Origin of the sequence: Marinobacter sp. 3-2 (genome assembly GCF_003751355.1) — a bacterium.
Taxonomy (GTDB): Bacteria; Pseudomonadota; Gammaproteobacteria; order Pseudomonadales; family Oleiphilaceae; genus Marinobacter; species Marinobacter adhaerens.
This window is the reverse complement of record NZ_RJUQ01000013.1, coordinates 1,038,090-1,151,869: the sequence shown is the minus strand read 5'-3', so window position 1 is coordinate 1,151,869 and position 113,780 is coordinate 1,038,090. Positions and strand designations below refer to the sequence as shown.

General features: G+C 59.2%; 109 protein-coding genes, 1 other RNA gene and 2 riboswitches (1 of these 112 only partly in view). Of the genes, 61 read left to right on the top strand and 49 right to left on the bottom strand.

What is annotated here, in order from left to right; all coding sequences use genetic code 11:
- Positions 1-3 precede the first annotated feature (3 nt).
- Positions 4-987 (top strand): calcium/sodium antiporter, encoded by a 984-nt coding sequence (locus EDB94_RS12570; protein WP_169702174.1) that lies wholly within the window; start codon positions 4-6, stop codon positions 985-987.
- A gap of 25 nt (positions 988-1,012) precedes the next feature.
- Here EDB94_RS12570 and EDB94_RS12565 read toward each other — a convergent pair whose 3' ends face one another.
- Positions 1,013-1,777 carry a 1-acyl-sn-glycerol-3-phosphate acyltransferase gene (locus tag EDB94_RS12565; protein ID WP_108018537.1) on the bottom strand — a complete coding sequence of 255 codons (765 nt, stop codon included), beginning with the start codon at positions 1,775-1,777 and terminating at the stop codon, positions 1,013-1,015.
- 213 nt (positions 1,778-1,990) lie between these two features.
- Between EDB94_RS12565 and EDB94_RS12560 the strand changes: the two genes are divergently transcribed.
- Both EDB94_RS12560 and EDB94_RS12555 read left to right on the top strand, forming a co-directional pair.
- The gene (locus EDB94_RS12560; RefSeq protein WP_108018536.1) at positions 1,991-3,217 is read left to right on the top strand and encodes a sulfite oxidase; all 1,227 of its coding nucleotides are present in this window, start codon (positions 1,991-1,993) and stop codon (positions 3,215-3,217) included.
- Positions 3,218-3,275: 58 nt separating this feature from the next.
- The gene (locus EDB94_RS12555; protein ID WP_053113084.1) at positions 3,276-3,596 is read left to right on the top strand and encodes a cytochrome c; all 321 of its coding nucleotides are present in this window, start codon (positions 3,276-3,278) and stop codon (positions 3,594-3,596) included.
- Positions 3,597-3,628: 32 nt separating this feature from the next.
- On the opposite strand, the gene msrB is transcribed toward EDB94_RS12555, so the two are convergent.
- The 3 genes from msrB to chrA form a co-directional block, all read right to left on the bottom strand.
- Positions 3,629-4,054: a peptide-methionine (R)-S-oxide reductase MsrB gene (gene msrB / locus EDB94_RS12550; RefSeq protein ID WP_008171070.1), complete on the bottom strand. Its 426-nt coding sequence runs from the start codon at positions 4,052-4,054 to the stop codon at positions 3,629-3,631.
- 11 nt (positions 4,055-4,065) lie between these two features.
- The gene (msrA, locus tag EDB94_RS12545) at positions 4,066-4,719 is read right to left on the bottom strand and encodes a peptide-methionine (S)-S-oxide reductase MsrA (protein ID WP_008171069.1); all 654 of its coding nucleotides are present in this window, start codon (positions 4,717-4,719) and stop codon (positions 4,066-4,068) included.
- A 112-nt stretch (positions 4,720-4,831) separates the two neighbouring features.
- A complete protein-coding gene (chrA, locus tag EDB94_RS12540) occupies positions 4,832-6,013 on the bottom strand; it encodes a chromate efflux transporter (protein ID WP_108018535.1) in 1,182 nt (393 codons plus the stop codon).
- 165 nt (positions 6,014-6,178) lie between these two features.
- Between chrA and EDB94_RS12535 the strand changes: the two genes are divergently transcribed.
- Positions 6,179-7,153: a metallophosphoesterase gene (locus tag EDB94_RS12535; RefSeq protein WP_041645624.1), complete on the top strand. Its 975-nt coding sequence runs from the start codon at positions 6,179-6,181 to the stop codon at positions 7,151-7,153.
- On the opposite strand, the gene EDB94_RS12530 is transcribed toward EDB94_RS12535, so the two are convergent.
- The 3 genes from EDB94_RS12530 to EDB94_RS12520 form a co-directional block, all read right to left on the bottom strand.
- Positions 7,150-7,632, bottom strand: a complete 483-nt coding sequence (locus EDB94_RS12530; RefSeq protein ID WP_104270879.1) for a CDP-archaeol synthase — start codon at positions 7,630-7,632, stop codon at positions 7,150-7,152. The genes EDB94_RS12535 and EDB94_RS12530 overlap by 4 nt on opposite strands.
- 27 nt (positions 7,633-7,659) lie before the next feature.
- Positions 7,660-9,036 (bottom strand): lyase family protein, encoded by a 1,377-nt coding sequence (locus EDB94_RS12525; RefSeq protein WP_108018534.1) that lies wholly within the window; start codon positions 9,034-9,036, stop codon positions 7,660-7,662.
- Positions 9,037-9,103: 67 nt separating this feature from the next.
- Positions 9,104-9,388 carry a hypothetical protein gene (locus EDB94_RS12520; protein ID WP_008171059.1) on the bottom strand — a complete coding sequence of 95 codons (285 nt, stop codon included), beginning with the start codon at positions 9,386-9,388 and terminating at the stop codon, positions 9,104-9,106.
- Between the two features lie 192 nt (positions 9,389-9,580).
- Here EDB94_RS12520 and EDB94_RS12515 point away from each other — a divergent pair, with 192 nt between their 5' ends.
- From EDB94_RS12515 to EDB94_RS12505, 3 genes are read left to right on the top strand one after another with little or no spacing between them, the layout of a single operon-like run.
- Complete coding sequence (locus tag EDB94_RS12515; protein WP_108018533.1) at positions 9,581-11,059, top strand: response regulator; 1,479 nt, start codon at positions 9,581-9,583, stop codon at positions 11,057-11,059.
- Positions 11,017-11,700 (top strand): response regulator transcription factor, encoded by a 684-nt coding sequence (locus tag EDB94_RS12510; protein WP_260312573.1) that lies wholly within the window; start codon positions 11,017-11,019, stop codon positions 11,698-11,700. Before EDB94_RS12515 ends, EDB94_RS12510 begins: the two co-directional genes overlap by 43 nt.
- Complete coding sequence (locus tag EDB94_RS12505) at positions 11,697-13,067, top strand: sensor histidine kinase (RefSeq protein WP_108018531.1); 1,371 nt, start codon at positions 11,697-11,699, stop codon at positions 13,065-13,067. The genes EDB94_RS12510 and EDB94_RS12505 overlap by 4 nt, the downstream gene beginning before the upstream one ends.
- Here EDB94_RS12505 and EDB94_RS12500 read toward each other — a convergent pair.
- The 12 genes from EDB94_RS12500 to pqqA all read right to left on the bottom strand — a co-directional run bounded on the left by EDB94_RS12500 (position 13,039) and on the right by pqqA (position 25,443).
- Positions 13,039-14,163 (bottom strand): OprO/OprP family phosphate-selective porin, encoded by a 1,125-nt coding sequence (locus EDB94_RS12500; RefSeq protein WP_108018530.1) that lies wholly within the window; start codon positions 14,161-14,163, stop codon positions 13,039-13,041. The two genes, EDB94_RS12505 and EDB94_RS12500, sit on opposite strands and share 29 nt — an antisense overlap.
- Positions 14,153-14,737 carry a DUF4956 domain-containing protein gene (locus EDB94_RS12495; RefSeq protein ID WP_008171050.1) on the bottom strand — a complete coding sequence of 195 codons (585 nt, stop codon included), beginning with the start codon at positions 14,735-14,737 and terminating at the stop codon, positions 14,153-14,155. Before EDB94_RS12495 ends, EDB94_RS12500 begins: the two co-directional genes overlap by 11 nt.
- On the bottom strand, positions 14,721-15,479 hold the full coding sequence (locus EDB94_RS12490; protein WP_108018529.1) for a polyphosphate polymerase domain-containing protein: 759 nt from the start codon (positions 15,477-15,479) through the stop codon (positions 14,721-14,723). Before EDB94_RS12490 ends, EDB94_RS12495 begins: the two co-directional genes overlap by 17 nt.
- The gene (locus EDB94_RS12485) at positions 15,476-17,266 is read right to left on the bottom strand and encodes a CotH kinase family protein (RefSeq protein WP_108018528.1); all 1,791 of its coding nucleotides are present in this window, start codon (positions 17,264-17,266) and stop codon (positions 15,476-15,478) included. Before EDB94_RS12485 ends, EDB94_RS12490 begins: the two co-directional genes overlap by 4 nt.
- Positions 17,267-17,382: 116 nt before the next feature.
- Positions 17,383-19,149, bottom strand: coding sequence for a NahK/ErcS family hybrid sensor histidine kinase/response regulator (locus tag EDB94_RS12480; protein WP_008171045.1), 1,767 nt, complete (start codon positions 19,147-19,149; stop codon positions 17,383-17,385).
- Positions 19,133-20,296, bottom strand: coding sequence for an alcohol dehydrogenase-like regulatory protein ErcA (gene ercA / locus EDB94_RS12475; protein ID WP_014578345.1), 1,164 nt, complete (start codon positions 20,294-20,296; stop codon positions 19,133-19,135). The genes EDB94_RS12480 and ercA overlap by 17 nt, the downstream gene beginning before the upstream one ends.
- A 44-nt stretch (positions 20,297-20,340) precedes the next feature.
- Positions 20,341-22,263 carry a prolyl oligopeptidase family serine peptidase gene (locus tag EDB94_RS12470; RefSeq protein WP_260312572.1) on the bottom strand — a complete coding sequence of 641 codons (1,923 nt, stop codon included), beginning with the start codon at positions 22,261-22,263 and terminating at the stop codon, positions 20,341-20,343.
- On the bottom strand, positions 22,229-23,365 hold the full coding sequence (gene pqqE / locus EDB94_RS12465; protein ID WP_062786289.1) for a pyrroloquinoline quinone biosynthesis protein PqqE: 1,137 nt from the start codon (positions 23,363-23,365) through the stop codon (positions 22,229-22,231). Before pqqE ends, EDB94_RS12470 begins: the two co-directional genes overlap by 35 nt.
- Positions 23,362-23,637, bottom strand: coding sequence for a pyrroloquinoline quinone biosynthesis peptide chaperone PqqD (pqqD, locus tag EDB94_RS12460; protein ID WP_053113097.1), 276 nt, complete (start codon positions 23,635-23,637; stop codon positions 23,362-23,364). Before pqqD ends, pqqE begins: the two co-directional genes overlap by 4 nt.
- Entirely contained in the window at positions 23,637-24,392 is a 756-nt protein-coding gene (gene pqqC / locus EDB94_RS12455) for a pyrroloquinoline-quinone synthase PqqC (RefSeq protein WP_108018527.1), read from the bottom strand. Before pqqC ends, pqqD begins: the two co-directional genes overlap by 1 nt.
- On the bottom strand, positions 24,389-25,318 hold the full coding sequence (pqqB, locus tag EDB94_RS12450; RefSeq protein WP_108018526.1) for a pyrroloquinoline quinone biosynthesis protein PqqB: 930 nt from the start codon (positions 25,316-25,318) through the stop codon (positions 24,389-24,391). Before pqqB ends, pqqC begins: the two co-directional genes overlap by 4 nt.
- A gap of 53 nt (positions 25,319-25,371) precedes the next feature.
- Positions 25,372-25,443, bottom strand: coding sequence for a pyrroloquinoline quinone precursor peptide PqqA (gene pqqA, locus EDB94_RS12445; RefSeq protein WP_007153157.1), 72 nt, complete (start codon positions 25,441-25,443; stop codon positions 25,372-25,374).
- A gap of 277 nt (positions 25,444-25,720) precedes the next feature.
- Between pqqA and EDB94_RS12440 the strand changes: the two genes are divergently transcribed.
- Genes EDB94_RS12440 through EDB94_RS12430 form a run of 3 tightly spaced genes read left to right on the top strand, consistent with a single transcriptional unit; the run spans position 25,721 to position 28,013 of the window.
- The gene (locus EDB94_RS12440) at positions 25,721-26,362 is read left to right on the top strand and encodes a TetR/AcrR family transcriptional regulator (protein WP_108018525.1); all 642 of its coding nucleotides are present in this window, start codon (positions 25,721-25,723) and stop codon (positions 26,360-26,362) included.
- Positions 26,363-26,406: 44 nt separating this feature from the next.
- Complete coding sequence (locus tag EDB94_RS12435; protein WP_108018524.1) at positions 26,407-27,405, top strand: MDR family oxidoreductase; 999 nt, start codon at positions 26,407-26,409, stop codon at positions 27,403-27,405.
- 29 nt (positions 27,406-27,434) lie between these two features.
- Positions 27,435-28,013: a peroxidase-related enzyme gene (locus EDB94_RS12430; RefSeq protein ID WP_108018523.1), complete on the top strand. Its 579-nt coding sequence runs from the start codon at positions 27,435-27,437 to the stop codon at positions 28,011-28,013.
- A gap of 185 nt (positions 28,014-28,198) precedes the next feature.
- On the opposite strand, the gene EDB94_RS12425 is transcribed toward EDB94_RS12430, so the two are convergent.
- Positions 28,199-29,719 (bottom strand): aldehyde dehydrogenase family protein, encoded by a 1,521-nt coding sequence (locus EDB94_RS12425; protein WP_041646366.1) that lies wholly within the window; start codon positions 29,717-29,719, stop codon positions 28,199-28,201.
- 375 nt (positions 29,720-30,094) lie between these two features.
- Positions 30,095-30,200: riboswitch (guanidine-I (ykkC/yxkD leader) on the top strand.
- Between the two features lie 58 nt (positions 30,201-30,258).
- Here EDB94_RS12425 and EDB94_RS12420 point away from each other — a divergent pair.
- From EDB94_RS12420 to EDB94_RS12400, 5 genes are all read left to right on the top strand, one after another.
- Positions 30,259-30,984: an urea amidolyase associated protein UAAP1 gene (locus EDB94_RS12420; protein WP_108018522.1), complete on the top strand. Its 726-nt coding sequence runs from the start codon at positions 30,259-30,261 to the stop codon at positions 30,982-30,984.
- A 12-nt stretch (positions 30,985-30,996) separates the two neighbouring features.
- Positions 30,997-31,635 (top strand): urea amidolyase associated protein UAAP2, encoded by a 639-nt coding sequence (locus tag EDB94_RS12415; RefSeq protein ID WP_062786275.1) that lies wholly within the window; start codon positions 30,997-30,999, stop codon positions 31,633-31,635.
- Positions 31,626-35,252, top strand: a complete 3,627-nt coding sequence (uca, locus tag EDB94_RS12410) for an urea carboxylase (protein WP_108018521.1) — start codon at positions 31,626-31,628, stop codon at positions 35,250-35,252. The genes EDB94_RS12415 and uca overlap by 10 nt, the downstream gene beginning before the upstream one ends.
- A 71-nt stretch (positions 35,253-35,323) precedes the next feature.
- The gene (locus EDB94_RS12405; protein ID WP_014578360.1) at positions 35,324-36,391 is read left to right on the top strand and encodes a putative urea ABC transporter substrate-binding protein; all 1,068 of its coding nucleotides are present in this window, start codon (positions 35,324-35,326) and stop codon (positions 36,389-36,391) included.
- Positions 36,392-36,610: 219 nt separating this feature from the next.
- The gene (locus tag EDB94_RS12400) at positions 36,611-37,222 is read left to right on the top strand and encodes a TetR family transcriptional regulator (RefSeq protein ID WP_108018520.1); all 612 of its coding nucleotides are present in this window, start codon (positions 36,611-36,613) and stop codon (positions 37,220-37,222) included.
- Here the strand turns inward: EDB94_RS12400 and EDB94_RS12395 are convergent.
- Together EDB94_RS12395 and EDB94_RS12390 are read right to left on the bottom strand one after the other, a co-directional pair.
- Entirely contained in the window at positions 37,205-38,095 is an 891-nt protein-coding gene (locus EDB94_RS12395) for a bifunctional transcriptional activator/DNA repair enzyme AdaA (protein ID WP_108018519.1), read from the bottom strand. The two genes, EDB94_RS12400 and EDB94_RS12395, sit on opposite strands and share 18 nt — an antisense overlap.
- A gap of 94 nt (positions 38,096-38,189) precedes the next feature.
- The gene (locus EDB94_RS12390; protein ID WP_108018518.1) at positions 38,190-38,888 is read right to left on the bottom strand and encodes a Crp/Fnr family transcriptional regulator; all 699 of its coding nucleotides are present in this window, start codon (positions 38,886-38,888) and stop codon (positions 38,190-38,192) included.
- A gap of 130 nt (positions 38,889-39,018) precedes the next feature.
- On the opposite strand from EDB94_RS12390, the gene EDB94_RS12385 reads away from it, so the two are divergent.
- Positions 39,019-39,789, top strand: a complete 771-nt coding sequence (locus tag EDB94_RS12385) for a class II aldolase/adducin family protein (protein ID WP_082814060.1) — start codon at positions 39,019-39,021, stop codon at positions 39,787-39,789.
- Positions 39,790-39,807: 18 nt separating this feature from the next.
- A complete protein-coding gene (locus EDB94_RS12380; protein WP_108018517.1) occupies positions 39,808-40,404 on the top strand; it encodes an HD domain-containing protein in 597 nt (198 codons plus the stop codon).
- 15 nt (positions 40,405-40,419) lie between these two features.
- Here the strand turns inward: EDB94_RS12380 and glnT are convergent, their stop codons facing one another.
- Positions 40,420-41,778, bottom strand: coding sequence for a type III glutamate--ammonia ligase (gene glnT / locus EDB94_RS12375; protein ID WP_108018516.1), 1,359 nt, complete (start codon positions 41,776-41,778; stop codon positions 40,420-40,422).
- Between the two features lie 154 nt (positions 41,779-41,932).
- Between glnT and EDB94_RS12370 the strand changes: the two genes are divergently transcribed.
- The 3 genes from EDB94_RS12370 to EDB94_RS12355 all read left to right on the top strand — a co-directional run bounded on the left by EDB94_RS12370 (position 41,933) and on the right by EDB94_RS12355 (position 44,924).
- Entirely contained in the window at positions 41,933-42,964 is a 1,032-nt protein-coding gene (locus EDB94_RS12370) for an alpha/beta fold hydrolase (RefSeq protein WP_108018515.1), read from the top strand.
- Positions 42,965-43,148: 184 nt separating this feature from the next.
- Positions 43,149-43,257, top strand: a riboswitch (guanidine-I (ykkC/yxkD leader).
- A 66-nt stretch (positions 43,258-43,323) separates the two neighbouring features.
- On the top strand, positions 43,324-44,139 hold the full coding sequence (locus tag EDB94_RS12360; RefSeq protein WP_008171002.1) for an ABC transporter permease: 816 nt from the start codon (positions 43,324-43,326) through the stop codon (positions 44,137-44,139).
- On the top strand, positions 44,139-44,924 hold the full coding sequence (locus EDB94_RS12355; protein WP_108018513.1) for an ABC transporter ATP-binding protein: 786 nt from the start codon (positions 44,139-44,141) through the stop codon (positions 44,922-44,924). Before EDB94_RS12360 ends, EDB94_RS12355 begins: the two co-directional genes overlap by 1 nt.
- A 60-nt stretch (positions 44,925-44,984) precedes the next feature.
- Here EDB94_RS12355 and EDB94_RS12350 read toward each other — a convergent pair whose 3' ends face one another.
- The 3 genes from EDB94_RS12350 to pedF form a co-directional block, all read right to left on the bottom strand.
- Entirely contained in the window at positions 44,985-46,760 is a 1,776-nt protein-coding gene (locus EDB94_RS12350) for a PQQ-dependent methanol/ethanol family dehydrogenase (RefSeq protein ID WP_108018512.1), read from the bottom strand.
- Positions 46,761-46,953: 193 nt separating this feature from the next.
- Positions 46,954-47,910, bottom strand: coding sequence for an ABC transporter substrate-binding protein (locus EDB94_RS12345; RefSeq protein WP_108018511.1), 957 nt, complete (start codon positions 47,908-47,910; stop codon positions 46,954-46,956).
- 89 nt (positions 47,911-47,999) lie between these two features.
- Entirely contained in the window at positions 48,000-48,428 is a 429-nt protein-coding gene (gene pedF / locus EDB94_RS12340) for a cytochrome c-550 PedF (RefSeq protein WP_053113110.1), read from the bottom strand.
- 260 nt (positions 48,429-48,688) lie between these two features.
- Here pedF and EDB94_RS12335 point away from each other — a divergent pair, with 260 nt between their 5' ends.
- Genes EDB94_RS12335 through EDB94_RS12320 form a run of 4 tightly spaced genes read left to right on the top strand, consistent with a single transcriptional unit; the run spans position 48,689 to position 52,405 of the window.
- Positions 48,689-49,861: an ABC transporter substrate-binding protein gene (locus tag EDB94_RS12335; RefSeq protein WP_181259034.1), complete on the top strand. Its 1,173-nt coding sequence runs from the start codon at positions 48,689-48,691 to the stop codon at positions 49,859-49,861.
- 42 nt (positions 49,862-49,903) lie between these two features.
- Positions 49,904-50,878: a YVTN family beta-propeller repeat protein gene (locus EDB94_RS12330; protein WP_108018510.1), complete on the top strand. Its 975-nt coding sequence runs from the start codon at positions 49,904-49,906 to the stop codon at positions 50,876-50,878.
- On the top strand, positions 50,875-51,597 hold the full coding sequence (locus tag EDB94_RS12325; RefSeq protein ID WP_108018509.1) for an ABC transporter ATP-binding protein: 723 nt from the start codon (positions 50,875-50,877) through the stop codon (positions 51,595-51,597). Before EDB94_RS12330 ends, EDB94_RS12325 begins: the two co-directional genes overlap by 4 nt.
- A 1-nt stretch (position 51,598) precedes the next feature.
- Positions 51,599-52,405: an ABC transporter permease gene (locus EDB94_RS12320; protein WP_108018508.1), complete on the top strand. Its 807-nt coding sequence runs from the start codon at positions 51,599-51,601 to the stop codon at positions 52,403-52,405.
- A gap of 205 nt (positions 52,406-52,610) precedes the next feature.
- Here EDB94_RS12320 and EDB94_RS12315 read toward each other — a convergent pair whose 3' ends face one another.
- From EDB94_RS12315 to EDB94_RS12305, 3 genes are read right to left on the bottom strand one after another with little or no spacing between them, the layout of a single operon-like run.
- Positions 52,611-53,288, bottom strand: a complete 678-nt coding sequence (locus tag EDB94_RS12315; protein ID WP_108018507.1) for an ATP-binding cassette domain-containing protein — start codon at positions 53,286-53,288, stop codon at positions 52,611-52,613.
- Entirely contained in the window at positions 53,281-53,994 is a 714-nt protein-coding gene (locus tag EDB94_RS12310; RefSeq protein ID WP_108018582.1) for an ABC transporter permease, read from the bottom strand. Before EDB94_RS12310 ends, EDB94_RS12315 begins: the two co-directional genes overlap by 8 nt.
- Before the next feature lie 59 nt (positions 53,995-54,053).
- Positions 54,054-55,076 carry an ABC transporter substrate-binding protein gene (locus EDB94_RS12305; RefSeq protein WP_062786222.1) on the bottom strand — a complete coding sequence of 341 codons (1,023 nt, stop codon included), beginning with the start codon at positions 55,074-55,076 and terminating at the stop codon, positions 54,054-54,056.
- A 265-nt stretch (positions 55,077-55,341) separates the two neighbouring features.
- Between EDB94_RS12305 and EDB94_RS12300 the strand changes: the two genes are divergently transcribed.
- A complete protein-coding gene (locus EDB94_RS12300; protein ID WP_041646379.1) occupies positions 55,342-56,019 on the top strand; it encodes a response regulator transcription factor in 678 nt (225 codons plus the stop codon).
- 75 nt (positions 56,020-56,094) lie between these two features.
- Here the strand turns inward: EDB94_RS12300 and EDB94_RS12295 are convergent, their stop codons facing one another.
- From EDB94_RS12295 to EDB94_RS12280, 4 genes are all read right to left on the bottom strand, one after another.
- Complete coding sequence (locus EDB94_RS12295; RefSeq protein ID WP_108018581.1) at positions 56,095-58,356, bottom strand: hybrid sensor histidine kinase/response regulator; 2,262 nt, start codon at positions 58,354-58,356, stop codon at positions 56,095-56,097.
- A complete protein-coding gene (gene nosP / locus EDB94_RS12290; RefSeq protein ID WP_062786416.1) occupies positions 58,334-59,503 on the bottom strand; it encodes a nitric oxide-sensing protein NosP in 1,170 nt (389 codons plus the stop codon). Before nosP ends, EDB94_RS12295 begins: the two co-directional genes overlap by 23 nt.
- 239 nt (positions 59,504-59,742) lie before the next feature.
- Positions 59,743-60,843 (bottom strand): porin, encoded by a 1,101-nt coding sequence (locus tag EDB94_RS12285; RefSeq protein WP_062786219.1) that lies wholly within the window; start codon positions 60,841-60,843, stop codon positions 59,743-59,745.
- A 187-nt stretch (positions 60,844-61,030) separates the two neighbouring features.
- Positions 61,031-62,437, bottom strand: coding sequence for a WS/DGAT domain-containing protein (locus tag EDB94_RS12280; protein ID WP_108018505.1), 1,407 nt, complete (start codon positions 62,435-62,437; stop codon positions 61,031-61,033).
- A 361-nt stretch (positions 62,438-62,798) separates the two neighbouring features.
- Here EDB94_RS12280 and EDB94_RS12275 point away from each other — a divergent pair, with 361 nt between their 5' ends.
- Both EDB94_RS12275 and EDB94_RS12270 read left to right on the top strand, forming a co-directional pair.
- Positions 62,799-63,722 carry an alpha/beta hydrolase gene (locus tag EDB94_RS12275; protein ID WP_108018504.1) on the top strand — a complete coding sequence of 308 codons (924 nt, stop codon included), beginning with the start codon at positions 62,799-62,801 and terminating at the stop codon, positions 63,720-63,722.
- 83 nt (positions 63,723-63,805) lie between these two features.
- Positions 63,806-64,555, top strand: a complete 750-nt coding sequence (locus EDB94_RS12270; protein ID WP_108018503.1) for an FFLEELY motif protein — start codon at positions 63,806-63,808, stop codon at positions 64,553-64,555.
- A 20-nt stretch (positions 64,556-64,575) separates the two neighbouring features.
- On the opposite strand, the gene EDB94_RS12265 is transcribed toward EDB94_RS12270, so the two are convergent.
- The gene (locus EDB94_RS12265) at positions 64,576-64,854 is read right to left on the bottom strand and encodes a polyhydroxyalkanoic acid system family protein (RefSeq protein ID WP_014578400.1); all 279 of its coding nucleotides are present in this window, start codon (positions 64,852-64,854) and stop codon (positions 64,576-64,578) included.
- Positions 64,855-64,979: 125 nt separating this feature from the next.
- Between EDB94_RS12265 and ubiE the strand changes: the two genes are divergently transcribed.
- From ubiE to EDB94_RS12220, 9 genes are all read left to right on the top strand, one after another.
- A complete protein-coding gene (gene ubiE / locus EDB94_RS12260) occupies positions 64,980-65,771 on the top strand; it encodes a bifunctional demethylmenaquinone methyltransferase/2-methoxy-6-polyprenyl-1,4-benzoquinol methylase UbiE (protein WP_108018502.1) in 792 nt (263 codons plus the stop codon).
- Positions 65,771-66,412 carry an SCP2 domain-containing protein gene (locus EDB94_RS12255; protein ID WP_108018501.1) on the top strand — a complete coding sequence of 214 codons (642 nt, stop codon included), beginning with the start codon at positions 65,771-65,773 and terminating at the stop codon, positions 66,410-66,412. Before ubiE ends, EDB94_RS12255 begins: the two co-directional genes overlap by 1 nt.
- Positions 66,409-68,052: a ubiquinone biosynthesis regulatory protein kinase UbiB gene (ubiB, locus tag EDB94_RS12250; RefSeq protein WP_053113122.1), complete on the top strand. Its 1,644-nt coding sequence runs from the start codon at positions 66,409-66,411 to the stop codon at positions 68,050-68,052. Before EDB94_RS12255 ends, ubiB begins: the two co-directional genes overlap by 4 nt.
- A gap of 27 nt (positions 68,053-68,079) precedes the next feature.
- Positions 68,080-68,496: a phosphoribosyl-AMP cyclohydrolase gene (gene hisI, locus EDB94_RS12245; RefSeq protein ID WP_008170988.1), complete on the top strand. Its 417-nt coding sequence runs from the start codon at positions 68,080-68,082 to the stop codon at positions 68,494-68,496.
- Positions 68,497-68,508: 12 nt separating this feature from the next.
- Entirely contained in the window at positions 68,509-68,838 is a 330-nt protein-coding gene (locus EDB94_RS12240) for a phosphoribosyl-ATP diphosphatase (RefSeq protein WP_014578404.1), read from the top strand.
- A gap of 88 nt (positions 68,839-68,926) precedes the next feature.
- Entirely contained in the window at positions 68,927-69,166 is a 240-nt protein-coding gene (gene tatA, locus EDB94_RS12235; protein WP_014578405.1) for a Sec-independent protein translocase subunit TatA, read from the top strand.
- 11 nt (positions 69,167-69,177) lie between these two features.
- Positions 69,178-69,651 (top strand): Sec-independent protein translocase protein TatB, encoded by a 474-nt coding sequence (gene tatB / locus EDB94_RS12230; protein WP_014578406.1) that lies wholly within the window; start codon positions 69,178-69,180, stop codon positions 69,649-69,651.
- A complete protein-coding gene (gene tatC / locus EDB94_RS12225) occupies positions 69,648-70,433 on the top strand; it encodes a twin-arginine translocase subunit TatC (RefSeq protein WP_014578407.1) in 786 nt (261 codons plus the stop codon). Before tatB ends, tatC begins: the two co-directional genes overlap by 4 nt.
- A complete protein-coding gene (locus EDB94_RS12220; RefSeq protein ID WP_108018500.1) occupies positions 70,430-71,149 on the top strand; it encodes a 16S rRNA (uracil(1498)-N(3))-methyltransferase in 720 nt (239 codons plus the stop codon). Before tatC ends, EDB94_RS12220 begins: the two co-directional genes overlap by 4 nt.
- A 13-nt stretch (positions 71,150-71,162) precedes the next feature.
- On the opposite strand, the gene EDB94_RS12215 is transcribed toward EDB94_RS12220, so the two are convergent.
- The 5 genes from EDB94_RS12215 to EDB94_RS12195 are packed head-to-tail and all read right to left on the bottom strand — an operon-like array spanning position 71,163 to position 76,548.
- Positions 71,163-72,077, bottom strand: coding sequence for a DUF808 domain-containing protein (locus tag EDB94_RS12215; RefSeq protein ID WP_053113124.1), 915 nt, complete (start codon positions 72,075-72,077; stop codon positions 71,163-71,165).
- 19 nt (positions 72,078-72,096) lie between these two features.
- Entirely contained in the window at positions 72,097-73,320 is a 1,224-nt protein-coding gene (locus tag EDB94_RS12210; RefSeq protein WP_108018499.1) for an FAD-dependent monooxygenase, read from the bottom strand.
- Positions 73,313-74,596 carry a 2-octaprenyl-6-methoxyphenyl hydroxylase gene (gene ubiH / locus EDB94_RS12205; protein WP_108018498.1) on the bottom strand — a complete coding sequence of 428 codons (1,284 nt, stop codon included), beginning with the start codon at positions 74,594-74,596 and terminating at the stop codon, positions 73,313-73,315. Before ubiH ends, EDB94_RS12210 begins: the two co-directional genes overlap by 8 nt.
- 6 nt (positions 74,597-74,602) lie before the next feature.
- Complete coding sequence (gene pepP, locus EDB94_RS12200; RefSeq protein WP_014578412.1) at positions 74,603-75,922, bottom strand: Xaa-Pro aminopeptidase; 1,320 nt, start codon at positions 75,920-75,922, stop codon at positions 74,603-74,605.
- A gap of 26 nt (positions 75,923-75,948) precedes the next feature.
- Entirely contained in the window at positions 75,949-76,548 is a 600-nt protein-coding gene (locus EDB94_RS12195) for a UPF0149 family protein (RefSeq protein WP_014578413.1), read from the bottom strand.
- A 136-nt stretch (positions 76,549-76,684) separates the two neighbouring features.
- On the opposite strand from EDB94_RS12195, the gene EDB94_RS12190 reads away from it, so the two are divergent.
- The gene (locus tag EDB94_RS12190) at positions 76,685-77,248 is read left to right on the top strand and encodes a DUF2796 domain-containing protein (RefSeq protein ID WP_108018497.1); all 564 of its coding nucleotides are present in this window, start codon (positions 76,685-76,687) and stop codon (positions 77,246-77,248) included.
- Positions 77,249-77,254: 6 nt separating this feature from the next.
- Here EDB94_RS12190 and EDB94_RS12185 read toward each other — a convergent pair whose 3' ends face one another.
- Positions 77,255-77,776, bottom strand: a complete 522-nt coding sequence (locus tag EDB94_RS12185) for a DUF3299 domain-containing protein (RefSeq protein WP_108018496.1) — start codon at positions 77,774-77,776, stop codon at positions 77,255-77,257.
- 67 nt (positions 77,777-77,843) lie between these two features.
- On the opposite strand from EDB94_RS12185, the gene EDB94_RS12180 reads away from it, so the two are divergent.
- The 6 genes from EDB94_RS12180 to EDB94_RS12155 all read left to right on the top strand — a co-directional run bounded on the left by EDB94_RS12180 (position 77,844) and on the right by EDB94_RS12155 (position 81,321).
- Positions 77,844-78,560, top strand: coding sequence for an ABC transporter ATP-binding protein (locus EDB94_RS12180; protein WP_108018495.1), 717 nt, complete (start codon positions 77,844-77,846; stop codon positions 78,558-78,560).
- A complete protein-coding gene (locus EDB94_RS12175) occupies positions 78,557-79,831 on the top strand; it encodes an ABC transporter permease (RefSeq protein ID WP_108018494.1) in 1,275 nt (424 codons plus the stop codon). Before EDB94_RS12180 ends, EDB94_RS12175 begins: the two co-directional genes overlap by 4 nt.
- Before the next feature lie 103 nt (positions 79,832-79,934).
- A complete protein-coding gene (locus tag EDB94_RS12170) occupies positions 79,935-80,141 on the top strand; it encodes a TIGR02449 family protein (RefSeq protein WP_008170964.1) in 207 nt (68 codons plus the stop codon).
- The gene (locus tag EDB94_RS12165; RefSeq protein ID WP_014578418.1) at positions 80,141-80,437 is read left to right on the top strand and encodes a cell division protein ZapA; all 297 of its coding nucleotides are present in this window, start codon (positions 80,141-80,143) and stop codon (positions 80,435-80,437) included. The genes EDB94_RS12170 and EDB94_RS12165 overlap by 1 nt, the downstream gene beginning before the upstream one ends.
- Positions 80,438-80,499: 62 nt before the next feature.
- Positions 80,500-80,681, top strand: a non-coding RNA gene (gene ssrS / locus EDB94_RS12160) — 6S RNA.
- 4 nt (positions 80,682-80,685) lie between these two features.
- Entirely contained in the window at positions 80,686-81,321 is a 636-nt protein-coding gene (locus EDB94_RS12155; protein ID WP_108018493.1) for a 5-formyltetrahydrofolate cyclo-ligase, read from the top strand.
- Here the strand turns inward: EDB94_RS12155 and EDB94_RS20700 are convergent.
- Together EDB94_RS20700 and ilvA are read right to left on the bottom strand one after the other, a co-directional pair.
- Positions 81,303-81,464, bottom strand: a complete 162-nt coding sequence (locus EDB94_RS20700) for a hypothetical protein (RefSeq protein WP_181259033.1) — start codon at positions 81,462-81,464, stop codon at positions 81,303-81,305. The genes EDB94_RS12155 and EDB94_RS20700 overlap by 19 nt on opposite strands.
- A 282-nt stretch (positions 81,465-81,746) precedes the next feature.
- On the bottom strand, positions 81,747-83,282 hold the full coding sequence (gene ilvA / locus EDB94_RS12150) for a threonine ammonia-lyase, biosynthetic (protein WP_108018492.1): 1,536 nt from the start codon (positions 83,280-83,282) through the stop codon (positions 81,747-81,749).
- A 151-nt stretch (positions 83,283-83,433) separates the two neighbouring features.
- On the opposite strand from ilvA, the gene rpiA reads away from it, so the two are divergent.
- From rpiA to ppa, 3 genes are all read left to right on the top strand, one after another.
- Entirely contained in the window at positions 83,434-84,114 is a 681-nt protein-coding gene (rpiA, locus tag EDB94_RS12145) for a ribose-5-phosphate isomerase RpiA (protein WP_053113131.1), read from the top strand.
- A gap of 146 nt (positions 84,115-84,260) precedes the next feature.
- Positions 84,261-85,400 (top strand): acyl-CoA dehydrogenase family protein, encoded by a 1,140-nt coding sequence (locus EDB94_RS12140; protein ID WP_108018491.1) that lies wholly within the window; start codon positions 84,261-84,263, stop codon positions 85,398-85,400.
- Positions 85,401-85,874: 474 nt separating this feature from the next.
- Positions 85,875-86,402 carry an inorganic diphosphatase gene (gene ppa, locus EDB94_RS12135; RefSeq protein ID WP_008170949.1) on the top strand — a complete coding sequence of 176 codons (528 nt, stop codon included), beginning with the start codon at positions 85,875-85,877 and terminating at the stop codon, positions 86,400-86,402.
- 83 nt (positions 86,403-86,485) lie between these two features.
- On the opposite strand, the gene EDB94_RS12130 is transcribed toward ppa, so the two are convergent.
- Together EDB94_RS12130 and EDB94_RS12125 are read right to left on the bottom strand one after the other, a co-directional pair.
- On the bottom strand, positions 86,486-87,538 hold the full coding sequence (locus tag EDB94_RS12130; RefSeq protein WP_014578424.1) for a DUF2333 family protein: 1,053 nt from the start codon (positions 87,536-87,538) through the stop codon (positions 86,486-86,488).
- 7 nt (positions 87,539-87,545) lie between these two features.
- The gene (locus tag EDB94_RS12125) at positions 87,546-89,546 is read right to left on the bottom strand and encodes an EAL domain-containing protein (RefSeq protein WP_108018490.1); all 2,001 of its coding nucleotides are present in this window, start codon (positions 89,544-89,546) and stop codon (positions 87,546-87,548) included.
- Between the two features lie 198 nt (positions 89,547-89,744).
- On the opposite strand from EDB94_RS12125, the gene EDB94_RS12120 reads away from it, so the two are divergent.
- The 12 genes from EDB94_RS12120 to EDB94_RS12065 all read left to right on the top strand — a co-directional run bounded on the left by EDB94_RS12120 (position 89,745) and on the right by EDB94_RS12065 (position 103,694).
- Complete coding sequence (locus EDB94_RS12120; protein ID WP_108018489.1) at positions 89,745-91,358, top strand: diguanylate cyclase; 1,614 nt, start codon at positions 89,745-89,747, stop codon at positions 91,356-91,358.
- A 315-nt stretch (positions 91,359-91,673) separates the two neighbouring features.
- Positions 91,674-92,114 carry a type II 3-dehydroquinate dehydratase gene (gene aroQ, locus EDB94_RS12115; protein ID WP_041645657.1) on the top strand — a complete coding sequence of 147 codons (441 nt, stop codon included), beginning with the start codon at positions 91,674-91,676 and terminating at the stop codon, positions 92,112-92,114.
- A gap of 27 nt (positions 92,115-92,141) precedes the next feature.
- Positions 92,142-92,609, top strand: coding sequence for an acetyl-CoA carboxylase biotin carboxyl carrier protein (accB, locus tag EDB94_RS12110; RefSeq protein WP_008170940.1), 468 nt, complete (start codon positions 92,142-92,144; stop codon positions 92,607-92,609).
- Positions 92,610-92,627: 18 nt separating this feature from the next.
- Positions 92,628-93,974: an acetyl-CoA carboxylase biotin carboxylase subunit gene (gene accC, locus EDB94_RS12105; protein ID WP_014578428.1), complete on the top strand. Its 1,347-nt coding sequence runs from the start codon at positions 92,628-92,630 to the stop codon at positions 93,972-93,974.
- 2 nt (positions 93,975-93,976) lie between these two features.
- A complete protein-coding gene (gene prmA, locus EDB94_RS12100) occupies positions 93,977-94,873 on the top strand; it encodes a 50S ribosomal protein L11 methyltransferase (protein WP_108018488.1) in 897 nt (298 codons plus the stop codon).
- Between the two features lie 61 nt (positions 94,874-94,934).
- Complete coding sequence (locus EDB94_RS12095) at positions 94,935-96,191, top strand: DUF3426 domain-containing protein (RefSeq protein WP_108018487.1); 1,257 nt, start codon at positions 94,935-94,937, stop codon at positions 96,189-96,191.
- Positions 96,192-96,415: 224 nt separating this feature from the next.
- On the top strand, positions 96,416-97,414 hold the full coding sequence (gene dusB, locus EDB94_RS12090; protein ID WP_014578431.1) for a tRNA dihydrouridine synthase DusB: 999 nt from the start codon (positions 96,416-96,418) through the stop codon (positions 97,412-97,414).
- Positions 97,411-97,728, top strand: coding sequence for a DNA-binding transcriptional regulator Fis (fis, locus tag EDB94_RS12085; RefSeq protein ID WP_008170934.1), 318 nt, complete (start codon positions 97,411-97,413; stop codon positions 97,726-97,728). Before dusB ends, fis begins: the two co-directional genes overlap by 4 nt.
- A gap of 349 nt (positions 97,729-98,077) precedes the next feature.
- Positions 98,078-99,658: a bifunctional phosphoribosylaminoimidazolecarboxamide formyltransferase/IMP cyclohydrolase gene (gene purH, locus EDB94_RS12080; protein ID WP_014578433.1), complete on the top strand. Its 1,581-nt coding sequence runs from the start codon at positions 98,078-98,080 to the stop codon at positions 99,656-99,658.
- 12 nt (positions 99,659-99,670) lie between these two features.
- On the top strand, positions 99,671-100,957 hold the full coding sequence (gene purD / locus EDB94_RS12075) for a phosphoribosylamine--glycine ligase (RefSeq protein ID WP_108018486.1): 1,287 nt from the start codon (positions 99,671-99,673) through the stop codon (positions 100,955-100,957).
- A 115-nt stretch (positions 100,958-101,072) separates the two neighbouring features.
- Entirely contained in the window at positions 101,073-102,011 is a 939-nt protein-coding gene (locus tag EDB94_RS12070; RefSeq protein WP_108018485.1) for an alpha/beta fold hydrolase, read from the top strand.
- Positions 102,012-102,119: 108 nt separating this feature from the next.
- Entirely contained in the window at positions 102,120-103,694 is a 1,575-nt protein-coding gene (locus EDB94_RS12065; RefSeq protein ID WP_062786158.1) for a cation:proton antiporter family protein, read from the top strand.
- Positions 103,695-103,719: 25 nt separating this feature from the next.
- Here EDB94_RS12065 and senA read toward each other — a convergent pair whose 3' ends face one another.
- From senA to EDB94_RS12050, 3 genes are all read right to left on the bottom strand, one after another.
- On the bottom strand, positions 103,720-105,087 hold the full coding sequence (gene senA / locus EDB94_RS12060; RefSeq protein ID WP_181259032.1) for a selenoneine synthase SenA: 1,368 nt from the start codon (positions 105,085-105,087) through the stop codon (positions 103,720-103,722).
- 69 nt (positions 105,088-105,156) lie between these two features.
- Positions 105,157-106,971, bottom strand: a complete 1,815-nt coding sequence (locus EDB94_RS12055; RefSeq protein ID WP_108018579.1) for an SLC13 family permease — start codon at positions 106,969-106,971, stop codon at positions 105,157-105,159.
- Positions 106,972-107,134: 163 nt separating this feature from the next.
- Positions 107,135-108,727 (bottom strand): isocitrate lyase, encoded by a 1,593-nt coding sequence (locus EDB94_RS12050; RefSeq protein WP_108018484.1) that lies wholly within the window; start codon positions 108,725-108,727, stop codon positions 107,135-107,137.
- 278 nt (positions 108,728-109,005) lie between these two features.
- Here EDB94_RS12050 and EDB94_RS12040 point away from each other — a divergent pair, with 278 nt between their 5' ends.
- The 3 genes from EDB94_RS12040 to EDB94_RS12030 are packed head-to-tail and all read left to right on the top strand — an operon-like array spanning position 109,006 to position 111,249.
- A complete protein-coding gene (locus tag EDB94_RS12040) occupies positions 109,006-110,499 on the top strand; it encodes a DUF1538 domain-containing protein (protein ID WP_053113140.1) in 1,494 nt (497 codons plus the stop codon).
- A complete protein-coding gene (locus EDB94_RS12035; RefSeq protein WP_108018482.1) occupies positions 110,496-110,846 on the top strand; it encodes a transcriptional regulator in 351 nt (116 codons plus the stop codon). Before EDB94_RS12040 ends, EDB94_RS12035 begins: the two co-directional genes overlap by 4 nt.
- A gap of 13 nt (positions 110,847-110,859) precedes the next feature.
- Positions 110,860-111,249, top strand: a complete 390-nt coding sequence (locus tag EDB94_RS12030; protein WP_014578444.1) for a CBS domain-containing protein — start codon at positions 110,860-110,862, stop codon at positions 111,247-111,249.
- A gap of 7 nt (positions 111,250-111,256) precedes the next feature.
- On the opposite strand, the gene EDB94_RS12025 is transcribed toward EDB94_RS12030, so the two are convergent.
- Complete coding sequence (locus tag EDB94_RS12025; protein WP_108018481.1) at positions 111,257-113,203, bottom strand: CASTOR/POLLUX-related putative ion channel; 1,947 nt, start codon at positions 113,201-113,203, stop codon at positions 111,257-111,259.
- 71 nt (positions 113,204-113,274) lie between these two features.
- On the bottom strand, positions 113,275-113,780 hold the 3' portion of the coding sequence (gene dauA / locus EDB94_RS12020) for a C4-dicarboxylic acid transporter DauA (protein ID WP_108018480.1). The gene runs 1,246 nt beyond the window's last position; 506 of the gene's 1,752 nt are visible here — the last part of the coding sequence; its start codon lies off the right edge, out of view — the gene reads right to left on this strand; the stop codon is at positions 113,275-113,277.

Genomic DNA, 113,780 nt, shown 5'->3' with positions numbered 1-113,780 from the left:
TCTATGCTAATGGCATTTGGCGCAATCATCGCCGGCCTGATCCTGCTGGTCTGGAGTGCCGATAAATTTGTGGAGGGCGCCGCGGCGACCGCCAAACATCTCGGCATGCCCACCCTGCTGATCGGCATGGTGATTATCGGTTTCGGCACCTCGGCACCGGAACTCGCCGTCTCAGCCATGGCTGCGTCTGATGGCAACCCTGGCCTGGCCCTGGGTAACGGCTATGGCTCCAACATTACCAACATTGCGCTTATTGTCGGCCTGACAGCCATCATCGCGCCCATTGCAGTGCACTCCCAGGTGATCCGCAAGGAGCTGCCACTGCTGATCGTACTCACCCTCATTGCCGGCGCCCAGCTGATCGACGGGCAACTCTCACGCATGGATGGCTGGGTGTTGCTGGCGGTATTTGCTGTGGTTATGGGATGGTCAATCTACCAGGGCCTGAAAGGCAAGGCGGACCCTCTGGCCGGTGATGCCGACGCCGAGATCATTGCGCACCCCATGCCCCTGAAAACCGCCGTGATCTGGCTGGTAATTGGCCTGGTACTGCTGATCGTCAGCTCCCGGATGCTGGTCTGGGGTGCAGTCACGATTGCCCAGAGCCTTGGAGTCAGCGATCTGGTGATCGGTCTCACCATCGTTGCCATCGGCACTTCCCTGCCCGAACTCGCCTCGGCTCTGGCCGCGGTCAAAAAGAACGAACACGACCTGATCCTGGGCAATATTCTGGGGTCGGGCATTTTCAACACCCTCGCCGTGGTGGGTCTCGCGGCTGTTATCGAACCCCTCGCGGTGGACCCGGAAGTGCTCTACCGTGACTGGACGCTGATGCTGGCGCTCACGGTGGGTCTGTTCCTGATGGGTTACGGGCTTACCGGATGGCGAAAACTGGTGAGCCGTGTGGATGGTGGCATCCTGGTGCTGGTGTACGTGGCCTATACCGGCTATCTGCTCTCCACGGTGGTGGCTGCCGGTACGGCCTGATCTGCGTGCCGATGTGAGGCCGGTGCTAACCGGCTTCACCGTCTCCCAACAGCTCCGTCAGCCTTGCGCGCACCTCGGTCATGACTTCGTCCAGGTCGGCTTTGGTCTTTCCTGCCGTATCCAGCGGTTCTCCTACCCTCACATCCACCGGCTGCCCGAGGTTGATCTGCCAGGTGCGGGCCGGTAAAACACGGTGGATACCCCGCACGGCCACCGGCACGATCACCGCCTCAGTATCCAGCGCCAGGTGAAAACAGCCTTTCTTGAAAGGCAGAAGTTTTCCGTCCGGCGAGCGGGTTCCCTCGGGCGCGGCCCAGAGCACGATTCCACTTTCCATCATCGCCCGCGCCTTCTCCAGATCCCTGACTGCACGTTGCCGACTGGAGCGGTCTACTGAGGGGAATTCCGCTGCACGCATGGCCTGCCCCAGCAGCGGGATACTGAACAGCTCCTTTTTTGCCAGCATACGGATCGATCCCGGCAACGATACGAAGGTAACCGGAATATCATAGTGGCTGGCATGAGTGCACATGATGATGTACCGGCGCCCGTCGCCGAAATCAGGCACTTGCCCGCGTACGGTGAGGCTGGCACGAACCAATCGTAACAGCGAGGCCGACCACTCGCGGCAGTATTTGTCGACGATGGGCCGGTTCAACCTCCCGAACAGCGCCCTCAGCAAAACCAACATGGAAAAGAGTGCTGTCAATCCGACACTGCCCAGAACCACACCCGCCCGCCGAAGAAGCGTTGCTGACTCCGTTAGCGGATTCATCTTCAATCGAATCATCTCAGCTACCCTTCTCTGTTTCCCGGGTTCGTTCGCGGCCTCGTTGCTGCGCGTTCAATAGGGGCGAATTATAGCGACTGAAAAACCCGTTGAATAACACACAAAAGTATTGATTAATTTTTAACCATTACCTATAAGGTATAAGGATATAACTGCGAAGAATTGAAAAAGCAGTCCCACCGTCCGACGACAACCCTAAGAAGGAGACGGATAATGAAACAGGAATCAGCGCTGATGCGCGGCCCGAATGACCCGGGCCTTCAGAACCCCTCCCGCCGCACCCTGCTACTTGGCAGTGCCGGCGCCATGGCCGCGGTAAGCGTGCTGGGATTTACGCCCCTTGCCAAAGCCGATGAACCAAAATCACTCCCGGATTACGCCGCCTGGAAAGAACGCAACGCCCTGATTGTTCACAGCGCAAACACGATGGAAACCCAACGGGGGGCCATCGGCAATGGCGTTATTACCTCAAGTGACCGCTTGTTCGTTCGTAATAACCTGCCCGCGCCACCAGCCTCGGTAACCGATAACCCGGATGTCTGGGAGGTGCGGATCGAGGGCGTGAAAAATCCCCGAACCCTGACGGTCGGCGACCTGAAACAGATGGGGGTTACCACCGTTGCCTCCGTATTACAGTGTTCCGGTAACGGTCGCGCCTTCTTCCCCCATGGCGCGAGTGGTACCCAATGGTCTGTTGGCGCTGCGGGCTGCATCATGTGGACCGGTGTACCGCTGAAAGATGTTGTAGAGGCTCTTGGCGGCCCTGTTGACGGTACCCGGTACATCACCAGCACCGGCGGCGAGACACTTCCCGACGGCCTGGACCCGAAAACGATTATCGTGGAACGTTCCGTTCCCACCCGTGCCATGGAAACCGCATTGCTGGCCTGGGAAATGAATGACGAGCCTCTGACCCACACTCACGGTGGCCCGCTAAGAATGGTTGTGCCGGGTTACTACGGCGTGAACAACGTGAAGTACGTCAAGAACGTTGCCTTCACCGAAAACCAGACGGACGCCAAGATCCAGGCTTCAGGCTACCGGGTTCGTGATGTCGGCGTGAAAGGCGCCCCGGATCAGCCTTCCATGTGGGAAATGAACGTCAAATCCTGGGTAACATCGCCTCTGGAAAGCGGTCAGAACGGTCGCAATATGATCTATGGCGTCGCTTTCGGTGGCACTGTTCCGCTCGAAAAAGTCGACGTTTCAGTGGATGGTGGTAAAACCTGGAAACAGGCTCGTTTCCTGGGACCGGACCTTGGCCCCTATGCCTGGAGGCCGTTTGTCCTGGCAGCGGATCTCGCGGCCGGAGAGCACCGGATTGTCAGCCGGGCGACCGACGTGCAGGGCAACACCCAGCCTGAGGGTCGGACCGAGAATGAACGTGGCTACGGTCACAATGGCTGGAGCGACCACGGAGTCACGGTTGCCATCGGTTGATCATTGGCGGAGCCGACCCGGGAGTAAGGCGGCTCCGACCTATCCGGAAAGCAATGATATGAGAAAAACTGCAGTACTGGGCGCCATAGCTCTGATCGGACTGTCGCCCCTGACGATGGCCAGCGACTTTGACAAGGGGAAACAGGTATTCACTCAGGAGGCTCAACCTTCCTGCACCATATGCCACACCCTGGCGGACGCCGGTTCGGCTGGTGCCATCGGCCCGGATCTCGATGAACTCAAACCCACGATGGAACAGGTGGTCAATGCCGTAACCAGCGGGGTGGGTGTCATGCCGGCGTTCAACGAGTCGCTGTCTGAGGAACAGATAAATGCGGTGGCCCACTATGTGGCGACTGTGACAGGCGGCAATAAATAGAATCGGGGGCCCTGCGGCCCCCTTTTTTCGTCTCAGGCGTTTTCCTGAAACACCATGGCAACCGAGTTCAGGCAGTAGCGCTGCCCGGTTGGCGGCGGGCCGTCAGGAAAGACATGGCCGAGATGGCTGTCGCAACGGGGACAGCGGATTTCGGTGCGAGTCATGCCAAGACTCGTGTCCTCAATGTAGCGGATATGCTCCGGATCAAAGGGCTGGAAGAAACTCGGCCAGCCGGTTCCCGAGTCAAACTTCGAGTCCGAGCTGAACAAAGGCAGATCGCAAAGCCGGCAGTGGTAAACACCGGCTTTTTTGTTATCCAGCAAGGTTCCGCAAAACGGATGCTCGGTGCCATGGTCGAGCAGTACGCGCCGCTCTTCCGATGTCAGATCCGCAGCTTTCTCCTCAACCTGTGCTTCGTTTAGTGGTGTCAGGTCATAACCTGCAGCGGAAACTCCCATAGTCTGCCTCCTCAGGCGGTGCTGCCTGCGTCGTTGTCTGTAAATTCCGGCTTCAGGCGATCAGGATAGCTGTCTACAAGCTTTTCCATTTTCGGGGCGGCCACGGCCATGATGTATGGCTGGTAGGGATTCCGGGCAGCAAAATTCTGGTGGTACTCTTCTGCCGGGTAAAATGCCTCCAGCGGCTCCAGCGTGGTCACTATCGGATCCGGGTACACCTCGGCCTGATTGAGCTGGTGGATGTAGGCCTCGGCTACCCGCCGCTGTTCGGCAGTCTCGTAGAACACAGCCGAGCGGTACTGGGTGCCCCGGTCGTTGCCCTGGCGGTTCAACTGGGTGGGATCGTGAGCAACCGAGAAGAACACCTTCAGCAGTTCGCCAAAACTGACCCTGGCAGGATCATAGTGAACATCCACCACTTCTGCGTGGCCGGTAGTACCTGAGCATACGGCCTCATAATTGGCAGAGCTGGCGTGACCGCCAGCGTAACCGGACTCAACACTGGTTACGCCATCGATGGCTAGGAAAACGGCTTCCACACACCAGAAACAGCCGCCAGCCAGCACGACACGCTGTTCGCCCTCGGCCGCCGGCAGGTCCTGTTCAGGATCAGGAAAACGGCTACGTGGTACGTTGAGACCCGGGATACTGCAGGATGTCGTCATGGTAACCTCTGCGTTCGAATTATCTGCCTTTAACCGCTCGATTGTGGCTGGAAACCTGCTGATTTGCCAACCCATGTGCCGGCTCAGGAAGAAGGGATTATATGTACGTTGATCAGGACAGCAGGATCACTCCAGCCAGCGCACTCAGCGGCGCCAGTACCCAGACCGGAACCCGCCAGACAGCGAGACAGACCCAAATGGCGAGCACGAGTGCCAGATCATGCGCACCATGGACGGCGGAGACCCAGACCGGATCGTAGAGAGCCGCCAGCAACAACCCCACCACGCCTGCATTCACGCCGGCCAGCGCTGACCGGGCGCGACGATGCTCCCGAAGCCAGCTCCATAGGGGAAGACCGGCGAATACAAGCAGGGTTCCCGGGAGGAACACAGCCAGTACCGCAATCACACCACCGAGAACACCGGCCTCTGAACCACCCAGAAATCCTGAAAAGGAAAACAGCGGTCCTGGCATAGCCTGGGCAACGCCATACCCCGCCAGGAAAGTGTCCGCCGGCATGGCACCGGAGGCCACGAAGCCCTCCTGCAGCCAGGGCAGCACTAAATGTCCGCCGCCAAACACCAGGGCACCGGCCCGGTACATTTCAGCACCTATCCAGCCAAGACTGCCGGCGGCCTGAGGCAGGAAGGAAACCAACAACAGAATCAAAAAGGCCCCTGCAAAAAGCGCAGGTTTCCGGGATTGTAGCGGCACATGCAGCGGCTCAGATGCCTCACCGCTCCCCAACCTCAGAAAGGAACCCACAGCCCCGGCAATGACCAGCGCCAGTATCTGCATCCAGGCTTCGCCCATCACCAGAAGGCTCACCGCTACCAGCAACGCCATGGCGATTCGGGGACGGTCCGGGCACAGGGTTTTTCCCATCTGCCAGACCGCCTGGGCCACCACCGCCACCACAAACAACTTGAGACCCTGTATCCAGCCGCCACTGCTGGCCTCTGGCCAGGCGCTCAATCCCAGCGCAAGACCAATCATGATCACCGCCGATGGCAGGGTGAACCCCAGCCACGCTGCGAGTGCGCCGCGGTAATGGCCGCGCAGGAACCCGATGGTTAGACCGACCTGGCTGGAAGCCGGTCCCGGCAGCAACTGGCAGAGAGCCACAACTTCTGCGTAGGCACTGTCTGAGAGCCACCGCCGACGTTTGACAAATTCATCGTGAAAGAATCCAAGATGCGCTGCCGGACCACCAAACGACGTCAGCCCCAGCCGAAGAAACAGCAGAAAAATCTGGCTGAACGACAGCCTGTCATCACTCGATGGTTCCGTCATAAATCTCCTGAGTCTGCTGCTCCGCCGGTTTCACCGCCAGTGTGTCATCAAACATGAACATTGTGTCGTTTTGGTTGCATACCTTCGAGGGCCATCCATAATGACAGACAGGGTTTGCCACTTAGTACATCGGCCATGCCCGGCTCGGCATATAAGGGAAGAAAAATGACGGCAAGGGCTCGTACACCGGAGAACCAGGATGAACTCCTGGAATACCGCCTGAGCCTGAGGCTCGGCCCTGTTCACGCCCGCCAGAGGCTCGGCATTGAACGGGAAGCTGAAGCGAAGGTATTCGGGCAGGATCACAGCTCATTCCATCTGGAAAACTGGGCCACGGCACCCGGCTTTATCCGTACCTGTTTGCGCATGGTTGGCCTTTGGGGCCGGGGCCAGAGCAACAGCCGGCGTCTGAACACCGTGCACAATCATTTCCAGCTTCCCGGCCTGCCGGAAGCCTTCGAGGGCTTTCGCATTCTGCATCTGACCGACCTGCACGTAGACATGGACGAAGCCAACCTGCAGGCAGTCCTGCGCCAGATCGAACCGTTAGACTACGATCTGTGCGTGTTGACCGGCGACTACCGGAAACTCACGTGGGGCCCGATTGAGGGCGCCCTGGACGGCATGGCGCGGCTGAGGGACGGTATAAAAAGTAAGCCCTATGCGGTTCTGGGTAACCACGACAGCGTTCGCATGGTACCGGCATTGGAAGACATGGGTTACCAACTGCTTATGAACGAAATGGCGCCCATTGAACGGGAGGGCCAGACCCTGTACCTCGCGGGTGTGGACGACGCCCACTTCTTCAAGGTCCACAACCTGCATCAGGCGGGGGACAATATCCCTGCGGGAGGCACCAGCATCCTGCTCAGCCATACGCCGGAGATCTGGCGCGAGGCTGCCCACGCCGGCTACGACGTCTTTCTCTGCGGCCACACACACGGCGGCCAGATCTGCCTGCCCGGCGGTATACCGGTGACTCTCGACTCTGACTGCCCGCGCACACTCGGTCGAGGTTACTGGCGAATGAACGGCATGCAGGGCTACACCTCACCGGGTTCCGGAACGTCAGTGGTAAACGTTCGCCTGAACTGCCCGCCGGAAGTAACCCTTCACACCCTGACTCGCGGCCCGGTTTAGTGGGGCTGCCGGCGTATACCGAGACGGTAGAGCAGCGGTGAGCCATAGATGTTGGACAGGGTAAAAACCACCACGACAACCAACACTACCCACAGGCTCACCGGTAGCCACCACATCGCCAGCAGCATGGGCAGGAGGGCTTCCGGGATCTGATCCAGCCCGACAGCCCGGGCACTCGATTCCAAACCCATTCGACGCTTGATGAAGCTGCTCAGAAGATCTCCTCCCAGCCCCAGCAGGCCGAACAGAAGCCCGAACACGAATCCCAGCCCGGTAAACAGCGCAAAAAGCCCGCAAGCCAGTGCACCGGATACAACACCCCGCCAGGTTTTGCTTTCACCAAATACGGGGCGGCCGTCGGACAGCAGTCGACCGCCGTCCACCGGGGCCGACCAGCGGTTTTTCAGCAGCCCGGCGGCAACCACCGGCGTGCCGTTGGCCAGCACCAGCATCACAAACAGCTCCAGGATGATCAGCAAGCGTTTGCGCCCCTCTGAAACGACCGATCAGGCGATACCGCCCCGAGTCAGCTTGAGCGGATCCATCAACTCCTCAAGCCGCTCCCGGCTCAGGCCGCTGCGTTCCTCCGCCACATCGATGACTGGCCGGCCCGTTTTATATGCTTCCTTGGCGATGTCTGCCGCCAGGCTGTAGCCGATCTCGGGATTAAGCGCTGTCACCAGTACGGGATTCTTGCCCACACCTGCGTTCAGGTTGTCGGCATTGACCGTGAAATCCTTGATCGCCTTGTCCGCCAGCATGATGGCCGCATTGGCGAGCAAATCGGTCATGTCCAGCAGGTTACCGCCCACCAGAGGGAGCATGACGTTGAGCTGGAAATTACCGGACTGACCGGCAATGGCCACGGCGCTGTCCAGCCCCATCACCTGGGCGCCGACCATGGCCACGGACTCCGGGATGACCGGATTGACCTTGCCCGGCATGATACTGCTGCCCGGTTGCAATGCCGGAAGACTGATTTCAGCCAGGCCGTGAATAGGGCCGCTGTTCATCCAGCGCAGATCGTTGGCGATCTTGGTCAGCACGATGGCTGCTCCGCGCAATTGTGCGGAGAGGGCCACCGGGGCATCCACCGCGCTCTGGCCGGTGAATTTGTGATCGAGCGACGTAAAAGGATAGCCGGTGTTGGCCCGCAGGAACTTGACGAACTGGCCCGGAAATTCCGGTAGCGCATTGATTCCGGTACCCACCGCCGTGCCGCCCTGGGGAACGGCCAACAGCTCATCAGCTGCGGCTTCTACCCGCTTTTCCACGGCCAGAAGCTGTTCGCGCCAGGTTTTCAACTCCTGGCCGAGGGTCACCGGCATGGCATCCATCAGGTGGGTGCGGCCGGTTTTTACCTGGCTGGAAAACGCCGCTTCCTGCTCGTAGATCACACCGCAAAGATGCGACAGCGCCGGCAGCAGCTTCTCCTTGGCTGCAATCACGGCACTCACGTGGATCGCCGTTGGAATCACGTCGTTGGAGCTCTGGCTCATGTTCACGTGATCGTTCGGGTGCACCTCGAAGCCTGCGTTGCGGGCGATACTGGCGATCACCTCGTTGACATTCATATTGGTGCTGGTGCCGGAGCCGGTCTGGTAGCGGTCTACCGGAAACTGATCCACGTACTCGCCCTTGACCAAATCTTCGCAAGCCTGGGAGATCGCATCCCGCAGATCGTTGTCGAGCAGCCCCAGGCTGGTATTGGCCTCGGCGGCCGCGCGCTTGATCTGGGCAACGGCGGCAATAAACGGCTGAGGCATCGGCTGGCCACTGACCGGGAAGTTTTCCAAAGCGCGCTGAGTTTGAGCGCCCCAGAGCGCATCAGCAGGTACCTGGACGTCCCCGAGGCTGTCGGTTTCCGTTCTGAATTCGCTCATATTCCCTCCTGTCCGTGCATTTGCACTGTGGGCTTCTTGGCGTGTACGCCAGGGGCCCGGCCATGGCTCAGCCGCCGCCCTGGGATCTGAGCCGGACATGGTCGCAGATGCCCGTAACCTGTTCAAAATTCAGGATCAGGGTATGAACGGTGTTGGTGTAGGTGTCGTGCAGGTGAAACTTGTAACGGTGCTGCTTTTCACCCTGCAGAAACGCATCGTACTCGCGGACCAGTTCACGCACATCCCCACCGGAATCCTTGCTCCAGGTCGCATTGAACGGACCCAGCACGGCACCGCCAGCCAGGCAGATGGTTACTTCGTGATTCGTCAGACCATTCTCAGGAACTGTCATGGTTATCTCCCTTTCGATGAGCCTCTGGTAAGTGTAGTCGCTCCTGACGCCAGGACAGTCCATAGTGCCAAGGCTGTCACAGAACCAGGTTTTCATTGCCGGCAACGGCACTGCTGTAGGAAGTTCCTACACCGCTAAGCCACTGTTGTTGCTAATCTCTTCCCTACCCCATTAACAGGATACAGAGTAATCATGGCGACCAGCGGAGCGGCGGAGATCCTTCTCCGGTATGACGACGACCAGGACCGACAGCACTTCGAAACCTTGTTTGCCAGCGATTTCGTTATTCACGCGTTCGCCACTGACCAGGGGGCACTCGACTACCTGCCCTCGGCTGCCACCATACCAACCGCAATCGTTCTGCTTCCGAACCGCGCTGATGACTATCTTGAGTCGTCGCTACTGGCACAGGCCAGGGACCACCACCCCCGGATTCTGAAGATCCTCATAGGAGATGCCATTGCGCTGAACCTTCTCGTGAAACTGCTGGACCATCAGCTGGTCGATCGCTGCTTCGAACAGCCGGTCAATCCCGATGTTATCCGGTCGCACGTGCTCACAGCCGCGCTTACCCGCGAAAGACAAACCTTCTCTCCGGATACCAGCGAGACCCGCGAGGGCCCCAAACCGGCGATTCTCATCGTGGATGACGAACCGACTGCCACCCGTTATCTGTCGAGGCAGTTGGAACGCATGCAGGACGAATTCCGCGTACTGAGCGCCATCAGTGCAGAAGAGGCTCAGCTCGTGTTGCAGAAAGACAGCGATGTCGCGGTGGTGATGACAGACCAGAGAATGCCCGGGATGCATGGCAAAGAGCTGCTGGACGAACTACGCCAGTCGCACCCGACCATTGTCCGAATTCTCACGTCAGCCTGGGGCGAGGTTGATGTGGCCATGGATGCAGTTAACGAGGGCCGGATCTTCCGCTATCAGAAGAAGCCATGGAACGCAGCCGAATTGCTGTCTCTCTTCCGCAAGGCTCTTGTCCAACATCGAACCCTGGTCTCTGCAAGAGACCGTTCACGCTCAATCGCAGAACAACAGTTCGCGGAGCTTCGCCAGCAACGACGAGCCAGACTGCTTGAACATCTGAACGAGCGAGTGGACGGTTTTACCGGCGAACCGATCACCGCCGACTTTCTGGACGCCCTGGCAACCGTTCGCACACTTCCTGCCCAGCCACCCCATCTGCGCGCAAGCCGGGAAACCGCGCTTGAGCATGATCTTGTAAGAGACTTTGCCGGAATGGTGGGCCGACAGCTGTGCACCCTTCAGCCAGGCCACGTACACGGCATCCAGAACCGGCAAGCCTTTGACCAGGCTCTCGCGGACGCCTTAGAGAACCCGGCAGGCACGAGCGAAACACAAACACCGTTGATGGCCCTTTGCCAGGCACTGGCAACCCTGATGAAGGCCTCCGGGCTGGAGCGCTCTGCTCTGGAATTGACCCGGACCGAAAGCGGCCTCATGGTCGCCAGCGCCAGCCCACTTCACATGTACAGCCATCTGCTGGCGCCAATCACCCGCCTCTCCCGCCCCCTGCTGGAGCAGCAGAGCGCTCTTCTGATGCTCTTCGTAAGCACCCGACTGCTTGCTGGCGATATCGACGTGACCGGAGGCGACCAGTGTCTTCGATTGAGTCTCCATCTGCCGGCCAGGGCAGACTGATGGCGCCAGGTCAGCGCAGGCTCAGGTTGTACGTCACCATGGGGCAGCGACTGCTCCGTGACAGCCTGCTATTCCACATCCTCTTGCACGATGAGGTCGAGCTGGTTGGCGAATCGGAGACCGGAGTGGCAACGCTCAATCGGCTAAAGAGGGCCACCCCTTCGGTACTGCTGATTGAGGAAAACCTGCAGGACAACGACGGGCTCACCATCGCCGAGCATGCATTGGCGGTGAATCCGTCATTGTCCGTGCTGCTGATATCGGACACGCCGGTCAGCAGCGGGCGGATGGCGATCTACCTGGAAGCAGGCATCAAGGCCGTGGTGTCCAAGGACCAGCCAGTGCAGGAGTTGATCAAGACGCTGTTCTACATTCGAAACGGGCAGGTTTATGTCGGCAACTGGCAACCGGAATCGGCACCGGCCGCTATGCTCGCCTACCAGGCCTTGTCCGGACGGGAGCGGGAAGTGGCACAGCTGATGGCCAAACGGCTGCCGGTTCGCGATATTGCAGGCAGGCTTGGCGTTTCCTGCAAGACGGTGCATTCCTACAAGGACCGGATTTTCGTGAAATTGGGCTTCGAGCGCCTGCCCGAGCTCATTCTCTTTATGCAACGACACCAACACGGAGCCGCCGAGTGAAACTGCTTTCCGGGATGGATCAGATCCGCCAGCTGCCCGCCTACCGACAGCGACGCTTCGAACGCTTCTACCACACCCAGTATCGGTACCGGGTGCTGCCCCTGTTCGCCGACGTTTACCTGGTGATTGCCTTTATCGGTACCCTGCTGTTTCTCGGGGGACTGGCCCTGAACCCGGATGCACCGGACGTATTCGGTATCTGCCTCATCTACACCGCGATTCTGACCGGTCTGATCGCTGCTCACCGGTTCACGCGCCTGCGCCGGTCAGCGCCGATGATTGTCTACCTGGTGTTTTTCAACATGGCGGCGTTCAGCTACCTGGGATACATGACAACGGGCGCGACGCTCGCTCCCATCGTGGGCTTGTTCTTTTTCATCAGCTCCGTGGGCATCATTACCCTGTCCCTGTTCCACACCAGCGTGATTATCCTGATCAACCTGACACTGCTGATACTCGCCACGTTCGTGGCGGTCGACAGCACTCAGGTAAGCCACACCGTGATCGGCATTCTGACCAACTGGCTGATTCTGATGTGCCTGGTGGTCGCACCGCTATCGGCCTGGTTCCTGTCGCAGTTCCTGCGCAACCTGCTGGCGCTTCAATTCCTGCTCCGGGACCGGAATCGACAACTTTCCCGCACTCTGGAAACCCTGAAATCAACGGAAGAAAGACTGGCCCAGGAACAGAAACATCAGGCCCTGAGCCATATGGCCAAGGGGCTGCTGCACGAGATCATGAACCCGTTGAACTGCGCCAGCCAGGCCGTGGATTTTGCCAACTCGGTAAACCGGGATGTCGAGGTCGCAGACGCCCTGACCGACGCTAGCACCCACCAGAAACGCATTGCCGATATTGTGTCTGACCTGATCGAGTTTTCCCGCCCCGTCCCTGAACACAGCCTGGAAACGGCAGACCTCGGCAAACTGGTGACCACCGCCACCCGCTTCTGCCAGCATCAGCTAAGAGGTGTCGAGCTTCAGACTGACATCCCGGCCGGGACGACCGTTCCCTGCTATCCATCTGCCCTGACCCAGGTGTTCGTAAACCTGCTGCTCAATGGCGTCTCTGCCGTCAGCAAAAACCGGCAGCCCGGCAAAATCGAGATAACGGCCGAAAGCGCTGACAGTACCCATCGAATCGTAATTCGGGACAACGGCCAGGGCATCGCGCCAGACGATATCAAGCGGCTCACTGATCCGTTCTATTCCACCAGTGATACACCGGACAACCTGGGGCTGGGCCTCAGCATCTGTCAGACCATCATGCGTCATCACAAGGGCAACATGTCGATTACCAGCGAACCCGGCCAGTGGACGCAGGTGACCCTGATGCTGCCTAGAACCGCAGCACAGCACGCAGGGTAACAGCGTCTCCGTCCGGCGCGGCCATCAGGGTATTGCCGCGAATATCCGGCATCAGGTAATTCAGGCGCAGCTGGAACAACTCGCCCAGATACCAGGCAAGACCCAGCAGCGTCACACTCGCCTCGGCGCCCAAGTTCCGGTCTCTCAGGTCCACAGCACTGTGCCGTGCGACCAGCTCCAGGGCGCCCGCCCGGTGCCGGGGCTCTATCCGGTCAAACTCACCCCGGCTGTAATAGCGGCGATCATCGGTCAGGAACACACCGGCCTGGAGGTAGGCGCCACCGAACTGCCAGCGTGACCCGTCGGTTCGACGCACGCTCTGAGCCATGGCCTCCGCCACGAGCGTCAGACGATGACAAAGCCAGGCGGCCTCGAGACCTGCCAGCCAGGCATCACCGGCCTCGAATCGTGGGCTGCGGATAACATTGTCGGCACTGAACACCTCCCCCTCATCCTTGATCTGAAAGCGGCTGTCGCCGAGATCACGATAAGAGGCCGCGGCTCCCAGATGTAGGGTCTGGCTTTCTGAACGAATGGGGGCACGGGTCAGTCTCGCGGTTATGGCGTGAGTCGAGCCACCATCGGGCTCATCGGTGAACAGGCCCAGGGACCAGGTGCCGCGTTTGCGGTACTGCCCCGCCATAACACCGATGGAACGCCCCGGTGCGAACGCCGAGGTCACCAGAGAACGCTCGCTGGTGTTCAGGCTGGTGTAGCTGGCGAGGCGTTCCAGGCCAAAAGGCTCCTTGAAGCGCCCAATCCGGGCCTCGAAACGGCTTTCCCCGTCATACAGGAGATAGGCATCGCCCAGATCCAGCTCTTTCTTGTCACCTTCAATCTTATAGCTGCCGTCCAGCTCTGCTTCCCAGCGCTTGCCCAAGGCCAGTTCCAGTTCAAGTTTCGCGTTTCTCAGGACGCCCCGGGTTGTGCTGTGCCCACCGTCTTCATCATAAAATGACCCGTAATGGTCGACACCGGCGGCGACGTAACCACCCAATTCTGCCTCGACAGGGGAAGCCACAGCGAGCAGAGGCTGTAACATGAACGCCAGTGTCAGACCGATCACCAGCCACGCCCATTTCAGCTCAGCGAGCATGATCGGCCTCCTGACGAAAGTGCATACGTAGCATGGCGGTGTCCCTCAGATAGCTGACAGACACCACATCCACCCGAAACACATCCAGACCGGTGCGCTCTCGCAGGTCCGCAATGAGCAACTCCCGGCGGTCCCGGTGAACGTTCTCTATCTTTTCGTACTCCACCTCTCTCTCACTGTGTCGCGGCAAAAGCACACGGGTTTCGAGCACCAGCGCCAGAACAATGACCAGCAGGTTCAGAAACACCAGCTCCAGGTGGTGCATGTTGCCAACTGCTGCCAGCAGGGCCATGGCGATCACCAGAAACAGGTAGGTCATTTCCTTTATGCCCAGGGCCTCGGTTCGGTACCGGAGCATCGAGAAAACGGCGAACAGACCGAAGGCAAAGCCCATGGTGACAGTGACCGAATGCAGCAATGCGGTCACCAGGAAAACGCCGACACCAAAAAGAATGAACGAGGCGGCATTCTCCCGGTGACGGGAAAACGCGTAGTAGCAGCGAATCAGCACAAACACGGAGGCGGTATTGATCAAAAGCCGGATCGCAAAATGGACATCAACAGCAGATTCCATGAAGTCTCCTTAACAGCGGTTTGAAGCGATTGGTTTTGCATTCGTGGCCGAACAACAGGCTTGTGCCGATGCAGTATTTGCTGAACTGCACGGGGCGGCAGCCGAGCTGACCAAGACGTTCCAGGAAAGGGGAAAATGGGACCTTGCGATCGTACTTGACCTCGAAAACGGCAACATCAGGCAGGCACAGACCGCTGCGACGGTCGGCCGAGTAAAAACCCAGCCCTGTATCCACCGTAATGCGCTCGGTCCCCTGTGCGCTCATGAAGGTCATGCGGCGGTAGCCGACAAAAAGAGCCGGCAGCATCCCTGCCACCGGTCGGCCCAATTGCTCTTCAAGGAAAGGAACGACCCGGCTGTTCGCAACGGTTTGCGATGTCAGCGGCAAACGGTTCTTGATGGTTCTGTCCCGGTTGTTCTTTTTCTTGACCTCCAGGAAGCTTTCCCCGGTTTCGCGGTAGTGCCGGATACGGAGCTTGAACCGGTTCAACTTGCCGTTGTGGTGATCCAGATAAAGCTGGCGTTCCGGTGTATCGAAATACAGGGTGTCGTAGGTGAACCGCCGGCGCCCGTCGATCTCCAGGATGGAGTAATGGTGCTCCAATCCACCCAGACAGGCATCCAGCAGGTATGCAGGCACCAAAAACTTGGTGTCGACCCGATTCATCAAACGGGCCTGCATCTGTTCGGCCAGACAATGCCCGCGGAATCCTTCCAGCGGGCTGGCGACAGCCATGTTCATCGAATCGCCGAATCGTATTCCAGGGTGGCGTTAAGGCTCAGTTCCACGTCGCCCTCACTGGCCCCGGATCCCACCCCGATGACAGTAATACTGCCCTCTGCGCCAAGGGCCAGGGTGCGCACATCCCCGGGCTGGCTTTCATCCACCTCAAACAACAGAGCGTTGGTGGCAAAGCCATGGAACTCGTGTGTGCCCGGCACGTAATCGGATGCCTCGATAAACAGTTGCAGCACATAGGGCGTGAAGTTGTCGTTGATATCCGCGCCAATCAGCAGGAGGCTGATCACCGCCGGCTTTGATTCGCGATCAACCGAGTAAACCAGGCTGTCCACCTCGAAGGCGGCAAAAGTCAGGCTCGCGTTCACCGCCCGACCTCCCGGCAGCGTAAAGCGGAAGGCACCTGTGTCGGCACCGTCCTCGGACTTGATGGTGCCGGTCAGGCTGGTTGTCGCCAGCACGCTGCAATCCGGTTGCGTGTCCGCAAGCCGGTACACTTCCCCGGAGGGCGTCTCCTCGGCGATGGCCTGTTCAATAACAGCTCGGCGGGCAGGCCGGAAATCGTCATCACCGGCCACGCCACGGCCGCCAATGAAGGCTTTCAGGCTGGCAGTCGCCTTCTCGCTGGTTCCGGTGAGTTCACGTATCCGCTCCACTTCCGCCAGCAAATCGGCCTCATCCCACTGGGTGGCCAGCAGGTCTTCAAGCTCGGCCTGATAGCGCGCCCGGTACTCGGGAATGTTGAAAAGCCGGTCCGCCAGCGAGAAGTTGCGGTACAGCACCCCCGTGAGCGGCTTCAGGGGATGCGCCCCACGAAAGGCCGTATCAGCGCCCCAGGGAATAAAATGGAACAGGCCGTCTCCGGGGTCCCGATAGATGTGAAAATTGTTGGCGTTGCCAGTGGCGGAATCCCAGGCGCCCAACAGGGTTTCCATCGCCCAGAACCGGATGAATTCATCCACATCCACCAGCTGCGGCAATACATTCACCATCTGCTCATCGGGTAACGCCAGAGCATCGGTAACGGCCTGCAGGTCAGTCCGGTCGTTTTCTTTTTCGTTGGTCTTTTTTTCGAACCGCTGGCTCAGCCAGGTACCGAAATCCGCCGTTTGGGCTTCATACTGGTTACCGTCGTCGTCCCCGAATGCCCGTGCCAGAAAGGGCTTCTTGATAGGCTCGACATTGGTAAACACACCCAGATCCTCGCCATTGACAGACACTCTGGCGTAATTGCATTTCGGCGCCGCGAGCCCGGCCTGCCGGAACTGGTCATAGGCCATGCACTGGCGGGCATTGGAGGGGTCCTGGCGGTTATTGTTCAGGGTCATCCGGGTCATGTTCTGATAGGTGCGACCAGGCCAGAGATCGTTAAAGTCCAGCTTGAGAGAGGGGATACTGGGGCTCAGCGAGCCCATGTAGCCCTTCTTGCGCACGATCACCCGGTCCATGCGGTCACCGTCGATGGTAACGCTGGCCGTGAATTCCGTGTATTCGAACTCGGGCACACATTCCCGGTCGGTGCTGGCCAGGGTTCGGGCTTCCGATTTCAGTTTGCTGAAATCAGCGGAGCTCATGGTGACCGACACATCAATCAGCCGGTCGGGATCATAAAGCTCTGCATCGCCGCCTATGTTCACGGGCTCCGCCGGGGGTTCGAAATCCGAGGGGCTGGACACCTCCGTCTCGCCGCCCCCACCGCCGCAACCGGCCAATAGTCCGGCGCCGATCATTGCCAGCCACCAATGCCCAAATCCACTGCCGGCTTTCCGGCCAATCGTTGTTGTTTTCATCTGTTACTCCCTCAGATGTTTTGAAACCTGCCGGTATCGGAGACCGGTTGAGGGAGTATTTCGCGAAGGGCTTCAGAGTGTATGTAAGAAGGTCTTACATGACGGGCGCGAAAGGGTCAGGCCGAGGCAGAGGTCAGCAGGCTGGTCATCAGGGCCCTGAGCCGGTTCGGTTTCACCGGCTTGTTCAGTATTGGCAGGTACTGGGCGCGCAGTATCTTGCGGGTGTCATCGCTGCGATCTGCGGTAATGATGGCGGCGGGAATATCACGACCAAGGTGGCGGCGAACCCCGTGAACTGCATCGTAACCGGTTCGCTCATTGTTCAGGTGATAGTCCGCAAGGATAAGGGCCGGTATCTGGCCGGTTTGCTCGAGAGCCTCCACGGCCTCTGCCTTGCTGGCGGCTGTGAGCACATCACAGCCCCAACGCTCCAGCAGCAACTGCATGCTCTCCAGAACCGCCGGCTCGTTGTCGATCACCAGCACCGGCACACCGTCAAAGCCATCGGCGAAATTCTGGAGCGAATCTGTACGGGCCATATCCGGTCTGGCCTGAGCGGGTTCAAGCGGCAGGGTCAGCACGAAGCGGGAGCCACGACCGGGCCGTGATGACACATCAATGTCGTACCCCAGCACCCGAACCATCCGTTCCACGATGGCCAGCCCCAGGCCCACACCCTGCCGGCCGCCGGTGCCCTGGGGCAACAGCTGGTGAAACTCGGTAAAAATGTCCCGGAGCTTGTCTTCCTCGATGCCAACACCGGTATCCCAGACTTCAATCCGCAGACGGTCGCCGCGGGATCTCAACGCCATGACAACACCGCCCTTGCGGGTGTACCGGAAGGCGTTGCTGAGCAGATTTCGGAGGATACGGGTCAGCATGCGCTGATCTGTTCGCACCATCGCCGGAATGGTGCGTACCCGGAACCCGAGGCCGGCATTGCTGGCAACGGCCTCGAACTCCTCCCCGAGGGATCTGGCCAGGGCGGCCACATCGGTATAAACCAGATCAGGCTTCATTGCCTGCTGGTCGAGCTTGGAGATATCCAGCAGGTCCGCCAGCAGGTCTTCGGCGCCCTCCAGAGCCCGATGTACCTGGTGCACCATGCGGGTTTCCTGTTCCGGCAGCGTGCTGTCCTGGAGCGCGGATATCATCAGCCGGGCTGCATTCAGCGGCTGAAGCAGGTCATGGCTGGCCGCCGCGAGATATTTATCCTTGCTGCGGTTGGCCTCTTTGGCGGCCTCCATGGCAACAAAGAGCTCACGCTCAACCTTCTCGCGCTCCTCAATCTGGTAGCGCAGGCCCACATTGGCATTCTGCAGTGCTTCGGTCCGCTCTTCCACGCGCCGCTCAAGGGTGGCGTTCAACTGCTCCAGTTTCTGCCGGGCCAACACTCGCTCGGTTATGTCGGCAACGAAGGCTTCCACCACTTCCGGTCCGAGGTCCGGGCGTCGCAGCAGGGTGACAGCAACGTGGACCGGCGTGCGATCAGCACGCTGGAAACGGGTTTCCCGGGCACTCAGACTGCCCTCGTCGAGAAGCTCCTGACGTATGGCATCGAATTCACTGGAACTGCAGAACAACTGTTCACGGAGCCGGATGACCTTTTCCGTGAGCGCCTCGGGGCTGTCATAACCGCAGATTCTCGCCATCGCCGGGTTGCAGGCCAGAAAGCCGCCCCGCAGGTTGGCCTGGAAGATACCGTGCAGCGCGTTCTCGAACAGCCATTTGTAGCGGTTGCGTTCCTGCTCCAGCTCGTCAATGCGTTCCTGCAGAGCCGGGTAATAGTTCTTGCGGACGGACTGGCTGCCCAGCCCGAGAAGATCGCCAATTCCGTAGCTACTGTCCTGTTCGCCATCCTTGCTGTCAGAGGGCTTCTTCATAGACAACCTGGACATCCCGCAGCGACGACTTCCGGGGGTTGGTGAGAATGCACGGGTCCTGCAACGCAAAGCCGGACAGGTGGGGAATGTCGGACACCGAAACACCCAGCTGGGCGAGACGCGCCTCCAGCCCAACCCGACGCTTGAGCTCTACAATGCGGTTCATTAACCGTTTTTTGATTTCCGGCTTGGCCATTCCACGGGTATCGATATCCATGGCTTCGGCAACGCGGCGGAAACGGTCTTCGGCAGACTGGAAGTTGTAAGCCACCACGTGCTCCAGCAACAGCGCATTACACAGACCATGAGGCAAATCCAGGAAACCACCCAAGCTATGGGACATGGCGTGTACTGCCCCGAGAATGGCATTGGAGAAGGCCAGCCCCGCCTGCATGGAGGCCAGCATGATCTGCTCGCGGAGATAGGGATCTGCCGTGTTGTCCACCAGCGGCTCGAGATTCCGGTTGATTAACCGGATTGCCTCCAGCGCATGGGTATCGGTCAGCGGGCCGCTGCCAGTCGACACGTAAGCCTCAATGGCATGCACCAGGGCATCCACCCCGGTGCAGGCGGTGAGGTAGGCATCCATGGTCTCGGTAACTTCCGGATCGATCAGGGACACATCCGGCACTACGGCCTTGCTGATGATCGAGAATTTGAACCGGCGGTTGGGGTCGGAAATGATCGCAAACTGGGACACATCCGCCGAGGTACCTGCCGTGGTGGGAATCAGTATCAGAGGCGGTGACGGGTTGGTGATGGTATCGACGCCCTCGAACTCCAGGATGCTGCGACCGTGAGTGGCCACGATACCGATGCCCTTGGCGCAGTCCATGGGGCTGCCACCGCCGATGGCAACGATGACATCACACTCATTGGATTTGTAGAGTTCGGCCCCGGTCATCACCTCATCCACCTTGGGATTGGGCGATACGCCGGTGTACACGGTCGAGCGGATACCCGCATCGGTCAGCAGCGTCACGATTTCATCCACCCAGCCGGCGGCAGCTACCCCCGGGTCCGACACCAGGAAGACATGACGGGCACCGAAATTACTGGCGAAGTTGGCCACGGACTTCCGGGAGCCGGCACCAAATACGATTTCCGGTGAGACAAACTTTCGCAAGCTGGATATATCGTGACTCATCAGACTGCACTCGACCGCTTGTTGTTATAGGAATAGCCGAGAGTTTAACTCAAGTTCTCCGCGTGATCATTGGCCTTTTGGCTATGCTTTCGGTAGAAGCTGAACATCCATTCGAGCATACCTGCCTGGTTGGCCTGGCGCCGGAAACCGTGACCCTCGTCTTCAAACCAGTGGAGCTCTGGTGCCCTGCCAGCCGCTTTCATCGCCTCTGCCATGGCACGGGTCTGCTCGGGCACCACAACCTTATCCTGCCCGCCCTGGAAAAAGATCATGGGCGCTGTAATGCGATCAGCGTGAAACAGAGGCGTTCTCTCCCGCCACCGCTTCGGGTGCTTTTCTGGCGAGCCCAGCAACCAATCCAGATAACCGGACTCAAAGCGATGGGTCATGGCCCGTAAGCGCATGGGATCCGTCACGCCGAACATGCTGGCACCGGCGGTAAAACGCTGGCTTCGGATCATCGCCATCAGGGCCGTGTAGCCCCCGGAGCTGCGACCCTGGATAAACACCCTGCTGCCATCAGCCAGGCCGAAGGAGGCCAGGTGATCTGCCGCCCGTTCCATATCCGCGACATCCACCTCACCCCACCGCCCTTCCAGGGCCAGGCGGAATTCACGACCAAAGCCGGTGCTGCCTCGATAGTTGATTTCAGCGACGGCAAATCCCCGCTGACACCAGTACTGAATCTGGGGATTGAATACCGGATAGGCCGCCGACGTCGGCCCTCCGTGAGCAATCAGAATCAATGGAGGGACGTCTGGCGTGGCCAGCTTGGGCGTGTAGAAAAACCCATGGATAGAGGCTTCGCCCGGGTTCAGGGCTGGAATTTCGATATCCAGCGGCAGTGCCGCCCTCGCCTCTGGCATGGCCTCCTCGCCCCCGGCAATGGTGCGGGCCTGTCCGGTCTCGAGATCAATCTGGAGGACGGCGTCGAGGCGGCTGGATGCACGGCCGATGCAGTAAAGATGCTCACCAGCCGACTGCAGACAACGGAAGTCGCCAAAATCCCGGGCAACCCGGATTGCGTCACCGGTTTGGCTGGAGCCGAGCCAGAGTTCACCCGTGCCATTACAATAACGGACCCGGGCCCAACCGCCCCTGCCTATTGGGCAGTGGTGGGATTCGCCCAACTGCCAGGGGGCATTGGCATGATCCCGGGCGGGTGAATCGCTGGCGTGCCAGCTGCCCTCGCCCGACGTATCAATACGCCAGGGTTGCCACCAACCCTCGTGGTCGGACAAAACCCAGAGTTGGCTGCCATCGAACACCGGCTGCTGTACCGACGCTTCAGACGGTGTTGGCCATTCCCGGCCTTGATCCAGCAATCCATCTTCAGAGCAATTTGCGGTCCACAACCGTGAACGCAGCCAAGGCATATCGGGCAGCTGCCAGCTGGTCCAGGCAACCTGACTGCCATCGGCCGAGACCGCCGGCGCGCTGTAAAAATCCAGGCCGGAATGAAGCACCGAACGCTCGCCCTGCATGGAGACGGCAACCAGCTGCTGCTTGCCCTCTGCTTCCCGTACCGCGAGCACCCGTTGACGGGACTGGTCAGCGACCAACCCACCATAGGCCGCCCCGGGGTCATCGGTCAGGCTGTGGCACTGGCCGTCGGCCAGACTGACAAACCGTAGCTGTTGATCCTCGCCAACCACGAACACACCGCTGTCGGCAGCCGCCAGGGCGCCACCACCGTAGCCATTTACCCGGCTGCGGATGCCAAGATCATCAGGTCCAAGGCGAACAGGCCCCTGATCGGAAAGGTGCCAGAGTGTATTGCAGCCGCGTGCCGGATCTGTCTCCAGCCAGAACACACCCGCCGGGGACACCGCAAGTTCCCCACGCTGGACATGCGCCGAGCAGGCCTCGTAGGCACTCAGTACCGTTTTGTCGTGGTGATGGCCGACCAGTGCAGGATTGATGGCGGAGTTGTTAACCCCGGAAGAAAAGCCGTGAATTATCCGCATTTCGATATACCAGTTCAGTCAGGCCGGCCGTGGCATGATCGGCAGCTTTCCTCGCTGCCAGTATTCGATCATGATACGACGATTTGCTGCATACTGGATCTGCGTTATCCGCGTTGCCCGTCAAAAGATAGGCCTGACAGCGACAGCCACCGAAGTCCTTCTCTTTCTCATCGCAGGAACGGCAAGGCTCCGGCATCCAGCTGTCGCCGCGGTAGTGGTTGAACCCCGGGCTGTCGTACCAGATGTTTTGCAGATCCATGTCTCGGACATTGGGAAAATCGATCGGCAGGAGCCGCGCGCTGTGGCAAGGCAGTGCGGTGCCGTCCGGGGCCACGGTCAGGAACAGATTCCCCCAGCCGTTCATACAGGCTTTCGGGCGCTCTTCGTAATAGTCCGGTGTCACAAAGATCAGCTTCATGGCCGAACCGGATTGCTGTAGCCGTTCCCGGTACCGGTTCACTTCCTGCTCTGCCTTCACCAGCTGCGCTTTGGAAGGCATCAACCCTTCCCGGTTTTCGAAGGCCCAGCCGTAATACTGGCAGGTGGCCAGCTCGACGTAGTCCGCCCCCAGGCGCTCGCACAAATCCATGATGTCGTTCATCTGGTGGATGTTGTGGCGGTGGATCACGAAGTTGAGCACCATGGGATAGCCGGCTTCCTTCACCGCCCGGGCCATGGCCAGCTTCTGGTCAAAGGCCTTTCGGGAGCCGGCCACGGCGTTGTTCAGTTCCGGATCGGACGCCTGAAAGCTCACCTGGATATGATCCAGCCCCGCCTCGGCAAATGCATCCACCTTGGCCTCCGTCAGGCCCAGCCCTGACGTAATCAGGTTGGTGTAATACCCCAGGTGCCGCGCCTCGGCGATCAGCTCCGCGAGGTCCTGGCGGACCAGGGGCTCGCCGCCGGAAAAGCCCAGTTGCGCCGCCCCCATCGTGCGGCCCTGTCGAAGCACACTCACCCACTCCTCGGTGGTCAGCTCCTGTTGGGTTTGCGCAAAGTCCAGCGGATTGGAGCAATAGGGGCATTGCAGCGGGCAGCGATAGGTCAGCTCTGCCAGCAGCCACAGGGGCGGACCGGCGTTGTGGGGGTTGGTCGTACTCATGACAGTTCAATCCAGTGTTGGTGCCGGGCGTCCTGCAAAAATTCGCTGACGTCCTTGCCAAGCGGGCCGGCGTCGGGGAACTGCTGCTCCAGACTGGCGACGATGTCGGCCACGGTACGCTGACCGTCCACCTCGTTGAGAATGGCGCCGGCACTGCCGTTAAGCTTCACCATACCTTCCGGATAAAGCAGCACATAACTTTCCTGGGCCGGCTCCCACTGGAACCGGAATCCTCGCCGAAAACGCGGTACTTCATGCATACCCACCTCCATTACAGTCCCCGGTGCCAGACCTGTTCTTCGGTCACGGTGTGGTACGGCGGGGTGCGGTGGCCGTAGGCCATGGTCATGGCATCCAGCATGGTCCAGAGGATGTCCAGTTTGAACTGAAGAATCTCCAGGGCCCGGGCCTGCTGTGCCTCTTTGGTGAAGTGGTCGAGGGTAATGGTCAGGCCATGTTCCACGTCTCTTCTGGCCTCGGACAGACGCTTGCGGAAGTAGCTGTAGCCGCTCTCTTCAATCCACGGAGAGTGGGCAGGCCAGCTGTCCAGTCGCGACTGGTGGATCTCCGGGGCGAACAGCTCGGTCAGGGACGAGCAAGCCGCCTCCTGCCAGGTCGCCCGGCGGGCAAAGTTCAGATAGGCATCCACCGCAAAGCGGACCCCCGGCAACACGTGCCGCTGGTCAATCACCTCTTCCCGGCTCAGGCCCACCGCCTCGGCCAGGGACAACCAGGCTTCGATGCCGCCGACATCCCCGTCGTGGCCATCGTGGTCCAGAATCCGCTGCAGCCAGAGCCGGCGCACGCCAGCGTCCGGGCAGTTGGCCATGATGGCGGAGTCTTTCTGGGGAATCTTGATCTGGTAGTAGTACCGGTTGGCCACCCAGCCGCGGATCTGTTCGGGCGTGCACTGCCCGCCGTACATGGCTTTATGGTACGGGTGGTGGATGTGGTAGTACTGGCCCTTGGCGCGCAGGGCCTGCTCGAAATCCGTCCGGTTCATGGCGGTGTTGGCTTTAGCGTTCATGGCTGCCCCGACAGGTCGATGTGCATTCCATCCCAGGACACCTCGATGCCGTGGCGGGTCAGCTCCGCCCGCTCCGGGGAGTCCTCGTTCAGGATCGGGTTGGTGTTGTTGATGTGTATCAGGATCTTGCGCTGGGCCGGCATGGCGTCGAGCACCTCGATCATGCCACCCGGGCCGCTCTGGGCCAGATGACCCATGGCCTGGCCGGTCTTGGTGCCCACTTCCTGGCGGATCATCTCGTCGTCGTGCCAGACGGTCCCGTCCACCATCAGCACGTCGGCCTGGCGCATCCAGCCGAGAATACGGTCGTCCGGCTCGCCGAGGCCCGGGGCATAAAGGACTGTCTGACCGGTGCGGGTGTCTTTCAGGAACAGGCCAATGTTATCGCCCGGATGCGGGTTGTCCCGGCGCGGTGAATACGGGGGTGCGTTGCTCAGCAGCGGAATGGCGGTCAGCTCGATGGACGGTGCGCAGGGAATGGTAAAAGGCGTCTGCTCGGATGCCTCGATGCGCTGCCAGTTCAGGCCACCCTTCCAGTGCTTGAGCATGGTGAACAGCGGAAAACCACCGCTGAGGTCTTCATGCACCTGTTCGGTACACCAGACATCCATCGGAAGACCCTCGCGCAGGGACAGCAGGCCGGTGGTGTGGTCCACCTGGCTGTCCATCAGCACAATGGCATCAATGCCGGTATCCCTTAAAGCACGTGCCGGCTGCATCGCTTCGAAGGAAGCCAACTGGGCGCGAATGTCGGGGGACGCGTTAAACAGGATCCAGTGCTCGCCGTCTTCACTGATGGCAATGGAAGACTGGGTACGGGCCCGGGCGTTCAGGGTGCCCTTCCGGAAGCCGTCGCAGTTGGCGCAGTTACAGTTCCACTGGGGAAAGCCACCGCCTGCAGCGGAGCCCAGAACGTGAATCAACATGGTGGGTCACTCCACAAGCAAAACGGCCAGCTCGAGGCTGGCCGCTTCAGCACTCAGCGATTGGCGAAGTACATGGTGACTTCGAAACCGATGCGGAGATCTTCGTAGGCTGGTTTGGTCCACATAATGCTCACCTCTATTGTCATGATTGTTAGCGCATTGAGGGTGAATCAACGACATTGCCGATAACCCAGTTCCCATCCTATCGGCCGGGGCAAGGGGCCAATATGGTACTTTGGAACTGTTTTTGGCCACCACAAAGTAGCATCGCTCCCACTTGGGAGAGCGAATCCCATTCCGCCCTGGCTGCGCCCCATAGCAACTTCACTTGATTTTATTAGACGACCAGTCTAGTTTATTCAGATAATTAAATAGACGATCGGTCTAAATTGAGTCAAGACGATGAACCAGACAGCAGACATCAAGCGAAAGCGGGGCCGTCCCCCGAAGACTGAAAATGCCGATTTCAGGGATACCCGGGAAACGCTCATCACCGTGGGCCTGTCAGTGCTGACGGAGAAGGGTTACTCCTCCACCAGCATCGACGAAATACTTCGCAAAGCCGGCGTACCGAAAGGCTCCTTCTACCACTACTTCGACAATAAAGAAGCCTTCGGCCGGATCCTGATCGAAGCCTACGGCCGCTATTTTGCGCGCAAACTTGATCGCTGGTTTGAAGATCGGGCCCTCACTCCTCTGCAGCGGCTCGAAGCGTTTGTTGAGGATGCCAAAACGGGCATGGCCAGGTTCGAGTATCGCCGCGGCTGCCTCATCGGCAATCTGGGACAGGAAATGACCGCCCTGCCCGAGGGTTTCCGTGTTCTGTTACAGGACGTTTTCACGGACTGGGAGTGCCGCACCGCTGGGGTATTGAGAGAGGCCCAGCAGGCCGGTGAGATTTCCAAGGATCTAAAGTGCGATCAGATGGCGCACTTCTTCTGGATTGGTTGGGAGGGCGCGGTGTTGCGCGCAAAGCTGGATCAATCCCCAGAACCACTGGATCGGTTCGCCCAGGGATTTTTGTCGCTACTTCGCGGCTCATGACACGGGACGAAAAACCATCCTCATTACCCAAACACGGAGGCAACATGTTTAAAGGCGTACTCATTGAAGGATCACGCGGCGACCAAAAAGTGTCACTGACATCCATAGAAGAATCGGAACTGCCGGAAGGCGACGTTACCGTGGATATAGCCTTCTCAACCTTGAACTACAAGGATGCTCTGGCCATCACCGGAAAGTCACCGATCGTGAAACAGTACCCGATGATTCCAGGCATCGACTTTGCCGGCACCGTATCAAGCTCCACGCATGCAGACTTCAAGGCAGGCGACCCGGTTGTCTTGAACGGGTGGGGCGTTGGCGAGAAACACTGGGGCGGCCTGGCCGAGAAAGCCCGTGTTTCCGGTGACTGGCTGATTCCTCTGCCCAAGGCGTTTTCTCCTCGACAGGCCATGGCCATCGGCACCGCCGGCTATACCGCCATGCTTTGTGTCATGGCACTGGAAAAGAATGGCGTAACACCTGATTCCGGCGACATTCTGGTGACCGGGGCAACCGGCGGCGTTGGAAGCATCGCGGTGGCGCTGCTGGCCAAGCGGGGTTATTCCGTGACCGCGGTGACCGGTCGATCCGAGGAAGCAGACTATCTGAAGTCGTTGGGGGCCGGAAACATCCTCGATCGCGCTGAGCTGAGTGAACCAGGCAAACCCCTGGTGCGCGAGACCTGGGCCGGCGCCATTGATGTGGCCGGTGGACAGGTGCTGGCCAATGTCTGTGCGGGCATGAAATACCGTGGCGTCGTCGCAGCCTGTGGTCTCGCGGCCGGCATGGACTTCCCGTCCACCGTTGCCCCGTTCATTCTTCGGGGTGTGACCTTGTGTGGCGTGGACAGCGTGATGGCGCCCAAAGCTGAGCGACTGGAAGCCTGGAAGCGCCTTTCGGAGGATCTCGACATCGACCTGCTCGAGCGCATGATCACGGAAATACCCTTTGAAGACGCCATCGAAGGTGCCAGCCAACTGCTGGAAGGCAAGGTTCGTGGGCGTATCGTCGTACCGGTCGCAGGCCGAACCGAAACTTCTTGAACCATAAAACCGCCATTAAAGGAATTGTTATGAGCTCGTCCAGCGAACAACCAATAAGCCGATTCCCGGTTCCGTCGCTTGAATCACTCCCGGCGGACATCCGGGAGAAGATTCTTGCCGTTCAGGAAAAGTCGGGGTTTATCCCCAATGTCTTTCTGGTACTGGCACATCGCCCAGCCGAGTTTCGTGCCTTCTTTGATTACCACGATGCCCTGATGGAAAAAGACAGCAACCTCACCAAGGGCGAACGCGAGATGATTGTCGTCGCTACCAGCAACCTGAACCAGTGCCAGTACTGCGTGGTGGCCCATGGCGCTATTCTGCGCATCCGTGAAAAGAACCCGGAGATCGCAGATCAGGTCGCCGTGAACTACCGAAAGGCCGACATCACTGATCGCCAGAAAGCCATGCTTGATTTCGCCATAAAGGTTTCGCAACAAGCCCAAGAAATGAGTGACGCGGACTTTGAGGAACTCAAACGTCATGGTTTCAACGACGAGGATATCTGGGACATCTCCGGCATCGCCGCGTTCTTCGGGCTTTCCAATCGGATGGCAAACGTGACAAACATGCGGCCTAACGCAGAGTTCTACTCACTGGGGCGATAAAGCGCATTGACACCAAAATCCGCCCCAATAAAAAAGGCCCTGGGAAGGGCCAAAAGAGAGTGACAGAAAAACCCGAACTCTCGTCAGAGAGTCGCCCCGGCCAGACACCGGGGAATGAAGGTGCACATCCGCTGTGCTGACTCACAGGCGGGCCCGTGTGGGAGGCCCGCTTACCGCTCACAGATTCAGAAGAAACCCAGTGGGTTGGTGTCGTAGCTGGTCAGCATGCACTTGGTCTGCTGATAGTGCTCGAGCGCCATCTTGTGGGTTTCACGGCCGACGCCAGACTTCTTGTAACCGCCGAAGGCTGCGTGAGCCGGGTAGGCGTGGTAACAGTTCATCCACACCCGACCGGCCTGGATGTTGCGGCCCATCCGGTAGGCGAGATTGGTGTCGCGGGTCCATACGCCGGCACCCAGACCAAACTCGGTGTCGTTGGCGATGGCCAGGGCTTCTTCCTCGGTCTTGAAGGTGGTAACACCCACAACCGGCCCGAAGATTTCTTCCTGGAACACGCGCATCTTGTTGTCGCCCTTGAACAGGGTGGGCTGGATGTAGAAGCCATTGTTGAACTCTTCATCCAGATGCTCGCGGTCGCCGCCAGTCAGCACCACAGCGCCCTCTTCCTTACCAATGGCCAGGTAGGACATGATCTTGTCGAACTGTTCTTTCGACGCCTGGGCACCTACCTGAACATCGGTGTCCAGCGGGTTGCCACGCTTGATCGACTTGGTGCGCTGAACCACCTTCTGCATGAACTCTTCGAACATGTCTTCCTGGACCAGTGCCCGTGACGGACAGGTGCAGACTTCGCCCTGGTTGAAGAACGCCAGAACCAGACCTTCCACGCACTTGTCGATGAATTCCGGCTCGGCCTTCATCACGTCGGAGAAGTAGATGTTCGGGGATTTACCACCCAGCTCCACTGTGGACGGGATAATGTTTTCAGCCGCGCACTTGAGGATGTGGGAGCCAACCGGGGTTGAGCCGGTGAAGGCAATCTTGGCAATACGCTTGCTGGTGGCCAGGGCCTGGCCGGCCTCGATGCCGTAGCCGTTAACAATGTTCAGCACGCCCGGCGGCAGCAGGTCACCAATGATTTCCATCAGTACCAGGATGCTGGCAGGCGTCTGCTCGGCAGGCTTCAGCACGGTGCAGTTACCCGCAGCCAGACAGGGGCCCAGTTTCCAGGCCGCCATCAGAATCGGGAAGTTCCATGGAATGATCTGGCCAACGACACCCAGCGGCTCATGGAAATGGTACGCCACGGTGTTGTGGTCGATCTCGCCCATATGGCCTTCCTGGGCACGCAGACAACCCGCAAAGTAGCGGAAGTGATCAGCCGCGAGAGGAATGTCGGCGTTCAGGGTTTCGCGCACGGCCTTGCCGTTGTCCCAGGTTTCTGCAACTGCGAGCTTCTCGAGGTTGGCCTCGATACGATCCGCAATTTTCAGAAGGATGTTGGAACGCTCGGTGGGCGACGTCTTGCCCCACGCGGGTGCCGCCTTGTGCGCTGCATCCAGAGCCAGATCAATATCTTCTGCACTGGAGCGCGGAATTTCACAGATCACATTGCCAGTGACCGGTGTGATGTTCTCGAAATACTGGCCTTTTACCGGGGCAACCCACTCGCCACCGATGTAGTTCTCGTAACGGGATTTGAAAGAAACGACGGAGCCATCCTTTCCTGGTTGTGCGTAGATCATGATCTCGACCTCTTGTTGTGTTTGTCGCAGGGCAACGCGGCCTTTCGCGTTTACCCATTCAATGTAGACCCCAATTCCCAAGGTTTGAATGATGCGATGGAGGCGAAAAACTCCTCCCTTGGTAGTAGATGGCTTGAAGGCCATGCCATCAGTGGTCTGGCTCTGGAATCAGACTCCGAAAATAAATGCACTGGAAGCGCACTGACCGATGCACAAAAACGGTGCGCCCGCCCAGGCAGGAAGCAACATTGCCCCACCCCGGAACTTCCACCTTAATAAAATCAGTGACTTGCCGATTGGCATGGACTCTGCAGTACATTCAGCACGCAGCGAGACGTCGGTTACTGAAACCACAATCAAAGCGCCACAATCTGACCAATGGTCAACTAGGGTTCCGGTCTGCAACCACAAACGCAGGCGACTGGTCCGAGAGTTGACGACCTTTTCCAAGGTTACACGGCGGGACAAAAGCCCGGGAGGATCGCTCAGTTACTGACGCCTCTCGCTTTTTTGGATGCCCTAACCAGGAGGAAAAGGCCATGTTGCAAACCGCAGCCCCCCTCTACGACGATCTGATTCCCGGCGGATCCCACTGGTCCTTTATCGTGCGCCGCGGCCATGCGCTGCGCCTGATTGACGAAACCGGCGGGACCAACGTCGGCATGTTGATGTACAACCCCGAGAACCCGCTCGAGCGGTACAACATGCCGGACACCCTGAAAAACCAGCACACCTTCCTGCTCACCAAAGGCCACGTGCTGCTCTCGGACATGGGCAGGGTATTTGCCTCCATCGTCCGCGATGATCTTGGCTGGCACGATACCGTCGCTGGCACCTGCAATGCCGATCTGGTGGAAAAGCGCTGGGGCAAAAAGACGTATCAGGAAGCCCATAATCACTACCACCGGAACGGGTTCAACAGCTTCCTGAACGAGCTAGCCAAGTACGGCCTCGGCAAGAAAGACCTGACCGCCAACCTGAACTGGTTCAGCAAAGTAAAAACAGATGACGACGGCAACATGGCCTTCTCCGAGGGTCACTCCCACGCCGGCGCCACCGTCGACCTGCGCTTTGAAATGGACACCATCGTGGTGCTGCACACCTGCCCGCATCCGATGAACCCGGCCAGCGAGTACCCCAGCCATCCGCTGCGGTACCAGTTGTTCAAGGCGGCCCCGGTAACCGATGCCGATCCCTGCAAGACGTCGTCCCCCGAGGCCACCCGGGCCTTCGCCAATAACGCCCTGTACCACCTGTTCCAGTAACGGAGGCCGGACATGATCAAGCAAAGCGTATTGAAGCCTGAAAACGCCGCCTTCCGTGAAACCGTGCCGGCGGGCGAGTATTTCCTGAAAGTGGTGAAAGCCGGCGAGACCGTCCGGATCCTGGATCTGGAAGGCAACCAGGCCGCCGACACCCTGTTTTACAACGCCCACAATCCGACCGAACGCTACAGCGCCGTCGACACCATCCGCGAGCAGGGCAATGTCTACCTGACGGCTGGTTCTAAACTGATGTCTTCTGAAAACAACGTGATGCTGGAAATCACCGCCGACACCTGCGGCCGTCACGACACCCTGGGCGGTGCCTGCGCGGCGGAGAGCAACACAACCCGTTATGCCCTCGAGAAAAAGTGCATGCACGCCTGCCGGGACAGCTGGCTGGTGGCCGTCACCGAACATGAAGAACTGGGCATGAGCAAACGGGACATCACCCACAACATCAACTTTTTCATGAATGTCCCGGTCACGGCCGACGGCGGACTCACCTTCGCCGACGGGATTTCCGATGCCGGCAAATACGTGGAGCTGGAAGCGAAGATGGACGTTCTGGTGATGATCTCCAACTGCCCGCAGCTCAACAATCCGTGCAACGGCTGGAACCCGACACCGATTGAGGTGCTGGTATGGAGCTGAGCGGCAGATTCTCAAAGGTCCTGATCGCCAACCGCGGCGCCATCGCCTGCCGGGTTATTCGCACGCTGCGTGACATGGGGCTGACCTCGGTTGCCGTCTACGCCGAAGCGGATTCCGATTCGCTTCACGTACGGCAGGCGGACGAGGCGTATTCCCTGGGAGACGGCCCGGCAGCGACCACTTACCTGGATCAGGACAAACTGTTCGAGGTAATCCGCAAGAGCGGTGCCGGCGCCATCCACCCCGGCTACGGCTTCCTGAGCGAAAACGCCGATTTTGCCCGACGCTGTGACGCCGAAGGCGTGGTCTTCCTGGGCCCGACACCCGAGCAGATGGAACAATTCGGTCTCAAGCATACGGCACGGTCACTGGCTGAAAGCGCCGGCGTACCACTGCTACCAGGCACCGGCTTGCTGACCAATCTGGAGGAAGCGCTAAAAGCCGCCGACACCATCGGCTACCCGGTGATGCTGAAAAGCACCGCCGGCGGTGGCGGCATTGGCATGTCCCGCTGCTACGGCCCGGACGATCTGGGCAAAAGCTTCGAGTCGGTCCAGCGCCTGAGCCAGAACAACTTCAGCAATAGCGGCGTGTTCCTGGAAAAATTCGTGGAACATGCCCGCCATGTGGAAGTACAGTTTTTCGGCGATGGCGGAGGGCAGGTGTTGGCCCTGGGCGAGCGTGACTGCTCCGCCCAGCGCCGTAACCAGAAGGTGATTGAAGAAGCGCCGGCACCCGGGCTTTCCGACGACGTTCGAACCCGTATGCACGCGACCGCCCGCCAGCTGGGCGAGAGCATTGCCTACCGCAGCGCCGGCACCGTGGAGTTTATCTACGACCCGGACACTACCGAGTTCTACTTCCTGGAAGTGAATACCCGCTTACAGGTGGAGCACGGTGTGACCGAGCAGGTGTATGGCGTGGATCTGGTCCGATGGATGGTGGAACTGGGCGCAGGCACCCTGCCCGACCTGGCAAAACTGGGCAGCAACCTTGTGCCTTCCGGCCACGCCATCCAGACCCGGATCTATGCGGAAGACCCCAACAAGGATTTCCAGCCCGGCGCCGGTCTGCTCACCAACGTGGCCTGGCCCGACGAGGATGGCCTGCGAATCGATACCTGGATTCAGCCGGGCACAGAGGTGTCGCCGCTTTATGATCCCATGCTCGCCAAGGTGATTGTGCATGAGGCCGATCGCGAGTCTGCCCGTCAGCGGTTGATGCAGGCACTCGACGACAGCCAGCTCTATGGCATCGAGACCAACCTGAAATACGTGCGCCAGGTGCTGGACGACCCGCGCTTTGCCGAGGGCAGACTGTTTACTCGAACCCTCAACGAATTCGATTACCAGCCGGCCACCGTGGATGTGCTCAGTGGCGGCACCCTGACCACCATCCAGGACTACCCCGGGCGCATCGGCTACTGGGAAATTGGCGTACCACCGTCGGGTCCTTTCGACAGTTATTCGTTCCGGCTTGGCAATCGACTGCTGGGTAATCCGGAAGGGGCTCCAGGCCTGGAAATCACCCTTAAGGGGCCGGTGCTCACTTTCAACCGCGCCACCCAGATTGCGCTGACGGGCGCCCAGCTGGACGCCACACTGGATGATCAGCCCGTGGCTTCCTGGCAGGTGATCGACGTGCCCGCCGGCGCTACCCTGAAGCTGGGCGCCACCACGGCGGACGGCGCCCGGGCCTACGTGCTGTTCCGCGGTGGGCTGGACTGCCCCGAGTATCTGACCTCCTGCAGCACCTTTACCCTTGGCCAGTTTGGCGGCCACTGTGGTCGCGCCTTGCGGGCCGGCGATGTGCTGGCGCTGGCAGATTCGGAATCTGCCCCCCTGATCACGCTGCCTGCAGAACTTAAACCGGCCATCGGCAAGACCTGGAAACTGCACGTTACCTATGGGCCTCATGGCGCGCCGGATTATTTTACTGACGAAGACATCGACACCTTCTTCGCCAGCGACTGGGAGATCCACTACAACTCGAGCCGCACCGGCGTACGACTTATTGGCCCGAAGCCGCAGTGGGCGCGCAGTGACGGCGGAGAGGCCGGCATGCATCCGTCCAACATTCACGACAACGCTTACGCCGTGGGCACCGTGGATTTCACCGGCGATATGCCGGTGATTCTCGGTCCCGATGGCCCAAGCCTGGGCGGCTTTGTCTGCCCGGTGACGGTCATCAGCGCTGACCTGTGGAAACTGGGCCAGCTGAAAGCCGGTGACAAGGTCCAATTTGTTCCGGTCAGTCAGGACCAGGCCGTGGCCCTGCGGGAAGCCATCGACGAGTCCATCGCCACCCTGACCGCAGCGACCGCCCATATCAAACCGATCGCACCAACCTCCCCGATTCTGGCGTCACTTAGTGACGATGAACATGAAACCGGCGTGGTTTATCGGGCCGCCGGCGACAACTACGTGTTGGTGGAATACGGCCCAATGGAACTGGATATCCGCCTGCGCTTCCGCGCCCATGCACTGATGCTGTGGCTGCGCGAGCAGAATCACGATGCCATTCTGGAGCTGACCCCCGGCATCCGATCCCTGCAGGTGCATTACGACAGCCAGAAACTGAACCAGCGAACCCTGCTGGATCTGCTGATCGGTGCCGAAAAGGAACTGGAAAAACAGCCCGAGTGGGATGTACCCGCGCGCATCGTTCATCTGCCCCTGTCCTGGGACGACGAGGCCTGCCAGACCGCCATCGCGAAATACATGCAGTCGGTGCGCAAGGACGCCCCCTGGTGCCCCAGCAACCTGGAGTTCATTCGCCGCATCAACGGACTGGACAGCATCGATGAGGTAAAAAAGACGCTTTTCGAGGCAACCTATCTGGTGATGGGCCTGGGCGACGTCTATCTGGGCGCGCCGGTCGCTACCCCGCTGGATCCCCGGCATCGGCTGGTGACCACCAAATACAACCCGGCCCGCACCTGGACCGCGGAGAATTCCGTAGGCATCGGCGGCGCCTACCTCTGCATCTATGGCATGGAAGGCCCAGGCGGTTACCAGTTTGTTGGTCGCACCCTGCAGATGTGGAACCGCTACCGCACGACCGACCTGTTCGAGGCTGGCAAGCCCTGGCTGCTCCGGTTCTTTGACCAGGTGCGCTTCTACGAGGTCAGTGCCGAAGAACTGCAACAAATCCGGCGGGACTTTCCCAATGGCGACTACCCGATAAAGGTCGAGGAAACCCGCTTCAATCTGAAGGACTACGAGCAGTTTCTGGCGAACAACGACGACGAAATTCAGACCTTCACAGCCAAGCGCAAGCAGGCCTTCGATGAGGAGCTGCAGCGCTGGATCGAGTCGGGCCAGATTAACTTCAGTTCCGAAGCACCGATCGAGGACACCGGCGAAGACGACATTGCCAACCTGCCAGCAGGCCAGCACGCGGTGGAAAGCCACGTAGCCGGCAACCTCTGGGAGTGCCTGGTCAAGCCAGGCGACACCATCGATGCCCAGCGGCCGGTGGCGGTTATTGAATCCATGAAGATGGAAATCGAATTACTGAGCCCCGTAACCGGACGCGTGGTGGACGTGCGTCGGGAAGCGGGACAGGCGGTCTCGCCCGGAACGCCGGTCGTGATCGTTGAAGAGATTACCGAGTAATGCCAGCAACCCCCAAAAAACTTAAGAAAGACCAAACCTGAAAACACGGGCAAGGCCCGAGGAGAGACACCATGAATACACGCGACATCACCAAACGTCTGGCGGCCGGTCTGTTCACGGCCTCCCTGTCCATGGGTGCAATGGCCCAGGAAAAGGATTCCTTCAGCATCGCCTGGACCATCTATGCCGGCTGGGTACCCTGGCAGTATGCCGAGGACTACGGAATCATGAAAAAGTGGGCGGACAAGTACGATATCGAAGTGGATATCGTACAGGTGAACGACTACATCGAGTCCATCAACCAGTACACCGCCGGCCAGTTTGACGGCGTGGTAGCCACCAGCATGGATGGCCTGTCGATTCCGGCCGCCTCTGGCGTGGACACGACTGCGCTTATCGTGGGCGACTACTCCAATGGTAACGACGGCCTCGTATCCAAGGATGCCAAGACCATCGAAGAGCTGGAGGGTGAAACCGTTCACCTGGTTGAGCTCTCCGTATCCCACTACCTGCTGGCACGGGCACTGGCAAGCGTCGGTCTCGAAGAGCGTGATCTGAGCGTGGTGAACATTTCCGATGCCGATCTGGTTTCCGCGTTCCAGACCGACGATGTCCGCCATGTGGCTACCTGGAACCCGCTGCTGGCGGAAGTGGAAGCCTACCCGGGTGCGACCAAACTGTTCGATTCCAGCCAGATTCCGGGTCACATCAAGGATCTGACGCTGGTGAACACGGAAACCCTGGCCGACAACCCGAAGCTGGGCAAGGCGCTTGTGGGTGCCTGGTACGAAACCATGAGCATCCTCGCCTCCGATAGTGAAGAAGGTCAGGAAGCGCGAGCATTTCTCGGCGAGCTCTCCGGTACCGACCAGGCCGGTTATGAGGCTCAACTGGCCGGCATGAAGATGTTCTGGGAACCGCAGATGTCAGTGGATTTCATTAACAGCAATGAAGCCCTGGACGCCATGGACAGCGTTCGCCAGTTCTCGTTCGAGAAGGGCCTGCTGGGCCAGGGCGCCATGAGCCCGGACTTTGTGGGCATCGAGTTCCCGGATGGCTCGATCATGGGTGACACCGGAAATGTGAAGCTTCGGTTTAACGACAGCTACATGCAGATGGCGGCAGACGGGGAGATCTGAGCGATCGTCTTCTAAAACTCTGCTAGGATCGGGCACGATTAGTCGTGCCCTTTTTTGTGGGCTTCGGAGCATGGGTGTGGGCTGATGGCTTCTCCAAAACACGCTCCTTCGGCCCATCCCTGGGGCGCTTGGGCTCCGCCATCCATGGCTCCGCACAGTTTTGGAGAAGCCATCAGCCCACACCCCCATACCCTGAGTGAAGCGTCGAGAAAAAGACCTATGCGCCGTACCAAGGAAGATGCCGAAAAGACACGCCAAACGGTCCTGGAAGCTGCTCTGAAGCTCTTCAGCCGGGACGGTTACTCACTGACAACCTTGAGCCGTATCGCCAAAGAAGCGGGCTGCAGCCGTGGGCCGATCTACTGGCATTTTGAAAATAAGGACGATCTTTACGAGGCCGTACTTGCCTACTCCCAGGAACCGCTGGAAGCACTGGTTGCGGAATGTGCCGGCATGCGGGAAACGCCCATTGAGGCCATGGACCATTTCATCGAGCGCTGGCTGGGCCTGCTGGCCAATGATCGTAAATATCGCCAGTCGTTCGAGATTCTGCTGAACAAGACCGAACTGACCGATGCCATGAGCCGGACTCTGAAGCGGGAGCGGGCGTTGACCAGGTCGATAATTGCGATGTTCCGGGATCTGGTGGGCCAGGCCGCTGAGCAGGGTCTGATCAGTACGCAGGAAGATCCTGAGGATCTGGGGCTGCTGAGTTACACCTATCTGATGGGGATTACCCAGACCTGGCTGTTTGCGCCGAAGCTGTTTTCATTGAAACGAGAGACCGCGTTTTTCCAGCGACAGTTCTGGGTGTTACTCGGCCGAGGCTGAGCGTTCCTGTTCCAGCAAATGCTGCTTTCGGTCGAGCCCCCAGCGGTAACCGCCCAGAGAGCCGTCACTGCGCAGCACCCGATGGCAGGGAATCAGCACGGCGATGCGGTTTCGCCCGCAAGCGGAGGCCACCGCCCGAACGGCTCTGGGCTCACCCAGTCGCTTTGCCAACTCTGTGTAACTCACCACCTCACCTTCGCGGACGCTCAGCAGGAGTTTCCAGACGCGTGTCTGGAAAGCGGTGCCGCGGATATCCAGAGGTACATCCGGGCGAGGCGTGTTCTGGCTGAGGTGTTCGTCCAGAGCGGCAATCCAGGCATCCAGCTCCGGCGATGCCTTTGCCTCAGAGGGAACCAGTCGTGCCTTCGGAAACTCTCTCTGCAATCGATCCTGAAGCGCCGCTTCGTCATCCCCGAATTCGGCAAAACACACGCCCTGATCGGTGGCGGCCATCATCAACAGGCCGAGTGAGGTTTGCCGGCAGGCATGGGTGATGGTTTCACCTTCCCCACCCTTGCCGTAACGGGACGGCGACATGCCGACCTGTCGGTCCGCCTTTCCGTAAACGCGACTGACCGACCCAAAGCCGGCATCGTATATGGCGTCGGTCACCGTTTGACCATGCTTGAGGGCCTGTTTGAATGTCTTCAGGCGCAATGCATCCTGATAGGCCTTTGGCGAAACTCCGAAGGTTTTCTTGAACGCCCTTTGGACGTGGGATGCCGAGAGCCCTATGAACCCCGCCATGTCTTCGAGTGTCAGACGCTCATCCGGCCGGCTTTCAATAAACCGCGCCAGCTCGACCATTCTATCGGGCGCACTGGCAGACAGTTCCGGTTCGCTGTCCACCGCCGAGCGTTCATTGCGGGCCATGTGATGACTCCTTTATCTGCATCCGACCATTCGTTGAAAGGATGCGCGTTTGCGGCCGGCGCTGCCATCCGTTTCTTGCGGTGATCACACATCATTAATCAAGCGATTGGATATACGCCTGTAAGGCCCGGGGACTGGAAAGGGTAATCTGTCCGTAGCCCAAGGCGAGCAAGCCCCGGCTTTCGAGGGCCTTGATACGACTGTGCACCCCTTGCCGGGTCATGCCCATCATGTTGGCCAGTTGCTCGCGAGTGAGTTTCAGGGCGACCGGTTCCACCGATGACGTACGCACGCCCTGGATTTCCGCCAGGAACAGCAAGCGCCGCCCAATCCGCGCGGTCACGCCTCGCAGGGCGTCGTCCTCAATAATCGACATGGCTGACCAGAGTCGCCGGCTGACAAGGTCCAGAGCAATCGGATAGCTCTCAGGGTAGCTTGCCATGAGTTGCCGGAACCCTTCGCCAGGCAACTCGACGATGACAGCTTCCTCGTGGGCTGTCGCTCCATAAACTCTGGGCATACCCGGCGAGAAGACGGTATCTCCGAACCAGGATCCGGCATCAAAGATGATCAGGGTCGCCTCGCGGCCCGCTGCATTCACAGAGGTGATCCGCACGGTTCCGCTGGCAATCACGCAGAGTGTTGACTGCATTGATCCCCGATCATAAATGGGATCGTCGGCGCCAAACCGTCGCGTTCTGGCCATGGCCGCCACTTCCCGAAAAGCCGTATCCGGGAAGCCCGCCAATAAAGGGCAGGAACGCATCACCGCTTCCACGTCTGGCACCGCCATCAACAATCTCCAAAACTGGCAAGACAACCCCATCGAATGTAAACCATTTGACAGTTTGTTGACCATAAATAGGCCTAGACTCGGAGCTGATCCATTCCAACAACAACCGGACACCCCAGAGGTCACCCGAATGTCTGAACCCTTATCAATTCCGTCCAAGAAAGAACAGGTGAGTGCTGAAGAATGGCAACTGCGCGTTGATCTTGCCGCCGCCTACCGCCTGATTGCCCTCTACGGCTGGGACGATCTGATCTTCACGCATATTTCCCTGCGGATCCCCGGTGACGAGCACCATTTCCTGATCAATCCTTACGGCATGATGTTCGAGGAAATCACGGCCTCCAGCCTGGTGCGCATTGACCAGGAAGGGAACAAGGTCAACCCTGACGATTTCGACATCAACCCGGCCGGGTTCACCATTCACAGTGCCATCCATGCGATTCGTGAGGATGCCGCCTGCGTAATGCATACCCACACCACCGCTGGTGTAGCCGTGTCAGCGCAGAAGGAAGGACTGCTGCCGTTGTCCCAGCAGAGCCTGTTCCCGCTCTCGGGTCTTGCCTACCACGACTACGAAGGCGTGGCTCTGAGGGAAGACGAAAAAGCGCGCCTGCAGGCGGATCTGGGCCACGCCCGTTTCATGATCCTGCGCAACCACGGCCTGCTGACCACCGGGCCCAGCGTAGCCGAAGCCTTCCTGGGCATGTACATCCTCCAGCGTGCCTGCGAAGTCCAGATCCAGGCCATGTCCGGGGGCCAGCCGCTGGTGCAGATTCCGGACAGCATTCTCAGTTCGATCCGAGAACAGGCCAAGCAGGTCACCAAGGGTATGGGCGGCAACCTCGCCTGGCCGGGACTGCTGCGCAAGCTGGATCGCATTGATCCAGGTTTCAGAGATTAATTTCGGAGGAAATAAAGCATGAGTGACGTCAATGCGCCCCAGGCGCAGTTCACCCATATGAAAGACGGCACGACAGAAGACTGGCAGACCATCGCAAAGTCATTCGGACAGTTTGCCAAAGGGCTTCCGGACAGGATTCTGGAGCACCTGAAACTGCTGGAGGGCGATTTTGGCGGTTTTCCGATCGACCGGCTGTCCCATTGCCTGCAGACGGCTACCCTGGCCTACCGGGATGGCAAGGATGACGAATACGTGGTCTGTGCGCTGCTACACGACATTGGCGACACCCTGGGCACCTACAACCACGCCGATGTGGCAGCCGTATTGCTGGAGCCCTTTGTCAGTGAAGCCAATCACTGGATGGTAAAGCATCACGCCATCTTCCAGGGCTACTACTTCTTCCATTACCTGGGCATGGACCGGGACATGCGTAACGAATATCGGGATCACCCCCACTTCGAGCGCACCATCGAATTTGTCAGCAAATACGATTCCCCGGCCTTTGATCCCGAGGGCGAGACCCTGCCCCTCGAGTTCTTCGAACCCATGGTGCGCAAGGTCTTTGCCCAGCCGGTAAAGTCGCTTTACAAGGACGCCGAAACCGCCACGGAATAAGCCCCGGACGGGCTATCAGAACATCTTCAGGTAACGATCCACTTCCCAGGAAGAGACGTGGTTCTGATAGCTCTCCCACTCGCCTTTCTTGAAGTCGATAAAGCTTTTGAACATGGCTTCACCGAAAACTTCTTTCGCCAGCGGATCGGCCTCAAAGGCCTCCACGGCCTCGCCCAGGTTCCGGGGCAGATACTCGATGCCCTGCTCGGCAATTTCACCATCGCTGTAGTTGTACATGTTCTCGTGGTGGGGTGCGCCCGCGTCCAGACCTTCACGGATGCCTTCCAACCCTGCAGCGAGAATCAGCGCGCTGCCAAGGTACGGATTGCAGGCAATGTCCGCGGCACGGCATTCGATGCGCCCGCCCATGCCGGGGATCCGGATCATATTAGTGCGGTTGTTGGAGCCATAACACATGAACACCGGTGCCCAGGTGGAACCGGACATGCTGCCCTGGCGAACGAGCCGTTTGTAGCTGTTCACTGTCGGCGCAATCACGGCACTGATGGCAGCGCCATGTTTCAGCACACCTGCGGTGAAGTGATAGGCGATCTTGCTGATGCCGCAGTTGTGCAGATCGTCGCCCTTGGGCTCGAACAGGTTTTCGCCGGTTTTCAGATCCGCCAGCGACATATTGTAGTGGGCGCCACTGCCGGTGCGGTCGGCAAAGGGCTTGGGCATGAAGCTCGCGAAAGCGCCATGTTTGCGGGCAATCTCGTTGGCCATCATCCGGAAGAACACCAGGCGGTCGGACATGGTCAGTGCGTCGGCATATTTGAAGTCGGTTTCGAACTGGCCGTTGGCGTCTTCGTGATCAAACGAGTACACATCCCAGCCCAGCTCGTTCATGGCGTCTACCAGCTCATCCATGATGGGCAGGTTATCCATGAGAGTGCGGGGGTCGTAACAGGGCTTGCCCAGGTTGTCGCGATCACTCAGCGGGGCAAAGCCACCATCCTCGGTATCCCGGAACAGAAAGAACTCGGTTTCAATACCGAGATTGAAGCGATACCCCATATCGGCCGCCGCACTCAGCTGACGACGTAGAATATTCCGGGAACAGGCTTCGAAAGGCGCGCCATTCAGGAACAGGTTGCCCGGGAACCAGGCCAGCTGGCGATTCCAGGGGCAGATGGCCAGCCCATCGGGATCTGGCATGGAGGCTACCTCGTCGTCGGAGATATCCTGGGGCACGCCATCCAGGGCTGCACCCGTGTAAAGCTCCGAGCCTTCCATCATTTGCCCCAGGTGAGCCACGGGCACGAACTTGCCTTTGGTCACACCGTGGATGTCCACGTAGCTGGCAATGGCGTATTTCACACCTTCCTCTGCGAGCTTCTCTTTCAGCGCCTGGGTGTTGGTCAATTCCGTCATCCTGTTTTTCTCCGGCCCGTCATGCGGGCAATCAGTTTGGGTTCTGGCACGTTTCTTTCTTTGTTTGTGCCATTCAACATACATGCCAGCGTGTATATATAAGAGCGAAGGCGAGAGACTTCAGGCAAACAGTCAGCCTGAAAGAGAGGGGAAAATGGCGTCGAAGCAATGGCTTGTAGAAGATTACGAAGCAGGTGACCTGCCTCTGACTTCCGGCGAAACGTTGCGCTCCGCGAGATTGCGGTACCACCGCATCGGCGAGCTGAATGCACCAAAAGACAACCTTATTATGCTGCCCACGTACTACGGTGGTGCAGCCGCGGGTAATCACCCGTGGGTTGGAGGCAACAGCCCCCTCGATCCGGAGCGTTACTGCATCGTTATTCCCGCTTTGCTGGGCGCAGGCGAATCATCCTCACCCTCGAACACCGCCGGAGCACAGGGCGGCCCGGGCTTTCCGGCCGTGTCCCTGTATGACAACGTGATGCTACAAAAGCGGTTGGTGGAGGACGTCTTCGGAGACGCCCGGATCGCGCTGGTGATGGGCTGGTCCATGGGCGGGATGCAGGCGCTGCAGTGGGGCTGTTTGTTTCCGACGCAGGTGCGCGCAGTGCTGGCCACCTGCTGCACCGCGCGGTGCTATCCCCACAACCGGGTATTTCTTGAGGGCGTAAAGGCGGCACTGACCTGTGACCACGCCTTCAAGAATGGCCGCTACCGGACTCCACCCGAACGCGGACTCCGGGCCTTCGGCCGGGTTTATGCGGGCTGGGCTTATTCCCAGGCGTTTTTCCGTCACGAGCTCTGGCGCGAACAGGGTTTTGGCTCCGTTGAAGAGCTGCTTCGATTCTGGGAGCAGGATCATCTGGGCCAAGACGCCAATGATCTGCTCACCATACTGAACACCTGGCAGAACGGCGATATCAGCGACAACCCCGTATTTGGCATGGATTACGAAGCGGCGCTCTCTGCCATTGCCATGCCTACCCGAATGATGCCCTGCACCACCGATCTCTACTTTACCGAGGAGGACGCCAGTGAGGATGGCCGCCGGATGCCCGGCGCAACCGTGGAATCGCTAGAATCGGACTGGGGCCACGTTGCCGGTGGTGCGGGCCGGGAGGCTGCAAGCCACAATCGCATCCTTGCGGCCGCCCGGGCCTTGCTCTCGGGAAAGGCGTCATGATCGAGCATCCGAACCTATGCCGCACCAACCCGATGCATATTTTTGCCGATGCTTTTGCCGGGATGACCCGTTTTCGCCCGCTCTTCGGATCTGGCATGCCATCTGCACTGTTTCCGACTGACGGTTTTCAAAAACCCGATCCGTTCAAAGCACTGTTCACAACACCGCAGACAGAGCGACGGACAAAATGGGTGACTAGGGTTCCGGTCCGGGCAGTCAAGATTCCCGGATGGCTGGTCCGAGAGTTACCGACCTCTGGGGAGGTTACACGGCGGGACAAAAGCCCGGGAGACTGAATCGCAAGGGACGCTGTTACCCGCGATGACCTTGCCGTGTTGTGTAACCAGAGGAGACGATTCATGCGAATGATCAACCATCACCCCGGGCGTGTTTCCGCTACCCTCTTGGGCCTGCTGCCCTTTCTGTTGATCATGCTCATCTACAGCCTGGCCTCCCAGGAGCGCCTGGCAGACAACCCCAACGACAAACTCCTTCCGGGTCTGGAGCAGATGACCGCGGCCGTCGATCGCATGGCTTTTCAGGAGGACCGTCGCAGCGGCGACTACCTGATGTGGCAGGACACGACCGCCAGTCTGGCGCGCCTTGGAATGGGCGTAGGTATCGCCGCCTCGCTGGCGCTGGTGGTCGGTATTCTAAATGGGGTGCTGCCACTGGTCAGGGCCAACCTTGCTCCTCTGGTTTCTGCCCTTTCCATGGTGCCGCCGCTGGCCATACTACCGATTCTCTTCATTGTGTTCGGGCTGGGCGAGCTTTCCAAAGTCATGCTGATCGTGATCGGCACCGCGCCCATCATGATGCGGGATGTGGCCCAGCGGGTTCGCGAGCTCCCGGGCGAGCAGCTGATCAAGATCCAGACCCTGGGCGCAAATTCCTGGCAGGTGATCACCCGCATGGCCCTGCCCCAGGTGCTGCCCCGCCTGATCGACGCCGTGCGCCTGAGCCTTGGCCCCGCATGGCTGTTCCTGATTGCCGCCGAGGCGATTGCCTCCACCGAAGGCCTCGGCTACCGGATCTTCCTGGTGCGACGCTACCTGGCCATGGACGTGATCCTGCCCTATGTCATCTGGATCACCATTCTCGCCATTGTTATCGACCAGTGCCTGCGTCTGGCAAACCGCAGGCTGTTCCCCTGGTACAACGCAGGAGGCCACTGATGAGCTTCATTACTGTCAACAATCTCTGGAAGGAATACGGCGATCAGGTGATCCTGGAGAACCTGAACCTGAGCGTGAAACAGGGCGAATTCTGCACCCTCGTGGGCGCCTCCGGGTGTGGCAAGTCCACCTTCCTGAAAATGCTTTTGGGCCAGGAAACCCAGACCCGCGGCGAACTGCTCCTGGAGGGCGAGGCCTTCCCCGGAGAGCCGGACCGAAACCGGGGTATCGTATTCCAGCGCTACTCGGTGTTCCCACATCTGACGGTGCGCCAGAACGTGCTAATGGGCCTGGAACTGGAACAGAAACCCTGGCTGGGCAAGCTGTTCGGCGGCGCCCGCAAGGTAGCCCTCGAGAAAGTCGATGCCATGCTGGAGTCGGTGGGCCTGAGCCCATCGGCCAACAAATGGCCCCATGAACTTTCCGGCGGCATGCAGCAGCGCCTAGCTATCGCCCAGTCGCTGATCATGCGCCCACGGGTTCTGCTGCTGGATGAGCCCTTCGGCGCATTGGACCCGGGTATTCGCGGTGACATGCACGACCTGCTGCTGAAACTCTGGCAGGAAACCGGCACCACCATTTTCATGGTGACCCACGATCTTAAGGAGGGTTTTTATCTGGGCACCCGACTGCTGGTGTTCGACAAGGTGCGCAACGATCCCCATGACCCACAGGCATTCGGTGCCACCATCACCTACGACTTGCCGATCGGGCAAACGGATCGAAAACTGCTCGAAGACATCCACCAGTCGGTCAGCGAGACAGCCCGCAATCAGGCAGCATGATATTTCTCACTACCAAATAAAAAGGTCGCCCGAAGGCGACCTTTTTCACTTCTTTACGGATCAGTTGCTGGCAACCCGATCCTTCGGCAGCTTGAAGGTCCAGACCATACCGCCCTGGTTGAAGTCCTTCACTACCTTGGCCACTTCGCCACCCCAGAGCGGAACCGCGCCGCCCCAGCCGGACGCCACAGAGACGTACTGCTCGCCGTCCATGGTCCAGGTGATGGGCGTGCCCACGACACCGGAACCGGTGTTGAAGCGGTAGAGCTCTTCGCCGGTCTTGGCATCAAACGCCTTCAGATGGCCCTCGGGCGTACCGGTGAAGACCAGACCACCGGCCGTTGTCATCACGCCACCCCACAGCGGTGCGGTGTTCTCGTAGCGCCAGACTTCCTCACCGGTTTTCGGATCCATGGCCCGAAGTACGCCGATGTAGTCATCGTTGGCCGGCTTGATGGTGAACCCTGCACCCAGGAACGCAGCGCCCTTCTTGTAGGAAACAGGCTCGTTCCAGATATCCATGGACCACTCGTTCGAGGGCACATAGAACAGACCGGTCTGCTGGCTGAAGGCCATGGGCATCCAGTTCTTGCCGCCCAGGAAGGCTGGCTGAGCCAGAACCATTTCACCCTTGCCACCTTCCATATCGGCAGGGTTGCCCGGGCGCCCGCCTTCGGCGTAAATCGGACGGCCGGTCTTCGGATCCAGGCCCTCTGCCCAGGTGATCTTGTCCACGAACGGGAAGCCACGAATAAAGTCGCCGTTCTCGCGGTTCAGTACGTAGAAGAACCCGTTACGATCGGCGGTGGCCGCTGCTTTCACGGTTTTACCGTTCTCTTCGTAGTTGAAGGAGATCAGTTCGTTGACACCATCATAGTCCCAGCCATCGTTCGGGGTGGTCTGGAAGTGCCACTTGATGCTGCCGTCGTCCGGATCAATCGCCAGGCGGCTTGAGGAGAACAGGTTGTCGCCGGGACGCAGGTGCGAGTTCCAGGGCGCCGGGTTACCGGTACCAAAGAACAGGGAATCGGTGTCCGGATCGTAGGTGCCGCCCAGCCAGGTAGCCGCGCCGCCGTTCTTCCACATTTCGCCGGGCCAGGTCACGCCTGCCTTGCCACCGGAAATGCCGTTTTCGATCTTTTTGCCATCCTTGTAGACATAGCCCATATGGCCTTCTACCGTCGGACGGGTCCATACCAGATCACCGGTATTGGCATCGTAGGCTTCAACCTTGCCGACAATACCGAATTCACCACCGGAAACGCCGGTAATGACCTTGCCCTTGATGACCATGGGCGCGGCGGTGATTGCATAACCGGCCTGGTAATCGGCCACCTTCTTGATCCACATCGGCTTACCGGTGTCCTTGTTCAGGGCAACCAGTTTGGCGTCCAGGGTACCGAAGATCACCTTGTCACCGTATATGGCGGCACCGCGGTTCACCACGTCACAGCAGGGCATGATGCCATCGGGCAGACGGGCATCGTACTGCCAGATTTCTTCGCCGGTTCTGGCATCGATGGCATAGATGCGGGAGTAGGAGGCGGTCACGTACATGACGCCGTCCTTGATCAGCGGCTGGGATTCCTGGCCGCGCATTTTTTCGCTGCCGAAGGAGAAAGCCCAGGCCGGCTGCAGATACTGAACGTTGCTGGTGTTCAGATCTTCCAGAATGCTATAGCGCTGTCCCTGGGTACCCATGCCATAGCTGACAATGTCTTCAGGGGTCTTGTGATCGTTGATGATGTCTTCGTCGGTTACCGCATGGGCCCCGTAGGAAACTGCCATGGCCAGGGCGCTGGCCGCAATGCGAATCCCGAACTTGTTGGTTCTCATGGTTGCGCTCTCCAAGTCTCTTGTTTTCAGTTCTCTTGAGTTCGTTTCAGGCCGAACCGGGAACTTTTCCCGCCTCTGATACGATTCTTCGCTTTGTGGAAAAAACCAACAATTGCTCGCCGGAACAGGTTTTCTCATCACTTGGTAGTACGACTACACCGGATCTTCCGGCCCCGGCGTTCGGGGCAAACCCTCAGAGATCCCCTTCAGCCCTGGCGATAGCCTGCTCATCCAGAAATTCCCGGTAATAACCCGGCACGCTGTATCGGAGTTTCTGGCTGGCCATCAGCTCGTTCATCTCGCCGGTCTTCACCAGCCTGTCGATGATGGCTTCAAGGGCATAGCCCAGCTGGCGATGGGTGTGTTTGATCGCCATACCCACATCCCATACCTGTTTGCCGATACCCGGAAACCCGTTTCCAGCGGCTTCGAACAATGCGTTCTCGGATTTGGCCAGCTCGTGATCGATCTCCGAGCGCATTCCCATCACGGCACTTACCTCACCCTTGCGCATGGCCTCGAACGCGTCCGCCACGTTGGTGTAATGGCGAACCTGTTCCCGCATGCGACCGCCGAACGCGGAGGTCAGATAAAAATCAGGCAAGGTATCTATCTCGACGCCAATACGGTTGTATTGAAAAACCGCCACGGTTTCGACGGCATCAAGCTTTTCGGGGTTGTAGGCAATCTGCCAAGTTTCCTGCTGATAGGGGCCGAACAGAACGACCTGTTCGTTGATGTACTCACCGGTGGAATCCTGCATGTAGGCGTAGGTCTTGTCGTAGGGCACCCGGAGCATCACATCCGCAAGCCGCTGTTTGGCCAGGTAGTGCCCTTTCCAGACGTTGTTACGCAAGTCGTCTCCGAGATTCTCGTCGGGGATGATCCAGTGCACCTTGAACTCAACGCCCATTTCCTCGGCAATCCGCCGCCCGAGTTCGATGTCGATACCCATTGGCTCACCATCAACCTCGTAGGAATAAGGCGGGAAATTCTCATAGACACCGACCTTCATGTAGCCGGAATCCAGGATGATGTCGTAGGTGCGCTCCGCAGGCCGGTTGAGCAATTCGTTCCCGTCGTTAACCTCCTGGGCCAGGACCACCTGGGCGAACAGCAACAGGGCAAGTATTCCAAGTAGACTTTTCATTGTTTTCTCCCACCTTTTCTCCCAACGACGAAGGGCCGGCACATGGCCGACCCGAATTCAGGCGCTCGTTTTGACAGTAGCCGCGCTCATCACTCTGGCTTGGGCAGGGATTCCACATAGGTGCGGATTGCCCACATGGCGTTCTGGTCCATGCTCTTTTTCCAGGACGGCATTCCGCGATCAGTACCGTTCATAACGCGTCCGATGTAGTACTCGTCATCCCATTCGGTCAATTCGCGAAGATCCGGCGTGAGACCGCCGGACATCGCCCGGATGCCATGACACGCGGCGCAGTTGCCAGCGTAAGCACTCTCGCCGATTTTCGCGGCCTGGGCGTTGAACTCGCCGAATTCATTGCCCTCGCGGAAGGGGTTCTCGATGCGCACCTCATCGCCCAGCTCCGGCAGATTGCCCGTATCCACTTCCTGTGGTGTGACATTGCCATGCGCGATAGCGAAGCCGGCCAGGCCAAACATGGCCGAAGCCACGATTGCTTTGAGTGAAAAGGACATTGCCATTGGTCTTACCTCTGTTATTGGATTCCCCGTGGTTGGCTATTGGATTTGTCAGTTGCCAACTTGCTGATTACCAGTCTAGGAATCCCGATGCCCAATCCGAATGCCACTTTAAGGTTTTTGGTTTAGTTCCTTGGTAGTAGATTTTTGGTCTGCGAGAAGAAATCTCATCCTTTGGTACTGCCTGATTCCTACTTTCTGAATATTTCCGGGCCTCTCCCCCTTCCATAAGCTGGAAGCACAACAACAAACCGGAGAACCCCATGTCTTTTCTGTCCCGGACAGCGGCCACTTCATTAATCACCATGGCAGCAGCATGCCCGCTGCAGGCGGAATCCCTGGACGTGCGGATTGGCTATCTACAGTGGATTCCGGACCAGGGCCCGGTTCTGTCCAACGTGATCCCGGAGCCGGACGATGCCGGCCTTCGGGGTGCCGAACTGGCCATGAACGACAACAGCACCACCGGTAAATTTCTGGGCCAGACCTACTCACTCCAGAGTGACGTTGCCGATACCGAAGAAGCGGCTATCGCGGCCTTTGAGACCATGCGCGAAAGCGGTCTCGACCTGTTCGTGGTGAACGCGCCGGCCTCGACCCTGAAAACCCTCTCGGAAAAAGCAGGCGACAACACCCTGATCTTCAATGCTGGCGCCAAAGACGACGCCCTGCGCACCGGCCAGTGCCACGTGAACCTGCTGCACACAATGCCCAGCTATTCGATGCTCACCGATGCCCTCGGCCAGTGGCTGAACCAGCGACGCTGGGATGAGGTGTTCCTGATTACCGGGCCAACCGAAGCCGACAAAGGCTGGGCCGATGCCTTCCGCCGTTCAGCGAAGCGCTTCGGGCTGGAGATCGTCGAAGACAAGCCCTGGACCTTTGACGCCGACCTGCGCCGAACCGCCTCGAAGGAGCTGCCGCTGTTCACCCAGGCCAGCGATTACGACGCTGTGGTAGTTGCTGATGTACGCGGGGATTTTGGCGAGTACGTGCCCTTCAATACCTGGCTGCCGCGACCGGTGGTGGGTACACAGGGCATGTCACCCGTTACCTGGCACCGGGTGGTGGAGAGCTGGGGGGCGGCGCAGCTCCAGAATCGTTTTCGCGAGCTGGCAGGCAGGGACATGAACAGCGAGGACTACGCCGCCTGGACAGCCGTTCGCTCCATCGGTACCGCCATCACCGACCTGAACTCCGCCAGTCCCGCCGAGATCCGGAATTACCTGTTCAGTGACAAGTTCCAACTGGCTGCGTTCAAGGGCCGTAAGCTCACCTTCCGCGACTGGAATGGCCAGCTGAGACAACCAATTCCGCTGGTTCATCCGCGGGGACTGGTGGCACGTGCCCCCTTCGAGGGCTTTCTCCACCCCAACAGCCAGATGGACACCCTTGGTTTCGACCGGCCGGAAAGCGAGTGCCGGATCAACGGCTAACCCGATGTCGTCTTACCGGATACAACAAAAAGGAGCTACACCATGAAAACCCTGATCAAGCGAGCTGCCCTGGCCACGATGATTGGTCTGTCGACACCGGCCCTGGCCAGCGTGGCTTATGTGTCCAACGAAAAGGACAACACCCTGTCGGTGATCGACACCGAAACCCAGGAGGTGATTGAAACCATCGATGTGGGCCAGCGGCCACGGGGCATCCTGCTGTCAAAGGACTTTACCAAGCTGTATATCTGCGCCAGCGACGATGACACGGTACAGGTGCTGGACCTGGCCACCCGCAAGGTTGTGGACACCCTGCCCTCCGGTGAGGATCCGGAGCAGTTCGCGCTGCATCCGAACAACAAGCATCTTTATATTGCCAACGAGGACGACGCCATCGTGACCGTGGTGGATGTCGACAGCAAAGAGGTACTCGCCCAGATTGATGTAGGTATCGAGCCGGAGGGCATGGCGGTGAGCCCGAATGGCAAGTGGGCCGTGAACACCTCCGAAACCACCAGCATGCTGCACTGGATCAACACCGAGACCTTCGAGATCGAGAAAAACATCGTAGTGGGCCAGCGTCCGCGCCACGTGGAGTTCAGCAAGGACAGCAAGATTGCCTGGGCCTCCGCGGAAATTGGCGGCACCGTGCACATCATTGATGTCGACAACCTGGAGCAGATCCACGAGATGTCCTTCAAAGTGCCCGGTGTGAATCAGGATCGGGTCCAACCGGTAGGTATTGAGCTGACGTCTGACGGCAAGTACGCGTTTGTGGCGCTTGGCCCCTCAAATCATGTGGCGGTAGTCGACGCAAAAACCTATGAGGTTCTGGATTACCTGCTGGTGGGTGCACGCGTCTGGCAGCTGGATCTCGACAAGGACGAGACGCATCTGTACACCACCAATGGCGTTTCCGGGGACGTGTCCGTGATCAATCTGGAGGACATGAAGGTCATCAAATCCATCAAGGTGGGCCGCTACCCCTGGGGTGTGGTCATCGATCCAACTTCATGACCATCGAAGCGAGCAACCTCAGCTTTCGTTACGGCGACAAGCCGGTGCTCCGGGAGGTCAGCTTTGTGCTGACCTCTGGCCGTTTTCACGCCCTGCTCGGGCCAAACGGGGCGGGTAAATCCACCCTTTTTGGTTTGCTCACCCGGCTGCTGGCCCTGCAGCAGGGTGATATTCGGTTGGGTGGCCAATCACTGAAAAAACAGCCGGCGGAGGCCATGCGCAAGATTGGCGTGGTGTTCCAGCAGAATGCTCTGGACCTGGATCTGACCGTTCGCCAGAACCTGCAATATCATGCGGCGCTACACGGGTTGTCCCGCAAAGAAGCCCGCACCCGCGGTGACCGGGAACTGGAACGCTTCAACCTGCTGGACCGGGCCAACGATGCCGTCCGCCAGCTCAATGGCGGTCACCGCCGGCGCGTGGAAATTGCCCGTGCTCTGCTGCATGAACCCTCTCTGCTGTTGCTCGACGAACCCACGGTGGGCCTGGACGTTGCAAGCCGCAAGGCGCTCAACGAGCACGTGCGTACCCTGTGCGAAGAAGACGGCCTGACCGTGCTCTGGGCCACTCACCTGATCGAAGAAGTTCGCACTGACGACCGGGTGCTGATCCTGCACCAGGGCCAGTTACTGGCCGACGGCAACGGCCAGGCCATCTGCGAGGCCGAAGGCACCCGGGACCTGGCCGAAACTTTCCATTCCCTGACTGGAGCCGGCTGATATGAAGGCAGCACACTACTGGCACTGTTTTGTGGGCATCCAGACCCGGGAGTGGCTGCGGTTCTGGCAGCAGCGCACCCGCTTTGCCAGCGCCCTGGTGCGGCCACTGCTCTGGCTGGCGGTGTTCGCCGCCGGGTTCCGGGCAGTGCTGGGCATTTCCATCATCCCGCCCTACGAAACCTACATCACCTACGAGACCTACATCGCCCCAGGGCTGTGCGGCATGATCATCCTCTTCAACAGCATGCAGGGTGCCTTGTCCATGGTGTACGACCGGGAGCTGGGCAGCATGCGGGTGCTTCTGATGAGCCCCCTGCCCCGGCCGTTCCTGCTGGTCACCAAACTGCTGGCCATGGGCGTGGTGTCCATTGGCCAGGTCTATGTGTTCCTGCTGCTGGCACTGCTGGTGGATGTGGAGCCACCTCTATGGGGTTACCTCGCGGTGTTGCCAGCGCTGATTCTGACCAGTCTGATGCTTGGCGCTCTGGGCCTGCTGATCGGCACCTGGATCAAGCAGCTGGAGAACTTCGCCGGGGTGATGAACTTTGTTATTTTCCCGATGTTCTTCATGTCCTCTGCGCTCTATCCCCTGTGGCGCATGAACGAGGCCAGCCCCTGGCTGTACTGGATCTGCCAGTTCAATCCGTTCACCCACGCGGTGGAGGCGATCCGGTTCTCGCTGTACCTGGAGTGGAATCCGATGGCTTACGGGATTACCGCCGGTGTGACGGCGGTGCTGGCGCTACTGGCCACGGCAGGCTTCAGGCCCCAACGCACCAGGATACTTGGGGCTTCCAAGCCGGCTTGATTTGGTGCCAGTGGTCAGCGCGGAGAAGGTTTCCAAAACACGCTCCTTACGGCACATCCCTGTGACGCTTGGGCTCCGCCATCCCTGGCTCCGCACAGCTTTGGAAACCTTCTCCCCGCTGACCACCCATACTCCGTGGAAACCGCCAAAACTGGCAAGTCAGATTAGCGAAGCATAATCCAACCTACCCCTTAAGATTCATCTGTTAATTCCAAGAACCGGCTAAATCAACGTTACGCAATTTCCCAAGAAGCCCATCGACTAACCCCGGTTCTGCCAATGCATCATCCCACTGAAGGCGCGCAGGCTTACCGTCGAGATACCACAGACGATTGGCCAATATCTCTGCATCACCACCATCGTGGGTCACACAGATCATCGCCATATCCGGTTGCGAGTCCAGGATCCCGGCGATCAAGGCTTTCAGTTCGCCGGCCATGACGGGGTCCAGCGAGGCAAACGGCTCGTCCAGCAAGAGCAAGTCGGGCTTCACCGCAAGGCAACGGGCCAGGGCGGCTCTTCGGGCCATACCGAGTGACAGTTGGTCCGGGAGATAATGGCCGTAGCCGGCCAGGCCAACCTGGCCCAGCAACGTCCCGGCCTCGTCATCGCTGGCACCAACCAGCCTGAGATTGGCATGTAAAGTCCGCCATGGCAGCAGGCGATGCTCCTGAAACAGGTAGCCCACCCGGAGTTTGTCGCGCCCGATAACCGCGTCTTCCGGAACCGATTTGTCGAGACCGGCAATGGCGTTCAGTAACGTGGTCTTGCCGATTCCCGAGGGCCCCAGCAGGCAGATGCGGTCGCCTCGCGAAACGGTTGCGAATACCTCTCCGAGCACCGGCTGGCCGAAATCACGGCCGGCGATTCTGAGTTCAAGCATGAGCAGCCTCCGGCTGGCGCCAACGGCTGGATCGACGCTCGAGGGGCTGCAGGATGGCCAGCTCGATCAGCTGGACCACGGCTATAAAGGCCAGGCTGTAGGCCAGAATCGCGGCCACGTCGAATACCTGAAACGCCATATGCAGCTGGAAGCCGACGCCACTGGAGCGCCCCAGCAGTTCCACTACAAGGACAATCTTCCAGATCAGGGCGAGACCACCCCGGGTGGCGGCCATGAGGTAGGGAAACAGCTGCGGCACCCACACCTCACGCAACCGTTGCCAGCGGGTGAACTCGTAAACGGTGGCCATTTCCTCAAGCCGGTAGTCGAGGCTGCGGGCGCCTTCCCGAACGGTAACGGCAACATTGGGCACTTTGTTGATCACGACCGCCATCACGGCAGCCACTTCCACCAGGCCGAACCACACGTACATAAGGATGATGGTGACCAGCGCCGGCAGGTTGAGTAACAACACCAGCAGGGGATCGAACAGGGCATTGGTGGTTTGTGACCGGCCCATCACAATGCCGATGGCGGTGCCAATCGCCATTGCCAGAACAAAGGCGACCACCACGCGGGCCAGGGTCGCCCCCAGGTGATGCCAGAGTTCGCCGGACGCTGATTCCCGAACCAGGGTATCCAGCACGCTCACCGGCGTTGGTAACAGAGGCGAATGAAGCAGCCACGCCGTCAGCGCCCAGAGCATGACAAACGAGGGCAGAACTATCCAGTAGCTCCAGAGCGGCGGGCGGCCGGTAGGGCCTTTCACGGTTGGCTCCGGTAAAACAGATTGGCGGGCATCAGGCGGTCCGGGTCGGCACCTGTGAGGGTCATCAATCGCTGCAGGTCTGCAATACGCTGTTCTGTTTGTGGCGCAGGCGTGCCGGCGACGAAGCCCTCGCGCAATGCCGTGAAGACGCCCTCTTCAGGATTACCCATCAGGGGACGCAAGCGTTGCCAGGGTGATTCACTGTCCGCCAGCTCGGCTTTGGCCTGTTGAAGGGAAGCCGCGAAACCATCTATCAACGATCCATGATCGGTCGCCCAATTCGCAGGGAAGACATAACCCAGCACCGGCAGGTTGCGATCCAGGTCCAGCTCAGTGAGCAGATCGGCCATGCTGAAGGCCGACCGCCAGCCGCCCTCACCCCGGAGACGGGCCGCGAAATGCCAGTAGGTGACGATCACGTCTACCTGTCCCCGCTTGAGAGCCTGGCTGAGCAGCGGCGGAGCAGCGAACTGGATCTCTGCGGATTCGTCCAGATTGATACCCTGCCGCTCCGCGACTTTCTGGAGCAGTATCCAGCCCTTGCTGTCCGGCCCGCCGGCTACGCCGATGCGCTTGTCCGCCAGATCCGCCACCGAGCGGATCGGGGAAGTCTCGGCGACAACGATATCGCCGATCTGGGATGAAAAAGGCACATAAAGGTAGGGCGCTCCTGCCTGAAACCTGGACTGCGCCCACAGCAGGTCGGCCACTGCGCCATTCACCGAACCGCTGGTGACCGCGAGCCTGGAGGCCGGCAGGTTGGCCACCGGTTTCAGGTCCAGCCGATAGCCATTCTCCCGATCCAGTTCCCGATGCAGGATATGGTCAAGCTCCCAGTGGGCCGTGCCGAACTGCAATACGCTGACGGACAGTACGGGCAGCTCAGAGGCTCCCTCCCCGGCCTGGGCACCACCTGCGAGGCTGAAGATAAGACACACCAGGGCGGTCACTCCCTTTTTGATCCAGCGATCGGCAAGAGAGGGTTGGGAGACTGGAGTTATTGTTGGTTGTAGGCTCATTGCTCCACCATACGAAGCCCACAGCCCGGCAAGAATAGTACTTTGGTGCCTGTTTTTTGGTGCGATGGTCGCATTCAACCCGACACCAGGATGGCGTGTAATGAAACCATCACAATAATAAACAGAGGATCGACTCCGACTCCGGCGATTCTCTGCACAGGAGGCCGCTATGCTGAACGAGCTCGATGCCGCACTCTCTTCCGAAAACCGTTATCATGATTCGGAAGCCATTCCCGACACTGAAAACAAACAGGTAGACCCATCCATGGAGCCGGCTTACAAGATCCTGATTGCCGACGACCACCCGCTGTTCCGGGAAGCCATCAGCAGCGTTATCGCCTCTGGCTTTGAGGGCAGCGAGATCATCGAAACCGACGATCTGGACAGCGCTCTCGACATTACCCGTGAGAATGACGACCTGGACCTGATCCTGCTGGACCTGAACATGCCCGGCATGCATGGTCTCAACGGTCTGATCACGTTGCGCAACGAAGCCCCGACCATTCCGGTGGTGATTGTCTCTGCCGAGGAAGACAAACAGGTAGTACTGCAGGCCATTACCTACGGCGCCTGCGGCTTCATTACCAAGTCCTCGCCCAGGGCCCAGATGACCGAGGCCATCCAGCAGATACTGAACGGCAATGTCTACCTGCCCTCGGACATCATCCGAACCGGCAAGGAGAGTAATACTCGTCGTGGCCGCAATGAAGACAACCCGATTTCACCGGAGCTGCTCAACTCACTGACACGTCGGCAGCTGCTGGTGCTCGAGCGCATGTCCAAGGGCGAATCCAACAAGCAGATCGCCTATAACCTGAACATCGCCGAGACCACGGTGAAGGCCCATGTTTCCGCAATCCTACGCAAGCTCGGGGTTCACAACCGGGTGCAGGCGATTCTGTCTGCCAGCGATGTAGATTTCAGTCAGTATCTGAAGCGGTAATAAGTTCAGGACTTCACAGGCTAAAAAAAGGGTCAGGTGACATGTTCATCTGACCCTTTTCGTATGAGACCGCCTTCAGCTTCTCAGTAGATGACTCAGCGCACTGCGCAGCTTCAGAGGCTTCACCGGCTTGTTCATCAGCAGGTGCCCAAGTTCGCGGATATGCTGCTTGAGTTCGTTGGTGTAGTTAGCCGTAATCATCACCACTGGCGCCGGACATCTCCGGCGGCCATTTATCTCCGCAACCACATCAACGCCGTTTTCATCGTTGTCCAGATGGTAGTCCGCCAGGATCAGGTCCACCGCGCTGCTGGCAGGGTCCAACTGGCGCTCGAGATCCTCCAGGGACACTGCCGTCACTACCTGGCAGTCCCAACCCTCGAGCAGGGTTTGCATGCCCTGGCAAATAGACTGGTCGTTGTCGATCACCCAGATCCGGGCCCCGCCCAGACCGCTATCGAAAGACAGGGCCCGGTTCTGGTCGGGCGCTGCTTGCCTGGGCTTCAGCTTTCCGACGGGGACCCGGACGCTGAAGACTGACCCCCTGCCCTCGATGGAATTCACCGTCACCTCGTGCCCCAGCATTCGGGATATTTTGTCGACGATGGCCAGACCGAGCCCCAGGCCTTTATCGGGCTGTGAGCCGGCGGGGCGAATACGCTTGAACTCCTGGAAGATCTCGGTGAGTTTGTCTTCGGGAATACCCGGGCCGGTATCCCAAACCTGCAACAGCACATGATCCTTTTGTCGGCGAACGCCAAGCAGGATCCGGCCGTTGCCAGTGTAGCGAATGGCGTTGGTGAGGAAATTCCGGAGAATCCGCGCCAGCAACTGGGAATCGGACTCGACAATCGCGGAGCTGGCAATAAAGTCCAGTTGCAGCCCCTCGGCCATGGCCATCTGGCGGAATTCCCGTGCGATATTATTGAGCAGGTCCCGAAGGTCAAAGGCGGTGACATCCGGTTTGATCACGCCGGCATCGAGCTTGGAAATATCAACCAGGGTGCCCAGCAGGTTTTCAACGTCATCCAGAGAGGTGCTCACCGATCGAACCAGGCCTTCAGCCTTGGGCCCGAACGACTGTTCCAGCAGCGCACTGGTGAATAACCGTGCGGCATTCAGAGGTTGCAGCAAGTCGTGGCTGACGGCCGCCAGGAACTTGGTTTTTGAGAGGTTGGCCCGCTCGGCCTCGAGCTTGGCATCCCGAAGGCGCGCTTCCACAGCCGCCCGCTCGGTGATTTCCTGGCGCAGCTGGTTGTTCAGGCCGGTCAGGGCTGCCGTGCGCTCCTTCACCCGTCGCTCGAGGTTGTCATAGGCCTGCTCCAGGGCCAGAGCGGTCTTGCGGCGGTCGGTGATGTCCCGTATCAGCACGAAGAAACCGATGATATCGCCCTGCTCATCGAAATTCGGCACGTAGGAACGCAGCATGTGGCGTACCTCACCCTGCTCACCGGTCTCCTCGAATTCGAACGTCACGTTGTGGCCGTCCATGACATCGAGAATCTGGGGAAGCAGTCGCTGGTAAAACTCCGGCGAATGCACCTCGTTAAGACGTTTGCCAAGGGGCGATTCGCCTTTGCGCCCGTACCATGACTCATAGACCTTGTTGCAGAACTGGATGGTCATGTCGGCGCCGATATAGGCAATCAGCGCGGGAACATGGTCGGTCACCACCCGGATCCAGCGCTCGCTTTCTTCGAGCGCCTTGATCCGGCGGGCCATTTCGCTGTTCTTCACATCGGTGATGTCGGAATAGAGCACCACCAACCCACCTTCCCGGGTCGGTCTCTCGGTAACCTGAACCCAGCGGCCGTTGGCCAGCAGAAACACCACGCCTTCCGAATCCGGATGGCTGTGTTCCTCCAGGACCAGACCGCAGGCCACCGCCTGCCGCTTTACATCTGAAATCCGGGTACCCTGGCCCGGCGCGTCAACACCGGCATGGCGCCAGTAGCTCCGGAACCGGCTGTTGCTCTGGATCAGGCAATGCCGGTTATCAAACAGCACAAAACCGTCGGCAATGCTCTCGATGGCATCGCTCAATCTCTGGCGGGTTGTCTCGGCTTCTTCCCGGGCCCGGTTCAGGGCCTTGTTGCTGCCCTTGAGCTGCTCCATGGCCTGGTTCAGTGCCTCGGTCCGCTCCCGAACCTGCTCGGCAAGCACCACCGAGTGCTCGAAGGCGGCGTAGGGCTCCGGCTTGTGGGCAGAGCCGGACTCCACCCGGACAATCAGGGCATCGCGAATCCGCCGCAGGCGCTCGTTCTCCGCCTCAAGTTCGGCAATCCGGAGATCCCGCCTGTCTTCAACGGGTGTTTCAATCTTGTCCGGAACGGACATCAGGCTGGCCAATGACCACCCCCGTAAACGTCTGGTTGATGTGCATACCGTCGAACTGCTCGCCGTACGTGTTAAAGCCAATTACATTGTGGTGGCGGAGGAACTGCGAGACCGCTTCCACCTCCCCGGTCAGTTCAGCCTCCAGCCTGCGCAGGAAACAATCGCAGCCGATGGTCACCAGAGGTGGCCCCACAACCCGTTCTGCGGCTTCTATCTGGGTACGAACGCTGTCCAGCAGGGATTCCGGCTCCATGGCCGTCATCACGATTCCGGTTTCCACGGCGCAATAGAAAGTCAGACTCTTGTCCGGGTTCACCCGCTGCACCGAGCGGACAAAATAGTGGCCGCCGATTTTCACCCCCATGGGCCGCAGCGCGAACACCTTTCGATCCAGTGCTTCGACATCCACGCCAACGGCTCGGGCATAGGCATCGGCCGCCGGCTCTGCATTAAGCTCGAATACCGTGCGGCTTTCCGCGCAGGCGTCCGTCACCACCAGCTTTTCACTGCGTTCGACCATGTGATGCGTGGAAAATACCCGGAAATCCAGCGGTGTATTTACCAGCAACACCGTGGCAGCTCCGGTATGGAACTGGCCATCGTAGAACACGTGGGTGTTGGCCAGACGCTCATCGTCGCCGGCAGAACCGCCAAACTGGGGAATGGTGCCAAGGGCCGAGTTGAGCGTTGCCAGCACCAGCTCTTCACGGCTGGACAGGCCGTCCAGCAGCGTGATGGCAAAGGTGTTGCCTTTGACCGGCGCGAGTCTGGCATCCCGGCAGGTCGAAAGCAGGCCGTCGATTACCCCCTGGGCATCCTGCAGGGTGAATCGGTCCAGCTCCCGGATCAGCGCGCAATCAATGGCGAAATAGCGGCTGTCAAAGCCGATGGCGGTGATGCATCCACGTCCGTAGCCGTCCGGAGTGATCTCCCCGGCCGAAGTGCAGCCGCAGACGCGCACACCCTGAAAACTGTGCTCAAGGGCACTACCAAGTCGACCCAGGTCGTATTCCGCAGAACAGAAGAAGAGTACACAGCCAAGATGCTCGTGGCTGAGCTGGCTGGCGAGATTGGTGGCGGCCAACATGGGATCGCGAACGCTGGAGCTCGCTACCCGGACCGCAGGCAGGGTCGTCGCTGGCTTCATAAACGCGGTTCCCGAAAACGGATGACTTTTCACCGATTCTACGGCATCCGTAAACGCAGCCAATGCGACTTCAGTGCTTTTAATAGGCGCGCCAAAATGTTCATAAGCCATTGATTAAACTGCCTCCTGAATCAATGCCTGGTGGCGCTGCCGGTTTGCCTCAAGGCAAACCGGCACTTTAGTCTTAGACAAACCAGCGCAGCGAGAGGCCTCCTGCCACCCGCAACGCCAGGTAGGGCTTAAAACATCACGATGGCGCCAAGGGCGATGGTGTCCGCCTCAGTGGTGGTTGCACCGGTGGTGCGGTTGTTGTCTTCGTACATGTTGTACTCGGCAACCAGCTTGAAGTTGCTGTTTACATCGTGAAAGAACCCGAGCGTTGTGCTCTCGGTTTCCAGGTTCAGGATTTCAGCATCCGTCTCGCCGTAGGAAAGCACGACGCGATTGGCGCCGAAGGCATAAGAGCCCTGAACCAGAAAGCCATCGGCATCGTCTTCTGTCACCGCACCGTTGCCGATCAGAACCGGGTTGTCACCCTTGGAGGTAAAACCGGAAGCGGCCAGGGTCAGTCCCGCGACCGACGCCTTGATGCCGTACCCGAGGCCTGTGCTGTCGACGGTTGTCGTGCCGTTCTCGGCAGACTGGTAGCGGCCGTTCACCCAGCCGGTCAGGGCCACGTCGTTCAGGTTGGCGTTATAGGTTACCTCGGACTCGAAGCGTGGTGCGGCGTTTTCATCGTTGGCGCCGGTCACCGTATCGGCGGGATCCAGCACGCCGGCGGCGACTTTGAGGCCGCTCATATCCGGCGAGCGATAGGTAATCTGGGCGGAGGGTGTCGGGTACGGATAGCCTGCGCGGATATTGCCGAAGGAAACGCCACCGGCAACGCCCGGGGAACCGAATCCCATCAGGATTTCGTCGAGGAAAATGTTGGAGCGGGCATACAGGCCGAAGTCCTTACCAATCAGCACCTGACCAAAATCGCCGTCTACCGTGGCATAGAACTGACGCACGTCGATGGCGGTGTCTGTGGGTGAATCAAGACTGTCATTGATGGTGGTCCAGAACGAAGAACGTCCGCCCAGGGTCAGATCACCCATATCCTTGCTGAAATTGAAGCCGATGGTGTTCGGCAGGAAGCCCATCTTGATGCGGGAATCCCGAACGTCGTTCTGCTTGTCGTCACGGTTTACGTAGAATGCGTTGAAGTAGCCATCCACCGAAAAGCTGGTGCCGTCCTGGTTATACAGCTCAACAGCGGCATTGGCTCCTGCGCTGGCGCCCATGGCCGCTGCCATGGCAATCGCTAACCCTGACTTTCTGACGTTATTGTTTTTCATAGTTCCCCCGGTTGTTTTTGGAAATCTGGGATCGGAGGCCCGGATCATCCGGACGCCCCAGGCGCGGTCTGTCGCCTGAATTCCATGGTCGGTGATGCGAGTGAGGGGGAAAATGCTTCGACGGAGCAGGTTTTCTGCTCATTTGGGAGGCACTTGAATTGAAACTTTGGGAGTACGACCCGGCGGATCAGTCGCCGGGGAACTGGGCCAGTTCCTGCAGGCAGTCGTTGAGGAAGTCTTCGGGATCGGCCATGACGGCCTCATCGGCAACCACGCCAAACTGGACCTGGCCGGCGTAGCTGACAATGCTGATGCCCAGACCGATATCCCCGGCCTGGGGCACCCAGAACATCTGTTCGGTTATCCGGCAGCCGGCAATATACCGGGCCTCCGGAGTTCCCGGTACGTTGGACACCACGGCACTGGCCTTGCGGTAGAACACCTCGGCCAACGGCTCCCGCCAAGGCTCTGGAACAATCGTGGCGCTGGCCGCGAGACCCCAGGCAATGCCGGGCTGCCAGCTTTTCTTAAGACGGCGGGTTTCGTGCTTGATGCGGAAAAGTCGCTCGAGGGGACTTTCACCATCCACCGGCAAGGGTACAAACACGGTGCCAAAATAGTTGCCCAGCGCGCCGGGTGCAGGCTTGAGCTCCTCGGGCAGGCGACTGCGAATATCCACCGGTACGGCGGCATGCAGCACGGCTTCATCGAGGTCCTCGCCTTCAATGCCCAGGCGGGTGCGCACAGCCGCCGCCACACAGCTCAACAACACATCGTTGATGGTTACATTGGTAGCTCGGGCAATGTTTCTGAAGCGGTCGAGGGGCACCGGCTCGGACCAGCGACAATGTCGCCTCCCCAGCAGCGGCTGCCTGAGATCCGTCGCCGTGTCTTCCGGCTCCACCAGGAACTCCGAAAATTCATTGACCAGCTTCAGGCTCTTCTTGGCGACCCGCTCCAGCAAGCGACCCGCGTCCTGCCATTGATTACCGGCGGACCGGTCTGCATTGCCAGCACCGTGGGATTCTTCAGAAGGCTCTTCGGATGCCATCAGTTGCCCGAACCAGGCCTTTGCCGCAGCCGTCCAGCGTGACAGCTCCGCGATTTCGGGGGCGCCGTAAATGGCGGGATGCTGCTGGGGAGAGGATGGGCACAGTCGGTCAAAGATGCCCAGCAGAGACAGGCCATCGGCGTAACAGTGGTGAATGCGCAGCAGTAGCACCGCCCCACCCTCGGCATTGGGCGCAAGCCAGAATTTCCAGCGCGGGCGATACATGGGCAGAGGCTGGTTCAGACGCGCGGACACCCATTCCTGAAGGCTGTCGGGCGTGAAACGATCCACAACCACATCAAGGTGGTGGCTAACATCAAACGTCGGATCCTGCTCCCACCACCAGGCAGGTGAGCGCTTGACGGGCATGTACCGGAAACGCTCCCAGGCCATCCAGTACACCCGCAGAAACTCCCTGAAACGGGGCGCAGTGAGCCCATCAACCCGCAACATCACGGTGATGGTCATGGGGTTTTCCGGGCGCTCCAGGGCCAGCCAGGCCGAATCAGCAGGTAGCAGGAGATGCGATTGCTCGTGACTCAAACCCGAACGTCCCTGGAGAAGTAATGAAGAAAGGGGCCCTGGATCCAATGCCAAGCAGGAGGCGCCCTAAGTAAAAACCGAACTCCGCATTGTGCCAGACAAGCCGCGCCGTCTCCATATGCGGCACCAGCGCACACTGTTACAAAAAATTACACGTGAGTAACTGTTCAGTCCTATACTGGTTATAAGCCTTGGTGCAATGGTTATTAAACACTGCCGATCCGTGATCGATTGGCCCTGAGACATCAAAAAATCCGTACTCAGAGCCAGTAACATAACGAGATGATCGGGGTACAAAAGGCTTACCAGCACAACCAAATTCCAACAACAGGCCATTGCCGTGCTGGGTGGGAGAACAGTTATGAAAGCGAGCCATGTTCGCAAGCTGATCAAACCGATTGAAAGCGCCTACTCGGAAATGTTTTCCGGGCATGTGTATCGCGTCGGCAAGGGCGCTGTTTCCGTTCGCAACCACAGCGGCAAAGCGGAGCAGACCGTAATTGGCGTGCACGGCTTTCTGGAAAATCACTGCTACTTCACCCAGGCCTATGAAGCGCCGACCACTGAACTGATCCTGCTCACCTGCAGTAACTACCACATCCCGGTAAACGGCGTTACGCCGGAGACGCCGGAATGGGAAGTGCCGATCAAGCAGCTGGAAGGCACGATCGAGTACGACGCCTGCATTCTTAACCAGGCGCTCTCCAGCCTACCGACTACTCAGAACATCCGGGTTCATGGACATTCCCGTGGCGGAGCGGTCATTCTCGAGGCCATCAAGCAATGGCCCGAGCTCTATGATGACGTGGAAGTGGTTCTGGAGGCACCGGTACTCCCCAACGGCAAGCTCTCAGCTCTGGTAACCACCATTCTGGAACCGGTCAGTCACGGCATGTGGCCCTGGCTGATCCGGCTGATCAACAGCGCTCCGTCGTCAGCCTATGGCCAGACCTTTTTCGGCAAGATGAACCCGCGCAAGAAGCAGCTGTTGAGCAAGCTGTTCTCAGCCACCAAGGATCACCTGACAATTGTTCGTAACATCGAGAACATCATGGACTGGATGGCGCGGACGGACAGCAGTGTCTACAGTCATGTGCGCCACGGCACCTTCCTGATCCCTGCCGTGGATCGCATTCTCGATCGCTCATCCATGCTGGCCAGCGCCCGCCAGAGCCCGACCACCATGCGCATCGTGGAAACCGAGGCACCGAGCCACTTCATTACGCTGGACAGCAAGGAATGGGTTCCGGGGTTCGAAACGCTCCCGACAGCCGCGCAGGGCTGACGCCCGGTTTGCACCCTGCTGCAAGACCACTGCAGCTCCGCTAAACTACGCTCTTTTCCTCAGGTTTAGTGGAGCCATCGCCCATGTACCGTGAGCGCCTCGTCGCTACCGAAGCCCGCTCTGAAAGCGCTCGCCGGCTGCAGCAACTGCTTCTGGACTACCATGATTTCCGGCGCCTGAAAGCCGAGCATCCGCTTATGGAACACGCCGTCTCCGTCGCCGACTGGCAGGCGGAGCGGCTGAAGTCGACCCATGAGGATCTTTATCGCCATCCCGGATATCACCACGGCCTTGAATTTCTGCTGACCGACCTCTATGCCCCGGCCGGCATGACCCGCCGGGACGACAATATTGATCGGGTGTTTCCCAAAATGGTGAAGTGGTTGCCAGATAATCTGCTGGACACCTTCGCCGGCCTCGTGGAACTGAACCTGATCACCCAGCAGCTGGACCTGGAGCTCGCCGAACTGTTCCATCAACAGGGTGTGTCTGCGCGGGCAATCACCACGGGCGCCTATTGTGCCGCCTACCGGGAGAGCCGACGGCTGGCGCAGAGAGAGAAACAGATTACCCTGGTGGCAGACGTTGGCCAGCAACTTGATCGCTATGTCCGCAACCGCACCCTTGGATGGCTGCTATCGATGACCCGGGGCCCGGCAGAGATGGCCGATCTGACGGATCTGCACAGCTTCCTGCACCGGGGCTATTCCGCCTTCCGGAAGATGGATGATGTGGAGCTACTGATCGACCGGCTGGTTTCCCGGGAGCAGCGGGTGATGCGCAACATTCTCGACCATCACCCGGACCCGTTCAGCCTGCCGGAAAACCTCTGAGCCGGGGATAGTTGGCTGGCTCAGGCCTTGATGATCTGGTCCAGCTGGGAGTGGATTTCCTGCTCGATCCGCGATTTGAAGGGCCGCAGCATCATGCCCAGCTCCAGGTGAATGTGCAGGTCTGTCGGCGTGATGTTCAGGTGCCCCTTGACGCCACTGCGCTTGAACTTCAGGTGGTCGCCTTCCCACTCATAATGCACGTCAAACTGACTGGACAGGTCTTTGGCAAGGGATTCTGCGGCCTGCCTTGCGTGTTCTTGATCCAGGGTGTGCGGGCGATGTACATCAATTACAGACATGAAGCGGTTTTCTCTCGGATTTGGATAGATTTACAGTTTAGGGCGCTATTTAACTCACCGCCACCCTTGTAGCAACCCCGTCAGCGGTTAGAATACGGGGTTCAGATTCTGACAGGACATGCCCCATGAGCGAGCAGCAAACGCCAGCCAACCAGGTCGCAAACAGCAACGGCCAGGACGACGTAACCCATTTCGGTTTCCGCAATGTGCCCAAGAGCCAGAAAGCGAGCCAGGTGGCCGAGGTGTTCCACAGTGTGGCGGGCAAGTACGACCTCATGAATGACCTGATGTCCATGGGAATTCACCGGCTCTGGAAACGTTTCACCATTGAGCTTTCGGGCGTGCGTCCCGGCCACCAGGTGCTGGACATTGCCGGCGGCACTGGCGATCTCACCATGAAGTTTTCAGACCTTGTGGGTCCGTCCGGGAAAGTGGTGCTGGCCGACATCAATGCCTCCATGCTGCAGGTGGGCCGCAGCCGGCTGACCGATCGCGGCTATGCCGGCAACATTGAATACGTACAGGCAGATGCTGAGCATCTGCCGTTTCCGGACAACAACTTCAATGCGGTATCCATCGCCTTCGGTCTGCGCAATGTCACCGATAAAGACCAGGCCCTGCGCGACATGACCCGGGTTCTCAAGCCCGGCGGCAAGCTGATGATCCTCGAATTTTCCAAGCCGACCAATCCATTGCTGAGCAAGGCCTACGACACCTACTCGTTTTCCGCCCTGCCCCTGATGGGCCAGCTCATCGCCGGCGACAGTGAAAGCTACAAGTACCTGGCTGAATCCATCCGCATGCATCCCGACCAGGACACCCTCAAGGGCATGATGGAGAACGCCGGCCTGGTGAACTGCAAGTACTACAACATGACCGGCGGTATCGTCGCCCTGCACGTGGGAATCAAGCCCTGATGTTTCCCGGCCCCACCCTGCTTTCCGCTGTCTCCGCTATCCTGGAAAGTGCCCTGAACCGGGCACTGGAACTGGATCCGGCGGGGCATAGTGCCTTGATGGAAGCGTTGGCGGGGCCGGTTCAGTTCAATATCACCGACCCGATTGCCCTGACCTACACCCTGGACCGGGCCGGAAACCGCGTCCGCGTCGGCAGCCAGCCGGTCGAACAGCCAGCGCTCAAGATCACCGGCAAACCCATCGCCTTTGCAGCGCTGGCCACCGGCGATGACCGGGTCTTTGCCGACGGCCGTCTTGACGTGACCGGCGACACAGCGCTGGCCCATCAGCTGCAACGAGCCCTGAACCAGCTTGAACCGGATTGGGAAGCCGCCATGGCCCGGCACATCGGCGATGTGCCGGCGCACTTTCTGGGCCAACGGGTTCGCGGCGCTATCCGATGGAGTCGACAGGCCTTTCAGTCCCTGAATGCCAACATCGAGGAGTATGTGCACGAGGAAAGTCGCGCCCTGCCCGGTCGGCGGGAGCTGGAAGCTACGTTCGAGGATATCGACGAACTGAACCTGCGCACGGAAAGACTGGAAGCGCGGCTTAATCTGATTGAAAACCGCGGCAAGACTGACGAATCGGAGAACCTGTGACCCGCCTGCAACGCCTGTTCCGAATTGCCTGGGTATTCTGCCGCTACCGGCTGGACACGTTCCTGCCTATCGCAGAGCTGCCCGCGCCCCTGAAGGTGTTTTTCCTGCTGGCGCCCTGGCACCTGTTCCCGCAACCGAAGCTCGATCGTGGCGACCGCCTTCGGCTGGCGCTGGAGGAACTGGGCCCCGTGTTCGTAAAGTTTGGCCAGATCCTCTCGACCCGAAGGGATCTTCTGCCGGACGACATGGCGGAATCCCTGAAGAATCTCCAGGACCGGGTACCGCCGTTCCCGAGCAATGAAGCCCGGAGCATTATCGAAACCTCCCTCGGTGCCCCGGTTTCGGACCTGTTTGCCGAATTCAGTCCGGACCCGCTTGCCTCGGCATCGGTTGCCCAGGTGCATGCAGCCACCCTGCGCAACGGCCAGAAGGTAGTTGTGAAAGTTCTGCGACCGGGCATAGAGAAGGTAATCCGTCAGGATCTGGCCCTGATGTACCTGATGGCTGGCCTGCTGGAAAAATACTGGTCCGAAGGCAAGCGCCTGCACCCGGTGGAAGTGGTAGCCGACTACGATTCCACCATTCACGATGAGCTGGATCTCCAGCGCGAGGCCGCCAACGCCAGCCAGCTGCGCCGGAATTTCGAAAACTCCTCGCTGATCTACATTCCCTTTATCGACTGGGACTACACCCGCAAATCCGTGCTGGTGATGGAGCGGATTCACGGCATCCCCATTGCCGATACTGCGGCTCTGAAGGCCGCCGGCGTCGACATGAAGGTACTGGCTGAAAAAGGCGTGGAAATTTTCTTTACCCAGGTGTTCCGGGACAGCTTCTTCCATGCCGACATGCATCCGGGCAACATCTTTGTGGATACGTCCAATCCCTCGGATCCCCGATATATCGCCATCGATTTCGGCATCGTTGGCACCCTGGCACCGGATGACCAGAGCTATCTTGCCCGAAACCTTCTGGCCTTTTTCCGCCGGGATTATCGGCAGGTTGCGCAGCTGCATATTCAGTCCGGCTGGGTACCGCCCGACACGCCAGTGAACCAGTTTGAGGCGGCCATACGTACTGTTTGCGAGCCCATCTTCGAGAAGCCGTTGAAGGATATCTCGTTCGGCCACTTCCTGTTGCGCCTGTTCCAGACGGCACGGCGGTTCAATATGGAAGTGCAGCCCCAGCTCGTTCTGCTGCAGAAAACCCTCCTGAACGTTGAAGGTCTGGGCCGACAGCTGTATCCGGATCTGGATTTGTGGAGCACCGCGCAACCCTACCTCGAGACCTGGATGCGCAAACGCATTGGCCCTTCGGGGCTGATCAAGTCGCTGCAGTCGCACCTTCCCTCCTGGCTGGAACAGTCGCCGGAAATGCCCCAGCTGGTGCACGATGCGCTCTTGCAACTGCGGCAGGCGGGGCCCACCGAGCCCCAGAACCGGGCAACACTGGCGTTGCTCCGGGAGCAGCAGATCCGTACCGAGCGGCGTTGGCGGCGGGCGACATTGGCGGTACTGCTCATTGCCGGCGGCTTTCTGGGCACTCAGCCCGAGAGCCGGCAGTGGATTGAAAGCGTGCCTGCCTGGAGCTGGGCCCTGTTTGCCGTCGCCGGCGGGCTCATGCTCCGGGGCAGCCGATAACCGATAAAGATTTCAGGATTCACAAAAATGCAAAATAGCTCGGATAACGTCGAGACCCCTGACTGGCTGGATGCCATTCGCTGGACAGAGGACGGCCTGGTTCCGGCCATCGCCCAGGACGCCGACACCGGCGACATCCTGATGATGGCCTGGATGAACCGCGAGTCGCTCAGGCTGACCGCCGAAGAAGGGCACGCCGTATACTGGTCGCGCTCCCGGGGCAAGCTCTGGCGCAAAGGGGAAACCTCGGGGCACCAACAGGTCATCCGGGACATTCGACTGGACTGCGACGAGGACGTCATCCTGCTGAAAGTAGAACAAAAAGGCGGCATCGCCTGCCATACTGGCAGACGCAGCTGCTTCTACCGGACTTTGAAAGACGGTCAGTGGGTCAGCGTTGACCCGGTGATCAAGGACCCCGGCACTATTTACGGCAGCAACTGAGGAGCACGGACTGTGAGCGATGTATTGGAAAACCTGGCGAGGGTTCTGGAGGCCAGGAAAGAGGCAGACCCGGAAACCTCCTATGTAGCCAGCCTCCACGCCAAGGGCCTGAACAAGATCCTGGAAAAAGTGGGGGAAGAGTGCACGGAAACCCTGCTGGCAGCCAAGGACGCAGAGCATTCCGGGGAAACCCGGGACGTGGTCTATGAAACCGCCGACCTCTGGTTCCACAGCATGGTCATGCTGTCGAGACTGGGCCTTGGCCCGAAGGACATCCTGGACGAACTGGCCAGCCGGTTCGACCTGTCAGGCCTGGAAGAAAAAGCGTCGAGGAACAAGTGAGCGGTAATACCTCTAAAGGGGTTTCCGCGTAACGGTTCTGGTAACGTACAATGTCATTGAACAGAAACACTAAAACGAGGACCCCGTAATGGGTATCAGCATCTGGCAATTACTTATCGTACTCGGCATTGTCATTCTGTTGTTCGGAACCAAGAAGCTTCGCAACATCGGCAGCGACCTCGGTGGTGCCATTCGCGGCTTCAAGAAGTCCATGAGCGATGAGGACTCCAAGGCCGAGAACCAGGAATCCCTGGAAGGCAAGGAAGGGGAGCAGCCACAGCAACAAGCGGCGGCCGAAGACAAGCCCCGGGACAAGTCCCACAGCTGAGACCAGGCTGAATGTTCGATATCGGCTTTCTTGAGCTGCTGATCTGCGGCGTCATAGCGCTATTGGTACTCGGCCCCGAGCGCCTGCCTGCGGCCGCCCGTGCGGCTGGCCGCTGGGTGGGTGGTGCACGGCGCATGGTTGGCCAGTTCACCTCGGAACTGGACCGGGAGCTAAAAGCCGGCGAACTCCGCGACGAGCTTCGCAAGGCGGGAGATGTTGGCCTCGACGACGTTCAGAAAACCGTGCGTGGCGCCCTGGACGAAGCCAGGAAATACGAGCACATGATCCTGCCCGAGAACGAGACCCAGAAGCCAAGGCCTGCACCTGCGACACGGCGGGTATCCGGCCAGCCAAAGGCCTCCGAGGCTCCAGCGCAGGATCAGCCCGATGCTGGTAGCTCCTCGCAGACGCCAGATTCCGGCTCTGACGGAAACGAACAACCCAAACGCGAAACCCCGCAAAGTCCGCCGGATAATCGTTCATGAATGCAAAACCCGACGGCAACCAGCTGCCTCCGGAGCAGCAGGAAATGCCACTGATCGAGCATCTGCTCGAACTGCGTAATCGCCTTCTGAAAATGGTTCTTGCGGTGCTGGTCTGCTTCGCTGCCATTTATCCGTTTGCCAACGAACTTTACCTGTGGCTGTCGGAGCCCATCCGTTCCCTGTTGCCCGTTGGCCAGACCATGATCGCAACGGATGTTACCTCGCCCTTCTTCGCACCGCTGAAGCTGGCCCTGGTTCTGGCTGTGTTCGCTGCCATTCCGATCATTCTCTACCAGCTCTGGAGCTTTATTGCGCCGGGCCTCTACGCCCACGAAAAACGCCTGGCCTTTCCGCTGCTGTTTACCTCGGTCATCCTGTTTTACGCGGGCGCTGCGTTTGCCTATTACGTGGTTTTCCCGCTGGTGTTCGGCTTCTTTACTGCGATAGGCCCCGAAGGCATCGTCGAACTTCCGGACATCACCAGCTACCTCAATTTTGTACTCAAGATGTTCTTCGCCTTCGGTGTGGCCTTCGAAATTCCGATCGCCACGGTGCTGTTGATCCTCACCGGCGCCACCACGCCCGCCGATCTTGCAGCCAAGCGCCCCTACGTGGTGGTGGGCTGTTTCATCATCGGCATGCTGCTGACGCCGCCGGATATTATTTCCCAGACCCTTCTCGCGGTTCCCATGTGGATCCTGTTCGAGGTCGGTATCCTGTTCGGGCGGCTGGCAAAACGGGAAGTCGCAGACCCGGAAAGCGATGAGCCCGCCGGCGAATGAATCTGGCGTTACTGTTTGACGAGGATTTCGTGGCAACTGACCGCGCCGTTCTGCGCGGTCGACGCCTGGAGCACCTGCAGTCCGTGATCAAAGTGGTTGCTGGCGATACCGTGCCGGTCGGCCGCGCGGATGGCCAGTTGGGAACCGGCGAAGTTATCCGGCTCACCGATAACGAAGCGGAGCTGCGGGTGACGCTGAATCAGGCTCCGCCGCCGCCTCTGCCGCTCACCCTGATACTCGCCATGCCCCGGCCCAAGATGTTCCGTCGCATCCTGCAAACCTGCGCTGCCCTCGGCGTGAAGGACCTCTGGCTGATCAACAGCTACAAGGTGGAGAAAAGCTTCTGGCAGACGCCGTGGCTCTCAGACGAACAACTTCGGGAGAACCTGACGCTGGGGCTGGAACAGGCAAAAGATACCCTGATGCCACAGGTGCATATCCGCAAGCTGTTCAAACCCTTCGTGGAAGATGAGTTGCCGGCGCTATTGGCGGATAAACGAGCCCTGGTAGCGCATCCCGGCACAAGCACCCCCTGCCCTGTGCACCTTAACCAGCCGACCGTGCTCTGCATTGGCCCGGAGGGTGGCTTCACGGCTTACGAAGTGGGCAAACTGGAAGAAGCCGGCTGCCAGAGCGTGCATCTCGGCCCCCGTATTCTGAGGGTCGAAACCGCGGTACCGGTACTGGTGAGTCGGCTGTTCGACGCCTGCCTCTAGAGCCCCGGTCTTCTCAGGCGTTCCTCGCCTGCCACCATCGCGTCAGTGGCGTGATAATGGCCACCAGTAGCGCACCTGCCAGCACACCGAACAGGCCATTGGCCACCGTTGGCACGAGCACACCAGCCACACCACTGAAACCCTCGGCAAAGTGATGAATAGCGTCGTATACCGGCGTCAGTCCGTGGGTAAGAATGCCACCGCCCACCAGAAACATTGCCAGAGTGCCCAGAATGGAGAGTGTCTTCATCAGATAGGGGGCCAGCCAGAGAATGCCTGAACCCAATTGCTGGAGCACCGGGTTCTCTTGCTGGCTGAGGTAGAGACCGCCGTCGTCCAGTTTCACGATCCCCGCCACCAGACCGTAAACACAGACCGTGATGAGGATGGCGACCACCGCCAGCACCATGAACTGCATGCCGATGGTCTGGGTCGTTACCGTTCCAAGGGTAATGGCAATGATCTCGGCAGACAGAATGAAGTCGGTGCGGATGGCGCCCTTAATCTTGTCTTTCTCGATCGCCCGCAAGTCGACGTCCGGGCTCTTCAGGGCTTCACGCAGCTCGCCTTTGCGCTTCTGGTCCTGCTCCCGGTGCAAAAACTTGTGCACCAGCTTCTCGAAGCCCTCAAAGCAAAGGAATGCACCGCCGAGCATCAGCAGAGGCGTTACCAGCCAGGGCATGAAAAAACTGATCGCAAGGGCCGCCGGCACCAGGATGGCCTTATTGATCATGGAGCCGCGGGCAACCGCGAGGACCACTGGCAGTTCCCGGGCAGGTTTTACACCGGTCACCTGCTGGGCATTGAGCGCCAGATCATCCCCCAGAACACCTGCGGTTTTCTTGGTGGCGGCTTTTGTCATCAGGGCAACATCGTCCAGAACGGTGGCGATGTCATCGATCAGAACCAGAAGGCTGCTTCCTGCCATTGGACAATTCCTTTTTTATTCAGCCGTTAAGCCCCATGGCCTCGGCAGCTATACGATTTTTCACCGGCCCCATCTGGTTGAGCCAGCGCAGGCCGGTATTTCGCAGCCAGCGGACCGGCAGCTCATCACGGCCGAACAGCTGTTTGAAGCCCTCCATGGCGGCCATCATGGCGAGATTCTCGCCTTTCCGGCGGCGCTGATAGCGCGCCAGAACCAGCTCATTGGCTGGACTCTGGCCCGCCTTTTTGGCTCGCGAAAGCTCATCGAGCAGAGCCCGTACATCTCCGTAGCCAAGGTTGGCACCCTGTCCCGCCAGCGGATGGATGGTATGGGCGGCATCGCCGACGAGGGCAAAACCGGGGGCAATGTAGTCCTTCGCGTGGCGCTGTCGAAGCGGAAAGGCGAAGCGACCGGAAATGGACTCCACCGATCCCAGCTCGCGCTCAATCGCACGCTCAAGTTCAGCGGCAAAGTCGGTGTCGTCCAAAGCCATCAGACGCCGCGCTTCCCCGGTATCCTGCGACCAGACAATGGAACAGAAATGCTCATCTCCGGACTCTGGCAGCAAGGGCAAAAATGCCAGCGGCCCGGTCGTCGAAAATCGCTGCCACGCGGTGAAACGGTGACTCTGGCTGGTTTTCACCGTGCATACGATTGCCTGCTGGTCGTAGTCCCACTCACGCGTTGGCAGGCCAACCCAGTGGCGCAGACGGGAATTGGCACCGTCACACCCTACCAGTAGCCCCGCCGACAGGGATCGACCATCCTCCAGCTCAACCGTATAAGTTCCAGACAACCGTTTACAGCCAGTAATCCTTGCGCCATCAATCAGTTCGACCGGACTTTGTTCTAGGGCCCTGAACAGTGATCGCACGATGCTGCGGTTCTCGACAATCGTTCCGAGAGCCCGCGCCTGAAGCTCGGCGGCCTCGAACTGTATACGCCCCGTGCCGTCGCCATCCCAGACCGTCATAGTCTGGTAAGGACAGTGCCGACCGGCGGTCACCTCGGACCAGACTCCGAGTTGCTCCAGCAATTGCTGGCTCGCCACCGAAATGGCACTGACCCGTGGTTCAAAATCGGCAACGGTGGTGGCGGAGTCCGGCGCCTCAACCAGAGACTCATGGCCGGAACCTTCCACCAGCCCCACATGCCAACCCTGTCGTGACAGCCCGAGAGCCAGGGCAGAACCGACCATGCCACCGCCAGCCACCAGAATATCGAACGTTTGCGCCTCACTCATTAGCCGGCGCCTCCCGGTTCAGGTTTCCGGGCCGCTCAATCACGGCCCTGCGGCCGCCCAGGCCCATGGCCTTGCGGGCAAACCAGCGTTTTGCCCCAGGCAACAGATCAAGACCCACCAGGCCGGCATCGCGGGCCGCCGCAACCGGCAGCATGGAATGCCCGAACAAACGAACAAGCGAATCGGAGAAGCGCACCGTCTGTTGCCAGTCTTCCCGATGCAGTGTCTGGTAGCGCTTCAGGACCTCAAGATCGCCAATCGACCTGCCCTGCTCTTCAGCCAGGCGAAACTGTTCGACCAGCGTCATGAGCCCTCTCAGCGCGAGATTGAAGCCCTGCCCGGCGACCGGATGCAGGGCATGGGCCGCATTGCCCACCAGGGCAACCCCAGGGCGTACCGGCTCGTCCACCGTCGTCAGGGTCAGCGGGTAATGGTGACAGGCGCCGATGCGGGTAAACCGGCCCAGACGCCAGCCAAACCGGTCCTGAAGCCAACGACATTTCTCGTCGTCGGGCAGCGCCAGAACCTGCTGCAGAACCTCATCGGATAGCGTCCAGACCAGTGCCGACTGATGTCCGGCTCTGGTCGGTGATCCATGGGGCAAGAGAGCCATGGGACCGGCATCGGTAAATCGTTCAAAGGCAGTGAATCCGTGGCTGTCACTGGTGGAGACATTAGCGATCAGAGCATTCTGGCCATAGCTGTGACGATCCGGCCGGAACCCGAGCCTTTCCCGCAGACCGGAACGACCGCCATCTGCAACAACGAGGCAACGGGCCGTCAGTTCCGCGGTCTCTTCACCTTCTTCTGAGAGCTGAACACGGACGCCGCCGGGAATCGGCGTCATGTCCGTTACTTCTGCCGGCGCCCGCCACTGGACGCTGGTACCCAGAAGCTCACGCATCAGACACAGCCCCATCCAGCGATTGTCAGCCACGTACCCGAGCGCCGCCTGGCCATGCTCGGCAGCATGCAACCGTGTGGCACCGAAATGGCCCCGATCTGAAACATGGATATGTTCGATGGGTGTGGCATGTTCGGCCAGCCTTTGCCACAGCCCGAGCTCCTCGAAGATTAACCGGGAGCCCCATGCCAGTGCGGTTGAACGGGCATCGTAACTCGGCTGGTAACTCTCCGGCAGGGCGTCGGGCGAGAGCGGGAAGGCCTCGACCACGGTCACTCGCAGCGACGGCACCATCCGTGCCAGCGCCAGAGCCAGGGTCGCTCCGGCAAGGCCACCGCCGGCAATGATCAGATCGGTATCAGGCTTGGTCACAGGCTGTCAGTCCGCCATCAGGGCTTCGATTTCGGCAATGGTTTTCGGCACCGCTTCGGTCAGGACCCGGCAGCCGTCTTTGGTCACCACCACATCGTCTTCGATGCGTATGCCAATGCCGCGCCATTTCTCGTCCACGTCGGTGTTATCCGGCGCAATGTACAGGCCTGGCTCGACGGTCAGGGCCATGCCGGGTTCCAGCTGGCGCCAGGCGTCACCGACCTTGTAATCGCCGACGTCGTGTACATCCAGCCCCAGCCAGTGGCCGGTTCGGTGCATGAAAAAGGGCTTGTAGGTTTCGTTGGCAATGGCATCTTCCAGGGTGCCGGACAACAGCCCCAGATCAATCAGGCCCTGGGTCAGTACTTCCAGCGCAGCCTCATGGGGCCGGTTCCAGTGATTTTCAGGCGAGACCGCCTCGATGGCCCGATACTGCGCCGCCAGCACCACCTCGTAGAGGGCCCGCTGTTCATTGCTGAACTTTCCACTGACCGGGAAGGTGCGCGTGATGTCAGAGGCGTAGCACTGGTATTCACAGCCGGCATCAATCAGCACCAGATCGCCGTCCTTCAGCGGTGCACTGTTCTCGATGTAATGCAGGATGCAGCCATTGGCGCCCCCGCCCACGATGGAGGGATAGGCCGTAGACCGTGCGCCATGCTCCATGAAGGTGTGGATAAGCTCGGCCTCGAGGTTGTACTCGAAGCCGCCCTTGCGGGCCCGTTTCATGGCCCGGCAATGGGCCTCGGCACTGATCTGGCCGGCCTTGGCCATGATCTTGATCTCATTGGCGCTCTTGTATAGCCGCAGATCATGAAGCAGGTGCTCCAGGGCTACGAACTCGCCCGGCGGATGGGCGCCACTGCGAACCTTGCTGCGAATCATCTTCACCCAGTCCATGACACGGGCGTCAAAATGATCGTCCTTGCCAAGGGGATAATACACCCGGCTGCGACCCTCGATCATGCCCGGCAGGATATCGTCGATGTCTGCAATCGGAAACGCATCGTCCAGGCCGTAGCGTTCGATGGCGCCTTCCGGGCCAACCAGGAAACCGTCCCAGAGTTCCTTCTGCGGATTGCGCTCTTTGCAGAACAGTACCGATTCCCCGTGTTCACGGCCCGGAATCAGCGCCAGGACGGCCTCCGGCTCACCAAAACCGGACAGGTAATGAAAATCGCTGTCCTGGCGGAACGGATGCAGCACGTCCCGATTACGAACGCGCTCCGGGGCGGCCGGAATAATCGCAATGCTGTCTGGCGCCATACGCTCCATCAGCTTGCGACGGCGCTCGGCAAACTCCTTTACGGGAATCATGGAGTTCATAGTCTCTCCTGCAATCAGGACCCGGCTCAGTGCAGGGTCGGCGAATCAGACTTCGGTGGTTCAGGGGCGTTGAATTCAGTGAACACGGCGAGCGCCCCCAGCCGGATGTATTCGGTAATCTCCAGCAACTGCTGCTCGCTTTCGTCGTCCGCTTCTTCCTCTTCGGATAGCTGGCTGATGGCCACCATATCCTCGATCAGCTCCCGGATCTCGTCCGGCGCCTGGCCGAGTGACTCGCCGGCTGACAGTGCCATACCCTCGAGAAATCCCCGCACCCAGGAAACCAGGGCTTCCAGCCGCTGCTCAATGGCATAGTCGTCATCCGGCAGTAAAGGATGGAAACTCATGTCTGCTGATTTCAAGAGTTCCAGGGTCTGTTCATAGGCTTTGTTCATGAACGGGGCGAGATCATCGGACTCTTCGGCCGCGTTCTCGGCCAGCCCCATGTGTTCACAAACCATTGCCAGCCACTCCGGCTCTTCGATACGCGATCCGGCCGCCAGGCGACCACAGAGCGCGCCGTGCAATTCGGATGGGTGGCTGAATGCCTTGTGAGCTGTAAAAACGTTGGCCCAGCGCTCGAATTCTGCGGCGCGGGCAGCACCGGAAGTGTCGGTTTCTGACATGAAACAGGCGGATCCTGTGTTAATGGATTAGAGGTCTATCCTAGCATTCAGGCGGTGCCAAGGCACTGCCTGTTGATTTTTATCCGGCAAGCGAACAATATGTTATAACGTATCATTTCTGCCGAGAGATAAAGCCATGTCCTTACGAGCCAAAACCTGCTTCTTCCTGGCTGGCGCCGCGATTGCAAGCGCTGGCCCTGTGCTTGCCAGCGACAATCCAGGTGCGCACCAGCACGGTCATGCCGAACTACAACTGGCCATCGAGGGAGAGCAGATTGATCTCCTGTTCACATCGCCGGCCTACAACCTGGTGGGGTTCGAGCATCGTGCCCGTTCGGACGACCAGAAAGCACTGGTTAACGACGTAACCAACTGGCTTGGACAGACCCCCCTTGCGAACACCAGTGAGGGGGGGTGCACCGTCATGAATGCGGTAGTGCATCATCAGGCAGGTGGCGATGATCACGGACACAGTCATGGGCATGACCATGATCATCAGGACGAATCATCCCACTCGGATTTCGAAGTTACCCAGACCCTGAGCTGTCCGGGCCTGAGCTCATCCCAGGCGCTTGCAACACCCATTACAACCCGGTTTTCCGTAATAGAGCATCTCGGCGTTCAGTGGGCAGGGCCAGAAGGTCAGGGATCAGCCCGTCTGGGCCACGGAAAAAGCAGGTTTGAACTCCGCAGCCGATGACAGCGTCTATTCTTCGTACGGCTCAACCCCGGTTGCGACCATAGAATAGGAAGACGTTCCGATGTCGTTTTCGGTGCGGTCAATGACCAGCTTGCCTTCGATCCACACCGGATCGTACAGGGCTTCGAGCGTAAAACCTTTCTTGTACTTGACGTGAATGATCTGATTGGGGGGCGGTGGCGGCACATGAATACAGGCGCCGTAGTAGGGCACCAGGAAGAACTCCAGGATGCGCATGTCCTCGGTTGTCTTGAGGGGCACCACGAAGCCGGGAATGCGGCCTTCAACATTGCCCATTTCCGGCACAACCCGACCGGTCATGATCTCATCCGGCAGCAGCGGCGGGCCATCGCCCTCGTGCTCAATCTCTGGCATATTCTCCAGCAGCGCCAGATCCTCGGCGGGCATCAGTTCAAGCCAGTCGATCTCCCGGGTTTCAGTCCGGCCTGTTGATGGAAGTACACACACCAGGGTAAGCGCGATGAAAAAAGGCAGCGCAAAGCGCGAACGTGCCGGGGCAGACATCATTGGACCAAAGACTCCTGAGATTACTATCCGGAAACCGCCATCATACACCGGGCCGACGGCAACCAACATGACCAGCAAGACAGACTCAGCCAGCACCAGTTCCCGAAGCACAGAAACTGCGATGGAAGTCAGCGGGCTCGGCTTTTCCTGGGATCCTGTCCAGCCCCGCCTCAGCTTTCCGGACATCATACTGAAACGCGGCGAACACCTTTTCCTGCACGGCCCGAGCGGCAGTGGCAAAAGCACGCTGCTCAGCCTGTTGGCAGGCATGCTTCGGCCGGCCTCTGGCACTGTCCGCGTACTCGGAACCGATATTCACCGGCTCGGTGCCGGCGCCCGCGACCAGTTCCGGGCCGACCACATGGGCGTGATCTTCCAGCAGTTCAATCTGGTGCCCTACCTGAGCACACGAGCCAACGTCACCCTGCCCTGCGGACTTTCCGAACTGCGCAGAGAGCGCACCGAACCGACCGTCGAAGACGAGGCTGAGAGATTGCTTGCCGCCCTGTCCATCCCCGCGGACCACTGGCAGAGGAAAGTCACCAGGCTGAGTATTGGCCAGCAGCAACGCATCGCAGCCGCCCGGGCGCTGATTGGCGCGCCCGGCCTGATTCTCGCGGACGAGCCGACTTCCGCACTGGATGCCGACAACCGGGACCGGTTCCTGGAACTGCTTCTAACTCTTGCGCACCGGCACAACACCTCGGTTCTGTTCGTCAGTCACGACCAGTCCCTGGCCCGTCATTTCGATAATCAGCTGGAACTGCAGGGTGACCGGACATGAAAGCACGCCTGGCCCTGACACTCGCCCTGGCCAGCCTCTGGCACCGGAAAAAAGTACTGGCCCTGGTGTGCCTGACCCTGACCCTGAGCGTTTCCCTGTTGCTAGGCATCCAGTACCTCCGCACGGAGATCAAGCAGTCCTTCACCAGCACCATCAGCGGTACAGACCTGATCATCGGCGCCCGAAGTGGCCAGTTGAACCTGCTGTTGTACACCGTGTTTCATATTGGCGATGCCACCAACAACATTCGCTGGTCGACCTATCAGGGCCTGAAACAGGATAACCGCCTGGCCTGGCTGATTCCGATTTCCCTGGGAGACAGCTACCGGGGTAATCGTGTGGTCGCCACAGATGAGAACTTTTTCAAGCACTTCCGCTACGGCCGCGACCTGCCCCTCGAACTGGATGAAGGCCAGTGGTTTGAAGGCGTCTTTGATGTAGTGTTGGGTGCCGGCGTTGCCCGCTCGCTGGCGCATCAGGTGGGCGAGCAGATTGTGCTATCCCATGGCGGTGGGCGCACCAGTTTCTCCAACCACGAAGACACGCCGTTTACCGTCACCGGCATACTGGCGCCCACTGGCACGCCGGTGGACCAGGCCGTGTATATCGGCCTGGATGGCATGGAGGCCATGCACGTAGGCTGGGAATCCGGGGTCGCCATCCCCGGACGGACAATCACACCGGAGCAGGCAAAGGGCCGAGATTTCACACCCGATGCCATTACCGCCGTGTTCGTTGGTATCGACCGGCAAATCCTGACCTTCCGCATACAGCGGGAAATCAACCAGTTTGCCGGCGAGCCGCTCTCGGCCATACTTCCGGGAGTCGCCCTCAGTGAACTCTGGCGGCTGATGGGCCAGTTCGAGCGAGCACTACTGGGCATAACCGGTTTTGTTGTGGTAACCAGCCTGATCGGACTGATTGCCGTACTTCTGACCCTCCAGGCCCAGCGGGCCCATGAAATTGCGGTGCTGCGGGCAACCGGTGCCTCTCCGGCGCTGATTGCCTCACTTTACATCCTCGAGTGCGTGGCTCTTGCCCTTGCCGCCTGCGTGATGGCTTTGGCCCTTGGCATGGCGGGCCTTGCACTGGCGAGCCCATGGTTACTGGCCAACTATGGCCTGCAGATCGAGCTTCGCCCATTAACGCCCGAGGAGTGGACGTTAATGGCCCTGGTTCCGGTTGCCGCCTTCACCGTGGCGCTGATACCCGCCTTCAACACATGGCGCCAGAGCCGCCGGCTGGGCTTTGGCGAGGCCGCAGATCAGTGATGGGCATCACGCAGGGAACGCAATGACAAGCCTGTAAATTGACCGACTTAGCGTCCACACTTATAGTTGAGCTTAATATCATAAAACCACTGCTGGGCACGTCATGGAACAGTCCGAAGTACAGGCATTAGCGGACAAGCTGGACAGGCTGATTGAACGCTGTCAGAAACTTGAGCGGGACAACGCCACATTGCGGGAGCTGCAGGACGACTGGAACCGGGAACGGGCCCAGCTGGTGCAGAAGAACGATCACGCGAAGCACAAGATCGAAGCCATGATCAGCCGCCTTAGGGCCCTGGAGCATCACTGATGGCACAGCAATCCACCACGGTTGAGGTGAAAATCCTCGACAAGGAATACCTGGTCGCCTGCCCCGAGGAAGAACAGGAGGCACTGCTGCGTGCCGCCCGGCATCTGGACAGCAAAATGCGGGAAATCCGCGCCGGCGGCAAGGTTTTTGGTACCGAGCGCATTGCTGTAATGGCCGCTCTCAACATAACCCACGAACTGCTCGAGCGCGACACCATGTCCGATGCCACCAGCACCTTGCTGCGAGCCATGGACAACAAACTGGACGGAGCGCTGGGTGATGGCTCCGGTCGTTAAATCCCCGGAGAATCTCAGACAGGTGTTGCAATCGGCCCCGACACTGCCCGTATAATGAGAACAACTTCCTGGGCTGTTCGGGATAGTCGGATACGTCCTCGAGCCGATGCGCACTACCCAGGTGGCTACTTCAGGGCATTGTGAGCACGTCCCCGACAGGGGAAAGCCTAATATGTCACAGCGGCCACCGACCTTGAACTTTGGGTTCAAGGGCCACATCCGATAACGGCAGCCCGGGAAGCTTTATTTTGAGCCAGTTTATCGAGCCTCAACCGTTCCAGTCCCACCCTGATACCCTGTCGCGCAGTGAACTTCGCAAACGCCTGCGGCAGAATCGTCGCGACCTGAGCGCTGAAAAACAGCAACAGGCCGCCGAGCACCTGGCCCTCAATCTGCTGAAGAATCCAGACCTGCACCGGGCCCGGCACATTGCCATCTATCTGCCCAACGACGGCGAAATTGATCCCCACGTATACCTGGACATCGCCCGGCGCAAGGGCATCCGCTTCTACCTGCCGGTACTCCATCCGATTCATGAAGGCAGGCTGGTGTTCAGCCCCTACTACGATGGCGTGGAACTCACCACCAACCGGTTTGGCATCCCCGAGCCAGGATTCAGCAAAGGCCTGCGACGCCCGGCCTGGGCACTGGATGCAGTACTGTTTCCGTTAGTGGGGTTTGACGAACAGGGCGGAAGACTGGGGATGGGAGGAGGCTTTTACGACAGAACGTTTGCCTTCAGCCGGATACGGCCAAGGCTGGCGCCGAAGCTGATTGGCCTGGCCCACGATTTCCAGAAAGTTAAGAAGCTGCCAATAGAGCCCTGGGACGTGCCCCTTCACAGCGTAGTGACCGATAAGCGACGTTACCGGTTCAGCGGCTGATTCATGACCTGAACGGAGCCAACCAGATTGGCCCCTCGTGCGTCTTTATCTTCGGAGGCGTGGATGGATGTGAAACCAGTAATCAAAAGGCCGATGGCAAAAATCAGCACAATGGCTTTGATGATGTCAGGCTTGCCGCCCATGGCTTCAGTTCCTCAAGATGCAGTTTTGAAATTGTTGGTAAATCAGTGAGCTATTCTTGCTTTCAAGAATCAGAAGAAAGACTAACACCTATCTTCGGTTTTACAATTTCTCACAGATTAAACTTCCGTAAGCTTTCTCAGAGCTTACGAAACGGTTGGGGACACCCTTTCTGAAACTGTGCGGAGCCATGGATGGCGGAGCCCAAGCGACACAAGGATGTGCCGCCAGGAGCGTGTTTCTGAAAGGGTGTTCACAACCGGTTCCCGCACTGAACTCACGAGCTAGGAGGACCGGGCGTTACCCTGCCCGAGAAACAACTGATAGGCCTCATTATCCGTCATGTTTTCATAGCGGAAACCGACCTTGTCGAGCATTTTCTCGAAGTCCTGCACCTCGTGGTCGTCCACCTGGGCGCCCAGCAGAACACGGCTGTAGGCTGCACCGTGGTTGCGGTAGTGGAACATGGAGATATTCCAGCGGGTACCAAGAGACATCAGGAACTTCAGCAACGCCCCCGGACGCTCCGGGAACTCGAACTGGAACACCTTTTCGTTGGTGATGGTAGGCGCGTGACCGCCCACCATGTGACGGATGTGCTGCTTGGCCAGATCGCTGTCGGTTAAATCGACCACCGAGTATCCGCTCTCCCGAAGATCCTGAACCAGATCCTCGCGGCCGTGGCCACCCGCGGCAATCTGGATGCCAACGAAAATCGTGGCATTGGTAGCATCGGCGTAGCGGTAATTGAACTCGGTGATGCTGCGCTTGTGCAGGGCGTTGATGAAGGTCTTGAAGGCGCCCGGTTTCTCCGGAATGGTCACCGCCAGGATGGCCTCGCGTTTCTCGCCCACTTCCGTGCGTTCGGAGATGTAGCGCAGACGGTCGAAGTTCATGTTGGCACCGCTCAGGGTGGCAATCAGGTTCTCGCCCTCGACTTTCTCGCGCTCGATGTATTTCTTGATGCCGGCCACACCCAGGGCACCGGCCGGCTCGGCAATGGAGCGGGTATCCTCGAACACATCCTTGATGGCCGCGCAGATTTCGTCGGTGGATACGGTGATCACCTCGTCCACGTGGTCCTTGCAGATCTCCCAGGGGTACTTACCAATCTGCTTGACTGCCACTCCATCAGCAAAGATGCCCACTTCATCGAGCACCACGCGTTTGCCCGCTTTCATGGCGGCCTGGAGGCAGTTGGAGTCCTCAGGTTCGACACCAATCACCTTGATCTCGGGGCGCAGATACTTGATGTAAGCGGCCATGCCGGCAATCAGCCCGCCGCCACCAACACAGATGAAGATGGCGTGGATCGGCTTGCTGAACTGCCACATGATTTCCATGGCCACCGTGCCCTGGCCGGCGATCACATCGGGATCATCGTACGGCGGAATGTAGGTGTAGCCGTGCTTTGCGATCAACTCCTGAGCGTGGGCCGCCGCCTCGTCGAAGGCATCGCCCTTGAGAACCACCTTGGCACCGTGATCCCGTACCGAACGCACCTTGATCTCCGGCGTGGTCTGCGGCATCACAATTACCGCCTTGATCCCGAGATTCTTGGCAGCCAGCGCCACACCCTGGGCATGATTTCCGGCCGACGCACAAATGACACCCTTGGCCTTCTGCTCCTCGGAAAGCTGCGCAATCCGGTTATAGGCACCACGAATCTTGAAGGAAAACACCGGCTGAAGGTCTTCACGCTTGAGCATAATATTGTTGCCAAAGCGCTTGGACAGACTGCGGGCTTCAGTCAGGGGTGTTTCGATGGCCACGTCATAGACGCGCGCATCGAGAATCTTCTTGATGTAGCGTTGCGGCATAGCAGTTCCGGCTTTTGGTCGATGTGTGAGTGATGACTGGCTGAGAAAAACCCACAGTGTAGAAAGTTTGCACGGCAGCCGTCTATAAGCAGAGGGCTCTTAAGCGCTATAATGCCGGCAAAGCCAACCTGATTTGCAGCCGGAGCCAATGATGAACCAGGACGAACTGAAAAAAGCCGTCGCCAAAGCCGCCATTGATTACATTGCTCCTCGTCTTGATAGCGAGAGCGTGATCGGTGTGGGCACTGGTAGCACGGCCAATTTCTTCATCGACATGCTCGCGGAACTCAAGACCGAGTTTGACGGCGCCGTTGCCAGCTCAGAGGCCACCGCCGAGCGTCTGAAAAGCCACGGCATCCCGGTTTACGACCTTAACAGTGCCGGAGAACTGGAGTTCTACGTGGACGGCGCTGACGAAACCAACGACCGCCTGGAACTGATCAAAGGCGGCGGTGCCGCGCTGACCCGGGAAAAAATCGTGGCCGCGGTTGCCAAGACCTTCATCTGCATTGCCGATGACTCCAAGATGGTCGGCGTATTGGGCAAATTCCCGCTTCCGGTAGAAGTCATCCCCATGGCCAGGAGCCATGTTGGCCGGGAAATCGTGAAACTGGGCGGTGACCCGGTCTATCGGGAAGGGGTAGTGACCGATAACGGCAACATTATCATCGACGTCCACAACATGGACATTTCCCAACCGATCCGGGTCGAAGAAAAGCTCAACAACATCGTCGGCGTGGTCACCAATGGCCTGTTCGCCCGCCGCCGCGCTGATCTCCTGCTGCTGGGAACCAAGGACGGCGTGAAAAGCATCTCCAGCGAAGGCGCCTGACCGGCTTCTGTCGCTCCTCGATGTCGAAGCTGGCCTTTTGGGCCAGCTTTTTTATTGCCTGAATGAACGAACAACCAAGCGCTTGCTTGGTAATTATATTTAGGCGACACTGCTTCCCATTGATTCCGATCAGGGAGAGCCAGACCGTGTCCGAATACTTCAACGAAACCCATCAGCAGGTCCGCGCGACCGCCCGCAAGTTCATCGAAACCCACGTATTGCCGCACATCGACGACTGGGAAGAAGCGGGTGAATTTCCCCGGGATCTCTACAAAAAAGCCGGGGATGCAGGTTTGTTGGGCATTGGCTTTCCGGAAGCATTGGGGGGCATCGGGGAAGGCGACATTTTCCTGAAAGTAGCCGTTTCTGAAGAGCTTATGCGCTCCACATCAGGCGGCCTCGTCGCTGGCCTGGGGTCTCTGGATATCGGGCTGCCGCCAGTCGCCAGATGGGCAAAAAAGGACATCCGTGAACAGATCGTGCCGCCGGTGCTGCGGGGCGAAAAAATTGCCGCCCTGGCAGTGACAGAACCCGGCGGAGGTTCCGATGTCGCCAACCTCAAAACCCGGGCCGTCCGCGACGGCGACCATTACATTGTAAACGGCAGCAAAACCTTCATCACCAGCGGCATGCGCGCCGACCACTACACCGTGGCCGTGCGCACCGGCGGCGAGGGCCACGGCGGTATCAGCCTGTTGTTGATCAACCGGGACATGCCCGGATTCTCCACCGGCAAGAAACTGCGAAAAATGGGCTGGTGGGCCAGCGATACCGCCGAGCTGTTTTTCGAGGACTGCCGCGTGCCTGCCGACCGCCTGATCGGCGCCGAAAACGCCGGCTTCATCGCCATCATGAGCAATTTCCTGTTCGAGCGTCTCAGCCTTGCCATCATGGCCTACATGACCGCCCAACTGGCCTACGAAGCGGCGCTGGAATACACCCAACAACGCACGGCGTTCGGCCGCAATATCACGGGCTTCCAGGTGACCCGCCACAAGCTTGTGGATATGGCGACCCAGATCGACGTGGCCCGGGAATACACCTACCGCTGCGCCGCCCTGATGCAGGCGGGCAAAAACCCCATCAAGGAAGTGGCGATGGCCAAGAACTTCTCGGTGGATGTCTGCGAAAAAGTCACCCGTGAAGCGGTGCAGCTGTTCGGTGGCATGGGGTACATGCGGGAAACCGTCGTCGAGCGCCTCTATCGTGACGCCAAGATTCTCTCCATCGGCGGCGGCACCACCGAGATCATGAAGGAACTCATTGCCAAGCAGATCAAGCTCTGAGCTGTGGGTTCCGCGTTCGCCCTCTTGTCCTGACCCAGCCTGCTGGGTTTTGGTGGCGGGGCATGTCAGTGGCTGTTCCAAAACACGCTACGAGCACATCCATGTGCGCTTGTTTCGGGCCATCCATGGCCCTCTACAGTTTTGGAACAGCCACTGACGCGCCCCGTTCGAACACTTTGCAATCCTCGTGTTGAATATTGCGTTCTTTGTTTCGGGTTTACTTCAACGGTTTTCCTCAAAGGTTCGGGCGGGTATCTGGCGGGGCTTTCCGAAAACGTGGAGCGCCAGGGATGGCGCGACCGAGCCCTACAGGGACGTATTCACGGGCGTTTTTCGGAAAGCCCCGCCAGATAGCCGCGTGCACCCAACTCAACGACCAAGGTTTAGTTTCGAACTGCAGGATACTCCCGTATAATTGCGCCCACTTTTTAACCGCAGTTAAACGTACCTTTAACGTACCAGGAAGGATCGCACATGCAATTCGACAACATCCCCGCAGGCAAGAACCCGCCTGAAGACATCTACGTTGCTATCGAAATCCCGGCCAACAGCTCCCCGGTGAAGTACGAACTGGACAAAGACATGGGCGCCCTACTGGTAGACCGCTTCATGGCGACCCCTATGTTCTACCCGGCCAACTACGGTTTCATCCCGCACACCCTGGCCGACGACGGTGACCCCCTGGACGTACTGGTTGTCACCCCCTACCCGATCCAGGCCGGTTCCGTGATTCGCTGCCGCCCGGTGGGTGTGCTGAACATGGAAGACGAAGCCGGTGGCGACGCCAAGCTGGTTGCAGTTCCCCATGACAAGCTGACCACCACTTACCATGACGTGAAGGAAATTGACGATCTGCCCGAGCTGCTGCGCGACCAGATCAAGCATTTCTTCGAGAACTACAAGACGCTCGAGCCCGGCAAGTGGGTAAAAGTGCAAGGCTGGGACAACGCCGACGCCGCCAGAAAAGCCATCGTGGATTCCGTGAACGCCTACAAAGGCTAAGCCGGACTCTTCTTGGTTTAATGGCATAAAAAAACCGGGCTTCGCGCCCGGTTTTTTTGTTTCTGGATCGAACTCTCCTGTCATCAACCCCGGGACAACAGATCCCGCATGTCACTGATCGCCGAGTTGGCGCGGGAAAGGTAGGCGGCCATGGTCAGCGAGTGGTTGGCCAGTACGCCAAAGCCGCTGCCATTGAGAATCACCGGGCTCCACATTTCGCCCTGGGCGCCCTCAAGCTCGATGATCACCTGCCGTACGCTGGCCATGGCATTCTTGTCCTGTAGCACTTTCCGGAAATCCACTTCAATTGCCCGGAAGATGTGCAGAAGCGCCCAGGAGCTGCCGCGGGCCTCATAGAAAACGTCATCAATCTTGGTCCAGGGTGTCTTCACATCTTCTCCGGTCGCTTCCTCAGCAAGAGGATCACCGGAATTCATGGTGATCACCGAATCTGATACCGATGCCTTGCCGACACTCTCACCAAGGGTACGGGACAGACTCCCCAAGCGAGTCTCCAGGTCTGCCAACCAGTTACTCAGGTTATCCGCTCGAGCAAAAAACTGGGCGTCGGCCTGTTCCGGGCTCGACAGCCGGTCAAGGTAACGCTTCAGAGCGGTAATACCCCGACGGTACTCGGCCTCGGTAGACGGGATTGCCCAGCTCTCGCTGTCGAAATGGAACTGGGGCTCAGCGATCGTCAGATCCCGATCTTCCGCAGACTGGCTTTGCGAGCGGCTGATGTCTTTGCGCATGGCGCGCGAAAGATCCCGAAGCTGAACCAGAACGCCGTACTCCCAGTTCGGCATGTTATCCAGCCAGAGTCCAGGCGGGAAAATGTCGTTGGAAATATAGCCACCAGGCTTGTCTAACAGGGTTTCTGCGATACGAATCATGGTGACCGTGGTGGCAAAGCCGGTAATGGGCTCCCTTTCCATGGTGTTGGCCACCGACCTCGTGTGCTCGCGCACCGAGAAGGTGTCCGGCTCGCTGCTCCAGATCATGCCGAGCACCAGCGCCACCAGTAGGTAGACCACAACCAACGCCAGAATCAGTTTGCCAATTACGCCGCTGCCGCCGGCATAATCCTGAACATCGTCTTTCTTGTCCTTGAAGTACTGTCTGATTTTGCCTGGCATATGACTTTTAATCCCCTGTCTGTTGATTGTCAGCGGCAAACGGCCTGCCCAGATGGTAACCCATGGCCCCGTCGATACCCAGTTTACAGAGTACCGAGTATTCCGCGGCAGTTTCCACTCCTGTGGCGAAGACTTTCACGCCACGACTGTGAGCGATGGCCACCACAGACTCAAGGTAGAAGCGGTTATCTTCATGGGTGTCGATATTGTGGATGAAGCTGTTGTCGATACGCAGGGCCTGAAACCTCAGATTTCTCAGGTAACTGAACGGTACGCCTCCCACCCCGAAGCGGTCGACCAGGACCGGAATACCGAGTCGCCCCAACGCCCGGACCAGTAGGCCCACCGCTGTCCGGTGGTGATGAATGGCCTGTTCTGAAATACCGACCCAGAGATTCCGTGCCGGCGAACCAGCCTGCCGCAGCTGGTCCAGCAAATCCGTGCGAAATGCCTCGCTGGCCACGGAGGCATTGCCAAGCGAGACCGCCAGCGGCTGATCCGGGCTCTGTTTCAGACGATCGAGCACCCGCTGGACCAGCAGACGATCAAGTTCCGAGATCAGCCCGAAACGCTCAGCCATTGGTACAAAAGTGCCTGCCTTCAAGGCCCCTTCGGCGGAATCGATCCGGGAAAACACCTGATGATAGACCGGCATGAGCCGGCCCTCGTTAACCATGGGCTGGAGCCACAGCGACAGGGCCTGCCGGCGGATCGCCTGACTGATAATCACCCGCCAGGTTTCGAGGTTGTGATGGCCGTCTTTCTCAGGGTCAGCCAGATGGCAGCCACTCTCGGCCCTGCTCTGGGCAGCGCGCAATGCTTCGTCCGCTGCCGCCATTAGATCCCGGGCACCACGCCCCTCAAGGGTTCTCGCCAGCCCGGCATGAACAGAGGTGTCCATCGGCGAAGCAAGATCTGCATAGACCCCATCGAGGTCCGTGACCAGCTGACGACACCAGACACCGGCATCAGCCGGCATCGCACCGGGCAGAAAAATGGCAAATTCGGCGCCCGTTCGGCGCCCGGCAAACGACCCGGCATGCTGCATGACGAATTCGCCAATCCAGGTTGCTACCCGCAGCAGCAACCGGTCGGCCTCGCTCCGGCCATAGGCCTGGTTATATCCCGAAAAGTCGGCCAGTTGAATCAGCATGAGAATTCCGGGTGCCGCCTTTTCCTCGGACTCCACCTCCACCTTCAGGCGCTGGTCGAAGGCACTCCGGCTGGCCAGCCCGGTGACCGAATCCTCGTTGTTTACCCGGCGCAGGTGCTGAATGAGTTTCGCCTGGCCTTCGAAGAGCTGGCCGAGGTCATCCGCCATCCGGTTCATGGCGTCGGTCACCTGATTGATCTCGCGGGTCGACTTGATAGAGACCCGCCTCCTGAAATCCCGCTGCCCGAGTGCCTTTGCCTGATCCTCCAGTGCATGAAGCGGGCGCAGGGTACGACGAAGCAGAAGGAAAACCGCAAACAGTCCAATCCCCCCGATGACGGCAGTACTGGCAGTCAACCCGACGGTGATTCGCCAGAGGTCCTCATAGGCGCGACCGGGATGGCTGATTACCTGCACGGTTCCCAGACGGCTCCAGCCACGGACGACTTCTGCCTCGGCAACTGGTAGCGGAAGATCTGCGAGGTCGCGGAACCAGGCGGGAACAGCCACTTTATTGAGCGTCATGGCCCTACCGGCAACCTGCTCGCCCTGATGATCCAGATAGCTGACTGACAGGTAGCGGCCACTATCAAAAACCGCATCAATGAGGGAGGCGGAGGCGACCGGATCGCGGCCGTCGATGGCATTGGACAGGGACAACCCGATGGCCGTGGCCCCGTCACGGGCATGACCTGCCAGCTGATCCGAGACATAGTCCCGGAAATAACCGTAGCTGGTGATAAACACCGCAACCAACAGGGTAACCAGCAGACTTCCGGTCAACACCAGAAGCAGGGTTCGCAATGTGACCGCACCCTGTTGCGTCTGCTTCAGGGGGATGTGCTTCCGTGCCATGGGGAGCTTCTCCGCATTGGCTGTGAGCCAGCCGGCCAGGTGTTTGTGACCTGCACCGCAGAGTTGACAAACATTTACATAGCGCAACCTACGCCGACAACATTAAACACTATAGACTCTGCAAAAGGACTAAGGTTGAAAAATCGTCCACACCGGGAAAGGACGACCAATAATGAAAAAGAGACAGGCCCGAGCAACATGAATGACGAAAGCCAGAAAGAAAAACTCAGGCAGCATTTCGCACGCCGTGTGACAACCCAGGCCCGGGTTGTTCTGGATACCTGGCAGAAAATTCACGAGGACCGGGACAAGGCTTCGGCCCACCGCAACGAGTTCGCCGCGGCTACGGACAAACTGGTGCGCTACGCCCAGCGGTTTGAAATGGACAGCCACGCCCGGGCCGGTCAGACCACGCTGGCGCTGATCAACCAGTGGGAACCCGGATCTGCCCTGAACGAGAGCCTCGAGCGACAACTGCAGGATGCCATCGAGACCTTGTCCCAGAGCACTCTGCGCAGGACCGACCTCAACAGTTCTGAAGCGCCCCACCAATTTCGTCGAACCCCGGTTTACATTGCCCTGGCCAACCAGGAAATGGCAGCCCGCCTGATCCGGCAGCTGGAATTCTTCGGCTTCCGGGCATCCGCTTTTGCCAATGCCGATGAACTGACCGAAGCCTGCGCACTGCACAAGCCGGAAACCATCCTGGTAGACGTCAATTTCGGCGGCTCGCCCAATGCCGGCATTACCATCATCGAACGCCTGCAGGAACGACACGATACGCCGATTCCGATTATTTTCATGAGTGACGAGGACGGTTCTATCGAGACCCGTCTGCAGGCTTCCCGCTGCGGCGGGGAAGAGTTCTTCTACCCTGCTGTCGACCCGGGGCAGCTGATCGAAAAGATCGAGACCTACACCCACGGCAACACCGTGGAGCCCTACAAGGTCCTGGTGCTGGATGATTCCCGGGCCCAGGCAAAATATATGGAAACGGTGTTGAAGAAAGCGGGTATGACCGCCCACATCATCACCGACCCGATGCAGATCATCCACGCCCTGGAGGAGTTCTCGCCGGAGATCATCATCCTGGACATGTATATGCCGGGCTGTACGGGCATGGAAATCGCCCGGGTGATCCGCCAGCAGGACCGTTTTCACAGCGTGCCCATCATTTACCTCTCGGCCGAGGAAGACGTGACGAAACAGCTCCATGCCATGAGCCTGGGCGGCGACGACTTCCTGACCAAACCGATCGACCCGAAACACCTGATTGCCACGATCCACAACCGCGGGCGACGTGCCCGCTCGTTGCTGGCCCTGATGATTCGCGACAGCCTGACGGGCCTGTTCAACCACACCCACACCCTCCACCTGCTGGACCAGGAGATCGTGCGGGCGCGCCAGAAACAACAGCCGCTGTGCTTTGCGATGATCGACATCGACTATTTCAAGAAGGTGAACGACACCTTTGGCCACCCGATCGGCGACCGGGTGCTGCGCAGCCTGTCGATGTTCCTCAAACAACGCCTGCGCAAGACCGACCACATCGGCCGCTACGGTGGTGAGGAATTTGCCATCATCCTGCCCAACACCCGCCCGAGCGATGCCCGGAACGTTCTCAATGAAATCCGGGAGCGGTTCTCCGAGTTGCAGCAACCGGCCGGCGACCGGGAATTCAATGTCACCTTCAGTTGTGGCATCGCAGCCTGGGACGACAACACCTCCCAGGCACTTTGCGAGCGGGCCGACCGTGCGCTCTACAGCTCCAAGGAGCTTGGCCGCAACTGCGTAACCCTGGCCGATTCCTGAATCCGGGCCGTGCCGCGGCCCGAATCCCTCCCCCAGACTTTTCAGACAATTTTCGGTCGGGCATGGCTCAGTCACTGCCCGGCTGCTACCTTTTATGAAACCAACGTCGTATGGAAGTTCGTTCCGCCGTTCACGACAATGATTGTCATCAGCGGAAAGATCCCGTTTCGATTCATTTGCCGTCTTTTTACGACCAATGGACAACAGGAACGATTGTCAAAAAGTGTTGATCTGAACAAAACAAGCACGCACCATTGGGGGAACATGCCGTTAAAATCGGCGATCCTGTAAAAAGACATCAAGGCAGACAGAACCATGTCGACAATTCTCGTGCTCCACGGACCCAACCTCAACATGCTCGGTACCCGCGAGCCGGAGGTCTATGGTTACGAGACACTGGCGGACATCGACGACCGGTTGCGCTCACTGGCGGCAGAGCAGGGGCATCATCTGCTGCACCTGCAATCAAATGCCGAATACGAACTGATTGAGCGGGTTCACGAGGCCCGGGCGGAAGGCGTGGACTTCATCATCATAAACCCCGCCGCCTTCACCCATACCAGCGTTGCCCTGCGCGACGCCATGCTGGCCTCGGGAATTCCATTTATAGAAGTGCATCTTTCGAACGTGCATGCCCGGGAACCGTTCCGGCATCACTCCTATTTCTCGGATATCGCCGAAGGCGTTATCTGTGGGCTGGGTAGCCAGGGGTACGACCTCGCACTCCAGGCAGCCCTGAAACGCATTCACCGATAGACCTGACAAAACGGGACTGGACTGACTATGGATATTCGTAAAATCAAGAAACTGATCGAGCTGCTCGAGGAATCTGACGTCGAGGAGCTGGAGATTCACGAGGCCGACGATTCGGTACGCATCTCCCGCCGGCGTGAACCAGCTGCCGGCACCCAGTACGTGAGCCACTACCCGGCGCCAGCGCCTGCCCAGCAGCCAGCTCCGGCGCCGGCAGCGTCCGCTCCGGCCTCGGAAGAGTCCTCTGCGCCAGCGGCCCCGGCCGGACACAGCGTGAAGTCTCCCATGGTAGGCACTTTCTATCGCTCACCCTCGCCCACCGCCAAGGCGTTTGTGGAAGTTGGCCAGACCGTCAATGTGGGTGATGTCATCTGCATCGTGGAAGCTATGAAGATGATGAACCAGATTGAGGCCGACAAGAGCGGCACCATCCAGGACATCCTGGTCGAGAATGGCCAGCCGGTTGAGTTTGACCAGCCCCTGGTCGTCATTTCCTGAACGCGGTGATAGCTACTCATGGCCATGTTAGAAAAAGTTCTGATCGCAAACCGGGGTGAAATTGCCCTCCGGATTCTGCGCGCCTGCAAGGAGCTGGGCATCAAGACCGTGGCAGTGCATTCCCAGGTCGATCGCGACCTGATGCACGTACGGCTTGCCGACGAGTCTGTCTGTATTGGCCCTAACAGCGCGACCGACAGCTACCTGAACATCCCTACCATCATCAGCGCCGCCGAGGTAACCGATTCCGTGGGTATTCACCCCGGCTACGGCTTCCTTGCCGAGAATGCCGATTTTGCCGAGCAGGTGGAAAAGAGCGGGTTTCGCTTTATCGGTCCCAAGGCCGAAACCATCCGGCTGATGGGCAACAAGGTGTCCGCCATCAACGCGATGATCAAGGCCGGCGTTCCGACCGTGCCGGGCTCCGATGGCCCGCTGGACGACGATGAGGAGCGGACCCTGAGGATTGCCAAGGAAATCGGCTACCCCGTCATGATCAAGGCGGCTTCCGGCGGCGGCGGCCGCGGGATGCAGGTGGTCCATTCTGAAGCGGCCCTGCTAAAGGGTGTCCAGATCACCCAGAGCGAGGCCAAGAATGCCTTCGGCGACCCGACGGTTTACCTCGAGAAGTTCCTGGAAGCCCCGCGTCACGTGGAAGTGCAGGTACTTGCCGACATGCACGGCAACTGCATTCACCTGGGCGATCGCGACTGTTCCATGCAGCGCCGGAACCAGAAGGTGATAGAGGAAGCTCCGGCTCCGAACATCAATCCGGAATCCCGGGAACGCACCCTGAAAGCCTGTACCGATGCCTGTAAGGAAATCGGTTATGTGGGCGCTGGTACGTTCGAGTTCCTGTATCAGGACGGCGAGTTCTATTTCATCGAAATGAACACCCGTGTCCAGGTAGAACATCCGGTCTCCGAGATGGTCACCGGTGTTGATATCGTCCGCGAACAGCTCCGCATTGCCAGCGGCCTGCCGCTGCAATACACCCAGGACGACATCCGGATTTCCGGCCACGCCATGGAGTGCCGGATCAACGCCGAGGATCCGAAAACCTTTATCCCCAGCCCCGGCAAGGTTAAACACTTCCATGCCCCGGGCGGTAATGGTGTGCGGGTGGATTCTCACCTGTACAGCGGTTACACGGTTCCCCCCTACTACGATTCCCTGGTGGCCAAACTGATCACCTGGGGCGACGACAGGGACATTGCCCGGCGCCGGATGAAGAACGCGCTGGACGAACTGGTGGTCGAGGGCATCAAGACCAATCAACCGCTGCATCGGAAACTGGTACGCGATGGTGGCTTTAAACAGGTAGACTTCACCATCCACTACCTTGAGAAACTGATGCGGGATTAATCATGCCCTGGATACAACTCCAGATCCCGGCTGATCCGGACAACGCGGATCAGCTGGAGGATCTGCTCATGGAGATGGGCTCTGACGCCGTCTCCATGGAAGATGCCGCCGACCAGCCCCTCTATGAGCCGGACCCCGGCACTACACCTTTATGGAGCCAGACAACGGTGACCGGGCTGTTCGATTCCGGCCGGGATATCGAGCAGCTCTGCGCCGACATCCGGGATGCCTGGCACCAGCAAACCCAGCAGGCCCTTCCGGAAATCGACGTCACTCTGGTTGAGGACAAGGATTGGGAACGGGCCTGGATGGACGATTTCCAGCCCCTGAAATTCGGCGAGCGGCTCTGGATCGTCCCGAGCTGGCATGACGCACCTTACCCGGATGCGGCGAATCTGATGCTGGACCCCGGTCTGGCCTTCGGTACCGGCACCCATCCAACGACCGCCCTCTGCCTCGAATGGCTTGATGGCCAGGATCCCCATGGCAAGCAGGTGATCGATTACGGCTGTGGCTCCGGCATTCTCGGCCTTGCGGCCCTGCTCCTTGGCGCAGACCATGTGATTGGTGTCGATACCGATCCGCAGGCCCTCGAAGCCAGCCGGGAAAACGCCCGCCGCAACGGTGTCGAAGACAGCAAGCTAGACCTGTTCCTGCCAGACAACGAGCCGGAGACCAAAGCCGACATCATGCTTGCCAACATCCTGGCCCAGCCCCTGATCGGCCTTGCTCCCCATCTTGCCTCGCGGACCAGGCCCGGCGGCGATCTGGTGCTGTCCGGCATCCTGTCTAACCAGGCCCGGGAAGTAATGGCCGCCTATGAGCCATGGTTCGTCATGGACGAGCCCGAGCAGCGGGAAGAGTGGATACGCCTCACAGGACGGCGCCACGACAGATGACGAAACCGGTCTTAACGACTAAACTCCGAAACTCGTAGCCTAGTCGCTTTCAGGAAGAAGCATGACCCAGAGCAGCCTGCAGACACAGTGCCCGAATTGCCAGACCCGCTTCCGGGTAACCGAAGAACAGCTTGGCATTGCCAAGGGCAAAGTGCGCTGCGGGAACTGCATGAAGGTGTTCAATGCCATTGAGCACCAGGTTATCCCAAGCGGTGGCGAGAAACCACGAACTCCCGCCACCCCGGCACAACCCGCAGGTGCATCATCGCCTGCCGGCTCTACCTCCGGCTCCGGCGTCAGCGAGGAGGATTTTGTCTTCGCCGATAACCCGGAAGAAGATGCGGCGGAAGGGCCTTACGCCGGCACCAAGCTGACCTTCTCCGATGACGAGTTAAGCGATAGTTTCCGCAGCTTTGATGAGCGCGACGAAACAGATTACAAAGACGCTGACACCGACAGCCCCGATGAGCAAGTCGATGAGAGCTGGGCCGAAGCCATTCTTCAGGATGACGAGCCAGCATCCCAAAAACCTTCTGCCCCCCAGCGCCCCGAGCCTGCCCCCGAACCGGAACCTGAAGACATCTCTCCCGAACCGGAGCCGAGGCCAGCACCTCGCCCTGAGCTGAGCCTGGAGGAAGAACCGGTGTTTGAGCAGACCGGAACACCCTCTTCCGCGGCGACCGGGCCGGCCAAGGATTCTGATCCGTTCGATGACTTTGTGGACGAATCCGGTTTCGATTTTGATGAGCCGGAGCGACCGGCCGACGCGTTCCATGCCGACCCGCCCTTCCGGGATCTACGCCGGGAGCCGGTTGCTGTCGATTCCGGTGGAAGTGGCGTCCGCACGATCGTGTGGAGCGTGATTGTACTGGGCCTGATCGGTGTTCTGATCGCCCAGGTAACCTGGTTCCAGTTCGATCGACTGTCGGCCATCCCCGAGCTGCGCCCCTTCTATGAGAAAGGCTGTGAACTGGCCGGCTGCGAACTTAAACCGCTGATCAATGTGGAAGCTATCCAGAGCCGGAAACTGGTGGTGCGGACCGATCCCGATAATCGCTCGCAGCTGGTGGTCGATGCCGTGATCATTAACCGGGCCGACTTCGAGCAACCCTTTCCCGCCATTGCCCTCACCTTTTCCAACCTGAATGGCGATGTGGTGGCACAGAGTCTGTTCACGCCCGAGGAGTACCTGGCCGGCGAAGGTCGGGAGCTGGACGCCATGCCCACGGATACCCCCGTTCGCATTGCCATCAACATTCGGGATCCGGGCCGTGACGCGGTGAATTACAACATCCTCTTCCGCCCCCACGCACCCTGATGCCGTAAGCAAGTATTCACTCGACAGCCATTCCCGACGGCCATCGTACAGAACAAAAGTCAACCAGAAAGGGCGAAAAATAATCAGTTTTTTCACCGCCCAGCCCCTTCAATCATGGTCCACCCGGCGGTATCATTACCGCCCTTCGGATGCTGGATCGGTTACTTATTGAACAACCGCTCAGCCCGACCTTTGCTTAACCCGCTGTGACACGGACTCAGATCATGCTGCCAACGGCAAAAATCGGGCCGTACACTTTGCCCAACCCCTTGATTGTTGCGCCCATGGCTGGCGTGACAGACCGCCCTTTCCGTCTTTTGTGCCGGAGGTTGGGCGCGGGTCTGGCGGTGTCGGAGATGGTCATAGCGGACAGCAAACTCTGGCATACGCGCAAATCACAGACCCGCCTGAACCATGAAGGCGAGCCTGAGCCCCGCTCGGTGCAGATTGCCGGCGGCGATCCGCAAATGCTGGCCGATGCCGCCCGTCAGAATGCGGAATTCGGCGCCCAGATCATCGACATTAATATGGGCTGCCCGGCCAAGAAGGTCTGTAACAAGGCCGCCGGTTCCGCCCTGATGAAAGATGAAGCCCTGGTTCGCGACATTCTGGAGTCGGTGGTTCAGGCGGTTGATGTCCCAGTCACCCTCAAGATGCGAACCGGATGGGACAGGGACAACCGCAATGCACTGGTTATTGCCCGAATGGCGGAGGATGCCGGCATTCAGGCAGTGGCCATTCACGGTCGGACCCGTGCGGACAAATACGAGGGCAATGCCGAGTACGACACCATCGCCGATGTGAAATCCCGCATCAGCATTCCGGTGTTTGCCAACGGGGATGTTACATCGCCTGAAAAAGCCCGGGACGTCCTTCGCCATACCGGCGCCGACGGCCTGCTGATTGGCCGCGCTGCCCAGGGCAGCCCCTGGATTTTCCGGGAAATCCGGCATTTCCTGGAAACCGGTAGCCACATGGCCGCACCGGAGCTTGATGAGGTCGAGGAAATTCTGACCGAGCATCTCCAGGCGTTGCATGCTTTCTATGGTGAGACCATGGGCGTGCGTATTGCCAGAAAACACGTGGGCTGGTACCTGCAGTCCCACGATCCGGGTAAACAGTTCCGCAAACGCTTCAACGCCATCGACGATGCGCTGGAGCAGAGAGACACGATTCAACGGTATTTTGCAGGCTTACGAAATGGAGAGGTATTCGCAGCATGAGCGCTGAGACTTTGGCAAACGACAACCTGAGCACCCCGGCCAACGATGATATCCATCAGTTGCAGACGGTGAACAGCAGCGGCAACACCGTCACCCTGCGCGACAGTGTTGAGGTCGCCCTGAAAAACTACTTCGCCCAACTGGACGGCGCTCCGGTGACCGAGGTCTACCAGCTGGTGCTTTCCGAAGTGGAAGCTCCGCTGCTTGAACAGGTGATGAAATACACCCGCAACAACCAGACCAAGGCCTCCACCATGCTGGGCCTGAACCGCGGGACCCTGCGCAAGAAGCTGAAGCAGTACGGTCTGCTATAATCCAGACACCCTGATTTAAGGAGCCTCTGAACAACTTCTCAATCACCTCTGGCCTTCAGAGCCAATTACAGTCAAGACGCGACTTTGCAGCAATGTCGGGACATTGCAAAAAGTCGCAACACAGAGTGTAAATGGCCCTGAAGGCCCCGAAGGGCGCGCTCTGAGGGCCGCATCTGCGACGTTGCGACTCTTGCCAAGGACTACGGCCATTGCCGGCGAGCCGCGCCTTGCATCTGCAGCCTTCAGAGCACGCAGAGGGGATTGAGAAGTTGTTCAGAGGCTCCCTGGGGCCTCCCGGACACTATTCGCGAGGCCCTTATTCGTTCATCTCCAGCGAAGAAAGTGACCCATGGCAAACCAGGCTAACACCTCCGTCCGTCGCGCCCTGATCAGCGTGAGTGATAAAACCGGCATCGTCGATTTCGGCCGTGCCCTGACCGAACGCGGCGTTGAGCTGCTCTCCACCGGTGGCACCTACCGTCTCCTGAAAGAAAACAGCATCCCGGTAACCGAAGTCTCCGACTACACCGGCTTTCCCGAGATGATGGATGGCCGGGTAAAAACCCTGCACCCGAAGATCCATGGCGGGATTCTCGGGCGCCGGGGCACTGACGATGCGGTGATGTCCGAGCATGGCATTAGCCCTATCGATATGGTTGTGGTCAATCTCTACCCCTTCGAGGAGACCGTTGCAAAGCCGGACTGTGATCTGGCGACCGCCATCGAGAACATTGATATCGGTGGTCCTACCATGGTTCGCGCTGCCGCCAAGAACCACAACGACGTCGCCATCGTGGTCAACGCCAGTGATTACAGCCGGGTCCTGAAAGAACTGGAAGCCAACGATGGCCAACTGAGCTACAGCACCCGGTTCGATCTGGCCGTAAAAGCGTTTGAGCACACCGCTGGCTACGATGGCGCCATCGCCAACTATCTGGGCGGCCGCACGCCGGATAACGACAACGCTGATTTCCCACGCACCTTCAACGCCCAGTACGTGAAGGTCCAGGACATGCGTTATGGCGAAAACCCGCATCAGCGCGCCGCATTCTACGCCGAGCGCAACCCCAAGGAAGCCTGCGTGGCCACGGCCAAACAGCTTCAGGGCAAGGAGCTCAGCTACAACAACGTGGCCGATACCGATGCCGCCCTGGAATGCGTGAAGCCTTTCGCGGATCCGGCCTGCGTAATCGTCAAACATGCCAATCCCTGTGGTGTGGCGATCGGCGCCGATATCCGTCAGGCCTACGACCTGGCGTTCGCCACGGACCCCACATCGGCTTTTGGTGGCATCATCGCCTTCAACCGTGAGCTGGATGCGGAAACTGCCAAAGCCATCATTGATCGCCAGTTTGTGGAAGTGATCATCGCGCCTACCGTTGCTCCGGAAGCAGTGGAACTGGTAGCCGCCAAGAAGAACGTGCGTCTGCTCGCCTGCGGCGAGTTTGACGGCGACCGTGCCCGTTCCATGGATTACAAGCGCGTGACCGGTGGTCTGCTCGTTCAGGACAGGGACCTGGGCATGGTGGCCATGGAGGACGTCAAGGTGGTCACTGAGCGCCAGCCCTCCGAGCAGGAACTCAACGACCTGTTGTTTGCCTGGGAAGTGGCTAAATACGTCAAATCCAACGCCATTGTCTATGCCAAGGCGGGTCGCACCATCGGTGTCGGCGCTGGCCAGATGAGCCGTGTTTACAGCGCGAAGATTGCCGGTATCAAGGCCGCCGACGAGGGCCTGGAAGTGAAAGGATCGGTCATGGCGTCCGATGCCTTCTTCCCGTTCCGCGACGGCATTGACGCTGCGGCGGCGGCTGGTATCACCGCTGTCATCCAGCCTGGTGGCTCCATGCGCGATCAGGAAGTGATTGATGCGGCCAACGAACACGGCATCGCCATGGTCTTCACCGGCATGCGCCACTTCCGGCACTGAGGGGTTATCACCATGAATATTCTCGTTATTGGCTCCGGCGGCCGCGAACACGCCCTGGCCTGGAAAGCCGCGCAATCCCCCAAGGCAGACCGTGTTTTTGTGGCGCCTGGCAACGCCGGCACGGCACGGGAAACCGGCCTGGAAAATGTCGACATCGACGTGATGGACCTGGACGGCCTCGCCAACTTCGCCGCCACCAACCACGTTGGGCTTACCATCGTCGGCCCGGAAGCGCCGCTGGTCGCAGGCATAGTCGACAAATTTGAACAGCGTGGCCTGAGGGTTTTCGGCCCGAGTGCCGGCGCTGCCCAGCTCGAAGGCTCCAAGGCTTTCACCAAGGATTTTCTGGCGCGCCACAAAATCCCGACAGCCGGCTACGGCAACTTCACTGATGTGGGCGAAGCCCTGGCCTATGTTCGCCAGCAGGGCGCTCCAATCGTCGTCAAAGCCGATGGCCTGGCTGCCGGCAAAGGCGTGATCGTTGCCATGACCCTGGAAGAAGCCGAAGATGCAATCCGCGACATGCTGGCCGGGAACGCGTTTGGTGATGCCGGTAGCCGTGTCGTCATCGAAGAGTTTCTGGAAGGCGAAGAAGCCAGCTTTATCGTGATGGTGGACGGCGAGAACGTTCTGGCCATGGCCACCTCCCAGGATCACAAACGCGTGGGCGACGGCGACACCGGTCTCAATACCGGTGGCATGGGCGCCTACTCGCCGGCCCCGGTGGTGACCGCAGATGTTCATCAGCGCATCATGGATGAAGTAATCTATCCGACCGTGCGCGGCATGGCGGCCGAGGGCCATCCCTACAAGGGTTTCCTCTACGCCGGCCTGATGATTGACAACAGCGGCACGCCCAAGGTGATCGAGTTCAACTGCCGTTTTGGCGACCCGGAAACGCAGCCGATCATGCTGCGGATGAAGTCGGACCTTGTAGAACTCTGCGACGCGGCCATCGACGGCAAGCTGAACCAGTGCGATTCCGAATGGGATGACCGAGCCTCCGTCGGTATCGTGCTGGCTGCCGGTGGTTACCCGGGCAGCTATAACAAGGGCGACGCCATTTCCGGTCTGCCGGACACCGAGACCGAAGGCGAGAAGGTGTTTCACGCCGGTACCCGTCTCAACGGCGACCAGGTGGTTACCAACGGCGGTCGGGTGCTCTGCGCCACGGCGCTTGGCAATACCGTTACCGAAGCCCAGAAACGGGCCTACGAGCTGGCCTCCAAGATCCAGTGGGATGGCGCGTTCTACCGCAAGGACATCGCTTTCCGTGCCATTGCCCGGGAGCAGTCCTGACGCCTGGCCTGAACCAGTCCTCGAAAACGCAGCCCGGTCATTGACCGGGCTTTTTTATGGAGTAATGTAAACGCCTCGCAACGGATGCCGATGAGCCGCCCGACAGGAGCCCCAGATGCAACGCTCTCTATCACTGAACCTTGTTTTCATTCTGACTGCCTCACTGCTTCTGAGCGCCTGCTCACGCCAGGGCATTTACGAGACAGCCATCGGGCTTGAGCGGTCCTCCGCCGGCCTGGAAGCGGATACCGTGATGGTTGATGACCTCGAGATCGCCTATCTGAGAAATCATCAGGCGGTAGATGGAGACACCATCGTGATGATCCATGGCTTCGGGGCCAACAAGGACAACTGGACCCGCCTGGCCGGCCACCTGACCGACGACTTCAACGTCTACGCGATCGATTTGCCGGGGCATGGCGAGAGCAGCAAGCCGCTGGACATCGGCTATCGCCTGGAAGACCAGGCCGGCTACGTTGCCCGGATTATGGAGACGCTGTCGGTCGGGAACGCCCACATCATGGGCAACTCCATGGGTGGTGCGATTACAGCTCTGTACGCCGCCAGTTACCCGGAAAGAGTCAAGTCAGCGGTATTGTTCGATCCGGCCGGCATTCTGGAATACGAGAGCGAGCTGGTGGATCTGGTGATGGATGGCGACAATCCACTGATCCCGAAGCAGCCTGGTGATTTTGAACGACTCATGGATTTTGCGTTGGAGAAAAAGCCTTTCGTGCCCTGGCCGATCATGGGTGTGATGGAGGAGCGCGCCATCGCCAACCGGGACGTCAACGAAGTTATTTTTGCAGCCATTCGTGATGCCGGCTTCGAGTCGGACTTCCGCAATGCCATTACCCGTATCCAGACCCCGGTCCTGATCATTTGGGGCAAGGAAGACCGGGTGATCAACTACCGGAACGGCGAGGTGTTCGCAGCAGCCATTCCGGATGCCAGACTGGAACTGATGGAAGGCATCGGCCACGCACCGATGGTGGAGGCTCCGGAAGAATCCGCAGAGCTGTTCCGGGCGTTTATCGGGCAACCGGTCAGGTGAGTCTCAATTAAGGAATACGCCAGCATTCCACCTTCAGCGACTACAAGGGCACGGCAAAACAGGGTAGCCTAGCAACCATTGTGCTTTCGACATCTGAACTGATACCCCATGCCTGAAGCGATCTGGATTACCTTTGCCTTCGGCCTTGGCCTGCTGGTCAAGCTCGTTGGCCTCCCCCCTCTTGTTGGCTATCTGGCTGCCGGCTTTGTGCTAAGTGGCATTGCCGAGGCGACCGGCGTCGTGATTGAGGCGACCGACGTTCTCCAGCACATCGCGCACCTTGGCGTACTCCTCTTGCTGTTCACTGTGGGGCTCAAGCTGAAGCTCCGATCCATCGTCAGTCCGGAAGTGATTGGCGGCAGTCTTCTGCACTTTGGCATCACCTGCGCGGTATTTACCCCCGGTGTCTACCTGCTGATGGACCTCGATTGGTCGACCGCGCTGATGCTGGCCATCGCCTTGTCATTCTCGAGCACGGTGCTGGCCGCCAAGGTTCTTGAATCCAAACGGGAACTACGGGCGTTCCATGGACGGGTCGCCATCGGCATCCTGATCATGCAGGACCTTATCGCCCTGGTTGTCATGAGCCTGGCCGCCGGTAAAACGCCCTCCGAATGGGCCCTGATTGTATTCGGGCTTCCCCTGCTTCGCCCTCTGCTGTTCCGGTTGCTCGATGCCAGCGGCCACGACGAACTGCTGGTGCTCCTGGGACTGCTTCTGGCGCTCGTTGTCGGCGGGCTTGGCTTTGAGGCCGTCGGCCTCAGTTCGGAGCTCGGAGCCCTGGTTTTCGGTGCCATGCTGGCCAATCACCCCCGGTCACAGGAACTCTCAAAGTCGCTCTGGAGTGTCAAGGAAGTGTTCCTGGTGGGTTTCTTCCTACAGATTGGCATTGGCGGTCTGCCCGACGGGGATGCGCTCATTTTCGCAATCATTGCGGGGCTGGTGCTGCCACTGAAAGGCATCCTGTTCTTCTTCCTGCTGCTGGCCTTCCGTTTACGGGCCCGCAGCGGCTTCCTGAGCGCCCTGGCACTGACCAACTACAGCGAATTCGGCCTGATTGTGGCAAGCGTTGCCTTGCCGGAGTGGTTGGTACCTCTGGCAATTTCGGTGTCGCTGTCGTTCCTGGTTTCTGCCCCGATCAACCGGTTTGCGCACGGCCTTTATGAACGTTACTCCCAGGATCTCAGCCGCTTTGAAGGCAGCAAACATCATCCCGATGAACAACCGATTTCCCTCGGGGATACCCGCGTCCTGATCATGGGCATGGGGCGGACAGGGACCGCAGCCTACGACTGGCTCTGCGAGGATCAGCCCAAACTGATGGGGCTGGATTCCGACCCTGCGAAAGCCAGTCAACACCAGAAAGAAGGTCGCAACGTGGTTTTTGCTGATGCCGAGGATGCGTCCTTCTGGAACGGGTTGCACATGCCTGCAGTGCAGTCGGTGATCCTGGCAATGGGTGACATAGAAGGCAAACTGATCGCCGCCCGAATGCTGCGCAAACTGGGTTTCAAGGGTTTTATCGTGGCCCACACCATGTATGAAGATGAGGCAAAACAGATCCGGGAAGCCGGGGCCGATGAAGCCTACCTGACCATGAGTGAAACCGGCGTGGCCCTTGCCAGTCATCTGATCGATAAAAAGCCCGCCAAACCATCCCTGGTTGTCGGCAAACCTGATTAACTGTATCGGCGATTACAGTCGACGTTCAGGGCTTTTCGAGCGCGCAGGTTCGAAAACCAGTGTATGCGTCGTTCCGAAGCGGGAGATAGGCCTGCCGATAGGTACCCCGGATAAGGCAGGATGACGTTGCACAACTGCCCCCCTTGGTGACTTTGTGATCGCCGAACTGCAGGGTGGACATGAAAGGGTACATATCCACCTTGAAACCGTCATAAGGCAGAAACTGATCGCTGGTCCACTCCCAGACCGTGCCAGTCATCTGCCGGCAGCCGAACGGACTGTCACCCGCAGGAAAGTCGAACACCGGGTTCTGCGCCATGGCGCGCCCGTTGAGATCCGCCAGCTGTTCGGTCGGCGCCGAGTTGCCCCAGGGAAAACGCCGGAAGGGCTGGCCCGGGCGATTGCCCAGAGCCGCCACTTCCCACTCGTATTCCGTTGGCAGCCGACGCCCGGCCCAACGGCACCAGGCCTCCGCCTCCCAGAACGTCACGTGAGTGACCGGTGCATCCGGATTGAGCGGCTGCCAGCGATCGAACACCCGCTCCTGCCACTGCTCATCATGCCAGCGCCAGTAAAGCGGGTGGCGGGGCGCCCGTAAAAGAGGCTCGTCACTGCCGTGAACCAGGGCAACATCGGTTTCGGTCTGGAGCCATTTCCGCCCGCCAAAAGACCAGAGCTCTGGCCGCCGATAGCCACCGTCTTCCACAAACTGCATAAATTCCCGGTTGCTGACCAGGCATTTTGAAATTGCGAACGATTCCAGCGTCACGGTAAACCATGGCTTTTCATTGTCGAAGGCAAAATCGTCACTGGCGTACTGCCCGGACTCACCCGGCATCCCGATCAACCACTCTCCTGCCGGAACATAGGCGTCTGCCTGATGCGAGTCACCTGGCGCCGGTCGGTAAAAATCAGTACCCGGCGGAGCCGGGTAGCCGACGGTCTGACGGCACCAGATCATAGACTCGATGTGCATGTTCTGGTGGTAGATTGCATAGCGGTAGAGGTAACGGGCCTGGTCGGTTAACGGTTGCTTCTCAATCCGCTCGGCCACTCGATCATAGATGAGATTGAAATAGTCGAGGGTTTTCTGCCGCCCGGGAAACGACTCCCGGTTCCATCGATCCCGGTGTTCGATGTGGAACGAATCCCACAGGTCGTCCATGGCAGGATCATGGCTCGGTGTGCCATCCAGCAGGTTGAAGACGAAGACTTCGTAAAAGAAGGCCGCATGCCCCATTTCCCAGAGCGGTGGATTGACGCCCGGATGGTAGGGAACGTCCAGCGCGGTCTCGGGAAGAGAACACACGAGAGTCTCGGTTCGCTTCCTTGTCCATTCAAGCTGCTCCAGCAATTCCGACTTTGCCAGATCGATTTGCTCAATCACTGTCATCGTGCCAGTCACCCATCAAAACAGACGAGTAACAGCATAACAGAGAGTACAGACACCGGTTAAACGGCGTCACGCCCAGACCGCCAGAATGACCGGCACAGCTACCACGGTCACGAGGAGAGACAGCGGCAGCCCCAGCCGCCAGTAGTCTCCAAAGCGATAACCTCCGGGCTCCATAACCAGAGCATTGGATTGATGCCCTACCGGGGTCAGAAAGGCGCAGGAGGCGCCAACCGCCACCGCCATCAACATGGCATCGGCGGCAATGCCAAGCTGCCCGGAAAGACTCAAAGCAATCGGCGCAACCAGGATGGCCGCTGCCGCGTTGTTCACAACGTTCGACAGCAGCATTGTGCCAGTGAGGACAATGGTAACAACCACCCAGGCATCGCCTCCGGAACCCAGCATCAGCATCCAGGACGCGATCAATTCTGCCCCACCGGTAGTCTCGAGGGCCTGCCCCACAGGAATCATGGCGGCCAGCAGCACGATAACGGGCCAGTCAATCGCCCGGTAGGCTTCCTGGTTGCTGAGAACCTTGCTGAGAACCATGACCACGGCGCAGGCGACCAGCGCGACGGGGGGCGATAACCAGCCAACCACAATCAATGCTATGGCGGCGATAAAAAGGCCGCCAGCCAGAAGGGAGTTGCGCTCCCTGCCAAACCGGAGACCCCGCTCGGCCAGGGGCAGGCAGCCGAGCCCCTGAAGCGTGACACGCAAGGTTTCCTCCTCGCCCTGGATCAGAAGGATGTCGCCGGCCTGAAACCGAATATCACCCAGACGTCGCTGCAACCGTTGACCCTGACGCGCAATCGCAACGATGTTGAGACCGTTCTGCTCGCGAAGATTGAGCCTGTTGGCGGTTTTTCCGATCAGCCCCGATTCCGGCGTGATGACCGCTTCGATCAAACGCACGTCGCCCTCGGACAGGGACTTTTCGCCCGGCTTTCCCGACTCTGTTTCGTCCTGATCGGACGCTTCTGAAGAGGCCTCCTCCACACTCGCCAACTCGAGCCCGGTGCTGTCCAGAAAGTCCTGCAAGGCATCGGTATCCGCTTCCACCAGGAGCAGATCGTCGCCGCGCAGGACGGAGAACGTAGAGGGAGCCAGCGACCGCTTGTCATCCCGGATAAGCGCCAGAACCACGACGTCCTTCTCGGCATCCGCGCGCGTCAGAAGCCCATGAAGGGTTGCCCCGACGTGGGAGGAATCCTCCGGCACCCGAAGCTCGGTAACATAGTCGCCCACACTGAACAGCTTGCCACCGTTGTCGGGTTTACCCCGTCGCGGCGTCAGCCGCCACCCGACCAGCGTGATAAAGCCGATGCCTGCCAACGTAATAGCAAGGCCCACCGGTGCGAAGTCAAACATGCCGAAAGAACCAGCTTCCCGATAACTGGCAATGATGATGTTCGGAGGCGTGCCAATCAGTGTCATGGTTCCCCCGAGCAGGGAACCAAATGCCAGGGGCATCAGCAGCAGCGAGGGCGACCGCCCGGTTTCCCTGGACATCCAGACCGCCACCGGCATCAACAGTGCGAGTGCACCAACGTTGTTGATAAACCCCGAGCAAAGGGCCACCACCGAAGTCAGCATCAGCACCTGCAGCGTGGGCCGGTGCCCGACCTTTCCAAGCAGCCTGGCCAGGCGGTCAACCACACCGCCGTTGACCAGCCCCTGGCTGATCACCAGAACCGCCGCCACCGTGACAACCGCGGGATGGCCAAAGCCGTCGAACAGTTGATCCACAGGCACGATCCCGGCAATCGAGACAGCAAGAAGCGCGATCAGGGCGACCAGATCGAACCGGATTCGGTTCCAGACGAATAGCACCAGGGCGATACCCAGTATCGAAAAAACAATGGCCTGATCCGTGTTCAACACCTTCCCTCCGGTTGGCACCGAGCTTGTTTCTCTTCAGGTTACAGTATCGAACACATCACGAGCGATACACCAAATATCCTCGCCTCAACGAAAAAACCCCGCCGAGGCGGGGTTTTTGTGGCTTCCGGATTACTCCGGAAGAGACAACTGAACTGTTCTATTAACCGAACTGGTTCATGGTGTTGTCTTTACCACCGGCCTTCAGGGCCGCTTCACCAGCGAAGAATTCCTTGTGGTCGTCACCGATGTTGGAACCAGCCATGTCCTGGTGCTTAACGGTAGCGATACCCTGACGGATTTCCTTGCGCTGTACACCAGCCACGTAGGCCAGCATGCCTTCGTCACCGAAGTAACCCTTGGCCAGGTTGTCGGTAGACAGGGCCGCGGTGTGGTAAGTCGGCAGCGTGATCAGGTGGTGGAAGATACCCGCTTCGCGTGAACCGTCACGCTGGAAGTTACAGCACCACTCGTCAGCCAGCTGACCCAGCTCGGTGTTGTCGTACTCTTCGCTCATCAGCTTGGCGCGGTCGTAGGCAGAAACGTCCTTGCCTTCTTCCTTCCATGCGTCGAATACCTGCTGACGGAAGTTCAGAGTCCAGTTGAAGGACGGGCTGTTGTTGTAAACCAGCTTGGCGTCGGGAACCACTTCCTTGATGCGGTTAACCATGGCTGCAATCTGGCCAACGTGCGGCTTCTCGGTTTCGATCCACAGCAGGTCAGCGCCGTTCTGCAGGCTGGTGATGCAATCCAGAACCACACGGTCTTCGCCAGTGCCCGGCTTGAACTGGAACAGGCCAGACGCCAGACGCTTCGGACGAACCAGCTGACCATTCTGCTTGATCACAACGTCGCCGTTGTTGATGTCTTCTGCCTTCTCGATCACTTCACCGTCGATGAAGCTGTTGTACTGGTCGCCCAGATCGCCCGGCTCGTTGGTCACGGCGATTTTCTGAGTCAGGCCAGCGCCCAGGGAGTCAGTACGGGCAACGATAACACCGTCGTCCACACCCAGCTCCAGGAACGCCAGACGAACGGCGTTGATCTTGGACAGGAAGTCGGCGTGGGGAACAGTTACTTTGCCGTCCTGGTGACCACACTGCTTCTCGTCAGAGACCTGGTTCTCGATCTGGATGCAGCAGGCACCGGCTTCAATCATCTGCTTGGCCAGCAGGTAAGTCGCTTCGGCGTTACCGAAACCAGCATCGATGTCAGCGATGATCGGAACAACGTGAGTTTCATGGTTATCGATCTGCTTGATCAGCTCTTCAGCCTTGGCGTTGTCGCCAGCATTCTCGGCTTCTTCCAGGGCACGGAACAGGTGGTTCAGTTCCCAGGCATCCGCCTGACGCAGGAAGGTGTAGAGCTCTTCGATCAGGCCAGATACGGCAGTCTTCTCGTGCATGGACTGGTCAGGCAGCGGACCGAACTCGGAACGCAGTGCAGCAACCATCCAGCCGGACAGGTACAGGTAACGACGCTTGGTGGTGCCGAAGTGCTTCTTGATGGACAGCATCTTCTGCTGACCGATGAAGCCGTGCCAGCAGCCCAGGGACTGGGTGTACTGGGAAGTGTCCTTGTCGTAGTTCGCCATGTCTTCGCGCATGATCTTGGCGGTGTACTTGGCGATGTCCAGACCAGTCTTGAACTTGTTCTGGGCGCGCATGCGAGCGGCGTGCTTCGGGTTGATGGCGTTCCAGGTCGGGTGCTGCTTCAACAGGGAAGCGATCTGGTCAACGTCTTGTGCGTAGGGCATGGTCTCAATCCTTTCTACGTTGGTTTTCTAAGTCGATGCGGAGAAGCGTACAGCCACTTCCGAAGCCAACAACCTGCTCACTTTTTGAGCGAAGCGCTGACGTTGATGGTTACTTTAGTGGTTTCAAATTTATAATTGAAATTTATATGATCTATTTTCGGCATTTTCCTGATGAATGGTAAGAACCCCTTATTCTTGAGTTGGATCAACATCGGAAAAGTGGCTATTGTTACTGTTAACAGTGAGCAAGCATCACCCGACCCCATCAGGCGCAAACAGTGTTCTACCTGCGAGCTTTCAGCCACTCCCTTGTGCATGCCCTGAAGAACCTGTTTCCGATCATCGCCGTCGTTGTCTTCTTCCAGCTTGTTATTCTCCGGCAAATGCCGGACAACACGTTTGCGATGGCAGCGGGTCTGCTGATCGTGGCTGTCGGCGTTGCCCTGTTCCTCCAGGGCCTTGAGCTGAGCATCTTCCCGGTTGGCAAAAGTCTGTCCAATCAGTTTGCCCGCAGGGGCTCTGTGCCGGTTCTGCTCTCGTTCGGCTTCGCAATGGGCTTTTCTGCGGTGGTGGCAGAGCCGGCACTGATTGCCGTGGCCCAGCAGGCGGAGGAAATCAGCGAGGGCAAGATAAAGGCCCTGACACTCAGGATACTGGTGGCCGTTTCCGTTGGCCTCGTCGTTGCCCTGGGCGTGTTCAGAACCATATTTGGTTACCCTCTGCACTGGTTCATGATCATCGGTTACATCGTGGTGGTGATCATTACCTGGTTCGCGCCACCCGAGATTGTTGGTCTTGCCTACGATTCCGGTGGCGTGACCACCAACATCGTCACCGTTCCCCTGATTGCCGCCCTGGGCATTGGTCTCGCGGCTTCCATTCGGGGTCGAAACCCCCTGTTGGACGGCTTCGGACTGGTTGCCCTCGCGGTGATGGTTCCCATGATTACCGTTCAGCTTTACGGGATTTTCGTCTATTCCGGTGTGACCACCGATCCGACCACGGTGCCAACCCTGGTTCACAATGGAACCGCCGATCAGACTCCCGTTCTGCTGACGATGCTGCTCGATCTTGCCGGCATGATCCGGGATGTACTTCCCATCATTATCACCATCCTTTTTTTCCAGTACCTGGTGTTGCGCCGGGGGCTGACCAACCCGCGCAAGATCCTGTTCGGGTTTGCGCTGGTGGTGCTCGGTCTCTATGCCTTCGTGGTCGGTCTGAAACTCGGCCTGTTCCCGATCGGCACCAGTATGGCCCGGCAACTGATGAGCATGGAGGGCTTCGTCTTTGTCTATCTCTTCGCCTTCATGATCGGGTTCGCCACCACAATGGCCGAACCCGCGTTGATCGCAATCGGACACCAGGCGGAACAGGCCGCGGCCGGTACCATAAACGGCAATGCCATCAGGATTATCGTGGCGGTCGGGGTCGCTGTCGGGATCACCCTCGGCGTCCACCGGATCATCAGTGGCGACTCCATTCACCATTACATCATTGGCGGCTATATTCTGGTCATCATCCTGACCGCGCTGGCCCCGAGATACATCATCCCACTGGCGTACGATCTTGGCGGGGTTACCACCTCCGAGGTTACCGTACCTCTGGTAACCGCACTGGGTATTGGTCTGGCCAGCAGCATTGAAGGCCGTAACGTGCTGATCGACGGGTTCGGCCTGATTGCCTTCGCCTCCATCTTTCCGATCGTGACGGTGATGGGCTACGCCATCATTGTTGAAATGCTTGCCAAGCAGAGGAAAACAGACTCATGAAATTTTCGGTTCTGGTAGCAATTGTTCCAGAGGATCAGGAACAGGACTGCGTTAATGCCGCGAGGGACCTTGGCGCCGGTGGTATCACGGTGATTCCCGGCCGCGGCATCAGCAACACCGCGAAAAAAACCTTCTTCGGCCTGACCTACGACGGCAGCCAAAGCGTTCTGCTGATGGTGCTGGAGAAGGGCCTCTCGCTCGATATTCTGAAGGTTATCCAGAAAATACTCATGCCCAACCATAACGATTCCAGGGGACTGGTGTTCACACTTCCCCTGGAACACCTGGGCGGGATCGACATGTCCCAGGTCGCAAAATTCGAACAACATCTGAAAGATTCACTGTAACCGGAGAACAGCCATGAAACTGGTCAAAGATGTGATGGTGCGGGATGTAATGACCATCTCTCCGTTTGCCAGCATCCGTGAGGCGCTGTCACAGATGAAACAGCACTCTGTGAAATCGCTGGTGGTGGAGAAAACGAGCGAGCACGATGCCTGGGGTCTGATCACCTATACCAACGTGCTGAAAACGGTTATTGCCGAAGACGGCGACATCGACCTTCTGAACGTTTACGACGCCTGCGCCAAGCCTGTCATCAGCGTTGGCGAGAATCTGAACGTCCGACACGCTGCCAGCCTGATGAGCAAATACCGGGTAAAGCGCCTTCTGGTGCTGGCCGACAATGATCTCAAAGGCTTTGTGGTCATGGACGACATCATGGCGGCCCTGCTCGACAGCATCGACTGACCGGCATTCAGGTCAGGCAAAGCACCACCAACCGGTCACCCGGCTGTAACTCAAGGTAGTCCTTGCGGGGCGGGTTCAGCTGCAGGTGGCGCCCGCTTTCATTGGCACGGTGCCGAAATATCCCGAGTGCCAGTTCACCTTCGGCAGCCACCGTTTTTTCCAGCACCTGAAACGTCGCACTGGCGGGCAAAGGGTAATCCGCCGGATCCCGGAACTGGATCTCGGCACCGCCAACGGTGAACAGCTCATCCAGCACGATGCGAAGCTCGCGCCGCAACGCTACCTGCGCCAGAACGTGACTGAGAATCATGGGGCTGATCATCATCTCGCTCTGATGCCCATCCAGCAGGTGCCGGTTGTCGGGGGCGCTCAACTCCATGATCAGTTGAGGCCTCCGGGCAAAATCGGCCAGGATGTCCTCAAGCTGCAGGTACCCCACCATCGCGCGGGCATCGGCCTCTTCACCAGAAGCCAGCCGGTCACTGCTCAGCAGGATCACGGTATCGTAGCCCGCCGGCCCTATCCGGCGCAGCTCTCCCTCCACCATGTAGTCCGCCTCGATATGCCGACAGGTCAGGCGGCCCGAATTATCGACATAGCGTGCAATGGCCTGTTCCCGTTCGGCTTTGGGAACCACGGAGACCAGATCCACCTCAAAATGACGGTGGCCATAGCTGAGGAACTCCGCGATCAGGCTGGGCACGCGTCGGTTCCAGCCTAACACCAGAACCCGATGATTCATCTGGTCCACGGGCCGCTCAACCCGTACCGCCTGCCCCCTCACCAAGGCAGGCAAGGGTGCCTTTTTGGGATTCGGCTCGGTCTCGGAGTAATCCCGGGCCATGATGACCACCCGATCAGCCGATGCAATGGGTGAGTCTGAGGGCGCCAGCAACTGGACGTCCCATCCTGAACTGCCCGGCTTCAGCAGCCCCAGCACGATAACTTCGGGCCGGGCGGCCGCCAGCTCGCCGAGCGTCATGCCAGCCAGCGACTCGCCTCCGCGGATATAGATCTCGTTACCCTCACCGGCTGTCAGCAGCTCGTTGAACACTTCAGACAGGCCGGGATGAAGGATGTTCTGCACCATCAGGCGACTGATGGTGGCATCGCCGGCCACGACCTCCACGGCCCCGGGGTAGGCCCGCTCTATCACCGGGAGTTTGCGGACGTCCTGGATCTCGGCCACCACAAACGGCAACGAGGACTGAAAATGCCTTGCCTGCGCGGCTATGGACAGCAGCGCCTTGACCGTCTCCACGTCCGACGTAACCAGGCTGCCAGCTTCGTGGGCCGCGCTGGGCACGATAACCGCCGCTGCATCCAGGCAAGCCACCCGGTGCAGGGCATCCGGCTGGATTGCGGATCCCGATCGCAGGATGATCTGGCGGGCACGGCGCCCGATACCAGGCTCGGTGCGTAACTCATGAACCTGGGCTGCAGAAGCCTCCTCAGACAACACCACGAGATTGAGCTTCTGGGCATCGTGCTTTTCCAGAAAACGGCGCACCCGGCCACTGGAGCCCAACAGCTCGGAGAGCAGCGGGAGGGTCTGGCTGGTCCAGCCCAGCACCACCACATGATTCTTCAGCGTAACCGGCGTAAGGCCTCTCTCAAGATCCGCCATTTTAGCGATCAACCACCGTGTCAGGATCGCCACCAGAGTGCCCATGAACACCACATAGCCGCTGATAGTCAGCAGGGTCGAGACAAAGCGCTGCCAGGTGCCAACGTCGTCACCCAGGTAACCTGGATCGGTCAACCGAAGAAACGCCCACCAGATTGCCGAGCCCGGATCTTCGAAGTCGCCGCCCTGGGGAACCACAAGCAGGCCACCGATTAACGAGATCAGGCCAATGAAGACACCGACCACGAGAAGCTGAAATCCCGCGCCTTTGACGAGCTGGCGTTCCAGTATGAATTTGACTCGGTCGATCAGCCGGAAAGGCAGCATGGCAGTCCTCTTGAAGAGAGTATTTTCGTCGCGTCAGGGTAGACCATCCGGAACCGGATGAAATCACGTTTTTATCCGGAAGCCCGATCAGTTTCAGACGCAGGGCAACTGATCAGACGCAAAGCTTCATCCAGGGAGGAAGTATAGCGGCTAACGCCAGCGATCGGCGCAACGCCGGCACGAGCGAGGGTGCGCAAGGGCTGAAACTGAAGATCAGCAATCACAATCTGTGTACCGTCCCGTTCACAGGTAGCAATAAGCTTGTTCAAGGCGGACAGCCCGCCGGCATCGAGAATCGTCACGCCGTCCATGTACAGAATGAATCCGCGGGCGTTCCGGGCGAGCACTGCCAGTTCCCCGAAAATCCGGTCCGCAGCGGCAAAAAACAGGGGTCCGTTAATCTTGAACACCTGCCAGCCATCGGGCAGCCGGGATTCTGCAATCCGTTTGCCCTGGGTGATATCTGTAACCCGGGTCATCTGGGCCATTTCCCGCATGAAGAGGACCGCCGCCAACAGGACGCCGGTGGTGATGGCAATCACCATGTCGAGCAATACCGTCAGTGAAAAGCAGGTGA

Excerpts from the sequence above, each read along its gene's own strand:
- EDB94_RS12570 (WP_169702174.1), top strand. The coding sequence starts at position 4 with ATGCTAATGGCATTTGGCGCAATCATCGCCGGCCTGATCCTGCTGGTC.
- EDB94_RS12565 (WP_108018537.1), bottom strand. The coding sequence starts at position 1,777 with ATGATTCGATTGAAGATGAATCCGCTAACGGAGTCAGCAACGCTTCTT.
- EDB94_RS12560 (WP_108018536.1), top strand. The coding sequence starts at position 1,991 with ATGAAACAGGAATCAGCGCTGATGCGCGGCCCGAATGACCCGGGCCTT.
- EDB94_RS12555 (WP_053113084.1), top strand. The coding sequence starts at position 3,276 with ATGAGAAAAACTGCAGTACTGGGCGCCATAGCTCTGATCGGACTGTCG.
- msrB (WP_008171070.1), bottom strand. The coding sequence starts at position 4,054 with ATGGGAGTTTCCGCTGCAGGTTATGACCTGACACCACTAAACGAAGCA.
- msrA (WP_008171069.1), bottom strand. The coding sequence starts at position 4,719 with ATGACGACATCCTGCAGTATCCCGGGTCTCAACGTACCACGTAGCCGT.
- chrA (WP_108018535.1), bottom strand. The coding sequence starts at position 6,013 with ATGACGGAACCATCGAGTGATGACAGGCTGTCGTTCAGCCAGATTTTT.
- EDB94_RS12535 (WP_041645624.1), top strand. The coding sequence starts at position 6,179 with ATGACGGCAAGGGCTCGTACACCGGAGAACCAGGATGAACTCCTGGAA.
- EDB94_RS12525 (WP_108018534.1), bottom strand. The coding sequence starts at position 9,036 with ATGAGCGAATTCAGAACGGAAACCGACAGCCTCGGGGACGTCCAGGTA.
- EDB94_RS12520 (WP_008171059.1), bottom strand. The coding sequence starts at position 9,388 with ATGACAGTTCCTGAGAATGGTCTGACGAATCACGAAGTAACCATCTGC.
- EDB94_RS12515 (WP_108018533.1), top strand. The coding sequence starts at position 9,581 with ATGGCGACCAGCGGAGCGGCGGAGATCCTTCTCCGGTATGACGACGAC.
- EDB94_RS12500 (WP_108018530.1), bottom strand. The coding sequence starts at position 14,163 with ATGCTCGCTGAGCTGAAATGGGCGTGGCTGGTGATCGGTCTGACACTG.
- EDB94_RS12495 (WP_008171050.1), bottom strand. The coding sequence starts at position 14,737 with ATGGAATCTGCTGTTGATGTCCATTTTGCGATCCGGCTTTTGATCAAT.
- EDB94_RS12490 (WP_108018529.1), bottom strand. The coding sequence starts at position 15,479 with ATGAACATGGCTGTCGCCAGCCCGCTGGAAGGATTCCGCGGGCATTGT.
- EDB94_RS12485 (WP_108018528.1), bottom strand. The coding sequence starts at position 17,266 with ATGAAAACAACAACGATTGGCCGGAAAGCCGGCAGTGGATTTGGGCAT.
- EDB94_RS12480 (WP_008171045.1), bottom strand. The coding sequence starts at position 19,149 with ATGAAGAAGCCCTCTGACAGCAAGGATGGCGAACAGGACAGTAGCTAC.
- ercA (WP_014578345.1), bottom strand. The coding sequence starts at position 20,296 with ATGAGTCACGATATATCCAGCTTGCGAAAGTTTGTCTCACCGGAAATC.
- EDB94_RS12470 (WP_260312572.1), bottom strand. The coding sequence starts at position 22,263 with ATGCGGATAATTCACGGCTTTTCTTCCGGGGTTAACAACTCCGCCATC.
- pqqE (WP_062786289.1), bottom strand. The coding sequence starts at position 23,365 with ATGAGTACGACCAACCCCCACAACGCCGGTCCGCCCCTGTGGCTGCTG.
- pqqD (WP_053113097.1), bottom strand. The coding sequence starts at position 23,637 with ATGGAGGTGGGTATGCATGAAGTACCGCGTTTTCGGCGAGGATTCCGG.
- pqqC (WP_108018527.1), bottom strand. The coding sequence starts at position 24,392 with ATGAACGCTAAAGCCAACACCGCCATGAACCGGACGGATTTCGAGCAG.
- pqqB (WP_108018526.1), bottom strand. The coding sequence starts at position 25,318 with ATGTTGATTCACGTTCTGGGCTCCGCTGCAGGCGGTGGCTTTCCCCAG.
- EDB94_RS12440 (WP_108018525.1), top strand. The coding sequence starts at position 25,721 with ATGAACCAGACAGCAGACATCAAGCGAAAGCGGGGCCGTCCCCCGAAG.
- EDB94_RS12435 (WP_108018524.1), top strand. The coding sequence starts at position 26,407 with ATGTTTAAAGGCGTACTCATTGAAGGATCACGCGGCGACCAAAAAGTG.
- EDB94_RS12430 (WP_108018523.1), top strand. The coding sequence starts at position 27,435 with ATGAGCTCGTCCAGCGAACAACCAATAAGCCGATTCCCGGTTCCGTCG.
- EDB94_RS12425 (WP_041646366.1), bottom strand. The coding sequence starts at position 29,719 with ATGATCTACGCACAACCAGGAAAGGATGGCTCCGTCGTTTCTTTCAAA.
- EDB94_RS12420 (WP_108018522.1), top strand. The coding sequence starts at position 30,259 with ATGTTGCAAACCGCAGCCCCCCTCTACGACGATCTGATTCCCGGCGGA.
- EDB94_RS12415 (WP_062786275.1), top strand. The coding sequence starts at position 30,997 with ATGATCAAGCAAAGCGTATTGAAGCCTGAAAACGCCGCCTTCCGTGAA.
- uca (WP_108018521.1), top strand. The coding sequence starts at position 31,626 with ATGGAGCTGAGCGGCAGATTCTCAAAGGTCCTGATCGCCAACCGCGGC.
- EDB94_RS12405 (WP_014578360.1), top strand. The coding sequence starts at position 35,324 with ATGAATACACGCGACATCACCAAACGTCTGGCGGCCGGTCTGTTCACG.
- EDB94_RS12400 (WP_108018520.1), top strand. The coding sequence starts at position 36,611 with ATGCGCCGTACCAAGGAAGATGCCGAAAAGACACGCCAAACGGTCCTG.
- EDB94_RS12395 (WP_108018519.1), bottom strand. The coding sequence starts at position 38,095 with ATGGCCCGCAATGAACGCTCGGCGGTGGACAGCGAACCGGAACTGTCT.
- EDB94_RS12390 (WP_108018518.1), bottom strand. The coding sequence starts at position 38,888 with ATGGCGGTGCCAGACGTGGAAGCGGTGATGCGTTCCTGCCCTTTATTG.
- EDB94_RS12385 (WP_082814060.1), top strand. The coding sequence starts at position 39,019 with ATGTCTGAACCCTTATCAATTCCGTCCAAGAAAGAACAGGTGAGTGCT.
- EDB94_RS12380 (WP_108018517.1), top strand. The coding sequence starts at position 39,808 with ATGAGTGACGTCAATGCGCCCCAGGCGCAGTTCACCCATATGAAAGAC.
- glnT (WP_108018516.1), bottom strand. The coding sequence starts at position 41,778 with ATGACGGAATTGACCAACACCCAGGCGCTGAAAGAGAAGCTCGCAGAG.
- EDB94_RS12370 (WP_108018515.1), top strand. The coding sequence starts at position 41,933 with ATGGCGTCGAAGCAATGGCTTGTAGAAGATTACGAAGCAGGTGACCTG.
- EDB94_RS12360 (WP_008171002.1), top strand. The coding sequence starts at position 43,324 with ATGCGAATGATCAACCATCACCCCGGGCGTGTTTCCGCTACCCTCTTG.
- EDB94_RS12355 (WP_108018513.1), top strand. The coding sequence starts at position 44,139 with ATGAGCTTCATTACTGTCAACAATCTCTGGAAGGAATACGGCGATCAG.
- EDB94_RS12350 (WP_108018512.1), bottom strand. The coding sequence starts at position 46,760 with ATGAGAACCAACAAGTTCGGGATTCGCATTGCGGCCAGCGCCCTGGCC.
- EDB94_RS12345 (WP_108018511.1), bottom strand. The coding sequence starts at position 47,910 with ATGAAAAGTCTACTTGGAATACTTGCCCTGTTGCTGTTCGCCCAGGTG.
- pedF (WP_053113110.1), bottom strand. The coding sequence starts at position 48,428 with ATGGCAATGTCCTTTTCACTCAAAGCAATCGTGGCTTCGGCCATGTTT.
- EDB94_RS12335 (WP_181259034.1), top strand. The coding sequence starts at position 48,689 with ATGTCTTTTCTGTCCCGGACAGCGGCCACTTCATTAATCACCATGGCA.
- EDB94_RS12330 (WP_108018510.1), top strand. The coding sequence starts at position 49,904 with ATGAAAACCCTGATCAAGCGAGCTGCCCTGGCCACGATGATTGGTCTG.
- EDB94_RS12325 (WP_108018509.1), top strand. The coding sequence starts at position 50,875 with ATGACCATCGAAGCGAGCAACCTCAGCTTTCGTTACGGCGACAAGCCG.
- EDB94_RS12320 (WP_108018508.1), top strand. The coding sequence starts at position 51,599 with ATGAAGGCAGCACACTACTGGCACTGTTTTGTGGGCATCCAGACCCGG.
- EDB94_RS12315 (WP_108018507.1), bottom strand. The coding sequence starts at position 53,288 with ATGCTTGAACTCAGAATCGCCGGCCGTGATTTCGGCCAGCCGGTGCTC.
- EDB94_RS12310 (WP_108018582.1), bottom strand. The coding sequence starts at position 53,994 with ATGCTCTGGGCGCTGACGGCGTGGCTGCTTCATTCGCCTCTGTTACCA.
- EDB94_RS12305 (WP_062786222.1), bottom strand. The coding sequence starts at position 55,076 with ATGAGCCTACAACCAACAATAACTCCAGTCTCCCAACCCTCTCTTGCC.
- EDB94_RS12300 (WP_041646379.1), top strand. The coding sequence starts at position 55,342 with ATGGAGCCGGCTTACAAGATCCTGATTGCCGACGACCACCCGCTGTTC.
- EDB94_RS12295 (WP_108018581.1), bottom strand. The coding sequence starts at position 58,356 with ATGTCCGTTCCGGACAAGATTGAAACACCCGTTGAAGACAGGCGGGAT.
- nosP (WP_062786416.1), bottom strand. The coding sequence starts at position 59,503 with ATGAAGCCAGCGACGACCCTGCCTGCGGTCCGGGTAGCGAGCTCCAGC.
- EDB94_RS12285 (WP_062786219.1), bottom strand. The coding sequence starts at position 60,843 with ATGAAAAACAATAACGTCAGAAAGTCAGGGTTAGCGATTGCCATGGCA.
- EDB94_RS12275 (WP_108018504.1), top strand. The coding sequence starts at position 62,799 with ATGAAAGCGAGCCATGTTCGCAAGCTGATCAAACCGATTGAAAGCGCC.
- EDB94_RS12270 (WP_108018503.1), top strand. The coding sequence starts at position 63,806 with ATGTACCGTGAGCGCCTCGTCGCTACCGAAGCCCGCTCTGAAAGCGCT.
- EDB94_RS12265 (WP_014578400.1), bottom strand. The coding sequence starts at position 64,854 with ATGTCTGTAATTGATGTACATCGCCCGCACACCCTGGATCAAGAACAC.
- ubiE (WP_108018502.1), top strand. The coding sequence starts at position 64,980 with ATGAGCGAGCAGCAAACGCCAGCCAACCAGGTCGCAAACAGCAACGGC.
- EDB94_RS12255 (WP_108018501.1), top strand. The coding sequence starts at position 65,771 with ATGTTTCCCGGCCCCACCCTGCTTTCCGCTGTCTCCGCTATCCTGGAA.
- hisI (WP_008170988.1), top strand. The coding sequence starts at position 68,080 with ATGCAAAATAGCTCGGATAACGTCGAGACCCCTGACTGGCTGGATGCC.
- tatA (WP_014578405.1), top strand. The coding sequence starts at position 68,927 with ATGGGTATCAGCATCTGGCAATTACTTATCGTACTCGGCATTGTCATT.
- tatB (WP_014578406.1), top strand. The coding sequence starts at position 69,178 with ATGTTCGATATCGGCTTTCTTGAGCTGCTGATCTGCGGCGTCATAGCG.
- tatC (WP_014578407.1), top strand. The coding sequence starts at position 69,648 with ATGAATGCAAAACCCGACGGCAACCAGCTGCCTCCGGAGCAGCAGGAA.
- EDB94_RS12220 (WP_108018500.1), top strand. The coding sequence starts at position 70,430 with ATGAATCTGGCGTTACTGTTTGACGAGGATTTCGTGGCAACTGACCGC.
- EDB94_RS12215 (WP_053113124.1), bottom strand. The coding sequence starts at position 72,077 with ATGGCAGGAAGCAGCCTTCTGGTTCTGATCGATGACATCGCCACCGTT.
- EDB94_RS12210 (WP_108018499.1), bottom strand. The coding sequence starts at position 73,320 with ATGAGTGAGGCGCAAACGTTCGATATTCTGGTGGCTGGCGGTGGCATG.
- pepP (WP_014578412.1), bottom strand. The coding sequence starts at position 75,922 with ATGAACTCCATGATTCCCGTAAAGGAGTTTGCCGAGCGCCGTCGCAAG.
- EDB94_RS12195 (WP_014578413.1), bottom strand. The coding sequence starts at position 76,548 with ATGTCAGAAACCGACACTTCCGGTGCTGCCCGCGCCGCAGAATTCGAG.
- EDB94_RS12190 (WP_108018497.1), top strand. The coding sequence starts at position 76,685 with ATGTCCTTACGAGCCAAAACCTGCTTCTTCCTGGCTGGCGCCGCGATT.
- EDB94_RS12185 (WP_108018496.1), bottom strand. The coding sequence starts at position 77,776 with ATGATGTCTGCCCCGGCACGTTCGCGCTTTGCGCTGCCTTTTTTCATC.
- EDB94_RS12180 (WP_108018495.1), top strand. The coding sequence starts at position 77,844 with ATGACCAGCAAGACAGACTCAGCCAGCACCAGTTCCCGAAGCACAGAA.
- EDB94_RS12175 (WP_108018494.1), top strand. The coding sequence starts at position 78,557 with ATGAAAGCACGCCTGGCCCTGACACTCGCCCTGGCCAGCCTCTGGCAC.
- EDB94_RS12170 (WP_008170964.1), top strand. The coding sequence starts at position 79,935 with ATGGAACAGTCCGAAGTACAGGCATTAGCGGACAAGCTGGACAGGCTG.
- EDB94_RS12165 (WP_014578418.1), top strand. The coding sequence starts at position 80,141 with ATGGCACAGCAATCCACCACGGTTGAGGTGAAAATCCTCGACAAGGAA.
- EDB94_RS20700 (WP_181259033.1), bottom strand. The coding sequence starts at position 81,464 with ATGGGCGGCAAGCCTGACATCATCAAAGCCATTGTGCTGATTTTTGCC.
- ilvA (WP_108018492.1), bottom strand. The coding sequence starts at position 83,282 with ATGCCGCAACGCTACATCAAGAAGATTCTCGATGCGCGCGTCTATGAC.
- rpiA (WP_053113131.1), top strand. The coding sequence starts at position 83,434 with ATGAACCAGGACGAACTGAAAAAAGCCGTCGCCAAAGCCGCCATTGAT.
- ppa (WP_008170949.1), top strand. The coding sequence starts at position 85,875 with ATGCAATTCGACAACATCCCCGCAGGCAAGAACCCGCCTGAAGACATC.
- EDB94_RS12130 (WP_014578424.1), bottom strand. The coding sequence starts at position 87,538 with ATGCCAGGCAAAATCAGACAGTACTTCAAGGACAAGAAAGACGATGTT.
- EDB94_RS12125 (WP_108018490.1), bottom strand. The coding sequence starts at position 89,546 with ATGGCACGGAAGCACATCCCCCTGAAGCAGACGCAACAGGGTGCGGTC.
- EDB94_RS12120 (WP_108018489.1), top strand. The coding sequence starts at position 89,745 with ATGAATGACGAAAGCCAGAAAGAAAAACTCAGGCAGCATTTCGCACGC.
- aroQ (WP_041645657.1), top strand. The coding sequence starts at position 91,674 with ATGTCGACAATTCTCGTGCTCCACGGACCCAACCTCAACATGCTCGGT.
- accB (WP_008170940.1), top strand. The coding sequence starts at position 92,142 with ATGGATATTCGTAAAATCAAGAAACTGATCGAGCTGCTCGAGGAATCT.
- accC (WP_014578428.1), top strand. The coding sequence starts at position 92,628 with ATGGCCATGTTAGAAAAAGTTCTGATCGCAAACCGGGGTGAAATTGCC.
- prmA (WP_108018488.1), top strand. The coding sequence starts at position 93,977 with ATGCCCTGGATACAACTCCAGATCCCGGCTGATCCGGACAACGCGGAT.
- EDB94_RS12095 (WP_108018487.1), top strand. The coding sequence starts at position 94,935 with ATGACCCAGAGCAGCCTGCAGACACAGTGCCCGAATTGCCAGACCCGC.
- dusB (WP_014578431.1), top strand. The coding sequence starts at position 96,416 with ATGCTGCCAACGGCAAAAATCGGGCCGTACACTTTGCCCAACCCCTTG.
- fis (WP_008170934.1), top strand. The coding sequence starts at position 97,411 with ATGAGCGCTGAGACTTTGGCAAACGACAACCTGAGCACCCCGGCCAAC.
- purH (WP_014578433.1), top strand. The coding sequence starts at position 98,078 with ATGGCAAACCAGGCTAACACCTCCGTCCGTCGCGCCCTGATCAGCGTG.
- purD (WP_108018486.1), top strand. The coding sequence starts at position 99,671 with ATGAATATTCTCGTTATTGGCTCCGGCGGCCGCGAACACGCCCTGGCC.
- EDB94_RS12070 (WP_108018485.1), top strand. The coding sequence starts at position 101,073 with ATGCAACGCTCTCTATCACTGAACCTTGTTTTCATTCTGACTGCCTCA.
- EDB94_RS12065 (WP_062786158.1), top strand. The coding sequence starts at position 102,120 with ATGCCTGAAGCGATCTGGATTACCTTTGCCTTCGGCCTTGGCCTGCTG.
- senA (WP_181259032.1), bottom strand. The coding sequence starts at position 105,087 with ATGACAGTGATTGAGCAAATCGATCTGGCAAAGTCGGAATTGCTGGAG.
- EDB94_RS12050 (WP_108018484.1), bottom strand. The coding sequence starts at position 108,727 with ATGCCCTACGCACAAGACGTTGACCAGATCGCTTCCCTGTTGAAGCAG.
- EDB94_RS12035 (WP_108018482.1), top strand. The coding sequence starts at position 110,496 with ATGAAATTTTCGGTTCTGGTAGCAATTGTTCCAGAGGATCAGGAACAG.
- EDB94_RS12030 (WP_014578444.1), top strand. The coding sequence starts at position 110,860 with ATGAAACTGGTCAAAGATGTGATGGTGCGGGATGTAATGACCATCTCT.
- EDB94_RS12025 (WP_108018481.1), bottom strand. The coding sequence starts at position 113,203 with ATGCTGCCTTTCCGGCTGATCGACCGAGTCAAATTCATACTGGAACGC.